110 protein-coding genes and 3 tRNA genes (1 of these 113 only partly in view) are annotated in these 115343 nt (G+C 68.2%); 44 read left to right on the top strand and 69 right to left on the bottom strand.

Translation table 11 applies throughout. The annotated features are described in order from the left end of the window. The first annotated feature begins 136 nt into the window (after window positions 1–136). Window positions 137–1450: a BNR-4 repeat-containing protein gene (locus tag LX88_RS06240; RefSeq protein ID WP_258946833.1), complete on the top strand. Its 1314-nt coding sequence runs from the start codon at window positions 137–139 to the stop codon at window positions 1448–1450. A 78-nt stretch (window positions 1451–1528) separates the two neighbouring features. Here LX88_RS06240 and LX88_RS06235 read toward each other — a convergent pair whose 3' ends face one another. Next, window positions 1529–2755, bottom strand: coding sequence for a thioester domain-containing protein (locus tag LX88_RS06235; protein WP_258946832.1), 1227 nt, complete (start codon window positions 2753–2755; stop codon window positions 1529–1531). Between the two features lie 312 nt (window positions 2756–3067). Next, window positions 3068–4273: a DNA cytosine methyltransferase gene (locus LX88_RS06230; protein ID WP_258946831.1), complete on the bottom strand. Its 1206-nt coding sequence runs from the start codon at window positions 4271–4273 to the stop codon at window positions 3068–3070. Between the two features lie 62 nt (window positions 4274–4335). Between LX88_RS06230 and LX88_RS06225 the strand changes: the two genes are divergently transcribed. Next, window positions 4336–5094, top strand: a complete 759-nt coding sequence (locus tag LX88_RS06225; protein WP_258946830.1) for a hypothetical protein — start codon at window positions 4336–4338, stop codon at window positions 5092–5094. A 6-nt stretch (window positions 5095–5100) separates the two neighbouring features. Here LX88_RS06225 and LX88_RS06220 read toward each other — a convergent pair whose 3' ends face one another. Both LX88_RS06220 and LX88_RS06215 read right to left on the bottom strand, forming a co-directional pair. Then, the gene (locus tag LX88_RS06220; protein WP_245983759.1) at window positions 5101–6354 is read right to left on the bottom strand and encodes an ATP-grasp domain-containing protein; all 1254 of its coding nucleotides are present in this window, start codon (window positions 6352–6354) and stop codon (window positions 5101–5103) included. Window positions 6355–6705: 351 nt separating this feature from the next. Continuing rightward, window positions 6706–6915 (bottom strand): hypothetical protein, encoded by a 210-nt coding sequence (locus tag LX88_RS06215; protein WP_030477668.1) that lies wholly within the window; start codon window positions 6913–6915, stop codon window positions 6706–6708. Between the two features lie 66 nt (window positions 6916–6981). Here LX88_RS06215 and LX88_RS06210 point away from each other — a divergent pair, with 66 nt between their 5' ends. Beyond that, window positions 6982–7839, top strand: a complete 858-nt coding sequence (locus LX88_RS06210) for an NAD-dependent epimerase/dehydratase family protein (protein ID WP_258946829.1) — start codon at window positions 6982–6984, stop codon at window positions 7837–7839. On the opposite strand, the gene LX88_RS06205 is transcribed toward LX88_RS06210, so the two are convergent. Continuing rightward, window positions 7784–8695, bottom strand: a complete 912-nt coding sequence (locus tag LX88_RS06205; RefSeq protein WP_258946828.1) for a ribonuclease Z — start codon at window positions 8693–8695, stop codon at window positions 7784–7786. The genes LX88_RS06210 and LX88_RS06205 overlap by 56 nt on opposite strands. A gap of 23 nt (window positions 8696–8718) precedes the next feature. Between LX88_RS06205 and LX88_RS06200 the strand changes: the two genes are divergently transcribed. Continuing rightward, window positions 8719–9540 (top strand): serine hydrolase domain-containing protein, encoded by an 822-nt coding sequence (locus tag LX88_RS06200; RefSeq protein WP_258946827.1) that lies wholly within the window; start codon window positions 8719–8721, stop codon window positions 9538–9540. On the opposite strand, the gene LX88_RS06195 is transcribed toward LX88_RS06200, so the two are convergent. The 10 genes from LX88_RS06195 to LX88_RS06150 form a co-directional block, all read right to left on the bottom strand. Then, window positions 9524–9895 (bottom strand): hypothetical protein, encoded by a 372-nt coding sequence (locus tag LX88_RS06195; protein WP_258946826.1) that lies wholly within the window; start codon window positions 9893–9895, stop codon window positions 9524–9526. The genes LX88_RS06200 and LX88_RS06195 overlap by 17 nt on opposite strands. Window positions 9896–9943: 48 nt before the next feature. Beyond that, on the bottom strand, window positions 9944–10873 hold the full coding sequence (locus LX88_RS06190) for an SAM-dependent methyltransferase (protein ID WP_258946825.1): 930 nt from the start codon (window positions 10871–10873) through the stop codon (window positions 9944–9946). Between the two features lie 232 nt (window positions 10874–11105). Then, window positions 11106–11552: a hypothetical protein gene (locus LX88_RS06185; protein WP_258946824.1), complete on the bottom strand. Its 447-nt coding sequence runs from the start codon at window positions 11550–11552 to the stop codon at window positions 11106–11108. Between the two features lie 475 nt (window positions 11553–12027). Continuing rightward, a tRNA-Arg gene (locus tag LX88_RS06180) sits at window positions 12028–12100 on the bottom strand. A 41-nt stretch (window positions 12101–12141) separates the two neighbouring features. Further along, window positions 12142–12231, bottom strand: a tRNA-Ser gene (locus LX88_RS06175). A gap of 155 nt (window positions 12232–12386) precedes the next feature. Beyond that, entirely contained in the window at window positions 12387–14330 is a 1944-nt protein-coding gene (locus LX88_RS06170; protein ID WP_258946823.1) for an acetoacetate--CoA ligase, read from the bottom strand. A gap of 75 nt (window positions 14331–14405) precedes the next feature. Further along, on the bottom strand, window positions 14406–15161 hold the full coding sequence (locus LX88_RS44190) for an ESX secretion-associated protein EspG (RefSeq protein ID WP_258946822.1): 756 nt from the start codon (window positions 15159–15161) through the stop codon (window positions 14406–14408). After that, the gene (locus LX88_RS44185) at window positions 15158–16420 is read right to left on the bottom strand and encodes a PPE domain-containing protein (RefSeq protein ID WP_258946821.1); all 1263 of its coding nucleotides are present in this window, start codon (window positions 16418–16420) and stop codon (window positions 15158–15160) included. The genes LX88_RS44190 and LX88_RS44185 overlap by 4 nt, the downstream gene beginning before the upstream one ends. Continuing rightward, window positions 16417–16986, bottom strand: a complete 570-nt coding sequence (locus LX88_RS06155) for a hypothetical protein (protein ID WP_258946820.1) — start codon at window positions 16984–16986, stop codon at window positions 16417–16419. The genes LX88_RS44185 and LX88_RS06155 overlap by 4 nt, the downstream gene beginning before the upstream one ends. Window positions 16987–17121: 135 nt before the next feature. Further along, the gene (locus LX88_RS06150; protein WP_258946819.1) at window positions 17122–17763 is read right to left on the bottom strand and encodes a dienelactone hydrolase family protein; all 642 of its coding nucleotides are present in this window, start codon (window positions 17761–17763) and stop codon (window positions 17122–17124) included. A 76-nt stretch (window positions 17764–17839) separates the two neighbouring features. Here LX88_RS06150 and hisC point away from each other — a divergent pair, with 76 nt between their 5' ends. Beyond that, window positions 17840–18907 carry a histidinol-phosphate transaminase gene (gene hisC, locus LX88_RS06145; protein ID WP_258946818.1) on the top strand — a complete coding sequence of 356 codons (1068 nt, stop codon included), beginning with the start codon at window positions 17840–17842 and terminating at the stop codon, window positions 18905–18907. Here the strand turns inward: hisC and LX88_RS06140 are convergent. The 4 genes from LX88_RS06140 to LX88_RS06125 all read right to left on the bottom strand — a co-directional run bounded on the left by LX88_RS06140 (window position 18897) and on the right by LX88_RS06125 (window position 26380). Continuing rightward, complete coding sequence (locus LX88_RS06140; protein WP_258946817.1) at window positions 18897–19646, bottom strand: sulfite exporter TauE/SafE family protein; 750 nt, start codon at window positions 19644–19646, stop codon at window positions 18897–18899. The genes hisC and LX88_RS06140 overlap by 11 nt on opposite strands. A gap of 122 nt (window positions 19647–19768) precedes the next feature. Continuing rightward, window positions 19769–22906 carry a COG1361 family protein gene (locus LX88_RS06135; protein WP_258946816.1) on the bottom strand — a complete coding sequence of 1046 codons (3138 nt, stop codon included), beginning with the start codon at window positions 22904–22906 and terminating at the stop codon, window positions 19769–19771. A gap of 319 nt (window positions 22907–23225) precedes the next feature. Beyond that, on the bottom strand, window positions 23226–24098 hold the full coding sequence (locus LX88_RS06130; RefSeq protein WP_258946815.1) for a hypothetical protein: 873 nt from the start codon (window positions 24096–24098) through the stop codon (window positions 23226–23228). Then, the gene (locus LX88_RS06125; RefSeq protein WP_258946814.1) at window positions 24095–26380 is read right to left on the bottom strand and encodes an RHS repeat-associated core domain-containing protein; all 2286 of its coding nucleotides are present in this window, start codon (window positions 26378–26380) and stop codon (window positions 24095–24097) included. The genes LX88_RS06130 and LX88_RS06125 overlap by 4 nt, the downstream gene beginning before the upstream one ends. 128 nt (window positions 26381–26508) lie before the next feature. Between LX88_RS06125 and LX88_RS06120 the strand changes: the two genes are divergently transcribed. Next, entirely contained in the window at window positions 26509–27069 is a 561-nt protein-coding gene (locus LX88_RS06120; protein ID WP_258946813.1) for an SGNH/GDSL hydrolase family protein, read from the top strand. A gap of 265 nt (window positions 27070–27334) precedes the next feature. Here LX88_RS06120 and LX88_RS06115 read toward each other — a convergent pair whose 3' ends face one another. Next, window positions 27335–29935 carry an SdrD B-like domain-containing protein gene (locus tag LX88_RS06115; RefSeq protein ID WP_258946812.1) on the bottom strand — a complete coding sequence of 867 codons (2601 nt, stop codon included), beginning with the start codon at window positions 29933–29935 and terminating at the stop codon, window positions 27335–27337. Window positions 29936–30116: 181 nt separating this feature from the next. Here LX88_RS06115 and LX88_RS06110 point away from each other — a divergent pair, with 181 nt between their 5' ends. The 3 genes from LX88_RS06110 to LX88_RS06100 all read left to right on the top strand — a co-directional run bounded on the left by LX88_RS06110 (window position 30117) and on the right by LX88_RS06100 (window position 32435). Beyond that, entirely contained in the window at window positions 30117–30536 is a 420-nt protein-coding gene (locus LX88_RS06110; protein ID WP_258946811.1) for a helix-turn-helix transcriptional regulator, read from the top strand. A 10-nt stretch (window positions 30537–30546) separates the two neighbouring features. After that, a complete protein-coding gene (locus LX88_RS06105; protein ID WP_258946810.1) occupies window positions 30547–30957 on the top strand; it encodes a VOC family protein in 411 nt (136 codons plus the stop codon). A gap of 83 nt (window positions 30958–31040) precedes the next feature. Next, window positions 31041–32435 (top strand): M28 family peptidase, encoded by a 1395-nt coding sequence (locus LX88_RS06100; RefSeq protein WP_258946809.1) that lies wholly within the window; start codon window positions 31041–31043, stop codon window positions 32433–32435. Here the strand turns inward: LX88_RS06100 and ypfJ are convergent. From ypfJ to LX88_RS06080, 4 genes are all read right to left on the bottom strand, one after another. Then, on the bottom strand, window positions 32432–33328 hold the full coding sequence (gene ypfJ / locus LX88_RS06095; protein ID WP_258946808.1) for a KPN_02809 family neutral zinc metallopeptidase: 897 nt from the start codon (window positions 33326–33328) through the stop codon (window positions 32432–32434). The genes LX88_RS06100 and ypfJ overlap by 4 nt on opposite strands. A gap of 571 nt (window positions 33329–33899) precedes the next feature. Further along, a complete protein-coding gene (locus LX88_RS06090) occupies window positions 33900–34649 on the bottom strand; it encodes a hypothetical protein (protein ID WP_258946807.1) in 750 nt (249 codons plus the stop codon). Between the two features lie 54 nt (window positions 34650–34703). Then, a complete protein-coding gene (locus LX88_RS06085) occupies window positions 34704–35270 on the bottom strand; it encodes a hypothetical protein (RefSeq protein WP_258946806.1) in 567 nt (188 codons plus the stop codon). Window positions 35271–35367: 97 nt separating this feature from the next. Then, a complete protein-coding gene (locus tag LX88_RS06080; RefSeq protein ID WP_258946805.1) occupies window positions 35368–37080 on the bottom strand; it encodes a bifunctional metallophosphatase/5'-nucleotidase in 1713 nt (570 codons plus the stop codon). 163 nt (window positions 37081–37243) lie between these two features. Here LX88_RS06080 and LX88_RS06075 point away from each other — a divergent pair, with 163 nt between their 5' ends. Then, window positions 37244–37675, top strand: coding sequence for a MarR family winged helix-turn-helix transcriptional regulator (locus tag LX88_RS06075; RefSeq protein ID WP_258947621.1), 432 nt, complete (start codon window positions 37244–37246; stop codon window positions 37673–37675). Window positions 37676–37702: 27 nt separating this feature from the next. Continuing rightward, window positions 37703–37787, top strand: a tRNA-Ser gene (locus LX88_RS06070). Window positions 37788–37879: 92 nt separating this feature from the next. Here the strand turns inward: LX88_RS06070 and LX88_RS06065 are convergent. From LX88_RS06065 to LX88_RS06025, 9 genes are all read right to left on the bottom strand, one after another. Next, complete coding sequence (locus LX88_RS06065) at window positions 37880–38851, bottom strand: hypothetical protein (protein WP_258946804.1); 972 nt, start codon at window positions 38849–38851, stop codon at window positions 37880–37882. 30 nt (window positions 38852–38881) lie between these two features. Further along, on the bottom strand, window positions 38882–40081 hold the full coding sequence (locus tag LX88_RS06060; RefSeq protein ID WP_258946803.1) for a tyrosine-type recombinase/integrase: 1200 nt from the start codon (window positions 40079–40081) through the stop codon (window positions 38882–38884). Between the two features lie 77 nt (window positions 40082–40158). Next, a complete protein-coding gene (locus tag LX88_RS06055; RefSeq protein WP_090074583.1) occupies window positions 40159–40338 on the bottom strand; it encodes a helix-turn-helix domain-containing protein in 180 nt (59 codons plus the stop codon). Between the two features lie 18 nt (window positions 40339–40356). Further along, window positions 40357–41967, bottom strand: coding sequence for a replication initiator (locus tag LX88_RS06050; RefSeq protein ID WP_258946802.1), 1611 nt, complete (start codon window positions 41965–41967; stop codon window positions 40357–40359). Further along, window positions 41964–43316 (bottom strand): FtsK/SpoIIIE domain-containing protein, encoded by a 1353-nt coding sequence (locus tag LX88_RS06045; protein ID WP_308203424.1) that lies wholly within the window; start codon window positions 43314–43316, stop codon window positions 41964–41966. The genes LX88_RS06050 and LX88_RS06045 overlap by 4 nt, the downstream gene beginning before the upstream one ends. Window positions 43317–43420: 104 nt before the next feature. Further along, complete coding sequence (locus LX88_RS06040; protein WP_258946800.1) at window positions 43421–43627, bottom strand: hypothetical protein; 207 nt, start codon at window positions 43625–43627, stop codon at window positions 43421–43423. Window positions 43628–44047: 420 nt separating this feature from the next. After that, complete coding sequence (locus LX88_RS06035; protein WP_258946799.1) at window positions 44048–44467, bottom strand: hypothetical protein; 420 nt, start codon at window positions 44465–44467, stop codon at window positions 44048–44050. Window positions 44468–44469: 2 nt separating this feature from the next. Then, a complete protein-coding gene (locus LX88_RS06030; RefSeq protein ID WP_258946798.1) occupies window positions 44470–44742 on the bottom strand; it encodes a hypothetical protein in 273 nt (90 codons plus the stop codon). A 268-nt stretch (window positions 44743–45010) separates the two neighbouring features. Next, window positions 45011–45487, bottom strand: coding sequence for a hypothetical protein (locus tag LX88_RS06025; RefSeq protein WP_258946797.1), 477 nt, complete (start codon window positions 45485–45487; stop codon window positions 45011–45013). A 236-nt stretch (window positions 45488–45723) separates the two neighbouring features. Between LX88_RS06025 and LX88_RS06020 the strand changes: the two genes are divergently transcribed. From LX88_RS06020 to LX88_RS06000, 5 genes are all read left to right on the top strand, one after another. Next, window positions 45724–46566, top strand: a complete 843-nt coding sequence (locus LX88_RS06020; protein ID WP_258946796.1) for a GntR family transcriptional regulator — start codon at window positions 45724–45726, stop codon at window positions 46564–46566. A 2-nt stretch (window positions 46567–46568) separates the two neighbouring features. Continuing rightward, on the top strand, window positions 46569–47285 hold the full coding sequence (locus tag LX88_RS06015; protein ID WP_258947620.1) for an HAD family hydrolase: 717 nt from the start codon (window positions 46569–46571) through the stop codon (window positions 47283–47285). A gap of 34 nt (window positions 47286–47319) precedes the next feature. Continuing rightward, window positions 47320–48219 carry an S-4TM family putative pore-forming effector gene (locus LX88_RS06010; RefSeq protein WP_258946795.1) on the top strand — a complete coding sequence of 300 codons (900 nt, stop codon included), beginning with the start codon at window positions 47320–47322 and terminating at the stop codon, window positions 48217–48219. Window positions 48220–48323: 104 nt separating this feature from the next. Then, window positions 48324–49196 carry an SMODS domain-containing nucleotidyltransferase gene (locus LX88_RS06005; RefSeq protein WP_258946794.1) on the top strand — a complete coding sequence of 291 codons (873 nt, stop codon included), beginning with the start codon at window positions 48324–48326 and terminating at the stop codon, window positions 49194–49196. A gap of 733 nt (window positions 49197–49929) precedes the next feature. Beyond that, on the top strand, window positions 49930–51897 hold the full coding sequence (locus LX88_RS06000; protein WP_258946793.1) for a DUF6541 family protein: 1968 nt from the start codon (window positions 49930–49932) through the stop codon (window positions 51895–51897). Window positions 51898–51962: 65 nt separating this feature from the next. On the opposite strand, the gene LX88_RS05995 is transcribed toward LX88_RS06000, so the two are convergent. Further along, the gene (locus tag LX88_RS05995; protein WP_258946792.1) at window positions 51963–53474 is read right to left on the bottom strand and encodes a M28 family metallopeptidase; all 1512 of its coding nucleotides are present in this window, start codon (window positions 53472–53474) and stop codon (window positions 51963–51965) included. Between the two features lie 78 nt (window positions 53475–53552). After that, entirely contained in the window at window positions 53553–54185 is a 633-nt protein-coding gene (locus LX88_RS05990) for a GNAT family N-acetyltransferase (protein ID WP_258946791.1), read from the bottom strand. A gap of 45 nt (window positions 54186–54230) precedes the next feature. Here LX88_RS05990 and LX88_RS05985 point away from each other — a divergent pair, with 45 nt between their 5' ends. Further along, the gene (locus tag LX88_RS05985; protein ID WP_258946790.1) at window positions 54231–55196 is read left to right on the top strand and encodes an NAD(P)H-quinone oxidoreductase; all 966 of its coding nucleotides are present in this window, start codon (window positions 54231–54233) and stop codon (window positions 55194–55196) included. On the opposite strand, the gene LX88_RS05980 is transcribed toward LX88_RS05985, so the two are convergent. Together LX88_RS05980 and LX88_RS05975 are read right to left on the bottom strand one after the other, a co-directional pair. Beyond that, window positions 55180–55824 carry a class I SAM-dependent methyltransferase gene (locus LX88_RS05980; protein ID WP_258946789.1) on the bottom strand — a complete coding sequence of 215 codons (645 nt, stop codon included), beginning with the start codon at window positions 55822–55824 and terminating at the stop codon, window positions 55180–55182. The genes LX88_RS05985 and LX88_RS05980 overlap by 17 nt on opposite strands. 19 nt (window positions 55825–55843) lie before the next feature. Beyond that, window positions 55844–57043: a cysteine desulfurase-like protein gene (locus LX88_RS05975; protein WP_090072221.1), complete on the bottom strand. Its 1200-nt coding sequence runs from the start codon at window positions 57041–57043 to the stop codon at window positions 55844–55846. Between the two features lie 91 nt (window positions 57044–57134). Here LX88_RS05975 and LX88_RS05970 point away from each other — a divergent pair, with 91 nt between their 5' ends. The 9 genes from LX88_RS05970 to LX88_RS05930 all read left to right on the top strand — a co-directional run bounded on the left by LX88_RS05970 (window position 57135) and on the right by LX88_RS05930 (window position 64417). Further along, complete coding sequence (locus tag LX88_RS05970) at window positions 57135–57611, top strand: bacterial proteasome activator family protein (protein ID WP_258947619.1); 477 nt, start codon at window positions 57135–57137, stop codon at window positions 57609–57611. Between the two features lie 122 nt (window positions 57612–57733). Continuing rightward, entirely contained in the window at window positions 57734–58498 is a 765-nt protein-coding gene (locus LX88_RS05965) for a class I SAM-dependent methyltransferase (RefSeq protein ID WP_258946788.1), read from the top strand. A gap of 59 nt (window positions 58499–58557) precedes the next feature. After that, the gene (gene wzm, locus LX88_RS05960) at window positions 58558–59472 is read left to right on the top strand and encodes a galactan export ABC transporter permease subunit Wzm/RfbD (protein ID WP_258946787.1); all 915 of its coding nucleotides are present in this window, start codon (window positions 58558–58560) and stop codon (window positions 59470–59472) included. Between the two features lie 16 nt (window positions 59473–59488). Then, entirely contained in the window at window positions 59489–60289 is an 801-nt protein-coding gene (wzt, locus tag LX88_RS05955; RefSeq protein WP_258946786.1) for a galactan export ABC transporter ATP-binding subunit Wzt/RfbE, read from the top strand. 3 nt (window positions 60290–60292) lie between these two features. Beyond that, window positions 60293–61195, top strand: coding sequence for a galactofuranosyltransferase GlfT1 (glfT1, locus tag LX88_RS05950; RefSeq protein WP_090072210.1), 903 nt, complete (start codon window positions 60293–60295; stop codon window positions 61193–61195). A gap of 76 nt (window positions 61196–61271) precedes the next feature. Next, window positions 61272–61466 (top strand): hypothetical protein, encoded by a 195-nt coding sequence (locus LX88_RS05945; protein ID WP_258946785.1) that lies wholly within the window; start codon window positions 61272–61274, stop codon window positions 61464–61466. A gap of 40 nt (window positions 61467–61506) precedes the next feature. Further along, window positions 61507–62736, top strand: a complete 1230-nt coding sequence (locus tag LX88_RS05940; protein WP_258946784.1) for an ABC transporter substrate-binding protein — start codon at window positions 61507–61509, stop codon at window positions 62734–62736. Further along, complete coding sequence (locus tag LX88_RS05935) at window positions 62733–63608, top strand: carbohydrate ABC transporter permease (protein WP_258946783.1); 876 nt, start codon at window positions 62733–62735, stop codon at window positions 63606–63608. Before LX88_RS05940 ends, LX88_RS05935 begins: the two co-directional genes overlap by 4 nt. Beyond that, a complete protein-coding gene (locus LX88_RS05930) occupies window positions 63605–64417 on the top strand; it encodes a carbohydrate ABC transporter permease (RefSeq protein ID WP_258946782.1) in 813 nt (270 codons plus the stop codon). The genes LX88_RS05935 and LX88_RS05930 overlap by 4 nt, the downstream gene beginning before the upstream one ends. On the opposite strand, the gene LX88_RS05925 is transcribed toward LX88_RS05930, so the two are convergent. From LX88_RS05925 to LX88_RS05895, 7 genes are all read right to left on the bottom strand, one after another. Further along, a complete protein-coding gene (locus tag LX88_RS05925; RefSeq protein WP_258946781.1) occupies window positions 64418–66280 on the bottom strand; it encodes a glycosyltransferase in 1863 nt (620 codons plus the stop codon). It lies immediately after the preceding gene. Window positions 66281–66348: 68 nt separating this feature from the next. After that, a complete protein-coding gene (locus tag LX88_RS05920) occupies window positions 66349–68220 on the bottom strand; it encodes a glycosyltransferase (protein ID WP_258946780.1) in 1872 nt (623 codons plus the stop codon). A gap of 6 nt (window positions 68221–68226) precedes the next feature. Beyond that, a complete protein-coding gene (glf, locus tag LX88_RS05915; RefSeq protein WP_258946779.1) occupies window positions 68227–69435 on the bottom strand; it encodes a UDP-galactopyranose mutase in 1209 nt (402 codons plus the stop codon). Between the two features lie 18 nt (window positions 69436–69453). Continuing rightward, window positions 69454–69852, bottom strand: coding sequence for a DUF2304 domain-containing protein (locus tag LX88_RS05910; RefSeq protein WP_258946778.1), 399 nt, complete (start codon window positions 69850–69852; stop codon window positions 69454–69456). 11 nt (window positions 69853–69863) lie between these two features. Then, window positions 69864–70604: a glycosyltransferase family 2 protein gene (locus LX88_RS05905; protein WP_258946777.1), complete on the bottom strand. Its 741-nt coding sequence runs from the start codon at window positions 70602–70604 to the stop codon at window positions 69864–69866. 10 nt (window positions 70605–70614) lie between these two features. Further along, the gene (locus LX88_RS05900; RefSeq protein WP_258946776.1) at window positions 70615–71865 is read right to left on the bottom strand and encodes a lipopolysaccharide biosynthesis protein; all 1251 of its coding nucleotides are present in this window, start codon (window positions 71863–71865) and stop codon (window positions 70615–70617) included. Beyond that, entirely contained in the window at window positions 71862–72878 is a 1017-nt protein-coding gene (locus tag LX88_RS05895; protein WP_258946775.1) for a glycosyltransferase, read from the bottom strand. The genes LX88_RS05900 and LX88_RS05895 overlap by 4 nt, the downstream gene beginning before the upstream one ends. Before the next feature lie 52 nt (window positions 72879–72930). Here LX88_RS05895 and LX88_RS05890 point away from each other — a divergent pair, with 52 nt between their 5' ends. Further along, complete coding sequence (locus LX88_RS05890; protein ID WP_258946774.1) at window positions 72931–74028, top strand: UDP-N-acetylglucosamine 2-epimerase; 1098 nt, start codon at window positions 72931–72933, stop codon at window positions 74026–74028. Window positions 74029–74098: 70 nt separating this feature from the next. Here the strand turns inward: LX88_RS05890 and LX88_RS05885 are convergent, their stop codons facing one another. Genes LX88_RS05885 through LX88_RS05875 form a run of 3 tightly spaced genes read right to left on the bottom strand, consistent with a single transcriptional unit; the run spans window position 74099 to window position 78114 of the window. Continuing rightward, entirely contained in the window at window positions 74099–76030 is a 1932-nt protein-coding gene (locus tag LX88_RS05885; RefSeq protein ID WP_258946773.1) for a DUF6541 family protein, read from the bottom strand. An 18-nt stretch (window positions 76031–76048) separates the two neighbouring features. After that, on the bottom strand, window positions 76049–77020 hold the full coding sequence (locus tag LX88_RS05880; protein WP_258946772.1) for a Gfo/Idh/MocA family protein: 972 nt from the start codon (window positions 77018–77020) through the stop codon (window positions 76049–76051). Continuing rightward, complete coding sequence (locus tag LX88_RS05875; RefSeq protein WP_258946771.1) at window positions 77017–78114, bottom strand: DegT/DnrJ/EryC1/StrS family aminotransferase; 1098 nt, start codon at window positions 78112–78114, stop codon at window positions 77017–77019. The genes LX88_RS05880 and LX88_RS05875 overlap by 4 nt, the downstream gene beginning before the upstream one ends. A gap of 125 nt (window positions 78115–78239) precedes the next feature. On the opposite strand from LX88_RS05875, the gene LX88_RS44180 reads away from it, so the two are divergent. Beyond that, on the top strand, window positions 78240–78941 hold the full coding sequence (locus LX88_RS44180) for a UDP-N-acetylglucosamine acyltransferase (protein ID WP_258946770.1): 702 nt from the start codon (window positions 78240–78242) through the stop codon (window positions 78939–78941). Here the strand turns inward: LX88_RS44180 and LX88_RS05865 are convergent. Next, complete coding sequence (locus LX88_RS05865) at window positions 78938–79747, bottom strand: HAD family hydrolase (RefSeq protein WP_258946769.1); 810 nt, start codon at window positions 79745–79747, stop codon at window positions 78938–78940. The two genes, LX88_RS44180 and LX88_RS05865, sit on opposite strands and share 4 nt — an antisense overlap. Window positions 79748–79807: 60 nt before the next feature. Between LX88_RS05865 and LX88_RS05860 the strand changes: the two genes are divergently transcribed. The 3 genes from LX88_RS05860 (at window position 79808) to LX88_RS05850 (ending at window position 83069) form a co-directional block, all read left to right on the top strand. Further along, window positions 79808–80683 (top strand): LLM class flavin-dependent oxidoreductase, encoded by an 876-nt coding sequence (locus LX88_RS05860; protein WP_258946768.1) that lies wholly within the window; start codon window positions 79808–79810, stop codon window positions 80681–80683. 10 nt (window positions 80684–80693) lie between these two features. Continuing rightward, window positions 80694–81872, top strand: coding sequence for an L-2-hydroxyglutarate dehydrogenase (gene lhgD / locus LX88_RS05855; RefSeq protein WP_258946767.1), 1179 nt, complete (start codon window positions 80694–80696; stop codon window positions 81870–81872). 78 nt (window positions 81873–81950) lie between these two features. Next, a complete protein-coding gene (locus LX88_RS05850) occupies window positions 81951–83069 on the top strand; it encodes an acyltransferase family protein (RefSeq protein WP_258946766.1) in 1119 nt (372 codons plus the stop codon). Here LX88_RS05850 and serS read toward each other — a convergent pair. The 4 genes from serS to LX88_RS05830 form a co-directional block, all read right to left on the bottom strand. Further along, complete coding sequence (gene serS / locus LX88_RS05845) at window positions 83056–84309, bottom strand: serine--tRNA ligase (RefSeq protein ID WP_258946765.1); 1254 nt, start codon at window positions 84307–84309, stop codon at window positions 83056–83058. The two genes, LX88_RS05850 and serS, sit on opposite strands and share 14 nt — an antisense overlap. 118 nt (window positions 84310–84427) lie before the next feature. Then, a complete protein-coding gene (locus LX88_RS05840; RefSeq protein WP_090072166.1) occupies window positions 84428–84883 on the bottom strand; it encodes a DUF350 domain-containing protein in 456 nt (151 codons plus the stop codon). A 21-nt stretch (window positions 84884–84904) separates the two neighbouring features. Further along, complete coding sequence (locus LX88_RS05835; RefSeq protein WP_258946764.1) at window positions 84905–86068, bottom strand: glutathionylspermidine synthase family protein; 1164 nt, start codon at window positions 86066–86068, stop codon at window positions 84905–84907. A 6-nt stretch (window positions 86069–86074) separates the two neighbouring features. Beyond that, complete coding sequence (locus LX88_RS05830) at window positions 86075–86746, bottom strand: hypothetical protein (protein WP_258946763.1); 672 nt, start codon at window positions 86744–86746, stop codon at window positions 86075–86077. A 207-nt stretch (window positions 86747–86953) separates the two neighbouring features. Between LX88_RS05830 and LX88_RS05825 the strand changes: the two genes are divergently transcribed. Beyond that, the gene (locus LX88_RS05825; protein WP_258946762.1) at window positions 86954–87958 is read left to right on the top strand and encodes a septum formation family protein; all 1005 of its coding nucleotides are present in this window, start codon (window positions 86954–86956) and stop codon (window positions 87956–87958) included. Then, window positions 87955–88305: a metallopeptidase family protein gene (locus LX88_RS05820; protein ID WP_090072158.1), complete on the top strand. Its 351-nt coding sequence runs from the start codon at window positions 87955–87957 to the stop codon at window positions 88303–88305. Before LX88_RS05825 ends, LX88_RS05820 begins: the two co-directional genes overlap by 4 nt. Window positions 88306–88333: 28 nt before the next feature. Here the strand turns inward: LX88_RS05820 and LX88_RS05815 are convergent, their stop codons facing one another. Next, complete coding sequence (locus tag LX88_RS05815; protein ID WP_258946761.1) at window positions 88334–88936, bottom strand: TetR/AcrR family transcriptional regulator; 603 nt, start codon at window positions 88934–88936, stop codon at window positions 88334–88336. A 66-nt stretch (window positions 88937–89002) separates the two neighbouring features. On the opposite strand from LX88_RS05815, the gene LX88_RS05810 reads away from it, so the two are divergent. Next, window positions 89003–89785, top strand: a complete 783-nt coding sequence (locus LX88_RS05810) for an MBL fold metallo-hydrolase (protein ID WP_258946760.1) — start codon at window positions 89003–89005, stop codon at window positions 89783–89785. 7 nt (window positions 89786–89792) lie between these two features. On the opposite strand, the gene LX88_RS05805 is transcribed toward LX88_RS05810, so the two are convergent. Then, window positions 89793–90386 (bottom strand): histidine phosphatase family protein, encoded by a 594-nt coding sequence (locus tag LX88_RS05805; RefSeq protein ID WP_258946759.1) that lies wholly within the window; start codon window positions 90384–90386, stop codon window positions 89793–89795. Next, window positions 90383–91273, bottom strand: a complete 891-nt coding sequence (gene pheA / locus LX88_RS05800) for a prephenate dehydratase (RefSeq protein WP_258946758.1) — start codon at window positions 91271–91273, stop codon at window positions 90383–90385. Before pheA ends, LX88_RS05805 begins: the two co-directional genes overlap by 4 nt. Before the next feature lie 146 nt (window positions 91274–91419). On the opposite strand from pheA, the gene LX88_RS05795 reads away from it, so the two are divergent. Next, window positions 91420–91938, top strand: a complete 519-nt coding sequence (locus tag LX88_RS05795; RefSeq protein WP_258947618.1) for a macro domain-containing protein — start codon at window positions 91420–91422, stop codon at window positions 91936–91938. Between the two features lie 55 nt (window positions 91939–91993). Here the strand turns inward: LX88_RS05795 and LX88_RS05790 are convergent, their stop codons facing one another. Continuing rightward, a complete protein-coding gene (locus LX88_RS05790) occupies window positions 91994–92488 on the bottom strand; it encodes a GNAT family N-acetyltransferase (protein WP_258946757.1) in 495 nt (164 codons plus the stop codon). A 61-nt stretch (window positions 92489–92549) separates the two neighbouring features. On the opposite strand from LX88_RS05790, the gene LX88_RS05785 reads away from it, so the two are divergent. Continuing rightward, on the top strand, window positions 92550–93167 hold the full coding sequence (locus tag LX88_RS05785; protein ID WP_258946756.1) for a response regulator: 618 nt from the start codon (window positions 92550–92552) through the stop codon (window positions 93165–93167). On the opposite strand, the gene LX88_RS05780 is transcribed toward LX88_RS05785, so the two are convergent. The 4 genes from LX88_RS05780 to LX88_RS05765 are packed head-to-tail and all read right to left on the bottom strand — an operon-like array spanning window position 93145 to window position 99722. Further along, window positions 93145–94251, bottom strand: coding sequence for a GAF domain-containing sensor histidine kinase (locus tag LX88_RS05780; protein WP_258946755.1), 1107 nt, complete (start codon window positions 94249–94251; stop codon window positions 93145–93147). The genes LX88_RS05785 and LX88_RS05780 overlap by 23 nt on opposite strands. A gap of 5 nt (window positions 94252–94256) precedes the next feature. Then, on the bottom strand, window positions 94257–97268 hold the full coding sequence (gene cydD, locus LX88_RS05775; RefSeq protein WP_258946754.1) for a thiol reductant ABC exporter subunit CydD: 3012 nt from the start codon (window positions 97266–97268) through the stop codon (window positions 94257–94259). Window positions 97269–97286: 18 nt separating this feature from the next. Continuing rightward, window positions 97287–98255: a cytochrome d ubiquinol oxidase subunit II gene (gene cydB / locus LX88_RS05770; protein WP_258946753.1), complete on the bottom strand. Its 969-nt coding sequence runs from the start codon at window positions 98253–98255 to the stop codon at window positions 97287–97289. Between the two features lie 12 nt (window positions 98256–98267). Beyond that, a complete protein-coding gene (locus LX88_RS05765; protein ID WP_258946752.1) occupies window positions 98268–99722 on the bottom strand; it encodes a cytochrome ubiquinol oxidase subunit I in 1455 nt (484 codons plus the stop codon). 331 nt (window positions 99723–100053) lie between these two features. Here LX88_RS05765 and LX88_RS05760 point away from each other — a divergent pair, with 331 nt between their 5' ends. Beyond that, entirely contained in the window at window positions 100054–100632 is a 579-nt protein-coding gene (locus LX88_RS05760; protein ID WP_258947617.1) for a TMEM165/GDT1 family protein, read from the top strand. Window positions 100633–100636: 4 nt separating this feature from the next. Here LX88_RS05760 and LX88_RS05755 read toward each other — a convergent pair whose 3' ends face one another. Further along, window positions 100637–101086, bottom strand: coding sequence for a MarR family winged helix-turn-helix transcriptional regulator (locus LX88_RS05755; protein WP_258946751.1), 450 nt, complete (start codon window positions 101084–101086; stop codon window positions 100637–100639). 89 nt (window positions 101087–101175) lie between these two features. Between LX88_RS05755 and LX88_RS05750 the strand changes: the two genes are divergently transcribed. After that, a complete protein-coding gene (locus tag LX88_RS05750) occupies window positions 101176–101520 on the top strand; it encodes a cupin domain-containing protein (RefSeq protein ID WP_258946750.1) in 345 nt (114 codons plus the stop codon). 26 nt (window positions 101521–101546) lie between these two features. On the opposite strand, the gene LX88_RS05745 is transcribed toward LX88_RS05750, so the two are convergent. The 6 genes from LX88_RS05745 to LX88_RS05720 form a co-directional block, all read right to left on the bottom strand. Then, on the bottom strand, window positions 101547–101858 hold the full coding sequence (locus LX88_RS05745; RefSeq protein ID WP_258946749.1) for a hypothetical protein: 312 nt from the start codon (window positions 101856–101858) through the stop codon (window positions 101547–101549). Next, the gene (locus LX88_RS05740) at window positions 101855–104020 is read right to left on the bottom strand and encodes a DUF5682 family protein (protein ID WP_258946748.1); all 2166 of its coding nucleotides are present in this window, start codon (window positions 104018–104020) and stop codon (window positions 101855–101857) included. The genes LX88_RS05745 and LX88_RS05740 overlap by 4 nt, the downstream gene beginning before the upstream one ends. Further along, on the bottom strand, window positions 104013–105098 hold the full coding sequence (locus LX88_RS05735) for an ATP-binding protein (protein WP_211335694.1): 1086 nt from the start codon (window positions 105096–105098) through the stop codon (window positions 104013–104015). The genes LX88_RS05740 and LX88_RS05735 overlap by 8 nt, the downstream gene beginning before the upstream one ends. Beyond that, on the bottom strand, window positions 105095–106522 hold the full coding sequence (locus LX88_RS05730) for a DUF5691 domain-containing protein (protein WP_258946747.1): 1428 nt from the start codon (window positions 106520–106522) through the stop codon (window positions 105095–105097). Before LX88_RS05730 ends, LX88_RS05735 begins: the two co-directional genes overlap by 4 nt. A 343-nt stretch (window positions 106523–106865) precedes the next feature. Next, window positions 106866–108029 (bottom strand): SWIM zinc finger family protein, encoded by a 1164-nt coding sequence (locus LX88_RS05725; protein ID WP_258946746.1) that lies wholly within the window; start codon window positions 108027–108029, stop codon window positions 106866–106868. A gap of 33 nt (window positions 108030–108062) precedes the next feature. Continuing rightward, window positions 108063–109235 (bottom strand): homogentisate 1,2-dioxygenase, encoded by a 1173-nt coding sequence (locus LX88_RS05720; RefSeq protein WP_258946745.1) that lies wholly within the window; start codon window positions 109233–109235, stop codon window positions 108063–108065. Window positions 109236–109316: 81 nt separating this feature from the next. Between LX88_RS05720 and LX88_RS05715 the strand changes: the two genes are divergently transcribed. The 4 genes from LX88_RS05715 to LX88_RS05700 are packed head-to-tail and all read left to right on the top strand — an operon-like array spanning window position 109317 to window position 113111. Next, window positions 109317–110180 (top strand): hypothetical protein, encoded by an 864-nt coding sequence (locus tag LX88_RS05715; RefSeq protein WP_090072125.1) that lies wholly within the window; start codon window positions 109317–109319, stop codon window positions 110178–110180. Next, entirely contained in the window at window positions 110177–111340 is a 1164-nt protein-coding gene (locus LX88_RS05710; RefSeq protein ID WP_258946744.1) for a fumarylacetoacetate hydrolase family protein, read from the top strand. Before LX88_RS05715 ends, LX88_RS05710 begins: the two co-directional genes overlap by 4 nt. After that, entirely contained in the window at window positions 111340–111972 is a 633-nt protein-coding gene (locus LX88_RS05705) for an IclR family transcriptional regulator (protein ID WP_090072121.1), read from the top strand. The genes LX88_RS05710 and LX88_RS05705 overlap by 1 nt, the downstream gene beginning before the upstream one ends. Continuing rightward, complete coding sequence (locus LX88_RS05700) at window positions 111969–113111, top strand: VWA domain-containing protein (RefSeq protein WP_036016296.1); 1143 nt, start codon at window positions 111969–111971, stop codon at window positions 113109–113111. The genes LX88_RS05705 and LX88_RS05700 overlap by 4 nt, the downstream gene beginning before the upstream one ends. Here LX88_RS05700 and LX88_RS05695 read toward each other — a convergent pair. Together LX88_RS05695 and LX88_RS05690 are read right to left on the bottom strand one after the other, a co-directional pair. Next, a complete protein-coding gene (locus tag LX88_RS05695) occupies window positions 113098–113550 on the bottom strand; it encodes a hypothetical protein (protein ID WP_258946743.1) in 453 nt (150 codons plus the stop codon). The two genes, LX88_RS05700 and LX88_RS05695, sit on opposite strands and share 14 nt — an antisense overlap. Further along, window positions 113547–114011: a hypothetical protein gene (locus LX88_RS05690; protein ID WP_245983835.1), complete on the bottom strand. Its 465-nt coding sequence runs from the start codon at window positions 114009–114011 to the stop codon at window positions 113547–113549. The genes LX88_RS05695 and LX88_RS05690 overlap by 4 nt, the downstream gene beginning before the upstream one ends. A gap of 78 nt (window positions 114012–114089) precedes the next feature. On the opposite strand from LX88_RS05690, the gene LX88_RS05685 reads away from it, so the two are divergent. Together LX88_RS05685 and LX88_RS05680 are read left to right on the top strand one after the other, a co-directional pair. Then, on the top strand, window positions 114090–114854 hold the full coding sequence (locus LX88_RS05685; RefSeq protein ID WP_258946742.1) for a DUF2470 domain-containing protein: 765 nt from the start codon (window positions 114090–114092) through the stop codon (window positions 114852–114854). A gap of 90 nt (window positions 114855–114944) precedes the next feature. Beyond that, window positions 114945–115343 carry the 5' portion of a CPBP family intramembrane glutamic endopeptidase gene (locus LX88_RS05680; RefSeq protein ID WP_443674873.1) on the top strand. The gene runs 300 nt beyond the window's last position, so only the first 399 of its 699 coding nucleotides appear in the window; the start codon lies at window positions 114945–114947; its stop codon lies beyond the right edge, outside the window.

The following is a 115343-nucleotide window of genomic DNA, read 5'->3' as shown; positions in this document are numbered from 1 at the left end:
GATAGCCGCGATCACGCTAACTGCGCCTGGACAAGTCGGCTCGGTGACAACGAAGATGTCGCTACCGCCGCCTGGTCGGCCGCCTTCGCGGTCAGAACCAGGAGGATGCTCGATGACACGACTCCTGCGTGGAGTTATGTCCGCAGTACTGCTGTTGCCGCTCGTCGCGGTCTCCTCGGCCAACGCCACGGCCGATGTTCAGGGGAAAGCGAAGTTCACGGTGACGACCACGGCCACGAGTGTCGCGGCCCGCAGTGACCGGCGTCCGGTCGCTGGCGGCGTCTACGACAAGAAGGTGAACAAGACGTTCATCTCGTGGGCCGGCCAGTACGAGGACAGCTACGTCCAGTCGTACGACCACCGCAAGTCCACCTGGTCCACGCCCAACCGGATCGCGGACGGTGCGTCGGACGCCCACAACTACCCGACCATGGTCCAGGCCAGGGACGGGCACCTGCTCATCTTCCGCGGCATGCACAACATCGAGTTGCGCATGTCCCGTTCGCCCCAGCCCAACTCGGCCGACGGCGTCTGGGAAGAGACGCTGATCTCGAAGAACGCGGCCACGTACCCGATGCCGTTCGTCACGCGCGACGGCACGATCTACGTGTTCTACCGCGAGACGACGCGTGACCTCGACGGCACCACGCCGACGGACACGCGTCCGATGCTCTACGTGGTGTCCAAGGACAACGGCAAGACGTGGAAGACCTCCACGGACCTGACCGGGGACCGCTTCGCGATCGGCTCGACCGCCCGCGCGGACAACATGAACGAGATCTACATCGGCCAGCTCCGCCAGGAGGAGAACGGCCGCGTGCGGATCGTCTACACGCTCGCCGGTGGTGGGCCCGAGGGCAACAAGCACGACCGCTACCACCGCAACATCTACTACACGTGGTTCGACCCGCAGAACCGGCACTTCTACTCGGCGTCGGGCAAGGACCTGGGCACCCAGATCGACGACGCCGACCAGGAGAAGCACCTCAAGGTCGCGGAGACCCCGCTGACCCTGCCGAACAACGTGAAGTCGCCCGACTACATCCAGCAGGTGGGCACGACCCTGGGTCAGCCGTTCCTGTTGTGGTTCATGGGCGACGAGGCCGGTGGCCCGCTGCGCAACTACCTGTCCACCTGGAACGGTCGCAGCTGGGAGACCAAGGAGGTCGCACGGGGCCTGCGCACCCGTGAGGTCGAGAAGGTCGACCTGTTCACGTGGCGCGTCTACGCCACCGAGGACGGCAAGCCGAACGTGAACACGTACCTGGTGCGGCTGGGCCGTTTCTGGTCGCCGGAGACCGTCATCCCGACGGCCAAGCCGGTGCAGCGCGTCGAGATCGTGGAGAACTTCCGCGACCCCGCCCGCGCGATCTTCTCCGGAGCGTCGTCCAACCGGGACGTCGCCGTCGCCGACGGCGACATCTACGTGGCGGGCTTCACCCGCCGGTAGAACCCTTTGAGAATGGCAAACGCCCCCTGCTCCGGCGCGGAACCAGGGGGCGTTCGTCTGTGAGGCTAGCGTCCTAGATCAGGCGCCGGCCTTGTTGCGACGGACCACGAACAGCGCACCGACACCGGCGCCGACGAGGACCAGACCGCCGAGCAGCGGCCACAGGATCGACGCACCGGTCGACGCGAGGTCGTCCTCGCCGCCACCCGGAGCCGGGTTGGCCGGGGTGGAGGAGGTGGTCGGAGTGGTGGTCTCCGGCGTCGTGGTGGTGGTCGTGGTCTCGGTCGTGGTGGTCGTCGTGGTGGTGGTCGGCGGCGTGCCGGCCGTCCAGTTGGCCTTGATCTCCTTCTCGACCTTGACCTTCTGCGGCTGTGCGGTGACCAGCGACTGCGCGACGTTGTCCGAACCGGCCTGACCGGACTTCGCGACGAACAGGCGGCCTTCCTTCAGCTGGGCCTGGGCCGAGAGCTGGACCTTCGCCTCGCCGTCCGGCGTGCCGGCCGCGACGTTGACGTAGAAGTCGGCGATCTTGTTGCCCTCGACGGGAAGCTTGTCGTCCTTCTTCTTCGCGTCGAGCGGCTTGCCGTCGGCGTCGGTGAGGGTGACGCCCGCAGGCAGGTTCGCGGTCAGCTTGACCTCGGTGGCTGTGGTCGTGACCTGGAACGGGCCGATCTTCTGGCCGGGCTGACCGGACGCGGTCTCAGGCTTGATCTCGAGCGTCGGCAGCGGCTGCGACGGCTCGTTCTTGGCCTGCTCCAAGAACTTCGTGTACAGGCTCTTCACGTTGTCGCTGTTGCGGTCGTTGTCCCTGGCGCCCATGTCGAGCTCGGCGCCGTCGGAGAAGTGCCAGATCGCGGCCTGCGTCGCGGCGATCGCCTGCTCCCGGGTGACGTCGCCGCCCCACTTGGCCTTGAAGGCATCCATGTTCAGGCTGGGGTAGGAGTTGGTCAGGATCCAGAGGATCTTGCCCGCGTTCGCGTTGAACTGCTCCTTGTTCGGGTGCTCGCCCCACGTCGACTCGCGGAGGTGGTCACCTGGCTTGAGGTCCGTCGGCAGTTCCACGCAGTACGCGAAGAACTTGTCCTTCTTCTCGGGCATGACCTGCAGGCGGATCGCCGCCGTGTCGAGGTAGCGCTCCTTGTGCGCCGGGAGGCGCGGCCCCTCCTTGAGGAGGACCTTCTCGCCCTTCTGGTTGGAGCCGCCGTCTTCGGTGACGATGACTTCGGCGCTGGCAGGCAGCGCCGAGAAGGTGAGGGCCGCGATCGCGCCCAGCAGCGCGGTACCGATCCTGAACCGGGAAGCCATGGGTCTCCTCTTGCTCACTGAAGTTAGGCCCGTATGCGGCGGGAAGTCGTCATCCGTCGGGACGGTCGGCACGTCGTCATCGACACTGAACCGACAGGAAGCGAGCGGGACGTTAGCCGATGGGGTGACACACGTATGAGTGAGGTAAGGAGAGGGTGCTACACAGCCAGTGAGCAGCGGAAACATACTCAGGGTGTCCACAGTGGATAGGGCTGCGATGCATTCGTTCCGTCAGGTGACGTTAAATTCGTTGCCGAACAGTTATCGATCGAGGCGTTTCGCTACGGATGATCGACAACTTCGGTTCAAGACCTAGGCCACCATTTCGGTAACTTCTGCCGGACGAATGTCGCCGGGACGCAGTGAGGTGCCGCGCAGGCACATCTCGCGGGGCTCCGGGCGGTCGCCGGTGAGAATCCACCTGGTGAGCCCTGCCAGCTGGTAGGCGATCAGTGGCGGAACGGCGTCGCCCACGTGCCGGTAGGCGTTCCCGAGGATCGAGACGTCGAACTTGAACTGGCGCGGGAACCCTTGCAGCAGAGCCATCTCGCGGACCGTGCACAGGCGGTGCTGGACCGGGTGCGCATAACGCCCGTTGCCGACGTGGCCGCATTCCCGCTTGATCGTGCGGGCCGGTTCGTCCCACCACAACCGGCCGTAGACATCGGGGTGGGAACCCCAGTTCTGCTGCTCGACGATCTTGCGTTGTGCCGGGTTCAACAACTCGGCGGTCTCCGGTGAGCGGAGCAGATCAGCCCACGATCCGCCGTTCGCCGGAATCGCGCGCATTCTTTCGAGACTGCGGTCCTGGGAAAAGGTCGGTGAGACGTGAATGGGGTCTTCCAGGTCCGCGACGCCTGCCGCGAGGACGGGCAGTTTGCCGATCGCGCGCCGCACCGTGATCGCCGACGGGCGGATGACCCGGCCCTCCCACAGGTCGTCCAGCGTGAGCAGGGGCAGGCCGCCGTCGACGGCCACCATTAACGTCCGCTCACGCAGCTGCGGAAGGCCGAACCTGGACAGCATGTGCGTGCCGCCCCAGACGGAGTACCCGATTCGGGTGAGTTCGTCGGCGAGGCTGTCGAAGTGGTGGCGCTGCTTGCCCTTGACGAGCTCGCGAGCGTTCTCCATCAGCACGACCTTGGGGCGCAGCTCCTGCGCGTACACCGCGATCCGGCCGACCAGCGAGTTCCGCGGGTCGTCGCGCAGGTGGTTCTGGGAGGTGATGCGGCTGAAGCCCGAACACGGCGGGCACGCGAGCAGCACGTCCAGTTCGCCGCGCTGCAGGCCCCAGACCTCGCGCAACGCCGCGGGCGAGACCTTCGCGAGGTCGACCTCCAGCGGGTCGACGCCGATGTTCGCGCGGTAGGTGTCGTTGCAGCGCAACGAACCCAGCTTCGAGCTGGGCTTGCCGATCTGCGCGTCGGCGGCACCGACCAACCGGAAGTCGCGGTGGGCGTGGAAGCCGAAGCTCATGCCGCCCGCACCCGAGAAGATGTCGGCCACCGAAAAGGACACGGCGAGATCGTACGGGCGAGGCGCCGAGGTCCCTTCCCTGACATCCCGTACCTTTCCCGCCTATGGAGCTGCCGCGCGCCTGGCAACGGCCTGACCCGTTGCGCGGACTCGACAGGATTTCCTGGAGCGAGGTCTACGACGGCCGGGGTGGCGCCGGTCGCGTTCCCCGTCTGCTGCGCTCCCTGATGGACCCCAGCGCGGACGAGCGGCAGAACGCGCTCTCACAGCTCGCTGGGCGAATCCTCACCGAGGACACGGTGTCCGAGGCCTCGTTCTGCACCGTGCCGTTCCTGGTGGAGCTGGGAGCCTCGTACAAGGTCGCCGGGGACGTGCGGGACCGGGTGATCTTCCTGCTGGCCGCCATGGCGTTGGCGGGCAAGGGGTTCACCGAGGACGGACGGCGCACGCACCGCAGGTGGAACGCCCTCGGCCGTGAACTGCCTCGCACGGCTCCGGACTGGTTGACGCAGACCCGGCACGCCGTCGCCCAGGGCGCGCCGAAGATCTTCGAGGCGCTGGCGTCCGAACGGGTCGCGTGCCTGGTCGCGCTGGCCTGCGCGGTGCCGGAGAAGCTGCCGCCGTTCGTCGGCGGCCTCATGAACGACATGGTCGAGCTGCCAGGCGAGGAAATGCTCGCGGACGCCGCCGAGATCGCCGTGGCGCTGCTGAAGGACTCGCCCGAACTGCTGGGCGTGGACCTGCCGAAGGTGCTGGGCGAAGGGCTGGTGCGTCCGGTGCACCAGCCCCGCGAGGTCGCCGCAGCCCTGATGGGCTACCGGTTCGCCCTCATCTCCGCGTACGGCGACGAGGGCGCCTGGTAGGTCTTCCTAGGCGGTGACGGCCTCTTCGATGGCCTGCTCGACCTGGTTCTCGTCCTCGACCGCGATGGCGGGTTCCAGGGCGCCGAGGCCCGTCCCCCACTCCTGGTCAGCCAGCGCGAACGCGGCGACGGTCAGCGCGGCCACGGGAGCGCCCACGGGCATGTTCTCCCGGTGCAGGTCGAGGTCGAGCCGGCCACCGATCGGCGACGGGCTCAGCCGCAGCGTCGCGTGCGCGGCCTCCTCGGGGTGCGCGAGCCGGCAAGCCCAGCCGGTGAAGATCACCCGGCGCTCGTCGACCGTCGTCGGCTGCACCGCCCGCACGTTGGCGCCCACGGCCCCTGCGCGGTGGTTGTCCGCGGCCTGCAGGACGAGCTCCTCGAACTCCATCGAGGAGATGCCCAGGTCCCAGCCGGCGACCAGGGCGACCTGGACCAGCGCGAGCGGCAGCGTCGGGACGGCGTCCTCGAAGCACACCATCGCGCCGCCGTAGCGGGTGTTGATCTCGGTCGGCAGGAAGCCGTCCTCGGTCGCGATGCCGTCCAGCGTGAACGTGCCGCGGTAGCCGACGGTGCCGCGCAGGTGCTCGCCGACGCGGCGGGCCAGGTTGCGCATCTCGTCGCGGATCCACACGGGCGGGTCGTAGTACGACGCGCAGCCCGCGTAGAGGAACTTGGCCTGGCCCTGGCGGCGCGGCACGACCATCTCGATCGGACGCAGCACCGCGGTGCCGTCCGGGAAGACGATGCCGTGCACGCTGACCGGGATGCCTTCCAGGAACGGCATGACGCGGACCTGGTCGCACTTGGGCGCGAGCACGTCGAAGGCTTCCTTGGCCTCCTCGTACGACCGCACTCGGCGCACGAAGTTGGCACCGCCGTTGATCGCCGGGCCGTCGCCGGACCAGACGACGCCGGCGCCGCGGTCCAGGATCTCCGACGCGCCCCAGAGGCGTTCGAAGTCGAGGTCGAACACCATCGCGGGCGCGCGGCGGGCGGACAGCTCGTCCCACAGCGCGTCGATGGTGGTCTTGTTCTCCAGCTCGACCCAGTCGTGCTGCCGGGCGTTGAGCACCGGGCGGCCCTCGAACGAGCTGATCTCGTTGTAGGGCGTGCTGATCACGACCGCTTCACCGTCGGCGTCGAAGTCGCTCAGGATCGCCTTGACCTCGGCTCCCGGCTTGGTCAGCAGCTTGCCCAGACGGCGCTGCTCGACGGCGACCAGGCTGCCCTTGATGCCCAGCGACACCCAACGCGCGATCACCGAATCATGAAGCGGCGCATGATCGTCGGTATCTAGCACGAGCGTATGGCGGGCGCCGAGCGTATGGAGCTCATGCGCGCGCTTCGCCAGACGCGTACCGCCGGCCAGGACTACCAGCCGGTCACCGAACAACCTGCCGAGGCGCTCGTTGAGCGCTGAGAGGACATGATTCATCGCCGAAAACTCGCTTAAGAGAAGCGGAGGACGTGACCGGCGATCGCCGGGTGACGCGTAGCGTAGAGCCACCCGGTATGTGTGTCGAAGCACGGTCCGGCAACGGCCGGATGAATCTTGCGACGGGCCTGTCGGCTCAAGCCTCGAAGCAAGTGGATCAGCAGCTGGTCCGGGTACTCACCGGGAGCGTGCGGCGTCCCGAAGGACCTGGTCAACGCGGTTGAGGAAGCTGCGCTTCGGGTTGATCGACGGCAGCGGCGCCGTGAGCTCTGCGGACTGGGGCGCGGGTGCGGCTCCCACGATCTCAGCCACGTTGCGCAGGAACTCCTGCCGCTTGAACTCGAGCACGGCGTGATCGTGCAGGAGTCCGGCGATGCTTGTGTGCATAGCGCGATGGGGGTAACTCACTCGTGTGTTATCGGCGCAGTCGCCGTCGACCTTTAGGGTCAACTCGTGCGAGTTCTGGTGACCGGTGCCACTGGGTACGTCGGCCGCGCCGTGGTGCGTGAGCTGCAGGTTCATGGGCATGAACCGGTTCTGTCCCGTCAGCGCCTCTCCGAGCCGTTCGAGTTGGACGACGTGGACGCCGTCGTCCACCTGGCCGCCCTGGGCCGTGTCCGGGAGTCGTTCCAGGATCCACTTCCGTACTGGGAGACGAACGTGGGCGGAACGCTGAATCTGCTCAAAGCCCTTAAGGGCCAACGATTCCTGCTCGCATCGACTGGCACGGTGTACCGGCCTTCCGAGGCCGTCCTGACCGAGGAATCGGTCCGGGAACCCTCCTCCCCGTACGCCGCCTCCAAGGCCGCCGCGGAGGACCTCGTGGCGTGGGCGGCGCGGTCCGGGCAGATCGGGGCGACCACTCTCCGTCTGTTCAACGTCGCTGGAGGGGGTGACACCGACACCACTCGGGTGATCACGCGGGCCGTGGCGTGCGCCGCCGGAACGGTGCCCGGCATGGAGGTCTACGGCGACGGCGGGGCCGTGCGGGACTTCGTGCATGTACGCGACGTCGCTGCTGCCTTCGTCGTGGCTCTGGAGACATGCACCGTGGGCACGTCGTCGGTCTACAACGTCGGCGCGACAGCCGCTTCCGTCCGGGACGTGCTCGACGCCGTCGCCGAGGTGACCGGACGGACCGTCGACGTCACGTGGAAGCCCGCCGTTCCCGGAGAGGTCCGTTCGCTGCGGGCCGACGCGTCACGGCTGCGAGCGTTGGGCTGGGAGCCTCGTTCGTCGGCGCTGAAGGAGATCGTCAGAGACCAGTGGCTCGCTTCGGCACCGGCACCCGGTCCAGGTCCTTCGCGATGACGATCTCGCCGTCGAACTCGGCGGCGGCCTCGGCGAGGAACTCCGCCGGGTCCTCGTAGCGCTGGGAGAAGTGGGTCAGCACCAGCTTGCGGACGCGGCAGTCCTGCGCGACGCGGGCGGCCTGCTGGGCGGTGAGGTGGCCGTGGTCGCCGGCGAGCTTCGTGTCGCGGGCCAGGTAGGTCGACTCGATCACGAGCATGTCGGCGTTGTCGGCGAGCTCGAAGACGTTGTCGCACAGCCTGGTGTCCATGACGAACGCGAACCGCTGGCCCTTGCGTGGTTCGCTGACGTCCGCGAGCTGGACGCCGTTGAGCTCGCCCTGCTGCTGGAGCGTGCGGACGGCCGGGCCGCGGATGCCGTGCTCCTCGAGCTTCTCCGGGAGCATGCGGTGGCCGTCGGGTTCGACCAGGCGGTAGCCGACGCTGTCGATGCCGTGGTCGAGCGCGTAGGCCTCGAGCCGGCCGAACTTGCCGTCGGCGATCTCGCCGTCCTCGACGACCGGCACCTCCTTGACGTCCGCGGCGTCGTAGAACGCGCTGGCGTGGCGGAGGCGTTCGAAGAAGTGGGCGCCCGACTGCGGGTAGTGCGCGTGGACGGTGTGCTGGACGCGGTCCAGGGACAGCCGCTGGACGATGCCGGGGACGCCCAGGCAGTGGTCGCCGTGGAAGTGCGTGATGCAGATCCGGGTGATGTCGCTCGCAGCGGCGCCTGACCTGAGCAGCTGCCGCTGGCTGCCGTCGCCCGGGTCGAACAGGAAGCCCTCGCCGTCCCACCTGAGCAGATAGCCGTTGTGGTTGCGCTGGCGGGTCGGGACCTGGCTGGCCGTTCCCAGGACGATCAGTTCCCGGACTGTCACCCCCTGACGTTAACGTGCGTCCTATGCAGAGCGTGGAAGTAGCGGCGTCCTGGCCTGTCGGGAACGTGGCGGTGGCGGTGGTCACCCCCGGCGGCGTGGCCGGCTCGCTGGGTGATCAACAGCGCGTGTTCCCGCTCGCGTCCGTCACGAAGCTGCTGACGTCGTACGCGGTGCTGGTGGCCGTCGAGGAGGGCGCGGTCGAGTGGGACCAGCCGGCCGGCCCCGAGGGCTCGACGGTCCGGCACCTGATCGCGCACACCGCCGGTTACGCGTTCGACAAGGCCGAGGTGCAGGCCGCTCCCGGCACCCGCCGGATCTACTCGAACGCGGGCTTCGACGTGCTGGCGTCCTTCGTGGGCGAGGCGTGCGAGATGCCGTTCGCGACCTATCTGCACGAGGCCGTTTTCGCGCCGCTGGGGATGAACTCCTCCGCGCTGACCGGTTCGGCGGGCGCCGGGGCCGAGTCCTGCGCCGCCGACCTGGCGTTGTTCGCGGCCGAGCTGCTGTCGCCACGGCTGGTCTCCGCCGAGCTGGTGGCCGAGGCGACGTCGGTGGTGTTCCCCGGCCTGAACGGCGTGCTGCCCGGTTACGGGATGCAGAAGCCGAACGACTGGGGCCTCGGCTTCGAGGTCCGCGACTCGAAGTCACCGCACTGGACGGGGCTTTCGTCCTCGCCTCGCACCTTCGGCCACTTCGGGCAGTCCGGCACCTTCCTGTGGGTCGATCCGGAGATCTCCGCGGCCTGCGTGGCCCTGACCGACCTGCGTTTCGGACCGTGGGCGGTCGAGGCGTGGACCCCGTTCTCCGACGGCGTGCGCGCCGAGCTCGTCAGTCGGCGAGCCTGATCGCGAGCTGCCGCAGGACCTCCTGCACGTCGGCTTCCTCGTAGTCGTTCTCGTAGGCCTGAGCGACACCGTGGAAGGCGTAGAGCAGCCCGGCCGTGAACCAGCCGAACTGCGACAGCACCTGGTCCATCGCCTGCTTGAGGGCCTGCTGCCCGGCCTCGTTGAGCTCGCCGTCGACCTTGACCTCGTAGCTGAACACGCCCTCCTGCAACGACTTGAGTGCCATCCGCAGGTAGTCGTTGGACCCGGCGCCGTCGTAGGTGAGCGTCAGGACGCCGAGCGCCCGCTGCATGATCTCCCGCTGCTCCACGCCGCCACTCTGCCTGGAGATCAGCCGTCCGTCACCTTCCGACACCCGGCCCCCGTCTCCCAGTCGCTGGAGACGGGGCCCGGTTCGCCCGGATCAGGCGGGCTTGCGCGCGACCCACCGCGCGACCGAGAAGACACCGGCGGCCCGCGCGGCGTCGAGCACGCGCTTGCCGTCGTGGATCACGGTGTCCTGCTCGCCGGCATACTCGCCCCAGCCCTGGCCGTCGTCCGGCGGCGTGCTGCCCCAGCACTCGACGTCCGGGTAGAGGTCCTCGGCGACCTCGACGACGAAGCCGGCCGCAGTCATCATCTCGCGGTACTCGTCCAGCGACCCGAGCTTCGGAATGGAGATGACCTGCTCCACCGGCCCGATGAACGGCGCGATCTGCTCCTCGGTCACGTGCTCGCCGAACGGCCGGCGGATCCAGTCGACCCCGACCAGGCAGGCACCGGGCTTGAGGGTGCGGAACGCCGCGGTGAAGAAGGCGGCCTTCTCCGGCAGGTGGCACACCGACTCGTAGAAGCTGACCATGTCCAGCGACCCGTCCGGCCACGCGACCAGCGTCTTGTAGTCCTCGTCGCCGACCGTCAGGAACGCGGCCCGCTCACTCATCCCCTGCTCGGCCGCGTAGGCCCGCGCCTGCGCGGACAACCACTCGTTGTTGGAGATGCCGACGACGTTCGCCCCGGCGACCGAGGCCGTGTAGACCGCCGTCCCCCCGACGCCGCTGCCGAAGTCCAGCCCGGTCCCGCCCGGCCGCAACCCGGCCGCGTCGATCTGCTTGCGCGCCAACGCCTTCGCCGCCTCCTCGGGCGACAACCCGGCCCGTTCGGCTTCCAGGTCCCCGTGGTGCCAGAACTGCCCCATGAGCGCGTGGTAGGCGGGTCCCGCGTGGTCGTAGTACTCGCGGACCTGTTGCTCGACAGAGGTGTTCACCAAAACCCGGCCTTTCGTGTTGAGCTCGCGGCCGCTCATCGAAGGGCCAGCGAGGAACTCGTCGGCCACACCGAAGTCGACCAGCACCGGCGAATCTCAACGTAGTGCCCGCTCAGCGGGGTTGTCCACGGTCCCGGTCCTCAACCGCACGTGGTGATGATCATGGCTTTTGCAGAGTGGTTTGCTCCTCAGGCGCAGGGTGTGGAGCACTCGGCCTCGGCCTGCGGCGGTGGCTCTTCGGCTTGCTGGAGTCATCGATGGCGTGCTCCGTACGAGCAATGCCGCCGCGTCGGCTCCTCGCCGGTGACCGGGCCGCGAACTACGGAGTCGGAATCTGCCACTCCCAACCGCCACTGCCAGCCATTCCGAACAGCGGGGGCCGGTACGTGATCGTCCCACTCGTGTTGCGGGTGTCGAGTGGCAGTTTCCCGCGATAGGTCGAGGCTGGCGCGAACGGGCTCGTCGGCAGCCACTCCTGCTGGTTGTGGCACATGAACGCGGCCCCGGTCACGAGGGCGGTCTCGGTGACGCCGTCGGGGCCGACGATCGCGAAGTCGTGCCCCGTGACAAGCCATCCCTGGTCAGCCCGGAACTGCGGCGTGGTCTTCACGGTGAACGTGAGCACGATGCGATGACCATGTTCAGGTTTCTCGACGAACTCGCCTGTGCACTTCGGATCGACTTCGATCGCGTCCACGCTGAAGTCCGCCTGCTGTGCGCCTGTCTGCTGGTCCGAGAAACCAGCCGTCTGCCCCATGCCCTTCACAAGGAGTCCGCGAGGCGACCTCGACGATGCAGAGGTCGTGCTCGACGGAGCAGTAGACGCAGCAGAAGACGAGGTGCTACTTGGCGGTGCGGAGAGCGGTGGCGGGGTCGACGCACAAGCGGCTGAGGCTGCGGCCACGACGGTCAGGGCGATAGCGGTTCGACGCATGCCTTCACGGTCGGTACTGACCGAAATGTCGTTACGTCCCAAACTCGCAAGATCAGCCGGGGTTGTCGACGACCGAGGCTCCTCCGTTCGGCCTTCGCAAGATCTCGCATGATCTGCAAGGACGACGAAGTCTCTTGGAAAGTCGGGGTACAGCACCTCGCCCGATCGGACGAGGGAGAGACCGGCCAACCTCTCGGACGTGTTCTCGAGAGCCGGGTTGATGTCGAAGCAAGGAGCCGTGAGGTCCTCATGACTCCGAATGAGAGCAGGGCCCCTGTGGAAATTCTCCACAGGGGCCCTGATTCAGTGCGCTCGGCAGGATTCGAACCTGCAACCTTCTGATCCGTAGTCAGATGCTCTATCCGTTGAGCTACGAGCGCGTGTATTCAATTGTAACCGATCCTCAAGAGGCTCGGCCTTGCGGAGGCTCCGGGATTTGAACCCGGGATGGGGGGTTACCCCAAACCGCATTAGCAGTGCGGCGCCATAGACCAGACTAGGCGAAGCCTCCCGGGACCATCCTTGGCCACGGGACATAGGTTACACAGGTCCTCAACCGAGTTGCAAAACGCCCCCCTCCTACCCCTGAACCTGCTGGTCAGAGCACGTTCAGAGGGTCGAAGAGGGGCGTTAAACGCCTGGTCGCCGGATGCGGAGTGACCTAGATCATTCCGAGGCGATTTCCAGGAACGGTTGGAGGGACTCGGGATTGCGCAGCGCGCCTCGGCTGACGGCTCGGTCCGGGTCCATGCCGGCGAGGATCTTCTTGACCGGGACCTCGCACTTCTTGCCGTTGAGGGTCCTTGGGACCTCGGCCACGGCCACGAAGCGGTTCGGCACGTGGCGCGGGGACAGGGACGCGCGCAATTCGCGGCGCAGCAACGGTTCCACGTCGGGCAGCGTCACGCCGTCCAGCACGACGAAGCAGAGGAGTTCGCCCTCGGTCACGCCCGAGGTGTCGATCACCAGGGAGTCGATGACGCCCTCGATCGACTCGACCACGCGGTAGAACTCCGAGGTGCCCATGCGGACGCCGCCCCGGTTCAGGGTCGAGTCGGAACGGCCGTAGATCACCGCCGAGCCTCGCGGGGTGATGCGGATCCAGTCGCCGTGGCGCCAGATTCCGGGATATGTGTCGAAGTACGCGTCGCGCAGGCGCGAGCCGTCCTCGTCGCCCCAGAAGTAGACCGGCATGGACGGCATCGGCTTGGTGATGACGAGCTCACCGACCTCGTCGTCCAGGGCGTTGCCGGCCTCGTCGTACGCGAAGACCGCGGCGCCCAGGGCTCGGCAGGAGAGTTCGCCCAGCCAGACGGGGCGGTCCGGGGAGGCTGCCACGAAGGCGGTGCAGAGGTCGGTGCCGCCGGAGACCGAGGCGATCTGGACGTCCTTGCCGACGGCGGAGGCGATCCAGCGGAAGCCTTCCGGGGTGAGGGGTGCGCCGGTCGAGCCGACGACCCGCAGGCCCGTCAGGTCGTAGCGCGCCGACGGCTCGATGCCCTCCTTCAGGCACGACTGGACGTACGGGGCCGAGGTGCCGAAGTAGGTCACGCGGTGTTGTTCGGCCAAGTGCCACAACACGTTCAGCGACGGGAACGCCGGGCTGCCGTCGTACAGGACGATGGTGGTGCCGACCATGAGGGCACCCACCAGGTAGTTCCACATCATCCAGCCGGTGGTGGTGAACCAGAAGAAGCGGTCGCCGGGGCCGAGGTCGCTGTGCAGGCCGAGCATCTTGAGGTGTTCCAGGACGATGCCGCCGTGGCCCTGGACGATGCCCTTGGGCAGGCCCGTGGTGCCCGACGAGTAGAGCACCCACAGCGGGTGGTCGAACGGCACCGGGGTGAACTCCAGCGCGGCGCCCTCTTGAGCCGCCACCAGTTCCGCGAACGACAGCGTGTCCGGCAGGGTCGAGCCGTTGTCCAGGTAGTCGATCAGGACCGTGGCGCGCAGCGACGGGATCTGCGCGCGGATCTCCTCCACGACCGGGCGGCAGTCGAACGAACGTCCGTTGTAGACGTAGCCGGAGACCGCCACGAACACGACGGGCTCGATCTGGGTGAAGCGGTCGGCCACGGCGCGGGCGCCGAAGTCCGGGGAACAGGACGACCACGTGGCGCCGAGCGAGGCGGCCCCCAGGAAGGCGATGAGGGCCTCGGGGGCGTTGGGGACCAGCGCCACCACCCTGTCGCCCTGCGAGACGCCCAGGGAGGCCAGCGCGGCCCGGAAAGCGGCCACGCGCGAGCGCAGGGCGCCGAACGTCAGGGAGGAGGTGACGCCGTCTTCGCGGTGGAAGATCACGGCCAGGTCGTCGTCGGCTCCGCGGCGCAGCGCGTGCTCGGCGTAGTTCAGGGTGGAACCGGGGAACCACTCGGCACCGGGCATGTCCGTGGACCCCAGCACACGCGACGGCTCGGTGTGGAACCTGACGTCGAAGTACGAAGCCATGGCGCCCCAGAACCCCTCGAGGTCTGAGACGGACCACTCCCACAGCGACTCGTGGTCGGGGAGGTCGCGGCCGTGCTCGGAGAGCCAGGCCCGAAAGGCGGTCATCCCGTTGTCCCTCGTGGGGTCCGGGCGCCACAGCAGTTCGACGTCGGTGTCGGTCATGCCCCATGTCTAACCGAGGCACAACCGCACGTCCATGTGTGATTGGCGGACTTGCGGTAGCCCGCCGGTGTGGAACTATCCCGCCGCGATCAACTCGTCGACGGCGCTGGTCAGGCGTGAGGCGTCGGCCGGTGCCAGCACCAGCCAGCCGTCCTGCCTGCGCAGGAGGTAACGGCCCTCGCGGGTGTCGAGCCACTGCACCGATCGGCCGGTCGGGCGGGGCACGCCGTCGCGGTTGCGAGCGGTCAGGCCCAGCTCGCCGCCGCCGATGCGGGACGTGACTATCCGCACCAGGTTGTGCGCCTCCGGCTCGCGGATGCCCGCGTCGCGCAGGACTTCCAGGAACGCCTGCTTGCCGTCCTGCTCGCCCGCCTTGCCCGCGCGGACGTAGTCGTCCCAGCGCACGTTCACGGCACGGCCGTTGCCCGGCGCGAGGCCGGGCAACGACGACACCGTGGCCGAGGCCAGCGACGTCGGGCGGAACGGGTACAGGTGCACGTCGCCGTTCACGCGGGCGGCGAAGGCACCGCCCCAGCCGGCGCACGCGATGCCGCGGGCCAGTTCGGTGCCCTTGAAGTACGCGATCTCCAACGCCCGGTCGAACTCGCCGAGGCCGCTGACCAACGCCCTCAGGTCGGGGTCCGGGCGTTGGACCGTGCCCAGCCGGCGAGCCTGCAACGTCCGCGAGCTCTCTTCGACGAGAGCCTGCCGCGCCGCCCGGGTGGCCCCGAAGTGGGGCGTGCCGAGCGGCACGACGCGGTCCTCGCCGTGCACGGCCTGCCACAGCAGGAAGAACTCCTGCGAGCTCACCGTGTACTGGCGTTCGATCACTGACCGATCACCGGCGGGGCCGCCTTGCGGTCCAGGCCGAAGACGTTGTCGTCCTCTTCCAGGTAGCTCGCCGTCTTGTGTTCCTTGGAGTCGTTCTGGCCGCCGCCGGCCACGGGGGCACCGGCCATCGGCGCGCCGCCCATCGCGAGCGGGTTCTGGAACGCCTTGGTCGTGTTGCCGGGTGCGGCCGAGGCCGCGGCTGCCGCGCCACCGGCGCCACCACCGCGCGAGCCCTCGCTCACACCGGCCGAGCCACCGGCGGACGCGGCACCACCGGCACCGCCGGCGGCAGCACCCTGGTTGCCGCTGCCGGAGGTGAACGGACGGGCCATGCCGCCGAAACCACCACCGCCTCCAGCGCCACCACGGCCACCGGCGCCTCCACCGCCGAAGCGCGAGGAGGCGTTCGTGGTGCCGCGGTTCTGGTTCTGCGTGCCGGTCGCGACGGGAGCACCCGCGGCACCGCCCGCACCGCCGTCCGTCGGTGCCGGCGTGCGTCCGGTGAGGTCGCCGACGACCGGGGCCGGGTTGATCGGGTTGACGGGAGGCGTGAACTGCGCGGGCACGGTCTGGTCGACCGCGGCCGAGTTGCGCTGGAACGCCGCCATCACGTCCGCCGCGAGGCGGTGCGAGGCGTCGTTGGCCGCGAGGGTGTCGACGGGGCTGGTGCCGATGGTCTCGAAGCCGGCGAACTCGGTCTGCGGCTGCGCGATCAGACGCGGTTCCCGCAGGCCCGCGGCCCCGAAGCCGTCGATCTGCTCGACCGGCTGCAACCTGTCCTGCAGCACCGGCCTGGGCAGCGCCGTGTCCGCCGGCACCGGCGCTGCCGGCGCCTTGGGAGGCGGCGGCATCGCGGCACGCGCGGCCTCGACGTTGCTGGTCTCGGTCGTGATCGCGGCCGAGACCTTGGTCGCGTAGTTCGCGGTGTCGTCGACCCAGTTGGTGACCTCGGTCAGACCGTCACGGGCGAGCCGGGCCGACTCGCTGTCCCAGCCGACCGACGAGTCCTCGACGGCCTTGAGCAGGCTCGTGCGCACGCCGGCGATGTCCTCGCCGATCTTCTTCCAGTTCGTGGCGGCGGCCTGGGCACCGTCGAGGTTCACGCCCGTGTGCACCATCTTGTACAGCGCCTCGTGGCTGTACGTCATCCAGTCGACCGGCTCGTGCAGGTCGTTGCGGTCGTACTTGCCGTCGCCGTGGTGCGACGACTTGCCGTCCTTGTCCCCGTTGCCCTTGTTGTCATGCGATCCGTGGCTCACCAGGACCCCCCGGTGTTCTTCATCGACTTCTCGGCCTCTTCGTCGGCGTCGCGAATGGTGTCGCGGTTGCGGCGCAGGGCGTTGCCGATGTCGTCGAGGACCTTGAAGAGGTCCAGCAACGCCTTGGCGGCACCCGAGTCCTCACCGACGGCGAGGTCGGCGAACCGCGCGCTGATCGCCTTCGCGACCGGGTTCTCCCCCAGCTGCAACGGTGTGGCCAGCTGGTCGGTGGCGCGCTTCCACAGGTCCATCACCTGGTCCCGGGCCGCATCGACGGCCTTGATCAACGCATCCGCGGCGTCGACGTCGAGCGTCAGCTTCCCGCTGTCCGCCGCCTGGTCGAGCTTGGCCGCGGCGTGGCTCGCCTCCGCCTTGTCCGTGAGCATCTGCTGCTGGAGAACAGGCTTCGCCGCCGCCAGCTGCTCAGCCGTGATCGGCACGGTGGTCGACGTCGTGACCGGCGGTGTCACCGCTGGTGTCACCGCCGGCGGTTCCGCCGGTGGTGGTGCGGTGCCCGTCGTCGCCGCGCCAGTCGTCCCGGTACCTGTCCCAGTGCCTTCAGCCATCCCTTGTAACCCCCTGCACTGCTAACTCGTCACCGCAGCACTGGGTGTTACGCGCAGCTACACCCAGTCAGCCGTCCGAAGCACTCCTTAGATGTACCTGGAGGACGGTTCGGTTCCAATCCGCCGTAAAGACCCTTACCTCATGTGAGCGTCGAACCAGTTCAACGCACGAACCCACGCTTCGTCACTCGAAACGTTGAAACGGACCACATCTGACGCGGTTTCGGAGCTGATCACAGCATCACGAAGCTTGCTCACTTCTTCCGAGTCGTCGTCGCTGAAGATGCCGAGCCACGGGCACGTGAGGTCGGCGGCGACGTCGACCAGCGCGGGGAGGCCGTCCGAGAGCGGCTCGAGGATGCCCGGTGCCTGCACGGTCACGGCCGCGCCGATCGTGCGGCTGGCGGCGACCACCATGGCGACGGTGCCGCCGATGTCGAAGCCGACCACACCCATCCGGTCCGCGCCCACCCCCTGTTGCCCCAGCCAGACGAACGCGACGTCCGTGTCCACCAGCAACCGGTCGCCGTTGAGCTTGCTGACCTGGTCCTTGATGTCGTCGCCGTGCACCCGGTCCGCGTCGTAGAGGTGCGGCGCGATCGCGAGCCAGCCCTCGTCGGCGAGGCTGCTGACGAGCGTGCGCACGCCCGCGGTGATGCCGCGGGCTTCGTGCAGCACCACGAGTCCACCCCGCACGGCGGAGTCGGGTTCGGCGATCGTCACCCGCAGCTCCCGGCCGTCGGTGAGGGAAAGCGTCTCGGTGCGGGTAGTGGTCATGTTTCCCACCCTTCCACGCGGGGGTGAACCCCAGTCAACGTGACCAATCGGACGGAGCAATGCGAGGATCGGGGCCATGACCGTGCGAACACGTGCTGACCTGGCGTCCCTGCCCTCCTACGTGCCTGGCAGGACCATCCCCGGCGCCATCAAGCTCGCGAGCAACGAGGTGTCGGCCGGACCGCTTCCGAGCGTCGTCACAGCGATCGCCGAAGCGGCCACCGGCATCAACAGGTACCCCGACTCGGGTGCCGTCGAACTCACCGGGCGGCTGGCCGACAAACTCGGCGTGCCCGCGGACCACCTGGCGATCGGCTGCGGCTCGGTGACCCTGTGCCAGCAGCTCGTCCAGGCCACCTGCGCCGAGGGCGACGAGGTGCTGTTCGCGTGGAGGTCGTTCGAGGCCTACCCGATCGTCTCCCACGTCGCGGGCGCCCGGCAGATCCGCGTGCCGCTGAACTCGGAGCACACGCACGACCTCGACGCGATGCTCGCGGCGATCACGCCGAACACGCGGATGGTCTTCGTCTGCAACCCGAACAACCCGACCGGCACCGCGCTGCGCACCGAGGAGATCGAGGCGTTCATCGCCCGCGTGCCGCGCGACGTGCTCGTGGTGCTCGACGAGGCCTACAAGGAGTTCGTGGACGACGCCCACGTCCCGGACGGCGTCGAGCTCGCGAAGCAGCAGTGGGCCGCGGGCCACAACAACGTCGCCGTGCTGCGGACGTTCTCGAAGGCGTACGGCCTCGCGGGCCTGCGGATCGGCTACGCGGTCGCGCCGCCGGTCGTCGCCGACGTGCTGCGCAAGGTCTACGTGCCGTTCTCGGTGAACGCGCTGGCCCAGGTGGCCGCGCTGGCCTCGCTGGACGCCGAGGACGAGCTGATGATCCGCTGCCGCGCGATCGTGGCGGAACGGGGTCGCGTGCGCGGCGAGCTGCTGGCCATGGGCTTCGAGGTGCCGGAGACCCAGGCGAACTTCGTGTGGCTGCCGCTGGGCGAGCGCACGGGCGCGTTCAACGAGCACTGCCTGGCGCACAAGGTCGTCGTGCGCGCGTTCGTGGGCGAGGGCGCACGGGTGACCATCGGCGAGCCGGACGAGAACGACGCGTTCCTGGCCGCGGCTCGCGCGTTCACTTCATGAGCAGCTGAACGATCGCCGCGACTCCCACCACCACGATGACGCCGCGCAACACGGCGGGTGGGAGTTTGCGGCCGATCTTCGCGCCGATCTGGCCGCCGACCACGGACCCGACGGCCAGCAGCAGCACGACCAGCCACGCCACGTCGGCGATGAAGATGAACAGGACGCCGGCGACGAGGTTCACGAACGCGGTGAGCACGTTCTTCAGCGCGTTCATCCGCTGCAGGTGCTCGCTGACGAGCACGCCCATGATGCCCATGACCAGCACGCCCTGCGCGGCACCGAAGTAGCCGCCGTAGATGCCGGCGGCGAAGACGCCGAACCACAGCAGCACGCCGCCGTCGTTGTCGTTGCGCCGGTGCGAGAGCTTGCGGTTGAGCCACGGCTGGATGAGCACGAGGACCAGCGCGATCACGATCAGCACCGGCACGATGGCGGTGAACGCCTTGTCCGGCAGCGTGACCAGCAGGATCGCGCCGATGATGCCACCGAGGATGGACGCGGGCAGCAGGCGCTTGATGCGGTCCGACTGCCCCTTCAGCTCCTCGCGGTAGCCCCAAGCGCCGGACAGCGAGCCGGGCACGAGGCCGAGGCTGTTGGACACGTTCGCCACCACGGGCGGGTAGCCGACGGCGAGCAGCACCGGGAACGTCACGAGGGTGCCGCTGCCCACGACGGTGTTGATCCCGCCTGCGAACACACCCGCGATCACCACCGCGATTGCTTCCCAGACCGTCATGTCACCCCCAGGTACCCGATGGTTCGCGACGCTAACACTCCGTTCGGACCAGCGAAGTGTGGCGCTCATGACAACAGGCCCGGCACTCAGAGTGAGCACCGGGCCTGTTGGTCGAAATGCGGTTACGCGATCTGGCGGCGCCGTCCGATCAGGTTGACGCCGAAGCCAAACGCCACGAGCAGCGCGCCCAGCAAGCCGAGGCCCAGCACGGACGCACCGGTCTTGGCGAGCGCGTCATCGGTGCCGTCACCGGCTCCACCGGCTCCACCAACCGAGGCAGGAGGCGCGGTGGTGCCGGGCTTCTGGTCCTCCGGCAGCTGGTAACCGGGGTCTTCGACCTCCGGACCAGGCTCGAGCACGACGACCTGCACGTCATCGGACGAGCTCGCGCTGACCCGGAAGTACTGGCTCCAGTACAACCGGGCCTTCCACGGCCCGACCACGACCGGCTCGTACTCGCCGACCGGCACGTTGGTGAACGCGAATTCGCCGTCGTCGCCCGAGATCGTGCGAGCAGTCACCTTCTTGGTGATCCGGTCGACGAGCACGACAGCGGTCTTGACGACGCCGTCACCCTCGAAGCTGCCGTCGTTCTCGTCGTCGTGGACGAGACGACCCTTCGCACCGGCGGTCTTGCCGGGGACTTGAGCCCACGCGACCGCGGTCGGGTACCCGGTCTGACTCGGGCGCGGGCCGAAGTCGCAGGAGACGCCCAGGAAACCGGCGTCCGCGGCGCCCTCCGGCTGAGGGCCGGTGACCCGGATGACCCTCGTCTCGCCGTCTTCGAGCCGGATGCCGGGACCGCCCTCGCGGACGTCACCCCAGCCGGGACCTGCCCACACCGCACCGGGGTCGTGGCACATGGCCGCAACGCCCTCGAGCGCCGCACCGCTGTTGTTCGTGAGCGTCAGGTCGATCGAGTAGTCCTCGCCGGCCGCGTACACGGCCTTGCCGAACTTCGCCGTCGCGGTGAACTTGTCCGAGAGCGGACGCACGGCCCTGAGCTCGATCACCGTCGTCGCGTCCGCACTGATCGTTCCGGTCGCGCTGTCGTAGCCGACGGTGACCCAGCCGTCAGGAAACTGCGAGTACGTGTAGTAGGTGCCGATCTGCACGTCGTCGAACCGCGCCCGGCCGGTGGCGTCGGTGCGCTCCTGCCTCGAGAGCCCGGTTCGGACGCCCGCCAGCGTGACGTCGAGGTCCCCGAACTCCTCGCCTGAGTCGTACTTGCCGTTGCCGTCCTTGTCCCCGTAGGCCAGGACCTCGACGTTGCCGGTGAGCCTGTGAACGCCGGCCTTGATCTGGACCTTGTTGTTGCTCTGGTCGGAGTCGTTGTAGATCTCGATGTTCGCCGAGAAGCTGACGGTGTTCAGGAAGTACGACGAAATCTCGCCGGTGATCACGACGACGCGGCTCTCGCCCGGCTGAAGAACGACCTGCTTCATGTAGTTGCTGAAGTCGCCCCACTGGCGCAGGTCGTACCTGAGGTGGTCCTGCGGCTTCTGCATCTCGTCCACGAATCGGGCATAGCCCGCGGCGGTGCCCTTGTTCTCGACCTTGACCGTCACCCGGGCCAGTTCGGTGCCCTCGTAGGTGGCCTTGTCGAACGCCGCGGTCACCGCGATGTCCGGCGCGACCTTCGACGGGTCGGGCACCTCGGGGCCGGGGACGACCTCGAACACCGGTGCGGTGCTCGTCTGGTCGGCCTGGACGTCGAAGACGAACTCCTTGCCGTCCTTGGGCTTCCACTGGCCGAGCACGACGAACGCGGTGTTGCCGGCCCGCATGTCGTAGGTCTCGAACTGGCCCTGGTAGCCGAGCTGGGAGTCACCGACGGGCCGGCGGGTGACCGGGTCGATCGCGACGATCCGGCCACGCTCGACCGGGTTGCCGGTCGAGGCGTCCACCACGTTGCCGCGGACCGTGCCCCTGAACCCGTTGACGCGGGCCCAGTCCGAGCCGCCGACGTAGCCGAACGAGTTGCGGCCGTCGTTGCCGAAGTTGCAGGCGACCGTGACCTGACCGAGGGTGTCTGCGGGCACCTCGTCCGTGACGTGGAACACCTCGGTCTTGCCGGCGCCCACCGTGACACCGGGGCCGTCCGGGTTGAACTGCTCCCATGCCTTGCCGATGCCTTCGATCAGGCCGGGGACGTCGTTGGTGTACGGGTTGCAGACGGCGACAACGCCCGTCAGCGCCACGTCGGACTTGTTCTTCAGGGTGATGCTGATGCCGACCGGATCGGTCTTCGCGTAGGAGTCGCGGTCGAACGCGACCTGCACCTCGAGCGCGTCCGACACCGGCTTCACGGCGGCGACGGCTAGCTTGGTGTCCTCGCCCTTGCGGACCACGAAGTTGCTGATACCCGGCTTGACCGCGTGGTTGTTCCCCTGGCTGCCGACGAGCTGCACGATCCGGTAGTCGCCGACCGGCAGGTCGGTGTAGGAGAATCGGCCCTGGCCGTCCACCGGGACGTTGCCGCGGCTCGTCTTCGGGACACCGCCCTCGACCAGAACGCTGTAGCCAGTCAGGGCCTCATCGGCGTCAGGCGTGCCGTCGCCGTCCTTGTCGACGAACAGCACACCGGACGCGGAACCGTAGGCCCTGCGGATCGACGTGAAGCCGGTGCCCGAGTTGTCACCGGGCGTCGCATCCGCGACACCGTCGACAGTGGCCCGAAGCGTGGCGGACACGTTCGTCGCCCGGTCGTAGCTGACCTCCGCAACGATCGTGATGACCTCCTCACCACCGGCCGCGATGGTCGGCCGGGAGAGCAGAGCGTCGTAGCCCGACTTGAGCGTCAGGTCCTGCCGGTCGAGGCTGAGACGCACGTCTTTTGCCACCGCGTCACCGACGTTGCGGATCTTGATCGTGATGACCAGGTCCTCGCCGGGCAGGTACTCGGCCTTGCCGAAGCCCACCGAGACCGAGAGGTCCGGACGCGGGCTCTGGGACTTCACCTCGGGCGTCTGCGCGGCCTCTTGCTCAGGCTCGGCTTTGTTCTCAGCCTTGTTCTCGGGCTTGTTCTCAGGCTGTGGTGCCGGCGGGACCGGCGTGCTCGACTCCGTGGTGGGCGCCTCGCTCGTCGGCGTCGAAGACGGCGGCGCGGGCTCACTCGACGGTACTGGCTCCTCGGTGGTCGGAGGCGCGCTCGACTCGCTCGTCGGCGTGGGTTCGATGCTGGACGTAGGCGTTTCCGGCTCCTGCGCCAGTGCGCCGGTGGTGGCGCCTCCTAGCACCAGGACGGCAGCGGTGGCCAAGGCCCCGAATCTGAGCAGGGCACGGCTGACCGATCTCTCGGACAAGGAAAATCCCCCAAAACCCCAATTGATGAAGGTCCGCAGACGTCTGAGCCCCCGCACGCGTCCAGCAGACTCGCGCAAGCTACCGGACGAACCACACATCGCGAAAGATGTTCACAACATCAACATTCCACTCTGGACGGTGGCGTTGCGCCTTCCGGCGGCCTGCTGCGGGAGCAGTTGGGTGTGAAATGGAGAGCAATCCGCCGTCAGAAGCGCTAGAAGCCGGCCACAGTTCAGTGGCCGGCTTCTTCGTCTGCACGTACCCCTCAGCCACTCACAGGAGCTGCTTCGGGTCGTCCCACTCCATCCGCGCGACACCATCGGCGTCCGGCACCACCGCGTACAGCTCGGCCAACGCGGCATCGGCGAGAAAAAGGTCGAACCCAGCACCGGTCACCTCGGCCAGTTCGGCCTCGTCGTCGACCCCGAAGGGAAGCTCGCGGTAGACCAGTTCGCCCGGTGCCAGAGGCGCGCCGAACGCGGTGAAACCCCTGTCCAACAAGTGAACCCGCAGATCAGGTTCCACCGCGACACTGACAAGCGATCGGGGCCTCATCGCCGAGATCACCTCGTCCGCGTTCTCCGGAGTCACCAGGAACCACCGGCTGCCGCGCACCCCGAACGCCCACCGCTCGCTCAGCAACGTCGTCCCGTTCTGGGCCGCAGCACGCACCGCGGACCAGAACTTCTCGTCCGTCACCGACTCGACGACGGCCTCCTCCTGACTGGTATCCGGCTCGGGCGGACGCCATCCCACGTCCAGATGTGTCCACTCCACACCATCCACCGCGTCGAACACGTCCTGCGACGTGGGCATGAACACCCAGCCGTTCCAGCTGAGCTCGATCCGCAAGGCATCACTGACCAGTACGAAGAGAGGGCTGGACCCGCGGCCGACCGCCGCCGTGTAGAGGTCGGCTGCCTGGGCCGCGGGAACGCCGGCACCGTTGCGCAACCACGAGAACTCATCAGGCAGCGGCTCGTGCACCGTCAAACCGCCGACCTCGAACACCTCGACGCCGCTCGCCTCGATCGCGATGCTGAACAACTCGCGAAGCTCTCGCGCGTACTCGGGCCAGCCCGGTGCCTCGTCCAGCTTCGAGCCGACTTCCTCGTCCAGGGGGACGACGACGATCTGCAGCTTCACTTACCCTTCCAATACAGCTCCACGAGTTGGTCACCTTCGAGCACTAGATCGTAACTTCCGTCCCTCGCCGAGTCCTTGGTGCTTTGGAACGCGTTCTTGCTGTTCGACCCCTTGAAGACAGCGCCGAGGTGTCCGGTCCGGTCGTAGGTGATGTACTTCGGCTGGCCTGCGCCCGCCTTCTTGTTGAGCCAGATGTACGGCCCCTTCGACTTTCCGTTCGGCAACGAATGCTTGCCCGTATTCACGTACCCCAGGAACGTCGCGATGTCGTCCGCCTGGTCGTTCGTGAAGTTCGGTCCCATTTTGCGTTCGCCGCCGGGCTTCTTCTTGGCGCAGTTGTGGACCAGAACGGGCGTGTCGCCGGCCGCCACGTAGAACGTGTTCACGCCCTGCACCGTCAGGTCGTACACCGGCTCGAAGTGAACATAGCGCCGGACATCGGACACCACCGGCCGTGAGCCGTCCGGCGCCAGCAGAGTCTGCCCTGGTTCGAGCTCGCCCATCTTGGTGAAGACGCCTGCGGAGTCCGCCCACACCTCGTGCCACGAGGTGCCGTCGACAGAACCGGTGGACCCGTCGGCCCCGCGCACGACCAGTTCGGTCATGTCGCCCTCGTTCGTGTGGACGAAGCGGTTCTCCACGACGCGGTCTGTCGTCTCGCCGGTCTCGGGCTCAGTGGCCTTGACAGTCTCACCGATCTGCACCTCGGAGATCGGCTTGCGGGTGCCGTCCGCCATGACGACCTTCGTCTCGGCGACGAAGCTGTTCAGGCAGTCGATGGCGTCGCCGGCGTAGCCCTCTTCTTTGCGCGTCAGGTTGATGAGCGGTGCGGCGCGCTCCGCCTTCAGCGCCGCCGCGCCGATCCGGCCCAGCCCGCCGAGTGCGTACGGGGCGAGCGCTTCACCGCAGCCCTTGACGGACGGATCACGCACGCAGTCGATGACCGCGTCGATGCCGAGCATCATCATCATGAACTCGTCGGTCGTCATCTGCTGCGGCTTTACCGGATGCTTTCGGTTCCACTCGGCGCGGTCCGCACTCTTCATCGACGGCAGGTTGAACGCGGGCTTTTCCTTGGTGCCCTGTTTGGCTGGTGGCGGGCAGTACGCGACCCACGGCGACAGCGTCACCGAGATGACGATGAAGTAGATCCCGGGCTGGTTCACGCGCGGGCCGATGAACCCGTCGTTGATGGCTATCCAGCCGATGTAGCGGCTGACGCTCATCTGCATGCTGTTGCGGTTCGCGATGGCGAGGTCGCTCAGGGCGGTGATCGCGCGGAGGATGCCCTGGAGGCCGAAGCCCACGAACGTGTAGCTGCCGGCGGACAGCAGGCCGGACGGGTCGCTCAGCGTCGTCGGGTTGTTGTCCGCGTAGACGTACCCCGTCAACTGCTGGGCGTTGTCGGTCTCCAGAATCGGGTCGACGCTGATGAACCGACCGGTGGACGCGTCGTACTTGCGGGCGCCCACGTCGGCCAGGCCGGTCGAGGCGTCCACGGGCTTGCCGAGGAAGCCCTTGTCGTCCGGCCAGTAGCCGCCGAGGACGTCACCGATCTCGTTGCCGTACGGGTCCATCGCCCTGCGAACGACGCCGAAGTCCATGGAACCGACGGCGACCATCGCGGTGCCGTGGTGGTCGGAGACGAGGTACTTCGGGTTCGCGCCACCGACGCGCACCGCCACAGTCACACCGTTGTGCGAGTAGTAGCGCGTGCCGGTCACCAAACCGGTGTTGTTGTCCCGGCTCAGTTCCTGGCCCGGCAGATACACCGTTGTGCGACCCGGATCTCGGCGCACGAGTTGCTCACCGTCGGCGCCGTAGGTGTAGCGGGTGGTACCGCGCGGGGAAGTGACGGTTTCGAGCCTGTTGTGCTCGTCCCAGGTGAGGGTCTGCTGTCCGTTCGGCAGAGTGCGGCGCACGGTGTTGCCGGTGGCGTCGTAGCCGTAGCTCGCCGCGATGGTGCCGTTCGCCGACGTCGTAGTGGTGCCCGCGAGCGCGTGCGGCTGCGCGCCGCCGTCCGCCGGGTAGTCGTAAGTCGTCGTGGTCTCCGGCTTCGCCGCGCCGGTGAACGCGTGCTGGGTCTGGCTCGCCCGCGTGCCGTTCGGCTTGAACGTCCACGAGGTCCAGTACGCCGCCCGGCCGCCGACGGTGTGGGCAGACGCGGGCGCGGCACAGTCGTCGTTCGCCGTCCACGCCTGGTTCAGGCGGCGCAGGGTGTCGTAGGTGAAGCACTGGGTGCGCACCGGCGCCTGTCCCTCACGGCCCTGCGTGTTCACCATCTTGGTCAGGTTGCCGACCGGGTCGTACGAGTACCTCGTGTCGTCGACCTGCGCGTCTGCCTGTTGCGCCGAAAAGTTCGTCCGGGTCAGTCTGCGGGTCTGAGGGTCGTACTCGTAGGTCAGCCACGTTGTCCTTGCAGGACGTCGAGGCGACCTACGCGGAGCCTCGGCCCGGCGACTATGGTCCGTACATCAGCACGGGAGCGATGACGGCGGCGAACGCCGTGGCAGCGATGGAGACCTCGGCGAAGACTGCTCCAAACCTGCGCACGGTGCTCATGGCGGTCGGTGGGGCGGACATCCTGGCCGGCAAGTCAGCGGCGACGGTGCAGCAGGACCTGTCCAACGCGTTGAAGGCGTCCAGCCCCACCGGGGTGAAGCGGACGGTTCGCCCCGACGGCAGCCCGGTGCACGTCATCTTGACCACAGTGCCGCCGCTGGGACTGGACGCGAACGATCCACGTGAGGCACAGCGCAGGCAGCTCAACAACCTGATCGTGAACAACTTCACCGACTTCGGGTCCGACGACCTGGTGGACTTCGACTCGGCGGTGCGATCAGGTGCGGATCAAAGCAAGATCGATGGTCAATACCTGACCAACGGCGTGCTCAACGACCGGTACCACGACCGGATCGCGCAGATCATGGCGGATGCGTGTGCGGATTTCCCGCCGCGCGCCGAACTCTGATCCACGTAGCACGAACTCAGGCCGGGCGGATGGCAGATCAACTGCGTTCCGCCCGGCCTGCTGTTGTGTCAAGAGGTCCTGCGACGCGGCTTGTACGCCGTCGTGAGCGTCGGCAACAACCAGCAGTCCGTGCCGGCCGGTGTACCACCCCTGCGCGACGAAGAACGAGTTCGCCAAGCCCTGGCCGAACACGCCGCTGACCAGGTTGCTCACATCTTCGGGCATCCACTCTGGACAGTGGTGTGAACGACGGGGCGTTGGCGGGTCAGGAGGTCCTGCGGCGGCCGGCGACACGAGCGCCGAGACCGAACGCCACGAGCAGCACGGCGAGCGCTCCGAGTCCGAGCACGCTGGCGCCCGTCTTGGCGAGCGCACCACCCGTGTCTCCTCCGGCGTGCTGATCATTACCGCCTGGTGGCGTGACGCGTGGGGCCGGCACCACGAAGAAGTCACGTTCCGTCAGTTCGCCGCCCCTGATGTCCGCACGGCCCTCGTCGCCCTCGAACTTCCACGGTCCGTCGACCGACGCCCAGAACTCGCCGGGCGGCAGCTCACCGAAGCGCATCACCCCCTCGGCGTCCGTGACCGTCTCCGCGAGCTGGAAGCCGTACTCCCTGTCGGTCATCAGCAGGACGCGGGCACCGGTGACCGTCTCTCCGGGGTCCACGACGTGGTTGTCGTTGCGGTCGTGCGCGAGCCTGCCCTTCAACGAACCGATTCCGCTCTGGAAAGCGGCCCAGTCGAAGGCGAAGGGAACGTCGGCGTTCTCGACGGGGTTCGGCCCGAAGCTGCAGGCCAGCACCGCCATCTGCCAGATGGCGGCACCCGCGGGTACCGCTTCCTCTACGACGATCGTCTTCGTCCCGCCGGCGGCGAGCGTGACACCGGGACCGCCCTCGCGGAGATCTCCCCATCCGGGAGGCATGGGGTTGTCGAAGTTGCCGCCGAAGTGGTTCACCTCGCCTTGGAAGTTGCACATGGCCTTGATGCCGCGGATCTCGCGGCCGGCGGTGCTGGTGAACCTGATGGTGATCTTGGCGGTCTCGCCCAGCACGTAGGAGATCTTGTCCAGCTCGGCGGTCGCCGTGAACAGTTCGGTGTACGGGCGCTCCGCCCGGACGGTCAGGTCGAGCGGCTTGCCCGGTTCGACCCGCACGTTCGAGCTCTGATCCTCGGCGTGCACGATCCACCCGCCGGCCAACCGGAAGCTGACGTTGTAGTCACCGGACGGGATGCCCTTCGCGGAGAACCTGCCGTCGGCGTCCGTCACGAGGCGATGGGACGTGTGCGGGGTACCACCGATGAGCGAGACCTCGGCGTCAACCGCCACCTCGCCCTGGTCGAGCCGCCCGTTGAGGTTCTCGTCGGTGTAGACGACGCCGCCGAGATCGCCCACGGTCTGCACGACCTCGGCCGTGGCCCGGAAGCCGGAGGTGTCCCGCATGCCGAGGTGAACGACGGCCCCCACCACCGCGAGTTCGCCGTCGGCGATGACGCTGATCCGGCCCGAGACGCGGAGAGTGCGGGACTCCCCGGCGGGGATCCGCCCACCGGAGGAGTACGGCCTGAACTCTCCCCACTGCTCGTCGGACAGAGACAGTCCGTCGAGCCATTCGACCCGGACCTGTTCGGCGGCCTGGCCACCGGTGTTCGTGATGGTCAGCTCCAGGTGAACCGTCTCGTGCGATTCGTACCGAGGTTTGTCCAGCTTGACCTCGACCCGCAGTTCCGCAGGGGTCGTGGACTTCAGGAACCGGTACCCGAACCCGCCCTTCCCGGTGATGACCACCCGCTCCTGAGCCGAGTCGGCGAACGTCCACGGCCCGACGACGACGGCGCGGTACTCGCCGATCGGCAGGCCACCGAACTCGATCTTGCCGTCCGCCCCGCTGGTGGCGTCGGCGGCCCACGCCCCGGTCCGCGCGTCCAGCAAGACGACCCTGAGGCCGTCCACCGCTTCGTCGCCCTCGATGCGTGCATCGGCGTTCCTGTCCTCGCCGAACACCATCGTGTAGGCGCCGGCACCACCGCTCGCCTGCGCCTGGACACTGATGGTCGGACCATCGGTGTTCCAGCCGGCGTTGGGTGCGAACGCGCATCCGAGCGATACCGAGCCCATCAGGCTGGCCGCTTCGGGGATCTCCTCGTCGATCGTCATCGTGTACTTCTGCCCTGCATCGAGCGTGAGGCCGTTCGCCAGGAGCGCGTCCCAGCCCTTGCCGCGGCCGAGTGCCTCCGGCCTGCTCCGGCTCTCGCACCGGGGCTTGATGCCGTAGATCTTGCGGTTGCCGGTGTTGCGGAAGTTCAGCGTGATCCTCGCGGTCGCCGGGAGGCGATAGCTCTCGCGGTCGAGAGTCGCGATGACCTCGAACTGCTCGCTGTACGGCCGTTCCGCCCGGGCCGTGACCTGGGTCGTCTCGTTCGCCCTGATCGTGATCAGGTCACCGCCGGCGTTCACGTGGTGCACGACCCAGCCGTCGTCCATGGTGTAGGTCGGGGCGTAGGTGCCAGGTGCGAGGTCGCGGAAGACGAACTTCCCGTCCACGTCACTCCTCGCCGAGCGCTTGTCCGAATCGCCGTTGCCCAGGAGCGACACAAAACCACCGGAAACTGCCTCGCCGGGGTCCTGCACTCCGTTGTCGTTCTTGTCGGCGTACAGCACTCCGGAAACGCTGTCCTGCTGCTGCGCCTGGACCGATGGCGGCGGCGTGGACTCCGAGGGCGGCGGTGCGGAAGTCTCGGTGGATGCGGGCGGTGTGCTCACGGGCTCGGACTGCGCGAGGGCGGTGCTGCTGAAAGCCAATGCCGTGACGGTGGCGAGAACACCGATCTTGAGCACGGCGCGGCTGACGAATCTATCGGACAACGGTTCCCCCCGAGTCCCAGTGACGTGCGAAAGTACCGCAGGCCCACGACGTGCCGAAAGGGTTTCGGCCAGGGCGAAAACGCGGTCAAGATTTTCTTCGGACCGGGCAACCAAAGGCGCGCGGAAAGCGTGAGCATCGCGGGCACTACTCTGCTCTGGAGTCGGTGGCATGCTGGTCTGCGTGACGCCCGACGATCTCGCGCACCTGCGCCGGGCACGTGACCTGATGGACCGCGAGTACGCGCGGCCGCTGGACGTGCCCGCGATGGCCCGTGCCGCGCTGATGTCGCCGTCGCACTTCGCCCGCCAGTTCCGCGCGGCGTACGGCGAGACCCCGTACAGCTACCTGATGACGCGGCGGATCGAGCGGGCCAAGGCGTTGCTGCGCCTGGGAACGTTGTCCGTGACCGAGGTGTGCGTCGAGGTCGGCTGCACCTCGCTCGGCTCGTTTTCCGCACGGTTCACGGAACTGGTCGGAGAGACGCCGTCGGCTTACAGAGCTCGCGCTCATGACGCGTTGGCCGGGGTGCCGGGATGCCATTTGATGGGGCTGACGCGACCGAGCAGATTTCGAGAAGCGACGCGCTCACCGCGTGCCTAGGGTTTCGCCCATGAAGCTTTCGCACACGTTCCTCTTCGTCCACGACCAGGACGCCGCGCTGAAGTTCTACCGCGACGTCGTCGGGCTCGAAGTGCGCACGGACGTCACCATCGAGGACGGTTACCGCTGGCTCACCGTCGGTCCCGCCGAGCAACCGGACGTCGAGATCGGCCTGTCGCGCATCGGGCCGCCCGCGCATCCGACCGACCACGAGGCGCTGGAAGCGTTGCTGGCCAAGGGATCGCTGCACGGCGTCATCTTCGTGATCGACGACGTGGACGCGAAGTTCGAGCAGGTGCGCACCGCCGGGGCCGAGGTGATGCAGGAGCCGATCGACCAGTTCTACGGCGTGCGCGACTGCGCGTTCCGCGACCCGTCGGGCAACATGATCCGCTTCTCCACGCCCCGCACCCAGGGGTGAGTCGCTGTCGCGCTCGTGAGCGGGCGTGATTACCTGGCCCACGTGGTAGCGCTCTCACGGCCACCTGGGCCAAGGTCGGTCTCATGCGTGCCATCACCGCGGTAACAGCCCTGGCCTCGTCCCTGGTGCTGCTCGGCTCCACAGCGAGCGCAGCCACCGACCCCGCTCGTGACCTCTCCGCGCGGGTGAGCGCGGACGGCGCCCAACGCCACCTGATCGCGTTCCAGCGCATCTCCGACACCCACGGCGGCAACCGGGCCGCCACGACCACCGGCTACGCGGCCAGCGTCGACTACGTGGCCGGGCGGCTGCGCGAGGCCGGGTTCGACGTGACCACACCGGAGTTCGAGGTCAGGCGGAAGGTCGACGACGCGGGCCGCGCGACCGCCGGCGGGGTCTCGCACGAGCTCGTGCCGTTCGGCGACACCCCCAACACCCCGGACGGCGGCCTCACCGCGCCGTTGCGGGTCGTGCCGGAGGACGGCACGCCCGGTTGCGAGGCGAGCGACTTCGCCGGGCAGGACTTCAAGGGTTCAGTCGCGTTGATCCGGCGCGGTACCTGCACGTTCGTCGCCAAGTACGCCAACGCGGTGAACGCGGGTGCGGCGGCCGTGATCATCTCCAACAACGTCGACGGCCACCTCGACCTGACCGTTCCCGGCACGATCCCGGGCGGCAGCGCCTCGAAGGCCGGCGGCACGGCGCTCGCCGCGCTGGCCGGGCAGTCCGTCACGCTCGACCTGCGCCACCACGACGAGGTCCACCTCGACCGCAACGTGATCGCGCAGACCCGCACGGGCCGCAAGGACAACGTTGTCGTCGCGGGAGCGCACCTCGACAGCGTCGACGCGGGGCCGGGCATGAACGACAACGGTTCCGGGTCGGCCGCGCTGCTCGAAGTGGCGCTGAAGATGGGCTCCCGGCCCAAGCTGCCCAACGCCGTGCGCTTCACGTGGTGGGGCGCCGAGGAGGCCGGTCTGATCGGGTCGCGCGCCTACGCCTCGGCGCTGTCGTTCGAGCAGCAGCTCGACATCGCGCTGTACCTGAACTTCGACATGGTCGGCTCGCCCAACCCCGGCTACTTCGTCTACAACGACCCCGGGCTGCCGTACGGGTCGAAGCATGTCGAGAAGGCGTTCAGCGACTTCTACACGGCCCGGAACCTCGGCCCGGAGGGCCTGAACGTGCGTGGTGCCAGCGACTACGGCTCGTTCACCGCGCTCGGCATCCCTGCGGGCGGCATCATCTCCGGCGGCGGCGAGGTCAAGACCGTGGCGCAGGCCGCGAAGTGGGGCGGCACGGCGGGCGTGGAGATGGACCCCTGCTACCACCGCGCGTGCGACCACCTCGGCAACATCAACCGCGAGGCGCTGGGCCGCAACGTTTCCGCCGCGGCCCACGTCATCGCCTCGTACGCCGTCACCACCGAAGGCGTGAGCGGCGTCCCGTCCCGCGTGGAACGGGCTGCTCTGCGTTAGCCCAGGTTGTTCGTGTCGAACGTGTTGCAGCGGGCGGGGTCGCCCGTCTGCAACCCGGTCGTGAACCACTTCTTGCGCTGCTCCGAGCTGCCGTGGCTGAACTGGGTCGTGTCGACCCGCCCGCCGCCGAGCTCGCTCTGGATGAAGTCGTCACCGATGCGCGCCGCCGCGTCGAGGGCGGCGTCGACGTCCTCCTGCGTGATGTTCGAGATCAGGGGCTGACCGTTGGCCGACGGGACGGTCGTCGCGGCCTTGCCCCAGGCGCCCGCGTAGCAGTCGGCCTGCAGTTCGAGGCGCACCGAACCCGAGGTGGGACCGGTCTCCCGGCCGACCCGGTCCGAGGTGCCGAGCAGGTTCTGCACGTGGTGGCCGTACTCGTGGGCGAGCACGTAGGCCTCGACGAACGGGCCGCCGGTCGCGCCGAACTTGGTGCGCAGCTCGTTGAAGAAGTCCAGGTCGATGTACACCTGGGAGTCCGCGGGGCAGTAGAACGGGCCGACCGCGGAGGTGGCGTTGCCGCAGCGGGTGTTCACGCTGTTGCGGAAGAAGTTGGTCTTCGTGACCTGGTAGGTGTTGCCCGAGCGGGCGAACTGGTCGGTCCAGAAGCCCTGGATCGAGTTGATCGTGGCCAGGACCCTGCAGTCGTCGTCGCGGTTCGCGTCGGCTCCCGTCTTGCACTTGTCGAGCAGCTGGCCGGACTCGACCTGGGTGTTGTTGCCCAGGCCCTCCAGCCCGCCCGCGGGCAGCTGGATGCCGGTGAACTGCTGGACCAGGAAGTAGATGATCAGACCGACCACGCCGAGGCCACCACCGACGCCCGCGACCCTGCCGCCTGAGCCTCGTTGGTCCGAAACCTGAGAAGTGTCGAGTTCCGCGCCTTCGTTGAACTGCACCGCATCCTCCTGCCAAGGACCCCATGGGTGCCGCAAACGATAAAGCACGAAACATGCCTTGGTGCGGAGCCCGACGTCGGGGCACCGCACCAAGGCTTTCCCATTTGGAAGTGACGACTACGGCCCACGAAGGTTGGCGTGGCGCTCAGCCGGTGACGCCATGAGACGACACCGAAGCCGAGCTCAACAGCGTCGAAGTGCACCGAGCGACGCCTGATGGCGCCTGGGCACCCGAAACCTCGTGTCCGTCGCTACACAGTCGCGCCCGGACCGTTCACGTCCGATCCGCTCGCGGGGATGCGACAGACCGCGTTTCGCCACAGCGAGGAGATACCTGCACAGCACCACCTGACCCCTTCTGGGCGTGGCCTCCGGGTGGTCGGAGTTCATTCACCTACCGGTTGCCAGCTCGTTATCGACTATGCGCTTGATCGCCGCATTTCTCAACACCTCACACCAAACCTGAATTGGTGAAGCCAGACGGGTGACCTGCGGAGATCGACAGTGCAGACAGCAATCGCCCGGCGAGAGAATCTCTCACCGGGCGATTGGGGAAAAGATCAGGAAATGATCAGGCCTTGGTGGTGCGGCGCGCTCCGCGGCGGGCCATCACGCCCGCGGTCATGAGGCCGAGACCGGCCAGCAGGAACTCGAGCGGGTCCGCACCGGTCTTCGACAGGTTCGGAATGACGGAGGCACGCTGCGAGGCCTTGTCACCGGTCTGCGGGGTGCCGGCGCCGGAGTCGTCGCCCGTGGTGCCGCTGCCGGAGTTGTCGTCGCCGTTGTCGCCGCCGCCGGGGTTGCCGTTGCCGGGGTTCTGGTTGCCCGGGTTCTCGCCGGGGTTCTCACCGGGCTGCTCCGGGTTCTCGCCCGGCTGCTCCGGCTGCTCCGGCTGCTCGGGGGTCTCGGTCTTGCCGCAGTCGCCGCTAGCGGTGCCGAGCACGCCCGCGGCGGTGCCGCACACGGTCACGGGGGCCTCGACGGTGCCGTTGGGCTCCTCGGGCTTCGTCTGGCCGCAGCTGCCGGTGCCGCCACCGGCGACGCCGACCGAGTTGCCGCAGACCGTGACGGGCGCGGAGACGAGCGCCTTGTCTGCCTGGGTGCGCGCGGCGGGCTTCTCCTCGCACGTGGCGTCGCTGTCGCCCAGCACGTTGATCGCGTTGCCGCAGACCTTGACCGGGACGCTGACGAGCGTCCCGACGCGGACCTCCTCGTCGACGTCGAGCGGCACGGGGACGGCCTGGGCCCAGCCCGCGGTCGCGACGATCAGGCCGCCGGTCAGGAGGGCTGCGGACATGGTGCGGTTGAGGTTCTTGCGCATGGCTGTTCTCCCTGGAAAGTGACGGATCCCTGTGCTGCGTGCGGCACTTGTGGATCAGTCGGGAGAGAACGCCGGCTCCTCCGCGCGCACGCTGTGCGGCACATCCTGCTGTTCGGTGCTGACGAGAGACGCTGTGGTGGTGGGTGGCCACATCGCGTGCGGCAACGTGCTCGCCGGGATCTGGGTGCTGCCTGCCGACGCCCCCGCGCCGCTCTGCGGGAGCGTGCCGGAGGTCGGCTGCTCGGCCTGCGGTTGCGGCTGTTCCGGGACGGGCGCGGGGTTCGTGGGTCGCGTCGTCGACGGCGGCGGTTCCGGCGCCGTGTGCCGCCGCTGGGGCGGTTCGGCCTGCGCGGGTGCTTGCGCTGCCGGGGTCTGCGGCACCACGGGTGCGGCTTCGGAAGGCTCGGTGCGCGGTGCCGGCTTCGGCGGGACGAGTGCGTCGGGCTGCCGCGGTGGTGTGGTCTCGATCTCGAGGCCGATGTCGGCGACGGGGAGCCTCACCTCGACCCTGAGCTGGTCGATCTCGACCCGGACGTCGGCGCTCGCCTCACCTGCGCCGCCCAGCAGCCAGGCACCGGTCACCAGACCGGCGAGCAGCAGCGACCGACGCAACCAGGACATCGGCCCTCACCCTAGATCAAATGGAGCAACGCGTCACACGAAAAAGGCCATCCCGGCGACTTCCGTCGCCGAGATGGCCTTCCACTGCGATCTGCGGCTACGGCAGCTGCGTGATCCGGCCGGTCGCCGGCGGCTGCTGGTTCGGGTGCGCCGAGAGGTACGCGGCGAACCCGTCGAGGTCGATGCCACCACCGGTGATCTCGGTGCCCTTGGTGAACTCGGCGAAACCGTCACCACCGCCCTGCAGGAAGCTGTTGATCGTCACGCGGTAGCTCGCGTTCGGGTCGACAGGGGTTCCGTTGAGCGTGATGCCGGAGATCTTCGAGCCGATCGGCGCGGTCAGCGACCAGCTGTAGGTGAAGCCGGTCGAGGGCTGCAGGATCGTGGTCTTGCCCACGACGAACTGCTGCTCCAGCGCGGTCTTGAGCTGCGCGCCGGTCAGCGTGACCGTCTGCAGGATGTTGCTGAACGGCTGAACGTTGAACGCCTCGTCGTACGTCACCACACCAGCGCCCTCGGTGCCCTTCGGCGCGTAGGTGAGGTCGGTGCGCACGCCACCGGGGTTCATCAACGCGAGGACGGCACCGTTGCCCTTGGTGGCCTCCAGCTGGGAGTCGGCGATCAGGTTGCCCAGCGGCGAGTCACCGGAGGGGGCCGCGGCCCGGACGATGTCCGCGCCGATGGAGCCGATCGGCCGGTTCGCGATCGGGCCCGACTTCGTCTTGGCCAGGTCGATCACGGACTGGATCACCGGGTCCGGCGTGACCGTGCGCGTGACGATCTTGTTGTCGGCCTTCGTCTCGGCGCGGACGACGTCGCGCGTCCGGCGGTCGATCTTCAGGTCGACGACGCTGAGCTCGCGACCGAAGGCCAGGCCCTCGATGAACGGGCGCGGGTTGCCGGCCGGGTCCTTGACCACGCAGTTGTAGTGCTGGTGGCTGTGGCCGGAGAAGACGGCGTCGATCTTCGGACTGACGTTGGTGGCGATGTAGCTGCCGGGGTTCTCCGGCGAGACGTTGCACGCGTTGGGCCCGCCACCGGTCGACGTCACCTGGTCGCCCTGGTGCACGAGCAGCACGATCGACTTCACGCCGATCGCGTCGAGGAGGTTGGCGTACTTGTTGGCAGCCTTGACCTCGTCACCGAACTTGATGTCCTTGATGCCGTTCGGGTCGACCAGGATCGGCACGTCCTTGAGCGGCATGCCGATGAAGCCGATCGGCATCCCGTCGCGGATCTCCACCCAGAACGGCGGAAGAGCCGGCAGTCCGGACTTCGCGTGCGTGACGTTCGCGCCGAGGATCGGGAACTTCGCACCCTTGTACTCGTCGCGGAACTGGCAGCCGTCCACCGGGTGGCACCCGCCACGCTGGATGCGCAGGAGCTCCTTGTAGCCCTCGTCGAACTCGTGGTTGCCCGCCGCGGTCGCGTCCATGCCGACCTCGTTGAGCACCTCGATCGTCGGCTCGTCGTGGAACAGCGCGGACACGAGCGGTGACCCGCCGATCAGGTCGCCCTGCCCGACGACGACGGAGTTCCTGACCTCCTTCTGGAGGTTCTTGATGTGCGTCGCGTTGAACGCGGCGCCACCGGCGTCGACGGTCGTGCCGTCCGGCAGGATGACGCGCCCGGACGACCCGGTCGGCGGCTCGAGGTTGCCGTGCAGGTCGTTGATGCCGATCAGGCGCACGTCAACCGTGCCCCGGCCGCGCAGGGACTGGACGTCGGCCTGAGCAGGCCCGGTAGCGCTGATGACAGTGGCCGCGGCGGCGGTGATCGCCAGAACGGAAAGCCGTCTGAACGAACTCATGGATGGAGCCTTTCAAGGCTTGGTTAACGCGCGTGTACGGCGGAGGAGTCTGCCTTCCGCACGCCACGTTTTCCAGAGGGACGACTGGATCGTCATCGTCAGGCTTAGTCTTGTTCGCGTGACACCAAGTGAGCAGGAGCCGCACTGGCTCGACGAGGGCGAGATGCGCGCATGGCGCACCTACGTGAACGGTTCCTCCATGCTCATGGACCGCCTGCACCGAGAGCTCCAGGACACCCACGGAGTGTCACTGGCGGACTACGAAATCCTGGTGCGCCTGTCCGAACAACCCAACCAGCGCATGCGGATGACCCAGCTCGCCGACGACGTCGCCTCCTCGAAGTCGCGCGTCTCACACCAGGTCGCGCGCATGGAGAAGGCCGGCCTCGTGTCCCGCCGCGAGTGCACGGAGGACGGCCGCGGCGTGCTGGCCGAACTGACCGCCAAGGGCATGACGCAGCTCGTCTCGGCCGCACCGACGCACCTGCGTGGCGTGCGCGAGCACATCGTCGACCTGCTCACGCCCGAGGAGGGCGAGGTGCTGGCCAAGGTGTTCGACCGGGTCATGACACACCTGCGGGAGTCGAACGGCTAGGCTTCGCGTCGACGCTCCTGGCGTCGTGGAAGCGTGGCAGAGCGGCCGAATGCACCCGCCTTGAAAGCGGGAGACGGGCAACCGTCCGGGGGTTCAAATCCCTCCGCTTCCGCAGTTCAGAGGGGGTGTGACCGGCCGTTCAGGCTGGTCACACCCCCTCTGGTGTAGCAACGGGTGTAGCAACGCACATAGTCGAGCTGCGCCCTACGCGTCGACCTGGATCGCCTTTGCGTCTTGCAGCAGCTTCAGCAGAGCTCTGGAGTCGACCGGCTCAGGAAGGCCGAATCGAATGATGTAGCGGCCGACCGATGCTGCGAGTGAGTCCACGGAACGCGGAGTTTGGAACCTTTTTACTTCAACCGATCGCACCTTGCGCAGAAGCTCCTCCGCTCCGTAGGAGGTCAAAGCAAGCTCGGAATCAAAAGTTTGCACTAGAGTCTTAATAACATGACACGCGAAGTATGCGTGCTTCAATTCTAGCTTCGGTTTCACCCCTTCTTGCACAACAGGAAAATGCGGCCCCCTATTGCGCGCATAAGTCAAGCCAACGCTATCTTGATCAAGCTGATTAAAGCGATTGATAAGACTGGGATCAGGAAGCTCGCTGCGATGCATGAATCCGTTACGAAGCTCCTTGAAGGCACGGTAGGCGACCAGCACCTTGCGAAGCTCTGATCCCGCATGAAGCCGACTGGAACGCACTTTGCTCGAAAATGCCTTGAGCATCAAGTCGGATCGGTTCTTGTCAAGAGAATCGTGAATCTGCGAAACACCATAGCTATAGTCGGGATCGGATGTAGCCGAGTTCCCCATGCACAGCGATCCGAGGCCTGTCAGGCTGCTTCGACCACTCGCTTTTCGCGTGGTCAAGCAGTCGATCCCTTCTGCCCACCTTTCATATAGGGCGATGACGTTGATAATCCCCATGCGGGCGATCGCCTGCTCTTGCGTCGACCACTCTTCTGCCCTGAAATATCCGAAATCGAACTTTCCGACATTAGGAGCACTAAGGAAGTAGCCCGCTAGCGCATCGTCTCCAGCATTTGGATGCGCGGCCACGTATCCATGCACTTGCCATCGCATCGTCCAGATCGCTGAGGTGCTTGCACCAATGAAATCAAACAAAGATTTATATTCGCGCTCGAATGCGGAGGTTGACTCAAAAAGCCTGGTCACGTTACCCCTCGGTAGTGGTCTGCATGCTTCCTAGTGGAGTGAGGTCGCAAGTTTTCGAAGTGCTTCACGCTTGTCTTCCAGAGATACCGACGCGTAGATCGTCATCGTTACATCGATGTTCGAGTGGCCGACGATGTCCCGGACGATGTGCGGCGGTACGCCGAGCCTGAGCAGCAGCGTCACGCACGAATGCCGGATGTCGTGGAAGCGCACGTTGTCCAGGCCTGCGCGCTTCCGGATCGGGTACCAGCTCGACCGGAGGTAGGTCGGATCGATCGGCCCGCCGTTGACCGTGGTGAAGATCAACCGTGACTCCTCCCACCTGTCGCCGGCCTCTTCCGCTTCGTCGTCCTGGAGGTCCCAGTGATCGACGAGTGCCCAGGCGACAAGCAGCGGCAACGGCATGACCCGCTCTGACCGATCCGTCTTCGGCGGGACGAACACGAGCTTCGTACCGACCCGCTGAAGCGTCTGACGGATCTGCAACGTCGGGAAGTGCTGCCCCGCGCAGTCCTCACAGAAGTCATCCGCGTGTTCGGCGCACGGCTCGTCCCACTTGTCCCAGTCGATGTCTTTCCATCGAAGGCCGAGCAACTCGCCGCGCCGCATTCCGAGGTAGAGCGCCAGGACGTACAGCGCCTTCAGCCGATCGTTTTCCGCAGCCTTGAGTAGCGCCTTTGCTTGATCGGCGTCCAGGCCTCGGTTCACGTCATACCGAGGTGACCTGACCTGAACGAGCCTGGCGACGTTGCGCGGCACGACCTCCTCCCGCATTGCGTGCGCCAGCGCATTCCTCAGAACAGCGTGGATCTGCTGAATGGTCCGGTCGGAAAGAACCGTCTTGCAGCACTTCCCCTTGGCACAGCAACGCCGGGCATCCTTCGGCCGGTTGGCGTCGATCTTCTCCGCGCAGCACCGGCAGTCGTTCCGAAGCCGCGTGATGAACGTCCGGACGTCCTGCGCCGACAACCGATGGAGCTTCTTCGTCCCGAGGTTGGGCACCAGGTGCCGCCGCACGACCACGCTGTACCCCTCGACCGTCCGAGGCCTCTTCGTCGCGGCCACAGTGGACAGCCAGTACTTGAGATAGCTCTCCAGCGTCCACGTCTCCGCAGCTACCGGGATGCCGGCATCCGAGTCCGCGATCTTCTTCCGGAGCTTCTTCCAGGCCTCCGACTCAGTAGTTGCCGAAACAGTGACGCGCTTGCGATGCCCGGTTGTGGTGAGCACGTAGGCCGCACCGACCCACAGCCCGTCCTTGCGCTGGTAGACCGAGCCCTCACCGTTGGACCGCTTGCCCCCGGCCATCACGCAGCCTCCGCGATCAGCCGAGACAGGTACGCCTGCACCGACGAGGCCGGAACCCGACGACTCCCGCCGATCTTGACCGACACCAGCTCACCGGCCCTGATCAAGTCGAACACCTTCGTCCGCCCCACCCGAAGGGCCCGAGCAACTTCCTCAACGCGATACGCGATGTCGTTCATGTCTTCCCCCTTGGTTGATCAGGCCGCAGTTGCCGAAAGATCTGGAGGCCCAGCCGCGAGCAATGCGCGGTCGTACTCGGCCTTCCACGTCACGCGTTGAGCGATCGCATGCATGAGCAGATGCGCCCGTGGAGGCAGGTTCGGATCACCAGGCCGCACCTTGTGCCAGACGAGCCGTGCCGGGTCCTGCTCCGGCTTCTCGATCCCCACGGCCTTGAGCGCCTGGACCACGAACCGCTTCCGATCGGCCTTGTGGTCCGCGAGCGTCTTCCCCGACCACTTGCGGGACACCAGAACGCGCCGCCCAGGCAGCCCGAGCGTGGCCCTGCGGTGAGCCCTTCCCTTGCACCGTCCTGGGCTCATGCGGGAGTTCGCGCCGCGAGGCTGGACGCCGTAGAAGAGCCAGTTCGCGCACCGGTCCGAGCAGGGCGTGACGGCCAGCTCGGCGGCCAGGCGGTCCGCATGCCGGCGTTGGCGCTCGGTGTCCTGCTCGACCACCTCACCGATGGACTTCGTGAGGTACTTCGTCAGGTAGCCGATGTGTCGCCCGGATTCCTCGGAGCCGCCGAGGATGCCCTTGGAGTGCACCTGCTGCCCGAACTTCGCAACGTGCGCCGGTTCCTCGACCTCCGCGTCTTCCCAGGTGGTCAGGGCCTTTCTGGTGTCGGGATCGATGAACGCCTTGAGATCGAAGTCCCAGACCGGCAGCCGGTCCACGTAGACGCGTTCGTCGTGGTTTGGCCACCACACCTGGTGATAGGTAGCGGCTGTGACCAGCCGAATCACCTCGTGAGGGATCGAACCGCGGAGTGCCGCGTGCAGGTGCGGAGCAGCGCGTTTCTGGGGCTCGACCGTGGCGAAGTACTGGACGTCCCAGCCAGCCACCCGCCGCAGGTTCTGCCACCACCGGTCAACGAGTGACGCGAAGTGGACCGCATCCCTTGCGGCACGGCGGTAGTCGTAACTGTCAGGATCGACCGGCGTGCCGTCATCGCGCACCTTGCCGTAGGTGTCGAGGGTGAGCGTCACGAACATCGAGGGACGGAAGGCTCCCGCGAACTCCCGTCCAACCGTCCGCTTCTCCACACGCCGCCGAGGCAGGTCCGGCGCATCCTGCCGACGCTTCGTCGAGCGCTTCACGGGCCGCTTGCCGGGGTCATCCGGCGAGGGCAGCCGACCACGGACGCCGAGTTGCCGAAGTTCTTCGTCGACGCCGTGGATCTCCTCCCGCAGCTCGTCCGCCTCCGCCGAGTTGCCTTCCTCTTTGAAGGCCTTCATGAGGTCAGCGCGGTACTCCAGCAGCTCCGTCTGGTCCTTTGTGGGCGGTTCCGGGGTGAAGTCAGGCTCTACGTCCATGTGCCAGCCCTCACGGCACTGAGCCATCCGCAAGGCCTTGGCCTTCTTGGCACAGGGCTTACAGACGCTCTCTACGGTCGAGCCGCACGGCACTGCGACGTAGCGAACTTCGTAGGACTCGTGGTCCTCGACTTCCATCGTGAACGGCCGGACGCACACGCCATGCTGCTCAGCGGCAGCCTTGGTGACGTCGAGCGCGGCTGGCTGCCTCATCCGTTCCGCGCGGGTCTGACCTGCAACATCGCCGGGAAACGTAGTGACGTTCGTGCTCATGCTGCCCTCCGCTCGCTGCTTGCCGGGAAGTCGTGAACGGTGGCCGGAGCGAAGTAGACGCCCAGCTCGACCAGGTCCGCGTCCGTGACGTGGAAGGCCCTCGCGCGTTCCGGTTCGCGCTGTCCGTCCTCCTTGAGCCAGGCGACACCAGGCGTGCTCTCGCTGATCTCATGAGCAGCCGCGCCACGCTGCCGAACGCCGTCGCCCAGGACCATGTCCACCTGAATCGGCTCGTCCAGGCGCAGCGCCACCCGAGTGGTGAACAGGTGTCGAAAGCTCACGACTTCCTTGCGCGGGTCCTGCACCAGGGCGACGGTGGCCACACCGGGAGCGCGTCCCTGCGAGCTGATCGTCTGGACAGCACGCCCGGCACGTTCCCGGAGCTGCTTGTCCTGCTGGTAGGCGACGAGGTCCGCCAGCTCGTCGACCACCAGGACCGTGAACGGCTCACCGGCGTTCCGAGTCCAGAGACGACGAACGCCCCGGTACCGCGACGCCCGAGCCTTGACCTCCGCTGCGATCTCTTCCAGCAGTTCAACGGCTTCCGGCCCGTTGTCGTAGACGACTTTGTCGAAGGCGTCAGGACACTGGCCGAGTTCCATCCCGCCCTTGGGGTCGATGCCGACGAGCCGAACCAGGCCGGCGCGAATCGCGGGAGCGAGCTGCCAGACGATCGACCAGAGCACCGAGCCCTTGCCCGCGCCAGGGACGCCGACGACGAGGATCTGAGAGCCGAGCAGCCTCAACCGCCACGGCTTACCGGTCTCCGTCCTCCCGACGACCAGCTTCTTCAGATCGACGTCCTCAGACTCCCCCAGCGGCGGAACTGCCACAGGCCGCGCCAGCGGGTCAGCGTGGATGAAGTCGAGCTCAAGCAGCCGAGGCTTCAGTACCCGCACCCGGCAGGACCGAGCGTTGAAGGAGTGCGCCAGGTTGTCCCGTCGCGCTTCCCACTGCTCCGGGGACTGCGCCGGGATCATCCGTACTCGGACCTTGTCCCGCCAGCCCTCAGCCCGGACGCGCCGCAGCTCAGGCCGGTACTCCTTGCCCCGGTGTTCCTTGGCGAGATCAGCCAGCCGCATGACAGTGCGCCATTTCGGCACGTAGACCGTGGCCCGCCGCCACTCAGTGACCGCCCGGTACCAGCAGTGCCGCAGAAACGACCGCTGGTGGAGCCCGAACCAGATCAGCAGTGCAGCAACGAGCGTGAGCAGCGCCAGCACGAGCGGGGAGAGCCCGAACTTCCGATAGGCCGCGAGCCCGGCGACAGCCAGGCCGGCCACGACCGGGTACCGCACCACGACGAGCACCAGGCGGACGCCGAGCCACACGGCGAACCCCGCCAGCACGAACGGTGCCGCAACAACCTTCGCCCACCGAGGAAGCCAGATCCACCAAGGGAAACGCGGCCGAGCACCCTCGAACGGAGCCGGATCGACCCATTTCGTCCCGCTCATGCCGCACCGTCCAGGCACGAAACGCAGCGGAACACCATGCCAGTACTCGGGATGAACCCCACAGGCTTGAACGCGCTCAACCCGTTGCCGCACAAGCGCTTGCACGTCAGACACTCGAACCCTTCGGCCTGAGCTTGAGTGAGTTCGAAACTGACCAGCCCACCGCCGTCGACCATCACCGTGTAGGTGTCGACGACCTGCAAGCGGCCCACCATCGCGGCGAACCGGTCCTGTCGACTTGACGCACCCCAGGTACGCGCAGATACCCTATGCATGACTCGAATCTCCTTGTGTCCCAACGATTTCAGGGTCGTTCGAGTCGGTGTACGTCGCCGGGAACAGTCAAGGCCCGCCAAGACTTTGGACTGTTTCCGCGCGACACACACCAACGCTGTTTGTTCAGTTGTGGATCAGCTCTGAGCGAGCTTCTTCGCAAGCGCCCTGCACCAGGAGCAGAGCGGCCGTTTCTCCGTCTTGCGGAACCACCCGCCACCCAGACACCGCGAGCAGCTCCGGTACTCCATCCGAACCCGCCCGGTCACCGGGTGCTTCGCGGTCAGGTTCATGCGGTACATCAACCGAGCCAGCAGGCGAGGCCTCACCGGCACCACCGCCTAACGCGGCTAGATGTGTGGGAGCCCGCAGCAGCACCGGCCACAGTCACACCGGCAGGCGTCCAGGACCGGGCCGTATCCCAACGCCTTGCGCACCGACAGCCCGAGCGGTACCGCCATCGTGTGCAGGACCTCGAAGTTCGCCCGGATCAGCCACCGAGACGACCGCAGTCCGTCCGGCGAGACCCAGTACCGCCAAGGCCGTTCCTGCTCAGGCCAGAACGGCACCCGTTGCACCAACCCGCAGCGCCGCAAGCGCTCCATCCGCCGGTAGACGGTCCACAGCGGTTGCCGAAGAAACTCGGCAAGCTTCGGCACGGTCCACAAGCTCCACGGATCGTCGAGCAGGGCCACCAGCATCAGCTGAACCTGCACGTCTTCCGCGAACTCATCGAGCACCGCGTCTGACAGTTGAAGGTGGTCGAGCATGGCTAACCCCACTCAGTCAGTGGCCCAGGCGTGTTGCCAACCCAGCCAGCACCCTTGGACGGTTCGAGCACCGCAGCCAACAGGCCGGCGTGCTGCGACAGCGTCCGCAGGAACGCCGCCAACTGCTCCCGACCGTCAGGCCCGTCCGGCACGTGGATGGCGATCTGCGCCGGATCGAGGTTCAGCCGCAGGCAATGTTCCGCAGCGGCCGAGTCCGGCCACGCCACGATGTCCGCCGACGCCGCAGGGCCAGGCGAGATCATGAGCTTCAACATCACGACTCCTCCCCAGAACGGGACTGTTCAAGCCGCGCGCGACGCTCGAACTCCTCAGCGGCGATGGAGCAGGCGTGACGAGCCCACAGCGGCACCGCCAGATCAGCGGCCAAGATCCGCCACGCCTCCGCCACCGCGGAGTAGCCCAGAGCCAGACGAAGAAGTGCCTGCTTGTCGCCCGTACGGGACGCCGCAAACAGGGCCGTCGTCTGCTCCGCATACGCGGTGTTCCACCGGGCGACCGCCTCACGCGACGGCCGCGCCACTGTTAGGCCGCCGACTTCTGATCGGTCTGACCCTGCTGACCCGCAGGCTTGTTCTCACGCTTGGGCGGAGCCCCGACCTGAGGCGCGCTGATACCCGTGGCCCGGATCGTGAAGCCCTGGTACTTGAACCGGTCCCCCATGACACGCGGCTCGACCGTCAACCCCTCGAACGCAACGGGCCGGACCTCAACGCCGGGCATGACCTGCACGGCCTGAGGCGGGACGGGCTGGACGTCCGCGAGCACGGTGATCGTGACCGACGCGTCCCGCTCCTTCTCCGCCGACGGGTCGGTGACGACGACCTTCCACTGACGCTTGCCAGACCGCTCGTCGACCTTCTGCTTGGCCTGCTTGCCGCGCGCCTTGTCTTCGTTGCTCATGTACTCCATATCCGGAGCGACCACGCCCACCATCAGCGCGCCCTGCGGAAAGACCTGGTCAAACGCCGCTTCGAAACGAGTGCCGTATGGAACCGCCATGACTGCAACCTCCCTAGCCTTGCTAGGCCGTCTGTACGACCTAGCCAAGTTCAAATGTAGCTAGGTTGTCTAGCCAGGTCAAGCAAGTCTGAGTTTTCGCAGGGGAGCTAGCTCCCTAGGCGGGCTAGACAAGTCGCCCTATCATCAGTTCATGCATGCACGCACGTCTTGTGCATGCATGCATGCAAGCAAGCTCCACAAGGAACCTTGTGGAGGTCGAAGATCGAGAGGGAGTCATGGCACTGGACCCGGACGACCCGCGCCCGCCGTACGTGCAGGTAGCGAATGCTCTGCGGGCCGCCATCCTGACCAAGGTCTTCAAGGCCGGCGACAAGCTGCCTTCGCGCGCCGAGCTGGCGAAGAAGTACGAGGTTGCGCCGATGACAGTGCAGAACGCATTGCGCGAACTGCGCGACGAAGGCCTGATCGTCTCTCGACAGGGCAGCGGCGCCTTCGTCCGCGAGCGCACCGAGCGCCCAGTAGGACTCCGCCCACACATCGAGCGCGCATTCGAGGCCGAGCGCGTCTCCATCGACTTCGCCGGCTTCTCTGGCGAGACACTGCAAGGCGTCATGCAGGAGCCTCTGGACAAGATCCGGATCGGCCGACTGACGCCCGCCTCGATCAACATCCGGATGCTCGTCCCGGACACGTCTCAACCGTGGGCAATCCCGTGCCAGGTCGAGGACTTGCAGGACAGCCCAGGCTTCCGCAAGCGCATGGACGAGATCATGCGCCGCCACACCCTCGCGATCGTGGACAATGTCCAGGAACTCGGAGACCTCGGCCTAGTCAAGGACGTCTCCGTCGAGATCAAGGTGCACCGAGCCGCCCCGCTGTTCAAGCTCTACCTGCTCAACAACGAGGAAGCCTTCTTCGGCTTTTACCCAGTCCGCGAGCACGTCATCCGCTTCGACGGCGAACCCAAGCCGATCTACGACCTCGTCGGCAAGGAAGCCATCCTCTTTCACCACAGCGTCACCGACGACGACACCAGCACCGGCAGCCAATACGTCGAGCAGGCACGCATGTGGTTCGACTCGATGTGGACTACCGTCTCTACGGATTATGAGCGGTGACAATGAACCTCGGAGCCAATGAAGCAATTCGTCAAATTCGCGATTTCCTAGTCGCCGCAGACGTCCTGCTAATCGATTTCGATGGACCTATTTGCTCCGTGTTCAGCGGCTTTCCAGCGCCCATCGTCGCAGAACAGCTACGAGAGATTCTTGAGCCCAACTCTCGAATGCTACTGCCGATCGAAGTGCAGCGCACCGATGACCCCTTCGAGATATACAAGTACGCTAGCCGTCTAGGCGAAAGGGAAGCCAAGTTCATAGAAAGCGCACTTCGAGCGCATGAAGTTGAAGCAATAGAAACAGCTTCTCCCACTCCAGGCGCACACAAGCTGATCTCAACTTGGGCATCGCAGGGGAAGAAAGTCTCTATTGTGAGCAACAACTCTGCGGAAGCCGTCGAGTCCTACATCTTCAAACACGGCCTGGAAGCGCATATCGCCCTCGTAAGTTCTAGATCCAGCTTCGACCCAGACGAATTGAAGCCTAATCCAACCCTTGTCTTCAACGCAGTCGAGAAGCTCGGGGCCACCCACTCGAACTGCATCTTCATTGGGGACTCCTCCTCAGACATGCTCGCCGGCCGAGCCGCAGGAGTGCGAACAATTGGGTATGCGAACAAACCGGGCAAAGACCTGACACTTGTACAAGCAGGCGCAGAAATAGTCTGCCACAGCATGCTAGACGTAGAAACCGCAGCCCAATTAGGGGCGACCGAATAAGAACAAAGATCCAGACGACCCCGGAGCACCCATTATGGGCTCGATCAATGCGCGACAGAATGATGATCAGGCAATATCACTCTTGAAGTGCTCTCGCGTTTCGAATACAACACCAACGCGAATTGAAGCAGTTCGTACGTTGGGCTCGATCGCACTGGTGGTAATCACCATTGTCTACGCAATCCTAGGGCGAACAGAACCAATTCTCGCCCTAAGCGGCGCGCTCTGGGCTCTCATCTCAACCCTGGGACTTGCTCAATGGAGCAAGCAAAAGGCCCTCGAAGCTGCCACAATCCAAGAACACTTTGACACCTATGTCTTCGAACTTCCCTGGAATAATTCGCGCGCAGCCAAGATTCAACCGGAACGCCTACACGACCTGGCCGGTCGTTATCGCGGGTCCATCGACGACCTCAAAAATTGGTACCCCGATGTCTCCAAGACCTCTCGCCCATTCGACATAATGCTCTGCCAGCGTTCAAACCTAACATGGGATATCCGGCTACGCGAGCGATGGATGAACTTCGTTCGATGGGCAAGAATCGGCTGGGTAACCATTGGCGTAGCAGTCGGCGTAGCTGGAGGAATGACAGTTTGGACGACATTGCTGCGCTGGTACGTCCCATCTCTTGCAGCGATTATCCTTGCAACAGAGATAGTCCGAGCACAGCGAAACATTGTCGGCGATAGGAAGATTCTCCTCGGCAGACTGCAAGACGTGCTTGACCCTGATCTTCACGATCAGCCATCGCCTGAACGCGTCAAAGATATCGAAGTCATCTGCCGCGATATCCAGGATGGAATATTTGACACCAGAAACCAGGTAGCTCGCGTACCAAACTGGTTCTACAAGTATTTCAGAGGACGCGATGAGTCGGCCATGCAAGCTGCCGCGAGCAGCATTCAGCAGACACCGGATAGCTCAGGTACTTAGCTTCCCGTACTGATTCTATTCGACATGGAACATGTGTGTCGTGGTTCATAGCAAGGACACACGAGGTGTAGGCTCATCTATCCGCTAGCCGGCTGGAGGCCTAGATGGCACTATCGGTCAACCAAGGATTCGACACGTTCCTAGGGCGCCTTGTACCTCTCGAATCCCAAAGAGTAGCATCCGCCAAACATCGCACGAGCGTCGAGACTTCACTCAAAAAAGCACTCAGCGTGAAAGCTTTTCGCGAAACGGGATCATTCACACACGGCACCGGTGTGCGAAATCACACAGATGTCGACTTGCTCGTAAGCCTCGGGGAAAGCAAGCCTGGTTCATCAACTACTGCACTAAACTGGGTAAAAGATGCCTTGCAGGCAAGCTTTCCAAGCACGACCGTTCGGATCAGTCGACCGACTGTAGTAGTCGAGTTTGCCGGAGGTTCGGAGACCTGGGAAATTCTTCCCGGATTTCTAACCACCAGAGGTGGAAACGACTACAACGTTTATGACATCCCAAGTGTCACCCCTGGAGAATGGCTGGACAGCGCCCCAGCCGCTCATCTCAACTACGTCACTGAGATCAACACCAAGGCGGGCATTGCAGGCGGAGCTAAGAAACTGGCTCGACTAATCAAGGCCTGGAAGTACTACGGCAATGTTCCCGCATCGTCTTTCTACCTTGAGATGCGTGCCGCAAAGTACCTGTCTACCGAGAAAAGCTTTATTGCTTCTCACGACATCTGCCGACTTCTTGAACACCTTCACTCTATTGGACTCGCCGCCATGAACGACCCCAAAGGGGCATCAGGGCGATTCTATGCGTGCTCGACGACCGTAAAGGCCGATGACGCTCTCTCGAAGCTCAGCACAGCGGCTACCAGGGCGCGCAAGGCGATAGACGCGGAGAAAGAAGGAAAGATCAATGACGCGTTCTACTACTGGAACCTAGTGTTCGGCGGCAACTTTCCCGCTCGCTAGCTTTCTGATGTGCATGTCGTTGCCGAAATTGGCTCTATGGGATCAAGGCGCGCCGCCGTCGGCGGCGCGCACGGGGCCTGTCACGTTGGCACCGGCTCCCCATCCATCCCGGCACGCCGGGCTCCCGCTTCGCTCCGCCCGTCGGCCGTGCGGCGCGGCCGGCATCCATCCACGGCAGCGCGCCACGGACGGCGACGCGCAGGAGCTCCCAGCACCCAGGCGTCAGGACGATCGCGCGATCCAAGACCTGACCGAGCCGGGCACGGCGATCGACGCCCGCCAACGCTCCGCGTCATCGGCCACCGGACACGCCAAAGCCGCCCCACCGAGGACCAGCGGGACGGGACAGCCACAGGCCAGCCACCAGAACGAGGTGTAGCGACGGTGTAGCAACGGTCCGGGACGGGTTAGGACGGGACAGCACCCCTGACCAGGCAACTCCGACAACTGCGGACTAGTCCGAACAAGCCTGGACAGCCAGATGCAGCCTTGAAAGCGGGAGACGGGCAACCGTCCGGGGGTTCAAATCCCTCCGCTTCCGCATTTTGACAGCACGAACAGGGCGGTGCGCGATCTGCGCACCGCCCTGTTCACATTTGCGCCGGCACCTGGGGCAGGAACGGACCTGGCAGTTGAGTCCAATACACTGCTTCGGCCTGACCAATCGACGGATGCAACTTTCCTCCCGTGCGAGGCGTCACTTGGTAAGCAGGTCTAACACGGGGGTTCTGTTATGACATGGGTTGGTGCGCTGCCGACCATGGTGTTGTGCGGCGTGTTGCTCGTCGTGCCCGGCCTGCTCATCACCTACCTGATCGGCCTTCGCCGGCTGGCGGCCGTCGCCATGGCACCGATGATCGTCGTGGGGGTCGTCGCGCTGACCGCGATGATCTCGCCGATTTTCGGCATCCGCTGGTCACCCGTGCTCATGCTGATCGTTTTCGGCGGCCTGTCACTCGTTCTCGCCTGCATTCTGCTGCCGTTGAGGAAGCGGCTCCCCGCGCCCGCGCCGGCGGACGGCTGGAGGGTCACGGTCGCGGCGCTCGTGGGCATCACAGCCGCGGTCGTCTTCGGCATGCTCACGGTGATCCGCGCGATCACCGACCCCGACCAGCTCATCCACACCAGTGACTCACCGTTCCACTACAACGCGCTGGTCAACATCCTCAACAGCGGCAACGCCTCCACGTTGATGATCGACACGCTGGGAGTGCCGGACCGCGTTCGCGGGTTCTACCCGGCTGCCTGGCACGGCCTCGGCTCGCTGCTGATCATGATCACCGGTATCTCGGTGCCAGTGGCGGCCAACCTCCTCTCCGTCACCATCGCGCTGATCATCTGGCCGCTGGGCTGCATGCTGCTCATGCGTCAGCTCGCCGGGCCGTCCCCGATGGCGGTGGGCATTGCGGGCCTGCTCAGCGTCGCGTTCGGTGCTTTTCCGTGGGAGCTGCTCGGCTGGGGGATCCTGTGGCCGAACCTGCTCGGCCTCGCCCTCGTGCCCGCCGCGATGGCGGCCCTCATGTCGATGGTGAACCTGGCCAAAGAGGACGTCATCGGACGTGGCCGGGCGTGGCTGCTCGCCCCCGTGATCCTCGCGACCGTGGCGATCTCGCATCCGAACGCGCTGATCAGCCTTGCCGCCGTGGCGGTCTCGGCAGTGGTCCTCAGCCTCGCGCTGAGCGCCACCAAGCACTACCGGGCGGGTCGCAAGAAGTTCGCCTACGTGCTGGGCACGATCATCGTCCTCGCCGCGCCCGCGTACTGGGTGGTCGTCCGCGAGCTGAACTTGTTCAGCCGGGTCATGGAGGCCGACTCACCGCCGTTCGAGTCGCCCGCTCACGCAGTCGGCGAGGCGCTGACCGGCGCGACGAACGGCGGCGCCGTCGACTGGCTGCTGGCCATCCTGCTGATCGTGGGCATCTTCTCCTGCTTCCGCCAGCGCAACCGGCGCTGGCTCGTGGCCAGTCACGCGGTGTCCTGCGGCATCTACGTGCTGGCGGCGGGCGTCGAAGGTGTGGACCGGCGGATGTTCACCGGCTTCTGGTACACCGACTCGCACCGGATCGCAGCGATGATCCCGATCACCGGTATTCCGATCACCGTGTTCGGCACCATCGCGGTCGCCACCCTGATCCGCACGCTGCTGCGGAAGGAGTCGCTCCAGCAGTTCCGCGCGGCGACCAACTTCTGGGCGCTCGCGGTCGTGCCCCTGATCGCCATCCTGCTCGTGCTGAGCACCAACGGCCTGAACATCCAGGACAACAGCGAGCGCGTAGCGGTCGCGTACCCGGTGGTGCATCCACTGCTCAGCAAGGAAGAGCAGGCCCTGTTCGCACGGCTGGACGAGCGGACCGAGCCCGGCACCGTCATCGCCCAGACGCCCAACAACGGCAGCACGGCAGCCATGACGCTCAGCCAGAGGCAGGTTCTGTTCCCGCAGCTCAACCTCGGCAGACCGACCGCTGAGCAGATCTACCTGTCCGACCACCTCAACAACCCGTCCGATCCGAAGGTCTGCGAGATGGTCAACCGGATCAACCTCCGGTATCTGCTGAGCAGTGACGGTGTGAAGGGCAACTACTTCGACGGTTTCGACTACCCGGCGCCGTCGGCCGGATTCGAACTGATCGACCAGGCGGGTAAGTTCCGCCTTTACCGGGTCAGTCCTTGCGACCGCCGCCCCACGGACGCGCAGCGCTGAGGTCGACCCTCCTGCTGGAGAACAGGGGCCCCGTTGAAGGGACCCCTGTTCCAGCGATCAAGCGGTTACGAGACGGCCGCGTGTGAGTGGTCGTCGTGTGCAGCGGACTTCATCAGAGCCGCGGAAGAACGGGCCTCAGCCCGCTTCGAACGCGGCGGCACGCCGTTGACGTCCTCAGTGGACACGCCGTAGGCCGCGGTCACGAACGCGATGGCGCCTGCGTTGCGGCCGAGTGCGACGCGGTCGACGTTGCCGAGGTTGTCGCACGCCGAGTGGTAGCACGGGTCGTAGGCGACGCCTGCCGTGCCGCCCCACTTGGCTGCCTGTGCCGCGGTCTTGACGCCTTCGGCGCCGGTGAACAGGCCGCCGGCCGGGATGCCCTGTGCGATGAACTCGCCGTAGTCCGAGCGGCCCGAGAAGTCGGTGCCTTCGGTGGGGACGCCCTTGGCGGCGAAGTAGTCGGCGAAGGCCTTTTCGATCTGGGCCGAGCCGTACGGGCCCGCGCCCGCGCCCACCGCGTCGGAGTCGTCGCCGTCGTAGATGAAGTACGCGGCGTTCGGGGAGCCGACCATGTCGAAGTTCAGGTACAGGGCGATGTCCAGCTGCTGTTCGAACGTCAGCGAGCGGACCCATTCCTCGGAGCCGATGAGGCCGCGCTCTTCCGCGCCCCACCAGGCGAAGCGGATGGCGTTGTCCACCTTCGGGCGGGAACCGAGCTGGAGAGCCGTTTCCAGGAGCGACGCGGAGCCGGTGCCGTTGTCGTTGATGCCTGCGCCCAGTTCGACGCTGTCGAGGTGTGCGCCGGCCATGACGACGTTGTTCTTGCGGCCGGTGCGGGTCTCGGCGATGACGTTGCGCTGGGTGCGGGTCTCGTTGTGGTAGCGCATGTCCACGGTGACCGAGGCACCCGCCTTGCCGGCGAGCGTGGTGCCGTCGGCCTGGGAGATGCCGCCGGTCGGGATCTTGCCGGGGTTGGTCAGCGTCACGTTGGACAACGGGCCCGCGGTGTTGTTCGAGACCAGCACGGCGATGGCGCCCGCGGCGAACGCGTTGAGGTGCTTCTGCTCGAACGTGCAGCCGCCTCGGCGGATGAGGGCGACCGAGCCGGTGAAGTCCTGGCCGGCGAAGTCGGTGGCCTCGCAGCCCGTGGTGGCGTCCTCGGGGACGACGCGCAGCGGGCCGGTGACGCCGCCCACCGGGGTCTGGGGTGAGGCGGTCAGGACGATCGCCTGGTAGTTCACGCCGTCGACGCGGGCGGTCTCCGCGTCGGTGACCGGGACTTCGAAGCTGAAGTTCGGTGTCGTGACGATGAAGCCCTCGCCGCGGAGCTTGCCCGCGACGTACTCGACGCTCGCGTCGTAGCCGGGCGTCAGGGCCGCGCGGTTGCCGCCGTTGCGGTCGGCGATGCGCTGGAACGCGATGAGGTGCCGGTTGACACCCTCGACGGTCACCTTCTTGGCGAGCTTCTTGGCCAACGCGGGGCCTGCGGGTTCAACGGCGGCGGACGCCGTGGCGGTGGGGGCAGCGACTAATGCCGATATGGCAAGCACAGCCGCCAGCTTGGTTCTGCCGGACATGAACGTTCCCCTTCGTTCGAGATGGCTGAACCCTCACAAGAAGGAGACCCAGGACACAATCCGTCGGTCGGCGGGAGTTCAGCTGGTGATCAGCTGAACACACTCCGCTAGTCCGTCGACCGTGACGTTCCACTCCGGGCGCACGAAATCCGCCTCGTCCAAACGCAATCGCACGTGCTCAAGGCGTTCTCCGCGCGGTGCGGCACCGATCGTGCCGTCGTGCACGTAGCCGAGCTTGGCGCTGACGCGGTTGGACGCCTGGTTGCCCTGCCAAGCCGCCGAACGAGCGATGTGCGCGCCCAGGTGGTCGAACGCGAACTGCAGCACGCCCACACGCATCTCCGTGCCGAAGCCGTTGCCCTGGAACTCCTTGCCCAGCCACGACCCGGTGTTCACCTCGCGCAGCACGCCGAAATCGCGCGCACCCATCTCCTGCACGCCGATGACCTTGCCCTCGTGCCGCACGAGGAAGCAGATGGCCCAGTCCTTCGCAGCCAGTTTGGCGCGCATGCCCCAGAAGAACTGGACCACGCCGAACCCGTGGTCGTCCGCCAGGCTGTCGGTCCACGGCACGTTGAACGGCATCTCGGCCGGGTCGTGCACGCCCGCCTTGGCGACCTCGACGAGCTCGAACAGGCCGGCGTCGTCGTCCGGGCGCAGCTCCAGGCGCGGGGTGCGGAGAACCAGGTGTCGCAGAGGCCAGGCGTCCATGATCCGATGGTGCCGGACCTGTCGAACGGTATTACGGTCGACCGCATGCGTGCCATCACTGTTCGCGAACCCGGCGGCCCGGACGTGCTCGAGTGGACCGAGGTCGCAGACCCGGTGCCCGGCGCGGGCGAGGTGCTGATCGACGTCGCCGCGAGTGCGGTCAACCGCGCGGACCTGTTGCAGCGGCAGGGTTTGTACCCGCCTCCCAAGGGCGCCTCGGACGTCATCGGGCTGGAGTGCTCCGGCACGATCGCGGCGCTCGGCGAGGGCGTCACGGGCTGGCAGGTCGGCGACGAGGTGTGCGCGCTGCTGGCCGGCGGAGGCTACGCGGAGAAGGTCGTCGTGCCCGCGGTGCAGGTCCTGCCCGTCCCGGCGAACGTCGACGTCGTCACGGCGGCCGCGCTGCCCGAGGTCGCGTGCACGGTGTGGTCGAACGTCGTGATGGACGGCCGGCTCAAGCTCGGCGAGACGTTCCTCGTGCACGGCGGTGCGGGTGGCATCGGCACGCACGCGATCCAGGTGGCCAAGGCGCTCGGCGCGACCGTCGCGGTCACCGCGGGATCGGACGAGCGGCTGCGGAAGTGCGCCGAGCTCGGCGCGGACATCACGGTCAACTACAAGACCCAGGACTTCGTCGCCGAGGTCAAGCAGGCGGACGTCGTGCTCGACAACATGGGCGCCTCCTACCTCCCCCGCAACATCGACGTCCTCGCCCCGGACGGCCGGTTGATGATCATCGGCATGCAGGGCGGTGTGAAGGGCGAGCTGCCGATCGGCAAGCTCCTCGCCAAGCGGGCGTCCGTGATGGCGACGGGCCTGCGCGGCCGCAGCGTCGACGGCAAGGGCGCGATCGTGGCCCAGGTCCGCGAACACCTGTGGCCGTTGATCGAGAGCGGTGCGGTCGAGCCGATCGTCGGTCAGGTCGTGCCGATGCCGGACGCCGCCGAGGCGCACCGGCTGCTGGAGGCGAGCGACGTCTTCGGCAAGGTCCTGCTCAAGCGAGACCGGTAGCCACCGCGAGCGAGGTCCGGGGAGCCGTGCGGAACTCCAGCCCGAACTCCTCGGACCACCGCGTCAGCACCGCCTGCTCGTCCGGCCGGTCGGCGTCGTCGGCCAGCACCGTCGCCCCCGGCGCCAGCACGGCGCTGAGCACGGGCAACGCCGGGTAGCGCGAGTCGCCGAACCCCGGCCCGTCCACCAGCAGCAGGTCCACCAGACCGAACCGCTCGACGTACCCGAGCACTTCGTCGTGCACCTGCTGCGGCGCGTACCACTGGCCGTGCCGCGACAACGCCGCCGGATGCCGCGACAACGGCGCGTGCACCACGCGAGCCGCGGAGCCGAGGCCTTCACGCCGTAGTTGTGAGGCAACGAAAGCAGCCGTGCGTTCGTCGTGCTCGATCGACAACAGGTGCCCGAACCCCCGCTGCTGCAACAGACGCGCCAGCAGGACCGAGGACGATCCGCAGCCGAGTTCCACCAGCACGGTCCGGGCGCCCAGCACGACCTCGTCCATCACGGCGACGAGCGCCGCCGGCCGGAGGTCGCCGGAGAGCTGCGGCAGGTACTCGGTGTTCAACGAGCCGAGGCGCTGCAGGGCCGAGAGATCGGCGAGCTCGCGAGCCAGCGAGTCGTCCAAAGATGATCTCCCAAATCCCTCAGCCGAGTTCGGCCACCGCCCGCACCAGGTCGTCCATCTCGACCGCGTTCGTGTAGTGCGCGAGCCCGATGCGGATGGCGCCGCCGATCTCGCCGACGCCCAGCACCGAGAACACGCCGTACTGACCGGGGTCGGCGAACGCGCAGACTCCCCGTGACGCGAGGTGTTCGACGCCGTCCTCCGCCTTGACCCCGGCGATCGAGAACGCCAGCGCGGGCACCCGCCGCATGGCGTCGCCGATCACCATCACGTGTCGCAGCGAACGCAGTTCGTTGATGAGATTAGCGAGCAGCCCCGCCTGGTAGGCCTTCACCGATCCCAGCGACGTGAGCAACCGCTCGCGGCGCGTGCCGGAAGCCGCGTCGTCGAGGTCCGCCAGGTACTCCACCGACGCAACGAGCCCGGCGAGCATCGGATACGCGTGCGGGCCGAGCTCGAGTCGTTCGGGACCACGCGCCATCGGGTCGACCGAGACCGACGGCAGCCGCTCCAGCACCGACGGGTCGCGGAACACCAGCGCACCGACCGGCGGACCGCCCCACTGGCCCGCGGAGAGAGCCACCACGTCGGCGCCCATGCCAACGATGTCCAACGGCACGAAGGGTGCCGCGGCCGAGGCGTCCACCACCATCAGCGAGCCGTGCGCGCGAGCCACCGCGGAGATCTTGCCCAGGTCCGGCCGGGTGCCGACCACGCCGGACGCCGCCGTGATGGCGATCAGCTTGGTGCGGTCGGTGACCAGCTCGTCGAACTGCCAGCTGGGCAGCTCGCAGGTCTCGATGTCGATCTCCGCCCACTTGACCGCGCTGCCGGTGCGCTGGGTGGCGCGCAGCCACGGCGCGATGTTCGCCGGGTGGTCCAGCCGGGAAACCAGGACCTCGTCGCCCATGAACCAGTCGTCGGTCATGGCGTCGGCGAGACGTTGCAGCAGCACAGCGGAGGAGGGCCCCAGCACGACACCGGCGGGATCACCGCCGACGAGGTCCGCGACGGACCTGCGGGCGGCGTCCACGATGCCCTGGGCCCGTTGGGACGCGGGAAAGATGCCACCTGGTCCGGAGACCGGGGCGCGCAGCGCGGTGGAGACGGCGGTGGCGACCTGTTCGGGCACCTGCATGCCGGCCGGTGCGTCGAGGTGGACCCAGCCGTCGCCGAGCGCGGGGAAGAGCCCTCGTACCCGTGCGACGTCGAACGCCATGACACACACCGTACGTATGCGAGCAAACACAGCAACGACCAGCCCCACCCCGATTAGTTTCGAAAACGTGAATCACGCGAGGATGGAGACCATGAACCAGGAGCAGCCCGTCGTAATCGTCGGTGGCCAGGACGGCGACATCGCCGACCTCGTCGAACAGCCGGCGAAGGTCATGCGGATCGGCACGATGATCAAGCAGCTGCTGGAGGAGGTGCGGGCGGCACCTCTGGACGAGGCCAGCCGCAACCGCCTCAAGGAGATCCACAAGCGGTCCATCGAGGAGCTCGAGGACGGCCTGGCGCCGGAGCTGCGCGAGGAGCTGGAGCGCCTGTCGCTGCCGTTCACCGAGGAGGGCACGCCCTCCGACGCCGAGCTGCGGATCGCGCAGGCTCAGCTCGTGGGCTGGCTGGAAGGCCTCTTCCACGGCATCCAGACCGCGTTGTTCGCCCAGCAGATGGCGGCGCGGGCCCAGCTGGAGCAGATGCGCGGCCGTGCGCTGCCCGCCGGCAGTGGCGGCGAAGGCAACGAAGGCGGAACGACCGGCAAAGGCACGGGTCAGTACCTCTAGCCAAGTCACGCGGTGGTGGCTCTACGATGCGCTGACCGTTCTGGAGAGGAGCCACCGTGCTCGACCGAGTCCGCAATGGCCTGCAGGCCAAGCAGCTTCGTCACAAGCTTCGTGTCAAAGCCATGGAACTCATCCAGGACGCGCTGAAGCCGCAGCAACAGCAGATCGAACGCATCCAGGCCCAGCTGGACGGGCTGCGCGACGAGGTCGCGCAGCAGGCGAACCGGATCGTCGACCACACCGTGGGGCACGAGGTGCGGGCCCGCCGCGACATCGTGTTCGCCGCGGACAGGGAAGCGGCGCTGCAGAGCGCTCAGTTCGTGCACAAGAACATGCCGCGGGTCCCGCACTTCGGCTCGCCGCACGAGACGCTCGAGTTCGCGCTGTCCCAGACGCCCGAGGGCGGCATGGCGCTGGAGTTCGGCGTCTACACCGGCGGCACGCTCAAGATCATCGCGAACGCCCGGGAGGGCTCCGGCGTCTACGGCTTCGACTCCTTCGAGGGTCTGCCGGAGAACTGGCGCAACGGGTTCCCCGCCGGCACGTTCACGATGGACGGCCTGCCGGACGTGCCCGGTGCCGAGCTCGTCGCCGGGTGGTTCGACGAGACGCTGCCGAAGTTCCTCGCCGACCACGAGGGCCCCGTCACGTTCCTGCACGTCGACTGCGACCTGTACTCGTCCACGAAGACGGTTCTCGACCTGGTCGGGCCCCGTCTGGTCGAGGGCAGCATCATCGTCTTCGACGAGTACTTCAACTACCCGCAGTGGCAGGAACACGAGCACAAGGCCTGGCTGGAGCACGTGGCGGCGCACGGCGTGGAGTTCGACTACCTCGGGTACACCTACGACCACGAACAGGTCATCGTAAAGGTGATCAAGGTCTGATCGCACCGTGACCGACCGGTGAGCATCGGTGTCGGTGGTCGCCGGTACGCTCAGTCCTCGTGCAAGCCACCAGTACGCTCGGCCAACCAGAGGCGCCTCCCCCCGTCAAGTCGCGCAGCTTCAAACGCGCGTTCGCGGATGTGCGGGAGGCGTGGGACCACCGTGAGCTGTGGGGCCACCTCGGCTGGCAGGACATCAAGCAGCGTTACCGCCGTTCGGTCATCGGGCCGTTGTGGATCACCATCTCGATGGGCACCACGGCGCTGGCGCTGGGCTTGCTGTACTCCGTGCTGTTCGAAACGAACGTCCCCACGTTCCTGCCGTACGTGACAGTCGGCTTCATCGTCTGGAACTTCATCCTCGGCTGCATCACCGAGGGCACGGACGTGTTCATCGCGAACGAGGGGCTCATCAAGCACCTGCCCGCGCCGATCACGGTCCACGTGATGCGCATGGTGTGGCGCCAGGTGCTGTTCCTGGCGCACAACCTCGTGGTCTACGCGGTGGTGCTCGCCATCTTCTTCACGGCGCTCAACCACCCGTACACGATCACCAAGGGCGGCATCGAGCACCCCGGCCTCAGCTGGACCATCGTCCTCGCGGTCCCCGGCTTCGCGCTGCTCGCCGTGAACGCGGTGTGGGTCGCCCTGCTGTTCGGCGTCATCAGCACCCGCTTCCGCGACATCCCGCCGGTCGTGACCAGCTTCATCAACCTGGTCTTCTTCATGACGCCGATCGTCTGGGACGCCGGCGTGCTGCAGCGGGTCACCGGTGGCGGCGACAGCAACTGGCGCATGCTCATCGCCGAGCTCAACCCCGTGTACCACTTCGTCGAGGTGGTCCGGGCCCCGCTGCTCGGCCACGCGGTCGACTGGCACCACTGGGCGATCGTCGGCGGTTTCACCGTCATCGGCTGGTTCGCCGCTCTGGTGATCCTGCGCAACTACCGCGCCCGCGTTTCCTACTGGGTCTAGAAGGAGGTCGACACCCATGGTCAGCATCGACGTCTGGAACGCATCAGTCGACTTCCCGATCTTCGACGCCAAGTCGAGGTCGCTGAAGAAGCTCGCGCTCGGCAAGGTCGGCGGCAAGATCGAGTCCGAGGGCCGCGTCCCGATCATCGAAGCCCTGCACGACATCACGCTGTCGATCAAGGACGGCGACCGCGTCGGCCTGGTCGGCCACAACGGCGCCGGCAAGTCGACGCTGCTGCGCCTGCTGGCGGGCATCTACGAGCCCACCCGCGGCCAGTCGCGCATCGTCGGCAAGGTGGCGCCGGTCTTCGACCTCGGCGTCGGCATGGACCCGGAGATCTCCGGGTACGAGAACATCATGATCCGCGGCCTGTTCCTCGGCATGAGCCGCAAGCAGATGGAGTCCCGCGTCGACGACATCGCGCAGTTCACCGAGCTCGGTGACTACCTGCAGATGCCGCTGCGCACGTACTCGACGGGCATGCGCGTCCGGTTGGCCCTCGGCGTCGTCACGTCGATCAACCCGGAGATCCTGCTGCTCGACGAGGGCATCGGCGCGGTCGACGCCGCGTTCATGGCGAAGGCCCGCGACCGTCTCAAGAGCCTGGTCGCCCGCTCCGGCCTGCTGGTGTTCGCGAACCACTCCGACGAGTTCCTCGCGGATTTCTGCGACAAGGCGATCTGGATGGACGAAGGCCACGTCAAGATGTTCGGAAGCCTTCGCGAGGTGCTGACCGCGTACAAGGGTTACGACCCCTTCGAGCGGATGCACCCGCACGAGGAGACCCCCGTCCTCAGCGGAAACGGTGGCGAGTAGAGCATGAACCTCGAGGCACTGCCCAAGGGCTCCGTCGTCGCGGTGGTGGTCACCCGCCACCGCAGGGAGCTGCTGGCCGAGTCGCTGAAGGCCCTGGCGACCCAGACACGCGTGCCCGACCACCTGGTCGTCGTCGACAACGGTCCCGACCAGCCCGTCGGCGACCTCGTCGAGCAGTGTCCGCTCCCCACGACCTACCTGCCGTCGCACCGCAACCTCGGTGGCGCCGGCGGCTTCGCGCTGGGCATCCTGCACGCGCTCTCGCTGGGCGCGGACTGGGTGTGGCTGGCCGACGACGACGGCCGCCCGGCTGACGAGAACGTGCTGGCGGTGCTGCTGGAGGAGGCGGAGCGCAGGGGTCTCGCGGAGATCTCCCCCGTCGTCACCAACATCGACAGCCCGGACAAGCTCGCGTTCCCGATGCGCCGCGGCCTGACGTGGAAGCGCTCGGCCGCCGAGCTCGGCACCGACTTCCTGCCGGGCATCGCCTCGCTGTTCAACGGGGCGCTGTTCCGCGCCTCCACGCTGGACGTCGTCGGCGTGCCGGACTACCGGCTGTTCTTCCGCGGCGACGAGGTGGAGGTCCACCGGCGCATGGTGCGGTCGGGGCTGCCGTTCGGCACGACGCTGCGGGTCGCGTACGTGCACCCGGACGGCTCGGACGAGTTCAAGCCGATGCTGGGCGGCAAGTTCCACGCCCAGGACCCGGAGAACCCGATCAAGCGCTACTACACGTACCGCAACCGCGGGTACCTGCTGTCGCAGCCGGGCATGCGCAAGCTCGGTGCGCTCGAGGTGTTCCGGTTCGGGCTGTACTTCCTCGGTGTGAAGCGGGATCCGAAGGCGTTCGTCGAGTGGCTGAAGCTCGTGCGCCTCGGTCAGCGGGAGCGCTTCTTCCGCAAGTGAGCCGGTCTGCCGAGGGCGGAATCGCTACGAGCGGAACCGCCCTCCGCAGCGCTCCTGAACGCGGTTGGCTGCTCTCATGAGCAAACTCGTGCTGTTCCTCGCCGCCAACCCGAACCCCATCTCCCTCCCGATCACCGACGAGACGCGGGACGACCTCGCGCCGCGGCTGACCCAGGTCGTCCGCAACGGACACACCCAGGCGATCCCCGGACCTGACGGCCGCGAGTACGTCGTCAACTTCGCGAACGTCGTCGTCGCCCACTTCGAGTAACCACTCGCGCACTTCGAGTGATCGGAGTAAGACGGGGTGAGTGATTTCCCGACGCAGACTTCTGTCCCTGGCCGGCGCGAGCGCGTTGCTCGCGGCGTGCGGTTCGAACACCGGCAGGGGCGGCAACGGCCAGGCCCTCAAGCAGTGGTACCACGCGTACGGCGAGCCCGGCGTGCAGCAGGCCGTGGAGCGCTACGCCAAGGCGTACACGAAGACCCAGGTTTCCGTGCAGTGGAACCCCGGCGACTACGACTCCAAGCTCGCGACGAGCCTGCTGTCCGACGGCGGACCGGACGTCTTCGAGTCCACCCCGCAGATCAGCTCGGTCCGGGCGGGTCAGCTCGTGCCGCTCGACGACGTCTTCGGCGACGCCAGGAGCGACTTCTCCGAGTCGATTCTCGCGACGCACACCGTCGACGGGAAGGTCTACGGCGTCCCGCAGGCCGTGGACATGCAGATGCTGTTCTACCGCAAGAGCATGTTCGCCCAGGCGGGTGTGCGGCCACCGTCCACTGTGGATGAGCTGGTCGACGCGTCCAAGCGCCTCACCACCGGTTCGGTCAAGGGGCTCTTCGCCGGCAACGACGGCGGTGGCGGCGTGCTGGGCGGGCCCGCGCTGTGGTCGGCCGGGCTCGACTACGTGCGGGACCACCAGGTCGGGTTCGACGATCCCCTCGCGGCGACGGCGATCGGCAAGCTCCGCGAGCTCTACACGAGCGGCAGCCTGTTGCTGGGCGCGGTGAAGGACTGGGCCGAGCCGGACGCGTTCACGCAGGGCCTGGTCGCCATGCAGTGGACCGGGTTGTGGGCGGTGCCGGCGGTCGCCAAGGCGCTGGGGGACGACTTCGGCGTGCTGCCGTTCCCCTCGCTGGGTGCCGGCGGTTCGGCGAGCGTGCCAGTCGGGGCGTTCGGCGCGATGGTCAACGCGAAGTCGAAGCGGATCGACGAGGCCAAGGACTTCGTGCGGTGGCTGTGGATCGAGAAGACCGACTACCAGGAGGACTTCAACCTCGGCTACGGCTTCCACGTCCCGCCCCGCAAGAGCATCTCGGAGAAGGCCTCGAAGCTGACGTCCGGTGCGGCGGCCGACGCGGTGGAGTTCGTGCGGGACAACGCGAAGGCGTCCAACCCGCCGGACTGGACCTCGGTCATGCGGACGGCGTTCAACGACGCCGTGTCACGGGTGGTCCGTGACGGTGCTCCGGCCGACACCGAACTGAAGGCCGCGGCGGGTGTGGCCCGTGACGAGCTGAAGCGCCTGTACGGATGAGGCACGGACGCGCGTTCTGGCTGTTCGTCGGGCCGTTCGCCGCGGGACTGCTCGTGTTCGTGTACGTGCCGATCGGGTGGAGCATGCTGCTGTCGTTCTTCGACGCCCGCAACACGGTGACACCGGCCGAGTTCGTCGGGCTGCGCAACTACGCGGACATGCTGACCGACGGGCCTTTCCTGAGCAGCCTCGGCACGTTCAGCGTGTTCGCCGCCTTCATCGTGCCGCTGACGTTCGTGCTGGCCCTCGCGCTCGCGTTGCTGGTCAGCCAGATCAGCTTCATGCAGGCGTTCTTCCGGTCGGTGTTCTTCCTGCCGACGGCCTGCTCGTACGTCGTGGCGTCGCTGGTGTGGAAGCTCTCGATCTTCAACGGCCTGCGCTCAGGCCTCGCGAACACGGTGCTGGGCTGGTTCGGCGCCGATCCGGTGGCGTGGACGGTCTCCACGTCACCGCCCTGGTACTGGCTCGTGCTCGTGACGCTGCGGCTGTGGTTGCAGCTGGGGTTCTACATGATCCTGTTCATCGCGGGCCTGCAACGGATTCCCGCCGTGCTGTACGAGGCAGCGGCTCTCGACGGCGCACGCTCGCGGCAGGCCTTCAGGTTCGTTACGCTCCCCCAGCTGCGCACCACGTCTGTCGCCGTGTTGTTGTTGCTCCTGATCGGCGCCTATCAGGCGTTCGACGAGTTCTACAACGTGCTGGGAACCGATCGCGGCTACCCACCGTTCGCCCGGCCACCGCTGATCTACCTGTACTACACGGCTTTGGGCAGCGGCGGGCAGGACTTCGGGCACGGCAGCGCGGGCGCGGTGATCCTGACGTTGCTGATCGTCGGCGTCACGCTGCTGCAGGGAAGGGCGGTGCGGCGGTGAAAGCCCTGCGGTACCTGGCTTTGTCCGTGGCGGCCGTGCTGTTCCTCGTGCCGTTCTACCTGGTGGTCCGCAACGGACTGGTGTCGGAGTCCGAGATCAGCGCGACGTCGTGGACGTTCTTGCCGTCGTCCGTGCGCTGGGAGAACTTCGCCGAACTGTTCAGCGATCCCGCCGTGCCGTTGGTGCGCAGCATGGTGAACTCGTTGGTGGTGGCGGTGTTGCAGACTGCCGGCCAGCTGTTGTTGTGCTCGATGGCGGGCTACGGACTGGCGCGAATTCCTTACCGGTACTCGAATGTCGTCTTCTACCTCGTCGTCGCCACCCTGATGGTTCCCGCCGCGGTGACGTTCGTGCCCACGTTCGTCGTCGTGTCGACGCTCGGGTGGGTTTCGGACCTGCGCGGTCTGGTGATTCCCGGGCTGTTCAGCGGATTCACGGCGTTCTTGTTCCGGCAGTACTTCCTGAACTTCCCGCGAGAGCTGGAAGAGGCCGCGAGAATCGACGGACTCGGGCACTGGGGCACGTTCTGGCGCGTTGTCGTGCCGAACTCACGCGGATTCTTCGCGGCGCTCGGGGTGATCGCGTTCGTGACGTCGTGGAACCAGTTCCTGTGGCCGTTGGTAATCGCACAGGACCAGGACTCGTGGACCGTGCAGGTGGCGCTGTCGACGTTCCTCACGGCTCAGTCGATCAACGTGCACGAGCTGTTCCTGGCGGCGGCGGTCTCCGTCACCCCGCTGGTCATCGTGTTCGTGGCGATGCAGCGGTACCTGGTGCGCGGGGTGACGGAGTCCGGGATCAAGGGCTGATCAGCGCTCGAAGACCTTCCGCCACGACTCGGTCGAGGTCAGCTCCGGCAGCGCGGCGCGGTAGACGCGCTTGAGCTGCTCCCACTCCTGCCCGAGCCGGCGGTAGTTGCGGGCCGCCCGCTTGGCCAGTGCGCGGAACTCCTGCGGGTCGCGCTTGTAGAACGCCACCGCGGTGCCGTCGGCGGTGGAGACGGTCGCGCTGTCGAGGTTGCCGAGCAGGAACCACCGGGCGCTGAGCGCCGGCACGTTCATCTGCGGACGGCCTGCCGCGTCGGGTTCCGGGCTGCGGAGGTTGTGCAGCAACGACTTCGCGGCACGCTTGGCGGTGGTGATCTTCGACTGCGACGGCTGCAGCAGGGCCTCGGCGCGCACCTGGTCGAAGGTCGGCGGCGGGAACTCCCTCGCCGACGGCAGGGTCTGCGCGTCGGAGTACTCGGCGCGCAGCTTGCGCACCTCGGGCAGCGCGGTGCGCAACGAGTCGAAGAGCAGCGACGGGCCGGCGAGGAAGTCCTCGATCGCCTTCTGCTGCAACATGACCGTCGAGTACTCCATCGACAGCAGGTGCCGCAGCGTCAGCTTCAGGCCGTGCTTCACGATGCCGTTCTTCACGTCGTACGGGCTGTGCAGCGCGGCGAGGATCAGGCGGTTGCGCGTGTGGAAGTACGCCTGCCAGTCCGTCGAGTCGTTCTTGTCGGTCCACGGCATGTGCCAGACCGCGGAACCGGGCAGCGACACCGTCGGGAAGCCGTGCTCCAGCGCACGCAGCGAGTACTCGGCGTCATCCCACTTGATGAAGAGCGGCAGCGGGTAGCCGCTGCGGCGCACGACCTCGCGCGGGAACAGGCACATCCACCAGCCGTTGTAGGTGGCGTTGACGCGCGGGTGCAGTTCCTTGGTGTCCCGCAACGAGTCGGTGGCGAAGTTGTGGTCGGTGACCGCGCCCGGCGCCGCCCGCCAGAAGCACGTGTTGAGGTCGACGATCTCCGCGAAGCTGTGCAGGCGGGCCCGCGAGTACAGGTTCAGCATGTGGCTGCCGACGATCACCGGCTGGGCGGCGGCGCGGGCGAACGCGTTGGAACGCAGGACCGCGTCCGGTTCGAGCCGGATGTCGTCGTCCATCAGCATGATCTGGTCGGCGTCGGTGTTCTCGATCGCCTCGAACATGCCGCGGGTGAAGCCGCCGGAGCCACCCAGGTTGTCCTGCTCGATGACCTGGAGCTTGTCGCCGAGCAGTGCCGCGGCCTCCGCGAAACCCTCGGTGTCACGGACCTTCACGGCACCCTGGTCGGCGACGAACACCTTGCAGAGCACGTCGAGCACGGCCTTGTCCTCGCCGAGCGCGCGCAACGCGATCACGGCGTCGACCGGGCGCATGGTCGTCATGCCGATGGCGACCGTCTGCACGGGCAACGGCTCGCGCACGGTCCACGCCGCCTCGCGGATCTCGAGCGGCGCGTCGTCGGTGAAGACGTCGAACCAGATCCAGCCGCCGTCCTCGAACGGCTTGAGCGACACGGTGAACTCGACGTCGGTCCACTCGGCCGCGTCACGGACGTAGTGGCCCTCGATGTGGATGATGTCGCCGGACGGCCGTGAGCGGTACACGTCCACGCGACCCGTGCCGCGCACCGACATGCGCAGCACGACCTCGTCGACGGTCGTCCAGCGCTTCCAGTAGGAGGCGGGGAAAGCGTTGAAGTACGTGGAGAAGGAGACCTTCGCCGACGGGGGAACCGTGGTGCTGCGACGGGAGGCGACGTGGCAGTGCGCCGAGTCGGCCTCGTCCAGGTAGAGCGGCCTGACGTCGAGCGGGTCTTCGTCCCTGGGCAGGATCACCCGCTGCAGCACGCAGTTCTGGTCCACAGACCTTTCCCCTCACTAGAGCGGGCGGCCCGGAAGATCCGGACCGCCCGTGCACAGCGTTGTGTGAATCAGAGGTCGTACAACCGCGACCAGGTGTCACGGCTGGTGAGCTGACCCATCGCGTTCCGGTAGGAGCGCTGCATCTCCGGAGCCCTGCGGTACAGCTCGCGGAAGACCTTGGCGCCCTCCTTGGACAGGCGCACCGCGAGCTCCTTGTCCCGCTTGCGCACCCGCACGCCTTCTTGCGACGCGTCGGTCACGACCGCCGTGTTGAACAGCGAGACGTGCCACCACGCCGAGTCGCCGGCGGGAACGGCACCCGCCTCGTGCACGGACTTGCCGAGCAGCTGGTTCACGAGGCGCTTGACGAACACCGGCGCGATCAGCTTCGGCGTCGGTGCGGAAGTGATCATCGGCAGGCTGCCCGGCTTGAAACCGGGGATCTCCGACGCCGGGTGCCGCACCGTCTCCGGGAACTCGGCGCGCAGCTTGCGGATGTCCGCCGCCGCCTGCACACCGCCGTCCGCCAGGAAGTCCGGGCCCTTCAAGAAGTCCTCGATCGCCTTGAGCTGGGTGGCGGCGAGGCCGTACTGCATGCCCAGGATGTACGTGGCGAACTGCTTGGCCATGCCGCGCACGATCATCTTCGGGTCGAAGCGGCTGTGCAGCGCGGAGGTGATCAGGGCGTTGCGCAGGTTGAAGTACCTGTGCCAGTCGTCCCAGTCCTTCCAGTGGAAGTCCGCGTGCCAGACACCGGCACCGGGCAGTGACACGGTGGCGAAACCGTGTTCACGCGCGCGGTAGCCGTACTCGATGTCGTCCCACTGGAAGAACAGCGGCAGCGGGTAGCCGACCGCCTTCACGATCTCCGACGGGATGAGGCACGACCACCAGCCGTTGTACCCGGCGTCGACGCGCTTGTCCTGGACGTTGCGCTTGCCCGTCTCCTCGTCGTAGCCGGTGAGGTCGGCGTTGAACAGCGCGCCTTCCACGACCTGGCCCGGCGCGAGGGTGTCGAGGTTCGCGTACTCGGCACCGACGTGCAGGAAGTTCGGGTGCAGCAGGTAGAGCATCTGACCGCCGACGATCGTCGGCTGCGTCGTGCGGTTCGCGAACGCGGTGAGCCTGATGACGATCTCGGGCTCGCACAGCACGTCGTCGTCCATGAACAGGACGTTGGCGTGCTCGGCGTGGTCGATCTCGGTGACCTCGTACAGGCCGCGCGTGAAGCCGCCGGCACCACCGAGGTTCGGCTGCCGGATGTAGCGCAGCTTGGGCCCGAGCGCCGCCGAGACCTCGGCGAACCGCTCACGCGACTCGACCGCGTCGGTGCCCTGGTCGACGACGTAGACCGTGTCGACGAGCTTCAGCGGCTCCGGGTCCGACGCGAGGGCGGCCATCGTGTTGAGGCAGTCGTCCACACGGTTGAACGTGCAGATGACGACCGCGGTCGGTCGCACCGTCTTCGGCGGCGAGACCGTCCAGCGGACCTCCTCGACCACGAGCGAGTCTTCCGCGGTGATCACGTCGAACCACAGGCCACCGCCGTCGGTGAACTTGTCGATCTTCGCGGAGAGGCGCACCTTCTGCGCTTTCGCGCCGGCGACCTTCTCCGCGGCGACCATGCGGGTCTCACCCTCGGAGTCCGAGGCGACGAGAGCGACCTGGCCGGAGCCGGTCACCTCGAGCTCGAGCTCCACCTCGGGGCTCACGCACCACCGCTGCCAGTACGACGCGGGGAAACGCCCGAAGTAGGTGTTCATCGTGACCGTGGCGTTCGGGTGCACCACCATGCGATGGCGTTCCCGCTCCGCGATGCCACGCTTCACCTCGGCGTACAGGTCCTCCGAGACGATCTGGGAGGGTCCCGCGAACAAGCCGCGTTGCGTCAGCAGCTTCTCCGGCGCCTCGTGCTCCACGAGCTTGGACTTGCCCGGCATTGCGATTCAGTCCTCCAGCGACCCGTCCAGCGCCTGACCGGACGCCAGGTGCGGAGCGATCTTGTTGTCGAACACACTCAGCGCCGAACCGATCGCCATGTGCATGTCCAGGTACTTGTACGTGCCGAGGCGCCCACCGAAGATCACGTTGCGCTCCGCGGCTTCCTTCTTGGCCAGCTCGCGGTAACGCTCCAGCTTGGTGCGGTCCTCAGCCGTGTTGATCGGGTAGTACGGCTCGTCGTCCTTCTCCGCGGCGCGGGAGAACTCCCGGACGATAACCGTCTTGTCCCCGGGGTACTCGCGCTCCGGGTGGAAGTGGCGGAACTCGTGGATGCGCGTGTACGGCACATCCGCGTCGTTGTAGTTCATGACCGGCGTGCCCTGGAAGTCGCCGATGGGCAGCACTTCCTGCTCGAAGTCGAGCGTACGCCAGCCGAGCCAGCCCTCGGAGTAGTCGAAGTAGCGGTCCACCGGGCCGGTGTAGACGACCGGCGTGCCGGCGGGGATCTCGTCCTTGACGTCGAAGTAGTCCGTGGACAGCTTCACGTCGATGTTCGGGTGGTCCGCCATCTTCTCGAGCCACGCGGTGTAGCCGTCGACCGGCAGACCCTCGTAGGTGTCGTTGAAGTAGCGGTTGTCGAAGTTGTAGCGCACCGGCAGACGGCTGATGACCGCCGCGGGCAGCTCCTTCGGGTCCGTCTGCCACTGCTTGGCCGTGTAGGCCTTGATGAACGCCTCGTAGAGGGGACGGCCGACCAGCGAGATCGCCTTCTCCTCGAGGTTCTGCGCGTCCTTGGTGTCGATCTCCGCGGCCTGCTCGGCGATGTACGCCTTCGCGTCCTCTGGCGACATGTACCGGCCGACGAACTGCGACAGCAGCCCGAGACCCATCGGGAACTGGTACGCCTGACCGTTGTGCATCGCGAACACGCGGTGCTGGTAGCTCGTGAACGAGGTGAACTCGTTCACGTACTCCCACACGCGCTTGTTGGACGTGTGGAACAGGTGCGCGCCGTAGCGGTGCACCTCGATGCCTGTCTCGGGCTCTGCCTCCGAGTAGGCGTTTCCTCCGATGTGGTCACGACGCTCCAGCACCAGCACCCGCTTGTTCAGCTGGGACGCGGTGCGCTCGGCGACCGTGAGACCGAAGAATCCGGAACCGACGACGATCAGGTCATAACCTGCGAAGCTCACGGCAAGCGAGGTTACCTGCATGCCCCAGGGACCCCGAATTCAGGGCTGGGCACGGAGAAGTTGCTCTTCGGTCGTCATGACGCGCTTGTCCAGCTCGGCACGCACGTCTTCCAGCTCGCAGCGCAGCAGGGCGATCTCTTCCACCGTCGTGCGCACCTCTTCTTCGAGGTGTCCCACCTCACTCGACAGCTGCAGCACGACGAAGAACAGCACGAAGGCCGCCCCCGCCAGCACGAAGTTGGCCGCGAGCTGAACGCCGGTGAGGTCGGACAGCAACGAGGGCAACCCGGGAATGGCACCCAGCACGACGACGCCGAGCGCCAGCGCGAGCCACATGCCGGCGTACTTCTCGCGCAGCTTGCGGCGTCGCATCATCTCGATCACGACGACGAGGACGAGTGCCGCCGCGATGACGGCCATCAATCGGAACTCGGACACAGGAGTCTCCCCTATGCGGCTTCGAGGGAGCCCGTCTTGGGCTTCCTCCGCACGATCGCGAGGACCAGCGCGAGCGTGGCCCGGAGCAAGTAGACGGCGGACTTCACAGGTGAGGTGCTCGGTGTGCCACCCGCGCGCATGCGCATGGCGACCGGCACCTGCGTGATCTTCAGACCGGCGCGCACCGCCATCACGAGCGACTCCAGGGTGTCACCGAGGTACTCCGCCGGGTAGTGCGCGGCGAACAGGCGCACCGCACGCGGGCCCGCTGCCTTGAACCCCGAGGTGACGTCGGTGAGCTTCGTCCCGGAGAGGCCGGAGAGCACGACCGAGAAGACCTTCATCGCCCAGCGGCGCGGGCCGCGGGCCTTGTAGTCGCCCTTGCCGGCGAACCTCGCGCCGATGACCAGATCGGCGCGATCGAGCTCGCGCAGCAGTTCTGGCACGTCGGCGGGGTTGTGCTGGCCGTCGGCGTCGACCTGGACGACGACGTCGAAGCCGTTGCGCAGGGCGTAGCGGAAGCCGGTGCGCATCGCGCCGCCGACGCCGAGGTTCACCGCGAGACGCGCCACGTTCGCACCGCTCTCGCGAGCGCGCAACGACGTGTCGTCGGTGGACCCGTCGTCGATCACGAGCACGCCGACGTCGGGCAACGCCGCCTTCACCTCAGCGATGATCTTTTCGATGTTGTGCTCTTCGTTGAGAGCTGGCAGAACGATGAGCACTCGCCGGTAGTCGACCGAGTCAGACACGGTGTGCAGCCTAACCGGACCGGTCCGAGGCGCTCGCGCCGCGGTGCAAAACGAACGCGCAGGCGCAGGCCGCTCCGATCGTCGGGGCGATCGCGAGACCGAGCACGGCGCGGGTGACCGTGTCGCCCGGCCAGAAGAGCAGCGTCGCGGCACTGGTCCCGGCGACCACCGCCCACACCACGAGCACGAGGTTCGCCTGGTTGCGGGCGACCAGCACGGCGGCGAGCAGCAGGGTCGCGCCGAGCAGCACCGACGACCAGGCGAGGCCTGCGACAGCCCATCCGGTCACCACGTAGCTCGGCCCGTAGACGACGCGCACCAGCCAGGGCCCGATCAGCCCGCCGACGACCGCTCCGAGCCCGCCCAGCACCACGGCGCCGGCGGTGCCCTTCACCAGCAGCGACCGCAGGCGGTTCGCACCGCTCTCGTCCTGGGAGAGCCGGACGACCATCGGCACGGCCATCGCCTGCACCGGCTGCAGCAGCAACAACGGCGCCCGCGCCACGATGACCGTCGCGAACAGCGCACCCAGCGCCGGGTTCGCGCCGTCGCCGGTCAGCAGGTTCACCATCGCCGGATAGCCGGTCAGCACGGACGCGGTGAGAGCGGCGCCGAACATCAGCACCACCACACGCCGCACCAGCGGCCCCCACGGTTCTCCGCCGGCACGCGGGTCCACCGTCTTCTTGGCGGAGAAGAGGAAGAACAGCCACGCGAACGAACCCACGGCCACGGCGACCGAGATCGGCACCAGGCCGGTGAGTCCGGCGGCGAGCAGCCCGCCCACCACGAGCACGCGGGCGGCCGCCTCGACGACCACGATCCCGCCGTAGGCACGCACGTGATCGTGTCCGATGAGGAGACCGCGCACCGTCACCTGCACCGCGAACCCCAGCCCACCGACCAGGGCCGCGATCCCCAGCACACCGTGCCCGCTGAACAGCCTGTCGCTGATCGGCGGAACCAGTGTCAGCAGCGCGGCCGCCGCCACGATCAGTCCGCCGACCAGCGCGGTCTGCACCGCCTGGAACCCGGTGCGTTCTCCGCGCAGCGCGGCGTGCGCGGAAAGCCGCGACACCTCCTGCTCGATGGGGCCGACGGCCGCACCGAACGCGAAGAGGACGCCCCAGTAGCCGTTGAAGACCGCGAAGTCGCTGGTGGACAACAGGCGGCCGGAACCGATCTGCAGCAACGTGCCCAGCGCCGTTCCGACGAGGAGCGCGACGCTGACCGTGCCCAGCGACCGGCCGAGCGTTCTCACCTGCCCAGGCGCTTCCGAATCGCCATCGTCAGGCCGCGCACCGCTCCGGCACCGAAACAGGCGGCGAAGACCGGCAGCAGCTTCGCGACCGAGACCGCCTGGTCCTTGCTGGCGCCGCTCTTGCGCGCCACCACGCCGGCCGCGCCGGAACCGAGCAGGCCGAGCACCAGCGCGAGCAACGGGCGCTTCGCGAGCAGGACGAGGCCGAACGCACCGGCACCACCGGCGGCGAACATCGCGTTGCGCACCGGGCCGGGCGAGTCGAGGTAGCCGTCGACGAACGTCGTACCGCGGAAGTAGGCGTGCTTCACGAACTTCTGCAGCGAGTCACGGCTGTTGTACTGCGCGGCGAAGCCCGGCGCGATCCAGATCTGGCCGCGCTCGGCGATCGAGCGGAGCATGCGCGTGTCGTCACTCGCCATCCGCACGTCGTCGTACAGCGAGGAGAACGAGACCGCGGCCTCCTTCAGCACGTCCTTCGGCGCGACGAAGAGCGTGGTGCCCTTGGGGAACGCGTCGAAGTCCTCCGCGCTGAAGGACACGAGCCGCGGCTCCGCGAGGTAGCGCCGCCACGCGACTGCGACGAGACCTGCCATGAAACCCGCGTACGGGTTGCCCTTGGTGTCGGTCTCGATGTGCCCGTTCCACACCGTGCGCCCGGGGTCCGCGGCGAGCTGGTCGCGCAGGAAGACGAGGGACTGCGGATCGATGATGACCCGGCTGTCGATGAGCAGGACCAGGTCGCCCGACGCGGCCTCGACACCGGCGAGGCGGGCGGCGAAGCGGCCCTTGTTCTCCTGCTCGATCACGGTGATGTCGAGTTCGGCCAGGCGCTTGGACGTGTCGTCCGTGCTGCCGTCGTCGACGACGATGATTTCCGCAGGCCAGTTCGCGTTGGCGATGGCGGTCTTCAGCGCGCCGACCGAACGTCCGATCCAGTCCGGTTCGTTGAAAACCGGGATCACGATGCTGAGGCTGGGGACGTTGTCGAGGGATTTGCTCCGGCTCGTCACACCTGACAGTATCCAGGCAGTCCGTTGATCCCCAGCCTCAGGGGTCCTTCCCGTGATCGCCTTCATCGCAGGTACCACCGCGGAACTCATCAAGGTGGCGCCCGTCTACCACGCACTCGTCGCTCGCGGCACAAAGCCGTTGCTGTGGTTCACCGCGCAGCACTTCGACGAGGTCGCCGACGTCCTCGAAGACCTCCAGCTGCCCGAGCCCGACCTGTGGCTGGTGCCGCGGGGCAAGGCGCGCAACCTGGAGACCCCCAAGCAGGTTCCCGGCTGGGCCCTCTCCGTCGCGCAGACCGCGTGGAGCCAGCGCAAGGAGCTGCGCCGGTCGCTCACCACGGACGGCAAGCCCGGCCTGGTCGTCGTGCACGGTGACACGTTCACCACCCCGTACGGCAGCCTCATCGCCCGCCGGCTGCTCGGCGCGCGCGTGGCCCACGTCGAGGCCGGCATGCGCTCCGGCAGCCTGCTCTCGCCCCTCCCGGAAGAGCTCAACCGCCGCATCGCGTCGAAGTTCACGGACGTCCACTTCGCCCCGTCGCAGAACGAGGTCGACAACCTCCGCGGCGCCCGCGGCGTGGTCGTGAACACCGGTGCGAACACCGTCATCGACGCGATGCGCCTCGCGATCAACGCGAACACGACCGAGGACCTCCCCGAGGAGTTCGGGCTCGCGACGCTGCACCGCTTCGAGCTGGTGTCCCGCACGGACAAGTTCCGCGAGGCGCTGGAGCTGCTGAAGAAGGCCAGCGAGAAGACGCCGATGCTCTACCTCGCCGGTGCGCCGGAGCGGGAGCGCATCGAGCGCCACGGCTGGAGCCACCTGTTCGACAACGAGCGCTTCATCATGCGTCCCAAGAAGCGCTACCTGCAGTTCCTGCCGATCCTGGCGCGCGCCAAGTTCGTCGTCACGGACTCGGGTGGCCTGCAGCAGGAGTGCTCCTACATCGGCATGCCGTGCGCGATCCACCGCGAGCGCACGGAGACCAAGCAGGGCCTCGGTCAGAACATCGTGCTGACCGGTATGGACACCTCGAAGCTCGAGAAGTTCCTCGGTGAGTACGAGACGCTGCGCCGTCCGTCCATCATGGAGGAGTACCACCCGAGCGAGATCATCGCGGACACGCTGACGCAGCTCGGTTACGTGTAGTCCACGCACTTCGGTCCAACGGAAGCGGCCCCTCACCAGATCTGGTGAGGGGCCGCTTTCGCGTGCGAGATCAGGGCCAGCGCTGGTTCCCGTCGCCGGGCTCGATCAGCTCGTAGATCGTCGCGTCCGGGTTCTCGTACACCTTGCGGGCGAGGTCCGGGTGGTCGTCGAGGTCGTCGATACCGGGCGAGCGCTGCATTTCCGGCCGCACCTTGCCCTTGCCGAAGATGACGTACTTGATGCCGAGGGTGTCGACGGCCTTGCGCGCCTTGGCATCCGTCGCCATCTCCTCGAGGTGCAACGTCAGCACACGAGCGGGAGAGTCGTCGGGAGCGCCGTAGAACTGCCACTCGGCGGGCTTCACGCCGGCCAGCGCGTACATCCACACCGAACCGTCGATGCGGTCGTTCATGACGACCGAACCGTTGGCGTGCTGGGCCAGCCACTGGTAAGCGTCGCGTTCGCCGCGGCGAACGGTGTCGGATTCCTTGTTGGTCGACGCCAGACGACTCGAGTTGCGGCCGAGGTAGGCCCCCTTGCCGAGCACGCCCAGCACCGCCACCAGCACGAGCCCGATCGCGATCGGAACCACGAACGCCGCGCGCGCGGCGCCGACCCGGTTCTCCACCCGGCCGGTGAGCTTCGTGGCGACCGTCCACACGAAGTACCCGACAGCCACGGAACCCGCGAGGGAGAGCAGGGTGGCGATGCGCCACGCGTCGTTGTAGAACGGGCCGGTGATGGTGTTGACGAAGTCGTTGTTCAACGACGCACATGCGGCGTAGACGGCACCGAAGACGGCGTAGGACGCGACGAGCCACAGCAGGATCCTGTTGCGCACCAACAGGACGATGCCGATGAACGCCACCATTCCGAGGACCCACTGCGGGAACCCGTTCGCCGGGGAGAACAGCAGCACCTGGCCGAAGCCCTCGGCGGGCGTGGCGAACTCCGGCCACTGTGCGGCGGTGACGCCTGCGACCGGCGCGAGCGCGGGCAGCGCGACCGGCACGACGGCCAGCGCCGCGATCACCACCGTGGTGATCAGTGGCAGCGCCTGCGCCTTCCAGTTCACCGGCTCGAGCTTGAAGGCCATCGCCAGCAGCAGCGTGAGCGCGTACACGACCACGATGAACGCGAGGCTCGTGTGCAGGCCGACCAGACCGGCGAGAGCGATCGCGACGGCCAGCGGCCCGGTGAGACCCCGATCCGTGAAGATCTTGCGCACCAGCGCGAGCGCGGCCGGGATGAGCGCGACAGCGGCGACGAACGGCCACAACGGTCCGCGCCACAGCGAGTCGTACGGGAACGCGGTGAACCACGTCGACACGGCGGCGGCCGCGGCGACCGCCAGCGGCGGCAGGCGCCAGGAGAGCGCGAACGCCGCGACACCGATCGGCCACGCGAGCAGCACGCCGAACACCGCGAGGTTCAGCAACTGCGGCATCGCCGCGAAGTTGTCGAGCATCGGCGCCAGGAAGGCGTGATAGGTGTTCGGGTAGAAGTAGTCCAGCTTGCCCGGCAGGTTCGCCGTCGGGGCGAGCGAGGACGGCAGCGAGCTGTGGTGCTCGGAGATCCACCGGATCGCGTTGCCGTGGAACGGCGCGTCCCAGTCCTGGTTGATCGTGTCGAGCCGGTAGCCGATGCCCCGCCAGTACGTCACAGCGCCGACGGCCATGCCGAGCACCACGCCGCCGGCGATGAGCAGGTGCTCACCGACCGTGCGCTTCGGAGCCTCCTCGGCGTTGACGTCGCCGGCCACGACCTTGCGCCGCACCAGCCACGTGATCACGCCGACGACGACGGCGAGTGCCAGTGTCCACAGCACCACCGAGAGCATCGTCCACGCGATGCCGAGCTTGCCGAGCACGAGGGCGCCCAGCGCCACCGTGCCGAACGTCAGCACCGGGGCGGTGCCCGCGAGCAGCCAGCCCCGCAGTCTGAGCGCGGAGCCCACCAGAAGTCCTGGCAACCAGAACGCCAGGATCACGAAAACGCCCATCAGAAGTCAGTTCCCCGGTCAGCCGGCGACCGCGGCGGACTTCGCCTTGACCTCGGCGACGGCGCGGTGCGACGGCAGGATCCGGCGGCGCTCGTCGTCGGCGTCGAGCTTGCCCGCGATGAGGTCGAGGAACCGGTCGAGCTGGGTCGCGAGCGGCTCACGTGCCGTGACCAGCTCGGGGATCTCGATGACGGTCTGCTGGCGGTAGCCGCGGCCGTCCGGGTCGGAGTCGTGCGAGATGTGCTTGTAGATCGTCACGTCGCGGCGCAGCAGGTCGACCTCGATCGACCGCTCCAGCTCCTGGATCGTCAGCGAGCGGATCTTGCGCTGGCCGATGCGGCTCGCCGAGACGCTCGCGATGCCGCCGGAGGGGAACGTGAGCAGCGTGTCCACCACGTCCTCCGCGCCCGGCACCGACGACGGGTGGAACTGGGCCACACCGGCCGAGACGCCCACGGGGTCGGCACCGCCGAAGCACTGGATCGCCAGGTCGACGTCGTGCACCAGCAGGTCCCACGCCACACCGGTGAGGATGCGCGGCGCGTACGGGGAGTGGCGCTGTGCCGAGACGTACACCGGCTCGGTGACGAGGCCGAGGGCCGTCATCACGGCCGGGTTGTAGCGCTCCAGCAGGCCGCACATGATCGGCAGGCCCTTGGCCTCGGAGAGCTTCAGGACCTCCTCGGTCTGCTCCAGCGAGGCGCAGACCGGCTTCTCGACCAGCAGTGGCTTGTTCTTCTCCAGCACCTGGAGCGCGAGCCCGTGGTGGCTCTCGGTGCTGGACGCGAGGACGACCGCGTCGATGCCGTCGAGGTCGCCCATGTCGGGCGCCCACGTCGTCTCGAACTTCTCGGCGGCGGCCTTGCCGATCTCCTCGCGCGGGTCGACGATCAGCGCGAGCTCGGCCCGTTCGGACTGGGCGGTCACACGGGCGTGCAGCGAGCCCATGTTGCCGACGCCGATGACCGCGATGCGGGGCAGGTTGCTCATGCGCCCAGCACCTCGCGAACCGTCGTGATGATCGTGTCGAGCTCGGCGTCGGTCAGCTTCGGGTGCACCGGCAGCGACAGGGCCTGGCGGGCGACGCGCTCGGCGACGGGAACGTCGGAGATGACGACCTTCGGGTTGTCCCGGTAGCAGTCGTAGTCGAACACCGTCTTCGGGTAGTAGATCCCGTTGCCGATGCCCTTCTCGGTCAGCTTCGCGGCGAACTCGTCGCGGCTGATCGGGGCGTCGTCGGTGATCAGCACCGTGTACTGGTGCCAGACGTGCGTGCGGCCCGGCAGCACCTGCGGCAGCTGGAGGCCCTTGACGCCGGCGAGGCCCTTGTTCAGGGTCTCGGCGTTGGCCTGGCGCGCCTTGGTGATCGTTTCGAGGCTCTCCAGCTGCGGGATGCCGATCGCCGCGTGGATGTCGGTCATGCGGTAGTTGTGACCCGCGACCTCGTACTGGTAGCGGGCCCGCATGCCCTGGTTGCGCAGCACGCGCAGCCGGTCCGCGAGGGTGTCGTCCGACGTCGTGATGACGCCGCCCTCGGCGGTGGTGATGTTCTTCGTCGCGTAGAGCGAGAAGCAGCCGAGGCCGAAGCTGCCCGACGGACGGCCCTCGTAGGTGGCGCCGACGGCCTGCGCCGAGTCCTCGACGAGCGCGAGACCGTGCTCCTGCACGACGGGCATGATCTTGCCCATGTCCGCCATCTGCCCGTAGAGGTGCACGGGCATGAGCACCTTGGTGTTCGGGGTGACGGCGTCCTTGATCTTGTCCGCGTCGATGTTGAAGTCGTCCTCGCGGATGTCGGCGAACCGTGCGGTCGCGCCTGCCTCGAGGATGGCGTTCAGGGTCGCCACGAAGGTGAACGGCGAGGTGATGACCTCGTCGCCGGGCTGCAGGTCGAGGACCTGGAGCGACGCCACGAGCGCGGTGGTCCCGTTGTTCACGGCCACGGCGTGCGGAACGCCGGCGACGCCCGCGAAGGCGTCCTCGAATCGCTTGACCATCGGGCCCTGCGCGATGGCCCCGGAACGCAGGACCTGGAGGACCAACTGCTCGGCAGCGGCCACGTCAACAACAGTAATCGGGATCATTCAGCAGTCTCTCGCCTTCGGGGATCTCCACCGGCGCGGCCGGTACAGTGCTCTGGCCTGCACGCGGGGCCCCACGCTACCCGTATGGGCGATCTCGCCTGTCCCCACCTCCTGATCGGACTCCCGTGGCCAACCACATCCATCCCAGTGCCGTCGTCGGTGACGGTGTCGAACTCGGCGACGGCATCACCATCGGTCCCGGGGCCGTCGTGCTCGGCCCGTGCGTCGTCGAGGACGGTGCGTGGATCGGCCCCGGTTGCGTCATCGGCACGCCGCCGGAGATCACCTCCGCCGACCACAACCGGGCGTGGGACGGCGACCTGGCGCACGCGGGTGTGCACATCGGCGCGCGGGTCGTCATCCGCGAACTGAGCACCGTCCACCAGGGCTCGTACCGGGCGACGACCATCGGCGCCGGCTCGTGGCTGCTCAACCGCGTGTACGTGGCGCACGACAGCCTGATCGGCACGGGCGTCACGCTGTCCGCCGGGGTGTCGCTCGGCGGCCACGTGCAGATCGGCGACAAGGTGAACGTCGGCATGAACGCCGCGGTGCACCAGCGCCGCGTCATCGGCGCCGGTGCCATGATCGGCATGGGCACGCCCGTCTCGAAGGACGTGCCCCCGTTCGCCCGCGCCTACGGCAGCCCGATCCGGGTGCACGGCGTCAACTCCGTCGGCATGAGCCGCTCCGGCATCTCCGACGCCGCGATCGAGGCGCTGACCAGCGCCTACGCCGCCGGTCAGGTGCCTTCGGAGATCCCCGCCGAGCTCCAGGTCGCCTTCAAGTGGTGGACCGAGGCCGAGGCCGCGAAGCCCCTCGTCTAGAACCAGCGTTCGAGGACCATCGCGACACCGTCTTCGGAGCTGGGCGCGGTGACCTCGTCGGCGGCGGCGAGAGCGGCCTCGTGCCCGTTCGCCATGGCCACGCCGTGCCCGGCCCACCGGAGCATCTCGACGTCGTTGGGCATGTCGCCGAACGCGATGACGTCCTGCTGGGACACGCCGAACCGCTCGGCCACGTCGGCGAGCCCGCTCGCCTTGGTGACACCGTGCACGGCGAGCTCGACCAGGCCGTTGTTCGTCGAGAAGGTCAGGTCGACCTGGCCGCCGAGCACCTGCTCGATCCCGGTGGCCATCTCACCGCTGGTCATGCCCGTGTGCCTGACCAGCAGCTTGATCGCCGGGTGGCCGAGCGTCTCGCCGCGGGTCACGCCCACGTTCGGGCCCTCCGGCCACGGGTGCGTGTAGCTCAGTTCGGCGACGAACGTGGCGTCGTCCTGCGCGGTGCCGACGCGTTCGACCGCGAACGTGCAGCCGGGCAGGGCGTTGTCGATGGTCGAGACGATGTCGTGCAACTGCACCGGGGAGAGTGTGCGCGCCCAGACGATCTCGTCGCGGCCGACGTCGTAGAGCACCGCGCCGTTCGCGCACACCGCGAGGCCGTCGAGCCCGGCGGCCGCGGCGATCTGCGGCACCCACCGCGGCGGCCTGCCGGTGGCCAGGACGAACGGCACGCCCGCCTCCAGCACGCGGGCGACGACCGAGGCCGTGCGAGGGCTCACGCCTTCGCCGGGAGGTGGGGTGAGCAGGGTTCCGTCGACGTCCGATGCGACCAATCTGGGCTGTTCCACGCCCCCATGGTGCCTGGTCCAAGTTCGTCAGCGGCTGAACAGGTGGTTACCTTGACGATCGTGCGCGCTGGAATCGTGATCCTTCCCGAACACCGGTGGTGGATGGCCGAACCCAAGTGGCGCGCCGCCGAGGAGTACGGCTTCCACCACGCGTGGACCTACGACCACCTCGGCTGGCGCACCCTGGTCGACGGCCCGTGGTTCGGCGCGGTGCCGACACTCACAGCCGCGGCCATGGTCACGTCGCACATCCGGCTCGGCACGTTCGTCGCGAGCCCCAACTTCCGCCACCCCGTGCCGTTCGCACGGGAGCTGCTGACGCTCGACGACGTGTCGGACGGCCGGTTCACGCTCGGCGTCGGCGCAGGTGGGGCGGGATACGACACGACGGTGCTCGGCGACAAGCCGCCGCTGCCGCAGGACCGCACGGCCCGGTTCGCCGAGTTCGTCGAGCTGCTCGACCAGCTGCTGGTGAAGGACCGCACGTCGTGGCAGGGCCGGTTCTACGCGGCGGAGGAGGCCCGCAGCGCACCCGGCTGCGTCCAGCGGCCACGGCTGCCGTTCCTCGTCGCCGCGAACGGCCCGAAGGCGATGCGGATCGCCGCGAAGTTCGGCCAGGCCTGGGTCACCACCGGCCCGCCGACCGAGGACGTCGAGGCGTGGTGGCGCGGCGTGGGCACGCTGGCGGAGCAGTTCAGCGAGACGTTGGCCACAGAGGGCAGGACCACGCGGGTGCACCGCTACCTGAACCTGGACTCCGCTCCGGTGTACTCGCTGTCGAGCGCGCAGTGCTTCCAGGACGCCGTGGGCAGGGCGGCCGCGCTGGGCTTCACCGACGTCGTGGCCCACTGGCCGCGGCACGACGGCGTGTACGCGGGCAGCGAGTCGGTGGTCGAGGAGGTCGCGGCGGACGTTCTGCCGGTTCTCGGGCACTAGCGTGTCGGTCGTGCGACATGTCGTGGTGATCGGTGGCGGAATCGTCGGGCTCGCGGTGGCGAACGAGCTCGCGGCGCGGGGCTCCCGCGTGACGGTGCTGGAGAAGGAACGCGGCTGGGGAGCGCACCAGACCGGCCACAACAGCAACGTCGTGCACGCCGGCCTCTACTACAAGCCGGGCTCGCTCAAGGCGCGGATGTCCGTCGCCGGCAACGCGTCCATGATCGCGTTCGCCCGCGACCACGGCGTCCCGGTCGACGTGTGCGGCAAGCTCGTGGTCGCGACCTCGGAGTCCGAACTCCCCCGCCTGCACGACCTCGCGGCACGCGCGGAGGCCAACGGCGTCCCGGCGAAGCTGATCTCGGCCTCGCAGGCACGCGAGTACGAGCCCGAGGTGTCGTGCGTGGCGGCCTTGCGCGTGGAGAGCACGGCGATCATCGACTACTCCGCCGTGTGCACAGCGCTGGTGGGCCTGCTGTCCGAGCACGACCTGCGCCTGCGCTCCCCCGCGCTCGCGATCCGCCCGGCTTCCTCCGGCGGCGTGGAAGTCGCGACGCCGCAGGGCGTGGTCAAGGCGGACGCGCTGGTGAACTGCGCGGGCCTGCACAGCGACCGCGTGGCACGGCTGGCGGGCCTCACCCCGTCGGCGCGCATCGTGCCGTTCCGCGGCGAGTACTTCGAGCTGCGCCGCACGTCCCTGGTCCGCGGCCTGATCTACCCGGTGCCGGACCCGACGCTGCCGTTCCTCGGCGTGCACCTCACCCGCATGCTCGACGGCAGCGTGCACTGCGGTCCGAACGCCGTCCTGGCGCTGCGCCGCGAGGGCTACCGCTGGCGCGACTTCTCCCTGGCCGACGTGGCCGACGTCGCCCGCTTCCCCGGCACGTGGCGCCTGGCCCGCAAGTACGCCCGCACCGGCGCCGAGGAGGTGCTGCGATCGTTGTCGCGCAAGCGCTTCGCCGCCTCGCTGGCCCGGCTCGTGCCCGCCGTGCGCGAGGACGACCTGGTGCGTTCCGAGGCGGGTGTGCGGGCGCAGGCCATGCTGCCGGACGGCTCGCTGGTGGACGACTTCCTCATCGAGACCGCGGCACGCCAGGTGCACGTGCTGAACGCGCCCTCACCGGCGGCAACCGGTTCGCTGGAGATCGCCAGGCACGTCGCCGACCGCCTGACCGACTCGATCGAGTGACACCAGCCTGAAGATCGACTACTCAGCGATGTGATACTCCCCCGATCGAGCTGGGCGATCAATCGGGGAGGGCTCTGCATGAGCACGATCAGTCATGCCGAGTACCTGGCTATGAAACGGTTCCCGGCTCTGGACGGCATGCGGGCGATCGCCGCCGTGATCGTCGTGATCTTCCACTTCGCCGGACCGAAGTGGCATTGGATCAACGGCTGGATCGGCGTCCACCTGTTCTTCGTGCTGTCCGGCTTCCTCATCACCACGCTCGCCCTGCGCGAGGAGAGCCGCGACGGAAAGCTGTCGATCCGCGACTTCTACGTGCGGCGAGCGTTCCGGATCCTGCCGGTGTACTACGTCGTGCTGCTGATCGTCGTCACGTTCGTGTGGTTGCGCGGTGAGTACTACGGCTACAAGTTGCCGGAGCAGCTGCCTTACTACTTGACCTTCACCAACGAGTGGGCGCCGCCCGGCCGGCTCTTCGGCCAGTCGTGGACGCTCGGCGTCGAGCAGAAGTTCTACCTCGTGTGGCCCGCGCTGATGTTCACCGTGGGTGCGTTCACGCTGAAACGCCGACTGCCTATGACGATCGGGATCATGGCGCTCGCCGCGGCCGGCCACTTCTCGGGCATCTCCGGACTCACGTCGGCCGCCTACGCGATGATCCTCATGGGCTGCGCGGTCGCCCTGGTGATGCACAGCCCCAGGGCGTTCAAAGTCATGCGGCCGTTCACCCACCCGCTCGCCGCGGTGCCGGTGCTCGTGGCCGCGGTCATGATCCAGACGAATGTGACCGAGATCGACGCCTGGTTCGGCGGCGTGAGCGGCGGGCTGATCCCCGTGATGTTCTACGGCATCGCGATCTCACTGCTCGTGACGTCGACGCTGGGCCGCGGACCGGTGCAGTGGTTGCTGTCGGTGCGGCCAATGGCGTTCGTGGGCGAGCGGTCGTACTCGCTCTACCTGATCCAGGAGATCGCCTGCTTCGTGGTGATCTACTCGATTCCGAGGTTCAGCACGCCGAGGCTGGCGACGGCACTCCTGGTCACGCTGGTGGCACTGGCCATGGCCGACCTGCTCTACCGGTGGGTGGAGCTGCCGATGATCGACCGTGGCCGCGTGCTGATCAAGAAGCTGCAGGCGCGCAAGGCCGCTCCGGCTGCCGAGACGCGGCAGCCGGAGCTGGCCTCTACCTCGGCTTGAGCACTTCCAGGCCGCCCATGAACGGACGCATCGCCTGCGGGACCACCACGGAGCCGTCGGCCTGCTGGTGGTTCTCCAGAATGGCGACGATCCACCGGGTGGTCGCCAGCGTGCCGTTGAGCGTGGCGGCGATCTGCGACTTGCCGTTCTCGTCGCGGTAGCGGACGTTCAGGCGCCGTGCCTGGAAGGTCGTGCAGTTCGACGTCGACGTCAGCTCGCGGTACTTCTGCTGCGTCGGCACCCAGGCCTCGCAGTCGAACTTGCGGTGCGCCGACGTGCCGAGGTCGCCCGTCGCCGTGTCGATGACGCGGTAGGGCACCTCGATCTTGGCGAGCATCTCCTCTTCCCAGCCGAGCAGCCGGGCGTGCTCCGCCTCGGCGTCCTCGGGCTTGACGTAGGAGAACATCTCGACCTTGTTGAACTGGTGCACGCGGATGATGCCGCGGGTGTCCTTGCCGTACGAGCCGGCCTCGCGGCGGTAGCACGACGACCAGCCCGCGTAGCGGCGTTCGCCGTCGAGGATCTCGTCGGCGTGGTAGCCGGCGAGCGGCACCTCCGACGTGCCGACGAGGTACAGGTCGTCGGCCGGGAGGTGGTAGATCTCGCTCGAGTGCGCACCCAGGAAGCCGGTGCCCGCCATGATCTCCGGCCGCACCAGCGTGGGCGTGATCATGAGCTCGAAGCCGTTGGCCATGGCCTGCGCCGCCGCCATGTTGAGCAGCGCGATCTCGAGCTGCGCGCCTACGCCCTTGAGGAAGTAGAACCGCGAGCCGCCGACCTTGGCGCCGCGCTCCATGTCGATCGCGCCGAGTCTCGTGCCCAGGTCGAGGTGGTCGACCGGCTCGAAGTCGAACACGCGCGGCTCACCGACGGTCTTGACGACCACGAAGTCGTCCTCGCCGCCGACCGGTGCGTCCGGGTGCACCAGGTTCGGGATCTTGGCGAGGAGCTCGTTGACCTCGGCGCCGGTGGCGTGCTGCTCGACCTCGGCGGCCTTGACCTCGGCGGCCAAGTCCTTCGCCTTGGCCAGCAGCGAGGCGCGCTCGTCGCCCTTGGCCTTGCCGACCTCCTTGCCGAGCACCTTCTGCTCGGCGCGCAGGGTGTCCGCGCGGGAGATGGCGGACCGCCGGCGCTCGTCCGCGGACAGCAGGCTGTCGACGACGCCTTCGTCCTCGCCACGGGCACGCTGCGACGCGCGCACGATCTCCGGGTTCTCGCGCAACACCTTGAGGTCAATCACCCTGCGAAGGGTAGTCCCCGCCCGATCCGCACTTCATCCGGATATCGAGGTCAGCGAGGCAGGCGCGCACAAAGGGACCCGGCGCCCATGAGCACCGGGTCCCTTTGCACAGCGGGTACTAGATGATCGCGACGGCCACCACGAGGCCCAGCGCCACGTGCGCGGCGGCCACGACGACGGAGGCAGGGGCGAAGCGGTCCGACTCGATCAGCGAGCCGATGTCCAGACGGGTCACCCACTCCAGCAACCGGACGGCCGCCACCTGCACGACGATGCCGAGAAGGCCGTAGATCAGCGACGAGAGCAGGCCCTCGTCGAGCTTGCCCGCCGAACTGTAGATGGCGACGACGACGATCAGCGCCATCGAGACGAGGCCGGAGGCGGTGACGATCACGGCGTTCGGCGCGCCGTTGCGGACCAGGATCGACAGCTTGCCCGGCGTCGTCCAGTCGATCGCGTAGAAGCCGAACACCATGAGGACCAGACCGACGACGGCGTACAGCGCGATCGCGCCGATGCCCCGGCCGATGGCCGAGCCGAAGCCGGGGTCCAACGCGAGCGTCGTGTAGTCCATTACCTGTTCCCTTTCGGAGTCTTACTCAACAATTCGATGCGGCACGAACGCCGCGCCGTCGTCGGTCACCAGACCGACCGTTTCCCGGATGCCGAGGCCTGCCGACGTGTCGCCGACGACCCAGGCACCCAACGCGGGGCGGTAGCCGTCGAACTCCGGAAGCGGATCGAACAGCTGGTACACGAAGCCTTCTTTGCCGTACACGCCGCCGGTCTGCGTCTCGTAGCCCGGGGCGACGATCTGGATGTTCGAGCCCTCGCGGCCCAGCAGCGGCTTGCGCACGTACTCGGTCAGCATGCCGGGGTCGTTCAGGTACGCGGGGAGCAGGTTGGGGTGACCGGGGTACATCTCCCACAGGACCGCGAGCAGCGCCTTGTTGGAGAGCAGCATCTTCCACAGCGGCTCGACCCACAGCGTGCCGGGCAGCGACTCCACGGCGTGGCGGCCGAACTGCTCCTCGACCACCCACTCCCACGGGTAGAGCTTGAAGACCGTGCCCATCGGGGACTCTTCGAGGTCGACGAACCGGCCCAGCAGCGTGTCCCAGCCGACCTCCTCGATCGCGAGGCCCACGGTGTTCAGGCCTGCTTCGGCGGCGGTCTCCTGCAGGCAGGCGATCGTGAGGTGGTCCTCGCCGGACGGGTCGGCGCCCGACCAGGTGAAGTGCAGTTCGCTGGAGGGCAGCTTGGCGCCGATCTCCGTCCACCGCTCGACCAGGCGCTCGTGCAGCGAGTTCCACTGGTCGCCGTCCGGGAAGACGTCTTCCTTCCAGTACCACTGGATGTAGGCGGCTTCCAGCAGCGACGTGGGGGTGTCGGCGTTGTACTCGAGCAGCTTCGCGGGACCCGAACCGTCGTAGCGCAGGTCGAAGCGCCCGTAGACGTGCGGGTCGCGGCGGCGCCACGACTCGGCGATGTGCGGCCACACCCACTCGGGGATGCCGAAGTCGCGGTACCGCTCGGTGAGCACCACGTTGTCGACGGCGTCGAGGCACATGGAGTGGAGCAGTTCGACATCGGCTTCGAGCGAGAGGACTTCGCTCATCTCGAACACGTAGTGCACGGACTCGTCCCAGTACGGACGGTCGGCGCCGTTCGTGTACTTCGCGGGTGAGCCGAACACCAACCCCTGGTCCGAGACCGTCCGCTGCCAGTTCGGCCGCGGCTGGGAGGTTTCACGACGCAAGTGTGCTCAGCCTCCGGTGCTCTTCGAACCGCTGCTGACGCCGAAGCCGCCGCGCTGGACGGACGTGCCCGACTTCGTCGTGACGTTCGCGCCCTTGGGGACCGTGTAGCTGCCGCCGACGGCCTTCTGGCCGACTGAGCCCGTGCCGCCGTAGTTGTAGCGGTACGACGTGCCACCGATGTAGATGAAGCCACCGCTGCTGTACCCACCGTGACTGCGGTAGTACGACTCGTCGCAGTAGTCGTCGTCGACGATCACGTTGTTCGAGTCGGTGCACTGCGCGGTGACGTTCTTCGGACTGGCGGCCGCGTACCAGATCGCGACCAGCGCGATCACGCCGACGGTGACTCCACCGCCGATGAGCAGGCGTTTGCGCGTCTTGCGCTTCTTCTCGAACGCGGCGGACTCGGCGGCGAACCGCTCCTGCTGCGCCTTCAGCGCGGCGGCACGAGCGCGTTGCTCGGCGACCGTGGCCTGGCGCGGCTTGGTCACGCCGGCCTGTTGCTGGCGCACCTTGCCCTTCGCGGACGGCTGGTTCGGGCCGGCCTGCTGCGGCGCAGGCTGGTACTGCGGCAGCTGCTGTGGCTGGCCGGGCTGTTGCGGCTGGCCGGGCTGTCCCGACGGCGACCCAGGCTGGGGCGTCGGCTGGCCAGGTCCTGGCAGGTTGTTGTCAGTCATCACCACTCCCGCGGGCAAGGTACCTAGCGAGACAGCTGAAACACGGCCAATTGAGTGACGAGTGTCCTAATAGCAACACTCGACCCAACCCGGCGCACAGCCGTCTCACACGGCACGGGCATCATGGATGAGATGTCTCCGAGCGCCGGTTGGTTGAGTCGATCCGGTCACATCCGCGACACGCGGCTTGTGATGGCCGGTGCCTTCGTGGGCGCTTTTGGCCTGCTGATGCTCTCCGCGTTCACGTCTGTGCTGGCAGGAGGCCCGCTCACCACCAAACGCGAGCTCGTCAACGCCGCGTACCAGGCCGCCGTGGGCGAGTGCCTCAACTGGGAGAAGGCCGACCTGTCGGACGCGCAGAAGGTCGACTGCTCGGCCGCGCACAAGTTCGAGGTCACCGGTACGGCCGACATCACCGCCGCGTACCCGAAGGAAGCGCCGTTCCCGAACGCCGAGGCGTGGGCGAAGATCGCGCAGGAGAACTGCGCCCAGGCGTCGACCACCTACATGGGCGGCAAGCTCGACCCGAAGGGCAAGTACGGCGTCAGCACCCTGAACCCGGACGAAGGCCGCTGGTCGAGCGGCTATCGCCAGCTCAGGTGCGGTCTGCAGGTCACCGCCCCGTCCGGTGCCGCCCTGCCGTCGTTCGGCAGCGCGAAGACCCAGGACCAGTCCGCCGTCTACGACCCCGGCGTCTGCGTGGCGCTGGCCGAGAACAACACGGTGGGTGACCCGATCGAGTGCGCCAAGCCGCACGCGTTCGAGATCGTCGGCGTCGTGCAGCACCCCGAAGGCCCGTTCGTGGCGCTCGAGGCGCAGGACTCGGCGATGTCCGAGAAGTGCGCGGCCATCGCCGCCGAGTACACCGGCGGCGCCGACCTGAAGGCCAAGAACCTGCTGGTCACGTGGGACACGCGCGCCGAGGAGAGCTGGGCCGTCGGCTCCCGCAAGGCCAACTGCAAGATCGGCGCGGTCCCCCAGGGCAACAACCTGGTGGCGTGGGAGGGCAGCGTCCGCAACCCCAACGGCGCGCCGCTGACCACCGCGAACCCGCCGCAGACGACGTCGGTCAGGGCCCAGGACGAGCCCACCGGCGCCCCGCTGCACTCCGAGTCGGGCAAGCAGCCGTCGGAGTCCGGCAAGCCGTCGGACTCGGACAAGCCCGACAAGCCCTCCTCCAGCCCGCCTCCGTCGAGCACCGAGAACCGATGACCGTCGAGATGACCAGGGCTCGTTTCGACGAGCTGGTCGAAGAGGCACTGGACCTCGTCCCGCCCGACTTCATGCACGCGATGAACAACGTCGTGGTGCTGGTCGAGGACCGCAACCCCGAGGAACCCTCGCTGCTCGGGCTCTACCAGGGCATCGCGCTGACGGAGCGCAACTCCGACTACGGGGGCACGCTGCCCGACCACATCTTCATCTACCGCGAGGCGATCCTCGACATCTGCCACACCGAGGAGGACGTGGTGGAGGAGGTCATCATCACCGTGGTGCACGAGATCGCGCACCACTTCGGGGTGGACGACGCGAGGCTGCACGAACTGGGCTGGGGCTGAGCGGCCTCCCCCGCACGGGGGACCCCGTTCAGGTCTGGCCGAGCGCGCGCTCGATCGCCCGGCGAGCCCTGCCGGGCGCCGCCTGGTCGTGCTGGAGCTGCATGGCCGCGTTCAGCGCCAGGCCGGCGGCGAGGATCTCGAACAGCGCTTGGTCGACGTCGAAGCTCCCCGGCAGTTCGCCGCCCTCCACCGCCGCGACCAGGTCCGCCCGCAGCTGTCCCTGCCAGCGCGACCACACCTCGGCCACCGCGTCGCGCACCGCGCCGGGACGGCCGTCGTACTCGCTGAGCGCCGCGGTCATCAGGCAGCCGCCGGGCAGCAGCGGTTCGGCCAGGTAACCCACGGAGTTGTCGCACACCACGCGCAGGCGGCGCAGACCGGGCGGCGAGGTCAGCGCGGGTTCGACCACGCGGTGCCAGAAGTCGACGAACGCCTTGTCGAGGGTGGAGATCTGCAGGGTCTCCTTGGTGCCGAAGTGCTTGTGCACCCCGGACTTGCTCATCTCCAGCTCCTCGGCCAGGCGGCCGATCGTGATGCCGTCGAGCCCTTCCTCGGAGGCGATCTCGGCGGCGCGCCCGAGGATCCGGCCTCGGGTGAGGAGCGCCTCGGCGGCGGAGCGACGCGGTGACATGGACCAATCTTAGCGTACGTGCGTTCTCTATTGATTTAGTGAACGCGCGTACGCTAAATTCCGCTCATGCGAGTGAGACGACTGGGTTGGGCCGGGGTCGAGATCGAGGCGCGGGGCGAACGGCTGGTGATCGACTACGTGGAGGACATGTCGCCGCTGTTCACGGGCTGGCGGCCCGGCATCGGGCTCGCGCGGCCGGGCGGAGAGGTGAGCGCCGCGCTGGTCACGCACCTGCACCGGGACCACACCGACGCGACGGCGCTGGCGGAGGTGCTCACGCCGGGAGCACCGGTCCTCCGCCCGGCGCGCGGGTACGGGGACGACGTCGACAACGTGGCGACGTTGCTGAGCGAGCGCGAGCTGGTCGAGCACGACCTGGCCGCGCAGGTGGTGGACACCTGGGACGTGCGCGACATCGGGCCGTTCAAGGTCACGGCCGTGCCGTCGATCGACGGGCTGGGCGATCCGCAGCTGAACTGGGTGGTGGAGGCGGACGGGCAGCGCGTCTTCCACGGCGGCGACACGATGTTCCACGGCTGGTGGTGGCTGGTGGCACGCCGCTTCAACCCGTTCGACGTGGCGTTCCTGCCCGCGAACGGCGCGGTGGTCGACGCGCCGCACCTGCAGCCGCCGAGCCCCGTGGCCGCGGCGATGGACCCGCTGCAAGCCGCGGCGGCGGCGAAGATCCTCGGTGCCTGGCACGCCGTGCCGATCCACTACGAGATGGACCAGCCGGTGAAGCTGCCCGGCTACGTCGAGGTCGCCGATCCGGAGAAGGAGTTCCGGGAGCACGCCGGACCGCGCGCCCAGGTGCTGAAGGTCGGCGAGTGGCTCGACCTCGCCGCGTAAGACCGAGCTAGATCTCGACGCCGGCCCAGGACCGGCACACCCAGCTGTCGCCCTCGGACTCCAGCACCACCACGCCGGTGTTCGGCAGCAGGTTCTCGGCCAGTTCCACCGGCACGTTGGACGCGAGGGCCAGCGCGCCCATCCTCCCGGCGCCGCCGTGCGTCACGACCATGACGGTGCCGTCGGCCCGAATGGTCGAGATGGCGCCGAGGAACCGGTCCAGCACCTGCTGCCCGGTCTCGCCGCCGCCGGGGAACGGCACGTCCAGCGCGCCCTCGGCCCACTGGATCACGGTGTCGAGGTAGGTCTTGTAGGCCTCGGTGTCGTTGCGGCCCTCGAGCGAGCCGACCTGGATCTCCTCGATGCCCTGCAGGACCTGGACGGGCAGGCCGAAGCGTTCGGCGGTCGGGGCGGCGGTCTGCTGGGCGCGCAGGCCGATGCTCGCGTAGACGGCGGTGATGTTCTCGCCGGCGAGGGCGTCGGCCAGTTCTCGGGCCTGCTTGAGGCCCAAGTCGGTGAGCGGGGGGCCTGGCATGGCCGTGTCCAGCCTGCGTTCGATGTTCGATGCCGTCTCACCGTGCCTGACCAGCAGCAACCTCACCCGCGCTCGCCCTTTCTGACAGCATCGACCCAGGAGGCGGCTGCGGCGAACTCGGCGTTGTGAGCCTCTGCGGGCTCGTGGTCGGCCTTCGGGAAGGACCCGAGGAACCGGATCTCGCGCGAGTGTCGGTGCAGCGCGGCCAGCGCGTCACCGATCCTCGGCTCTGCGATGTGCCCCTCGACGTCGATGTAGAAGCGGTACGTCCCCAGTTTGCCCTTCTGGGGGCGCGATTCGAGGCCGGTGAGATTGATGCCACGCAACGCCAGTTCGGTGAGCAGCTCGGACAGCACGCCGACGCGGTTCGGGGTGGTCACGACGACGCTCGTGCGGTCTGCGCCGGTCGGCTCAGGCAGCTGACCCGGACGGCGCAGCAGCAGGAACCTCGTGCGCGCGTCGGGCACGTCCAGGACGTCGGTGGCGTACTCGTCCAACTCGTAGTGGTGGACGGCGACGGGGGCGGAGACGGCCGCGTCGAACTCGCCGCGCTCGACGGCTGCGGCGGCGGCCGCGGTCGACGACGTGGCGATGGAGGTGGCGCCGGGCAGCGTGGCGGCGATCCACTCGCGGACCTGGGCCAGCGCGTGCGGGTGCGAGGCGACGGTGCGGATCTCGGTGGTGCCCGGCCGGACCAGCACGCTGAACCGGACGTCCAGCACCGTCTCGGCCACGGCGATGACCGGCTCGTCGCGCACCAAGACGTCGAGCGTCACGGGCACGGCGCCTTCGACTGAGTTCTCGATCGGCACGCACGCGAAGTCGGCCGAACCGTCGCGCACGGCGGCGACGGCGAGCGGGATCGTCTCGTGCGGAACGAGTTCACCCTCGAACCGCATGGCGGCCTGCTCGGTGAAGGTCCCCTGTGGTCCGAAGTACGCAATGCGAGGCACCGAGTCAGCGTAGTGCGGCCGACGAGGCGCGAATCACGCCTGTGTCGGTGGCCAATCCTGGGTTCCGCCGGGACCGTTCGAACTGGAATGCTTGGGGCGTGCCCGCTCTAGCGCCTGAACTCGTGTTGTGCGCGGTCGACGAACCCATGGCGAACGCCTGGCTCGCCGTCGCGGACGGCCGCGCCGGGGTGCGGGTGCACCGCGGGTCCGTTCTGGACATCCACGCGCAGGCCATCGTCAGCCCGGCGAACTCGCAGGGCTGGATGCGCGGCGGCATCGACGCCGTCTACGCCACGGCCTTCCCCCAGGTCGAGACCAACGTCCGCAGCGCCGTTCTGGCGTTGCACGGCGGTGAGCTCCCGGTGGGCGAGGCGCAGATCGTCGCGACCGGCGAGACCGAACCGGCGTGGCTCATCAGCGCCCCGACGATGCGCCGGCCCGGTGAACGGCTGCCGGTCGACACCGTCCACCCGTATCTCGCCGCACGGGCCGTCCTGATGCTCTGGCTCACCGGCCGCCTTGAGGACGGCACGCTCGTGCGCGACACCGTCCACACCATCGCGATGCCGGGACTCGGCACCGGGGTCGGAGGCGTCACACCGTCCACGTGCGCCCATCAGGTAGCCGCCGCGTGGGACGAGGCGTTCAACCCGCTGCACGTCTGACTTGTCCACACCCCTTGTGCACAACCCTGTGGACAGAGCTGTGGATGCTTGTGGACTACTGCCGTGGCGCGACCCATCGTTCCAGGTCGAGCTCGTCCGTGATGGGGATGCCGAACTCACCGACCGCGGGGATCTCGGGCTTGAGCTTGCGCGCTTCACGGACCGCGTCCGGTCTGAGCCCCACGAGCTTGAACCCGCGGCGCTGGTAGAAGCGGACCGCGTCGAGGTTGTCGTTGGTGGTCGTCAGGCGCACCCGGTTGCATCCGAGCGTGCGCGCCTGACGGACTGTGGCGTCGACCAGCGCGGTGCCGACGCCACGGCCTCGCCGAAGCGCGTCGATCGTGACGATCTCCAGCTGGTGGTTCGCCACCGCGTAGGTCAGCAGACCCAGCACCTGGCCCTGCTTCTCCACGAGGAAGCCCGGCAGACTCGCCGGGAAGAACACCTCGCCGTGCGCGACGGAGGTGTGCGCTCCCCATAGCTCGAGAACCAGTCGGGCGACAACTATGCGATCTGCTTCCTCGACCGGTCGTACCGAGCCTTCTGCCATGACAAGAACTGTGCCAATTCGAGTCACACTCAGGAACAGCCATTCGACGTACGGTGGATTCGTGCCAGTGCGCGTTCTGTTGATAGATGATCATGAAGTGGTGCGCAGAGGACTGCGCGAAATGCTCGACGACGAGGAGGACATCTCGGTCGTCGCCGAGGCCGGTTCCGTCGACGAGGCGGTGACGCGGGCTCGGAAGACCCCGGCCGACGTGGCGGTGGTCGACGTCCAGCTGCCGGACGGCAGCGGGGTCGATTTGTGCCGGTCGTTGCGGGACCTTGGCATTCGTTGCCTCGTGCTGACCGCGTTCGACGACGAAGAAGCGCTCGTCGGCGCGATCATGGCCGGGGCGTCGGGGTATCTGCTCAAGCAGGTTCGGGGTCAGGACGTCGTCACGGCCGTGCGCGAGGTCGCAGCTGGACGGTCCCTTCTGGATCCCGCGACCACAAGCCGAGTACTCGAACGGATGCGCAATCCAGCCCCGGTCGGCCTCACCGACCAGGAACAGCGCGTGCTCGAACTCATCGGCGAGGGCCTCACCAACCGCCAAATCGGTGAACGGCTCTTCCTCGCGGAGAAGACCGTCAAGAACTACGTGACGTCCGTTCTCTCCAAACTCGGCATGGAACGGCGGACGCAGGCCGCCGCCTGGGTGGCTAAACGGGGACGGACCAGGTGAGCGTCGTCCCGTTCGGCGAACTCACCACGCGGAAGTCCCCGCTCGCGGACTTCGCCCGTTCGGCGAGGTGCCGCAGCCCGCGCTGAGTCACGCCGGACGGGATGCCGCACCCGTTGTCCGCGACGCGCAGCAGCAGGTGCTTCTCATCGCGCCGTACGTCGATCTGGACGTTCGTCGCGCCTGAGTGCCGTACGACGTTCGACAACGCCTCACGCAACGCCGCCCGCGCGTCGTCGGCGTGCTTGCGCGGCACGTTCGCCAGGTCGCCGGCCACGTGCAGGCGCGGTGCGAAGCCGAGCAGTTCGCCGGCCGTGCGGACCTCGGCCTTGATCGAGTCGTGCAGGTCGGCGGAGTCGGCCGGGTCGGTGTTGCGCAGCTTGCGGACGGTCGCGCGGACCTCGGCGATCGTCTCGTCGACCAGGTCGACGGCCTCCTCGATGCGGGCGCGCTGACCCGCGTCGAGCTTCTTGCCGAGACGGCGTTGCAGAAGGCTGATCTGCACGCCGGCGCCGTAGAGCCGTTGGATGATCACGTCGTGCAGGTCGCGGGCGATGCGTTCGCGCTCCTCGTAGACCGCGACGCGCTGCCGTGCCGTGAAGCCCTCGGACAGCACGACCGCAAGGCCCGCCTGTGCCGCGAACGCCGTCAGGACGTCCACCGTCTCCTGTGTGAACGGCGGTTTGTCCCTGCGGCGGTAGACCGCCAGAGCGCCGATCTTGCGGTCCGAGGTGCCGAACGGCGCCACCGCGAACGGCCCGTAGACGCGCAACGGATGTGGCACGTACGGGGCCGTGCGCGGGTCGTTCGTGACGTCGTCGGCCATCACCGGCACGCCCGTGCGCGCGGCCTTGGCGGCGGCACTGCGCGGGCTCAGCGTCGCGACGATCGGCTCGCCGCTGGACGCCTCCACCGTCAGCGTGCCGTCGTCGTCCTCGGTGGCGAGCATGGCCAGGCCGAGGTCGGCGTCCGCGATCTCCGCGGCCGCCTCCACCACGAGCCGCAGCACGTTCTCCGGGTCTTCCAGCGCCGCCGACGTGATCTCGGTGGACGCGACGAGCACGCGCCGCGCCAGAGAGGGGTCCATGGTCCTCAACGGTATGCGGCGGTGCCGAGGTCCAGCACCAGGTCCGCCCTCGCCGCCTCGTCCGGGCGGTGCGTGATGTGCAGAATCGTCCTGCCGTCCTGCCTGAGCTGCTCCAGGAGCCTGCGCGCGGTCGGCTCGTCCAGGTGCGCGGTGGGCTCGTCGAGCAGCACCACGTCGGCGTCGTGCAGCAACGCCCGCGCCAGCGCCAGCCGTTGCGCCTCACCGCCCGACACCTGGTCCGGCCTGATCACCGTGTCGAGCCGGTCGGTCCACTCCGGCAGGCACGCCTTGCGCAGGGCCTCGCGCAGCGCCTCGTCGTCGTGCTGACCCGACATCCGCAGGTTCTCCCTCACGGTCGTGCTGACCAGCATCGGCTCCTGCGGGCACCAGGTGGCGCGCGGCAGTTCGACGATCCCCCGCTCCGGCTGCAGGAAGCCCAGGAGCAGCGCGAACAGCGTCGACTTGCCGCTGCCGGACGGTCCCACGATCGCGACGTGCGTGCCGGGTTCGACGTCGAGGTGGAGGTCCCGCAGCGTCGGCTCGGTCGCACCGGGCCAGCGGACGTCGACGTTCTCCAGCCGGATCCGCTTGCCGCGCGGCTGTTCTGGCCGTTCCGGCGCGTCGAACTGCAGCCGCGCGCTCGCTTCCCGCAACGCCCTGCGCTGCTGGGCGGCGAGTGGCAACGCGGCCAGCGGTTCGGCGAGCGCGAGCGGCACCAGACCCAGCACCGGGTTGCCGGTCGTGGCGCAGATCAGGGCCGCCGCACCGGTCGCGAGCAGGACGATCGCCGTGGCCGCGCCCGTGCCGAACGCCTGCCGGCGGGTCTGGCCCGCGAGCTCGACGTCCTCGGCGTGCAGCTGGGCCAGCAGGCGGTGGTGGGCGTCGTGCGCGATGAGGTCCGGTGCGGCGACGAGGGCGTTGATCGTGTCGCGGGCGACCTTGCGGCGGCCCCTGGCGAGCTTCGTGCTGGCTCGGCGTTCCATCCACACGGCGACGGCAGGTGCCGCCAGGCCGGCGGCGAGCAGCAGACCGCCCAGCGTCAGCGCGGCGGCCGGGTCGATGAACGCGAACAGGACCGTGGTCGCGACACCCGCGCCGATGGCCACGACCGGAGGCAGCAGCACGCGCGGCACGAGGTCCCTCACGGTGTCCGTGTCCTCGACGAGCCGTTGCAGGCCATCACGCCGTTGGGTCCGCACGAGCCGCAACCAGAGTTCAGCGCGGAGCTTGTTGGCGAGACGGAACGTCTCGTCGTGGGTGACGAGGCGCTCGACGTACCGCAGCACGCCCTTGCTCAGCGCGAACGTCCGCACGCCCACGACCAGCACCGACAGCGTCAGGATCGGCGGCATCTCGGCCGCTCGGGCGATCAGGTGGGCGGCCAGGGCGGTCAGCGCGATGCCCGCGACGGCCGCGAGGACGCCCAGCCCGGCGCCCTTCCACGGGATCGGCAGGCGCTTCGGGCGTTCCGCCTGCGTCTCCTCGGTGACGACCCTGGCGAACGTCTCGTCCTCGGTCGCCTCCTTCTCGCGGTGCGAGGCGAGGACGACGGCCGCCGTGTCGCTAGCTCTCTTGATCGCTTTGTCGACTTTGCGACTTGTCACCGGGTCGAGGTGCGCGGTCGGTTCGTCGAGAAGCAGCACCGTCGCGCCGTGACGAACCCTAAGCAGGGCGCGCGCGACTGCGACGCGTTGGCGTTCACCGGTCGAGAGGTCCGTGATCTGACGGTCGAGCAGATGCACGGCCGCGACCTCGTCCGCGACCTGCTCGACGTCGTCGGCGCCGGGAACCGTGAGCTCCAGCTCGGCGCGGGGCGTGGCGGCGGCGAACGCGGGCTTCTGCGGCACGTACGCGATGTCGCCGGCCACGAACGCGGTGCCGTCCGTCGGCTCCACAAAGCCCAGCAGCACCTGGAACGTCGTCGACTTCCCGGCACCGCTCGCGCCCTCGAGTCGATATATCTCCCCTGGCCTGACGTCGAAGCTGACGCCGTCCGGCGCAAACCCCCCGCGCCTCAGCACGCGGAGTCCTCTCACCCGGACGAGTGGTTGATGAGGGGAGCTTTCATAAACCTCAGGTTTATGAAAGCTCCCCTCATCAACCACGACTTCGGATACGCGGCGGACCGCTTCCAGACCGTCCTCGCTGGCGTGGTGGGCGGCACCGGCCGCGCGCAACGGCAGGTAGCACTCGGGCGCCAGGATCAGCACGACCAGCGCCGTCATCAGCGTCATGTCGCCGTGCACGAGCCGGATGCCGACACCGACCGCGATCAACGCGACCGAAAGCGACGCGGCGATCTCCAGCACCAACGCGCTCAGGAACGCGATCCTGAGCGTGCCCATCGTGGCCTTGCGGTGCTGTTCGCCGATCTGCCGGACCGCACCGGCCTGCTGCTCGGCCCGCCCGAAGACGGTCAGCACCGGGAGGGCGCGGAGCAGTTCGAGGAGCTGAGCCGACAGCAGTTCGGTGACGTCGGCGGCCTTGCGGACGCGCTTCTCGGTGTACCAGCCGATCAACGCGGCGAAGACCGGGATCAGCGGCACGGTGACGGCGATCAGCACGGCCGACGGCCAGTCGGTGAAGAGGATCCACGCACCGGCCAGCGGCGGCACGATCACGGCCGTGACCAGCGCGGGCAGGTAGCGGGTGAAGTAGGCGTCGAGCGCGTCGAGGCCCTTGGTCGCGAGCACCGACAGCTCGGCCGTGCCGCGGTCGGCGATCCAGCCGGGACCGCGTTCGAACGACTTGGCCAGCAACTGGGTGCGCAGTTCCTCCTTCGCGCCGGCGGCGGCACGGGCGGCGGCGCTTTCCGTCGCCCACGACAGACCGGCCCGCGCCAGGATCGCCACGGCCAGCAGCGGAAGGCCTTCGCGGGTCGTGATCACCGACGCCAGCGCGACGGCCTGGGCGACGAGCGCCAGGGCGTTGAGGAACGCCAGCGCGCCCACCCCGACGAGGGCGCGCCTGGCGTTCCTGGAGAGCTGGGGCAGAGCTCCCAGCGGGCCTCGCTTCATCAGTGCGCTGGTCTCCATCTATCCGGCTGGGATGTGCTTGACACCGATGCGCTTGCGGAACACCCAGTAGGTCCAGCCCTGGTAGACGAGCACCGCGGGCGTGCCGAAGCCGGCGACCCACGTGATCACCTGCAACGTGTACGGGCTCGACGCGCTGTTGGCGACCGTGAGCGACCACGCGTCGTTCAACGTCGACGGCAGGACGTTCGGGTAGAGCGAGCCGAACAGGATCGCGACGCTCGCCGCGATCGCGAGGCCCATCAACGCGAACGACTGGCCCTCGCGGTTCACGGTCAACCGCCACATCGCGGCGACGAGGATCAGCGCGACCACGCCCGCCCAGAGCCCGGCGACGATCGCGAGCAGCGCGACCAACGGCAGGAGTGCGACGGGCGCGAGCATGACCGCGACGCGGCGGGCACGTTCGCGGATCTCGCCCTCGGTCTTGAGCGCCGTGAACACCGCGCCGTGCACCAGTGCGTACCCCGCGAAGGCGAGCGCGCCGATGATCGTGTCGAGCCGGATGGCCGCGAAGGGCGACCCCACCCGGTCGCCGTTCGCGTCGATCGGCAGGCCCAGGACCGTCGTCGAGATCAGCAGGCCGACGCAGAGCGTGGCGATCCACGAGCCGGCGACGATCGTGAAGTCCCAGGCCCTTCGCCAGCGCGGGTTGTCGACCTTGCCGCGGTAGTCGAACGCCACTCCACGGCCGATCAGGGCGATCAGGAACAAAGTCAGCGGCAGGTACACGGCGCTCAAGAGCGCCGCGTACCAGCCGGGGAAGGCCGCGAACGTGGCACCGATCGCGACGATGAGCCACACCTCGTTGCCGTCCCAGACCGGCCCGATGGTGTTGATCATGACTCGGCGTTCGGCGTTGTCGCGGCCCAGGACGGGCAGCAGCATGCCGACACCGAAGTCGAAACCTTCGAGGAACAGATAGCCGAGCCACAGCACGGCGATCAGCACGAACCAGAGCGTTTCCACGTCGCCTCTCCCCTAGTACGCGAACGCCAGGGCGCCGTCGTCGGTCTTCTGGGGCAGCACGCCCGGAATCCCGCCTCTGACGTACTTGCGGATCAGGTAGAACTCCACGACCGCCAGCACGCTGTAGACCGTGGTGAGCGCGATGAGCGAGGTCAGGATCTCGCCGGGTGTGCTGTTCGAGACCGCCTGCGCGGTGAACATCCAGACCCCGTCGATCCCCGTCGGGTTCGGCACCACCACGAACGGCTGCCGCCCCATCTCCGTGAAGATCCAGCCCGCGCTGTTGGCCAGGAAGGGCGTCGCGATGCCGGCGAGGCCGAGAACCGGGAACCACCATCCGGCGGGCGTCCGGTTCCTGCGGGTCAACCAGAGCATGAAGACACCGAGACCGGCCGAGATGCCGCCGAACCCGATCATCAACCGGAAACCCCAGTACGTCACGGGAAGCGCGGGCACGTAGTCGATCGGCTTGCCGCTGAGCTCGCCCAGCCGCTCGTCGACCGGGTAGAACTCGCCGTACTTCTCCTGGTACATCGGGACGAGGTCCTGGATGCCCTTGACCTCGCTGCTGAAGTCGTTGTGCGCCAGGAAACTCAGCAGTGCGGGCACCGTGATGCTCTTGACGTTCTCGCAGTCGGGCCTGGTGACGTCGCCGATCGCGAAGATGCTGAAGCTCGCGGGCTGTTCGGTGTGGCACAAGGCTTCCGCGGCGGCCATCTTCATCGGCTGCTGCTCGAACATCAGCTTGCCCTGCAGGTCACCGGTGATCGCCAGCGCGCTGAACGCGACGACGCCGACCCAGGTGCCGAGCTTGAGCGAGCTGCGCCAGACCCGTTCCTCCTCCGACTTGCGGTGCAGGTGCCAGGCGGCGATGCCCACGAGGAACGCGGCGGACACCGCGAACGCGCCCGCGATGGTGTGCGGGAAGGCGGCGAGCGTCGTGTTGTTCGTCAGCACGGCCCAGATCGAGGTGAGGCGCGGACGGCCCTCGTGCATCTCGATGCCGACCGGGTGCTGCATCCACGAGTTGGCGGCGAGGATGAAGTACGCGCTGGCCATCGTGGCGAGCGAGAACGCCCAGGCGCAGGCGAGGTGGACCTTCTTCGGCAGCTTGTCCCAGCCGAAGATCCACAGACCGAGGAAGGTCGACTCGACGAAGAAGGCGACGATCCCCTCCATCGCGAGCGGAGCGCCGAACACGTCACCGACGAACCGCGAGTAGGCGCTCCAGGCCATGCCGAACTGGAACTCCTGCACGATGCCCGTCACGACGCCCATGGCGAAGTTGATCAGGAGGAGCTTCCCCCAGAACTTCGTCATCTTGTAGTAGCGCTCGTTGCCCGTGCGCACCCACGCGGTCTGCATCCCCGCGACGAGCAGGGAAAGGCCGATCGTCAGCGGCACCATCAGAAAGTGGTAGACGGTGGTGATGCCGAACTGCCACCGCGCGAGTTCGAGTACTTCCACGTCTTCGAGCGTAGGTGTGGATCATGGCTGCCATCAGGTACGACGGTCCCGTCCATGGTCGGGACCTAGGTCCCGTGCGCGAGGTCACGCCTTGTGGGTGACATGCGTCGGATACGATGTATGTGCCAGAGGGGAGTAGTTCCCACCGGAGTTCGCGGCCGGTGGCGTGGAGATCGACATACTGGTCCGCCTTCGAGTGGATCCGGTCCCACACCCGATGAACTTGTCGGGCGAACGAGACCTCCGGCCAGGTTGCAGCATGCCTGGTCGGGGTCTGTCGCGCCTCCGTCCGGGTACGTACTCGGACGTGGAGGACCTCGTGGCCACATCATTGCTCGCGTTCATCACCGCCTTCGCGGTGGTGTTCCTCGTCGAGCTCCCGGACAAGACGATGGTCGCCACCCTCGTGCTGACCACTCGTTACCGCGCCTGGCCGGTGTTCGTCGGCGTCGTCGCCGCGTTCGCCGTGCAGAGCGTGGTGGCCGTCGCGTTCGGTTCCGCCATCACCCTGCTCCCCGACCGCGTGGTCGCCGGAGTGGTCGCCCTGCTGTTCGGCGTGGGCGCGTTCATGCTGCTCAAGGAGGGTTTCTCGCGTGACGACGACTCTGCCGACGAGGCGGGGACACGTGCCACCGTGCCGTTCTGGCGTGCGGCGCTGACGTCGTTCGGCGTGCTGTTCGCGGCCGAGTGGGGTGACGCCTCGCAGCTCGCGACCGCCGGCATCACCGCCAGGTACGGCGCGCCGCTGGCCGTCGGTCTCGGCGCCTGGCTCGCACTCGTCGCCGTGGCCGGGCTGGCCGTCCTGGTGGGACGCAAGCTCGCCGGGCGGTTGCCGACGCACTGGATCCAGCGGGTGGCCGGGGTGGTCTTCGCGGTGTTCGCCGTGGTCGCGTTGACGCAGGTGTTCTAGGGCCTCACCAGACCGGACGGAGGCCCGGCTGGTCCTCGCCGTGGACGTGCCGCAGGTACGCGGCGAGGCCCTGCCGGATGGTGGCGAGCGTGTCCTCGCCGATCGCCTCGGCCATCTCGCCTTCGAGGTCGGACCACAGGTTGTCCGCGAACTTCAGGTAGTCACGGCCCTTCGTGGTCAGCGTGACGTACTGGGCGCGCTTGTCCGTCGGGTGCGGCTCCCGCAGGACGTAACCCCACTCGTCGAGCTCGTTGACGATCTTCGCGGCGGCCTGCTTCGTGACGCCGAGGTGCTGTCCGATGTCGACGGTGGTGGCGCGCTTCTCCTTGAGGAACCGGAAGACGTAGCCGTGCGCGGGCCTGAGCGGTTCGAGGCCGATCTGCCGGAGCCGGTCGTGGAACTGGTCGCCCATGGCGCGGTACGTCATCGCCAGCAGCATCGGCACCGGATCCATCGTGGACTTCCCTTGTGGGGTAGACAACCTGGTTGACCTTATTCTAAGGTTAGACAACTTGGTTGACTACTTTGGAGGTTGTCTTGCTGGTGACCGGAGATTCCGCGGAGCTGTTCGAGTTCGGCGGGTTCGAGTTCAGGCCGCTGGCCGTGCCGTCGCGCGGCAGTGCGGAGATCGCGCTGTGGACCGTCGACGTGCCGGAAGGGGGCGACGGGACGCCTCACCGCGCGTCGAAGGAGGAGGTGTTCTACGTGCTGTCCGGATCGGTGACGATCCAGGGGCAGACCGCCGGCGTCGGCGACGCGATCGTGGTGCCGCCGAACACCGAGCTGTCGCTGACCGGCGGGCCGGCGCGGGTGCTGGTGGCCACGTCGGTGGGCATCCAGGGCACGCTGGCGGACGGGCGGACGATCACGCCGCCCTGGTCCGTCTAGCTCGCGCTGGTTCGCGCTGGCTCCCGCTAGTTCGCCGGCGAGCCTTCTTCGCGGGGAGGCGCGCCAGCGGTGTCCGGTACCTCTTCGCGCAGGTCGTGGGCGATCTTCTTGGCCTCGTCGATGAGGTGCTGGGTCTCGTCGAGGCGGCTCTCGTCCGGCGGGGTGGTGAGGAGGCTTTCGCCCGACGCGGCAGGGCGGCCTTCGCCCGAGGCGACGGGGCGGTCCCCGTCCGAGGCCGCAAGGCCGTCGCCGTCCGACGCGGCGAGATGGTCCTCGCCGGACGCGGCGGGGCGCTCTTCGTCAGGTGCGATGAGGCGGTGTTCTTCCGGTGCGGTCACGCCTCTGGGATGGCCGGATCCGGCGGTCGTGAAACTCCGGCCATCAGGCCGCGGACGTGAGCGGCGAGGCGTTCGGCGATCTCCAGGTCCCACTCGTCGCCGGCCGCCGGCTGCGGGGTCTCGCCCGCGACGACGCGTTCGCCGAGCAGGCGGCGCTCGGCCGGCGTGAAGTCGGTGACGGCTCGCCGGAGCAGGGGCAGGGCGTCGTCGAACGCCTCGCCGCGCAGGCCGCTGAGCCACTCGTCGATGAGGCCGAAAAGGCGCGGGTCGGCTGCCAGGAGGGTGGCCGAACCGCGCAGGAAGCCCGCGACGAACGCGGTGGCGACCGAGCGGTGCAGGCGGGCGGCCACGTCGTCGCTGGTCAGTTCGCCCGCTTCCCAGAGCAGGCGGGTGGCCCTGCCCGTCGGCAGGCCGTGGGCTTCCGCCTTGACGAGGGCGCGCAGGGCTCGCCACCAGGTCTTCTGGTGGTCTTCGTCGGCTGCCAGGCGGGTGGCCTCGTGGGCGCCGTCCACCACCTGCAGGGCGTGTTCCGCCGTTTCGTCGTCGACGTTGCGGCAGGCGATCGGGAGGCCCACGGCTCCTCGGGTGAGCAGGCCGTGCAGGGCCACGCGCAGCAGTTCCGGATCGGTGCCCCGGACCGAGCCGTAGCGGACCGTCCTGGCCAGGTCCGGGAGGGCGGCCAACAGTTCGAGGGCGTCGGTGGCCATCGCGGCGCACCGGTCCAGGGCGTTGCGGGCCTCGGCGACGGCCGCGGGGAGCTCGCAGCCCACGGACTTGGTGAGGGCCGCGGCGGCGTCGGCCACCCGCGTGGCGTCCTTGGCGGCCTGGACGAGGACGGTCTCGGCTGCCGTGTGGACGGTGGTGCCGTGACGGGCGGCCACGGCCACGGACACCGCGAAGACCGGGTCCCAGCGGAGCTGCCACACCTCGGCGAAGGTGCCGAGGGAGTTGGAGCGGTCCGGCCTGCCCCACGGCACGCCCAGGACGTCCAGGCGCTGCAGGAGTTTCGAGCGTTCGCGGTCGGTGTCCTTGCGCAGGTCCAGCTTGAGCTGCTTGGGCTGGACGTCCGCGGGAAGGCGGAGTTTGCGTTGCAGGCGCTGGAGGTCCGCGGCCAGCGGTGAACGCGGGACGGCGTCGCCCACCTCGCCCAGGCGTTCGCCGACGACGAGTTTGCGGTGGACCAGCCGGAGGTGGATCTCCTCGCCTCCGCAGAGGACGGCGAGTGCTGCCTCGTTGACCTCGCTCAGGCCTGCGCTGGGGCGTTCCCGCAGTGCGGCAAGGGTTTCCGCGAGCCGGACGGCTTCCACCGCGCTCGCCGTCGACGCCGGCAGGTCTTCTTCCCGGAGCACGGCGGCGGCTTTGGCGAACCAGCGCGGGACCACGTCGGCCTGGTGCTGCCAGAGGTGCGCGTACCAGCCCGGGGAGTCGATGCCGGCGCCGTAGCCCGATTCGGCGGCCAGCTGACCGTGGCTCCACGGGACCCAGGTGCCGGAGATCTTGCGGCGGCGCAGGCCTTTGAGCAACGCGGTGTCGGCGGCGACGGTCGGTGTGGCGAGCAACGCCGGGACGTGCCAGGCGCCACAGACCACGACTATCGGGCCGTCGGTCTCCTTGCGCGCCTTGCGGATCGTCTGGCGCATGAACGCTTCTCGGCGCAGCGTGCGTTCGCCGACTTCGCCTTCGAACTCCGCGCGCACGGCGACCATGGCCTTGGCGATGGCGCCCGCGAGGTCGAGCGGGTCCGACGCGCTGTGCTCGACCACGTCCTCCCACCAGCGTTCCGGGTCGTCGAAGCCCGCGGCCTCGGCGAGCAGGCCGATCGGGTCGACGGTGCCGCTCGGGCCGTCGTCGCCGATCGACGCCGCGGCCGGCAGGTCGAAGAAGCGTGCTGTGGTGCCGTTCTCGCTCGCGTACTTGAGCGCCTGCCACTCCGGCGAGAACTCCGCGAACGGCCAGAACGCCGCGCTCTCGGGTTCGGTCTCGTCGTGCAGCAGGATCGCGACGGGCGGCGTCAGGGCGTGGACGTGCTCGAGGAGCGGGTCCGCCTCCGGTGGTCCCTCGATCAGGATGAGCGCAGGGCTCGTCTGCTCCAGCGCCCGCTTGACCATCCGGGCCGAGCCGGGACCGTGGTGCCGGATGCCGAGGAGGACCGGCTCAGTCACCGCTGGCGTCCAGGCAGGCCCGGTAGAGGTCACGCCACTCGGCTCGCTCCTTCAGCACCGTCTCCAGGTACTCCTGCCAGACCGTCGCGTCCGACACCCGGTCCTTGATCACGGACCCGATGAGGCCGCTCGCGAGCTCGTCCGCGCCCAGCGTGCCGTCGCCGAAGTGGCCGGCGAGCGCCATGCCGTTCGCGATGACCGAGATCGCCTCGGCGGTGGACAGGCTGCCGCTCGGCTTCTTCAGCTGCGTGCGACCGTCCACCGTGGAGCCGTTGCGCAGCTCGCGGAAGATCCGCACGACGCGGCGCACCTCGTCGAGCGCGGGCGGTTCGGCGGGCAGCTGGAGCGCCTTGCCGAGCTGCTGGGCCCTGGTGATGACGATCTCGACCTCGGCGTCCTCGGTCGCGGGCGGCGGCAGCACGACGGTGTTGAAGCGCCGGGCGAGCGCCGACGACATCTGGTTGACGCCGCGGTCGCGGTCGTTGGCCGTCGCGATGACAGTGAAGCCGGGGACTGCCTGGATCTGCGAGTTCAACTCCGGCACCGGCAGCGACTTCTCGCTGAGGACGGTGATGAACGAGTCCTGCACCTCGGACGGCATGCGGGTGAGCTCTTCGACCCGGACGACCGACCCCTGCTGCATGCCCTTCATGACCGGGCTCGGCACGAGGGCGTTCTCGCTGGGACCTTCGGCAATGAGGCGGGCGTAGTTCCAGCCGTAGCGGACCTGGTCCTCGCTCGTGCCGGCCGTCCCCTGGACGACCAGCGTCGAGTCGCCGCTGACCGCGGCCGCGAGGTGCTCGGACAGCCACGACTTGGCCGTGCCCGGCACGCCGACGAGCAGCAGCGCCCGGTCCGTGACGAGGGTGCCCACCGCGACCTCGACGAGCCGGCGCGAGCCCACGTACTTCGGCGAGATCACGGTGCCGTCGGCGAGCGTGCCGCCCAGGACGTAGGTGACCACGGCCCGCGGGGACAGCCGCCAGTTGGGCGGCCGCTGCCGGTCGTCCTGGGCAGCGACGGCCTCGAGCTCGGCGGCGTACTGCTGTTCGGCCGTCGGCCTGAGCACGGCGGTCACTGGGCCTCCTGGGGCGGTGCTGGAACGAACGATTCGCGCAGGCGGATGCGGAGCCGGAGGACCTCCAGTTCCAGGGAGTTCTCCGGCCAGCGACGGGTCAGAGCCTCCCAGCCGGCACCGAGCAGGTCGGCGTCACCCCGCGCGAGCAGCACGGCCGGCGGACGCCCGGACCGCCAGCGCGGGTCGGGCAGGGCGGCGTAGCGGTGCAGGAGTGCCCGGGTCGTCTCCGGCGACCACGGAGCGGGCAGCTGGGCGCAGGCGTGGTCGAGCAGGTCGTAGTGCCAGCCCTTCGACACCGCCACGACCGCCTGCTCAGCGACCTCGGCGGGCAACGCGGCCAGCATCTCCAGCTGCTCCATGCCGGTCAGCGTCTCGGCGGCGGCAACGGCCCACGGACGCGGGTCCTTCGCCGCGGCGAGCTGGTCGGCGACACCCCTGAGCAGCGCGCCGGCCCACGGCCCCCGCCGCAGGATGCCGGCGGCCTTGGCGTCGTCGGCCTTGAGCGTCGCGGTCCAGTACGACGGCGGAACACTCGCGGCCGCGGCCCGGATGCGGCCGGCCACGCCCTTCTCGGAACCGTCACGCATGAGGTCGCGCAACTCGGCCGCGTCGGGCTGCCCGGTCCAGAGCTCGTCGGGCCGCACGTCGAGCCCGTCCGCGGTGAGGCGCAGGCCGTGACGCAGGCGGTGGGCCGCACGAGCGGCGAGGCGCGTGCGCCCCAGGTTGCGCAGGAGGCGGAGGGCCTCGTCGTGGACGCCCGCCGCCTTGTCGTCGAGGGCGGCTTCGAGGAGTGCCTCGTCCTGCGGGCCCAGACCGGTCTCGAGGGCGCTGATCAGCACCTGGCGGTCGGCCGAGCGGCGGGACTCCACGAACTCCCGCGCGATGAACGCGCCGACCTGGGCCGGATCCGTCTTGCGCTTGCGGCGCAGCGCGCGAACCCGTTGCGCGCTGGGCAGGTCGAGGACCTCCTCGAGCGGGACCTCGTCCACCAGCGGCGCGGCGCCGCTCGCCCAGGACCAGCCGGGACGGGTGTTCGCGAGCCAGCGGCCCCTCGTGCCGAGGACCTCGACCACCGCGGACCGCAGCCCCGGACGGGCCGTGCCGAGGGCGAGCAAGGCCGGGAGCATGCGGTGCTCGGCCACGACGCCGTTGGCCTTGGCGAGAGCGCACCACTCGGTGAGCAGGACCTCGTCGTCGAGGCTCATGATCGCTTCCAGGACCGCTCTGGCGGCCGGCCTGGGGAGGGCGGCGGACTCGGGCGGGGCGAGCGGCAGCGGCTCGGCGGTGGCCTCCTGCGGGAGGGTGGCGCCGAACGCGGCCACGCCGAGGGCGGCGCAGTCGGACAGCAGGGCCGTCGGGTCGCCGCCGCCTCTCGTGGTGCCGATGAGGAGGTCCTGGACGGTCTTGGACCACTCGTCCTTCACACCGCCTCCCCGGAGCCGCTGGGGTGGCCGGCCGCGGTGAAGCGGAGGCGGGCTGAGGCGGGGAGGACGCGGGCCGCCGGTGCGGCCGGGGTGCGGCCGCGGCGGGCCGACTCGCCTGGGGTGACATGAAGCGCGGCGCGGTGAGGGCGGGGCGATAGCGCGGCCGTGCAGCGCTGCGGGTGGACTGACTCGGCCGAGCGGTGGTGCGAAAGGCCCGGCTCGGCTGGCTCCACGCAGGCGCAGACCGATGGCACAGCCGCGATGCGGTGGAAGCGGGCCGGTGGCACGGTCGCGATGCGGGCGAGGGCGGTCGGGCGGCGCGCGGCTGTGACGGGTGGGATGGTCATGCGACCACCTCCAGGGTGCCGTTCAACGACACCGCTCCCAGCCGGAGTGCGTGGCCGTCCCACAGGCCCCAGGCGTCGAACGGGAGGCCGCCGGTGAGCGCCAGGGCCATGTCGAGGCCCGTGTCGTCGCGGACGGGCAGGCCGTGGCCGGAGGTGTCGGCCAGCGTGGGGCCGTGCAGCCGGACCGAGGTGCAGCCGAGCGGGAAGAGGCGTTGCCACGGGTCTGCGGTCAGCATCGGTTCCAGGGCGGCGAGGGACGCTCGCCACGACGGCGGGGCGGGGACCGGGTCCGGGGTGCGGGAGCCCTCCAGTTCGCCCAGGGCCACCCTGTCCGAAGCCGGGTAGGGGTGGACCAGGGCCGAGGACTCCAGGCCGTGTGGGAGCAGCGGAACGGGGGCTCCCACGGCGGAGTGGCGGATCGCCACCACCCAGCGGGACGTCTGGCGGCCCCAGCACCACTGGCGGACGGTGCGGACCCGGCCGTCGTCGGTCTCCAGGCGCAGCAGGGCCACCCAGCGGTCGGAGATGCCCGGCGAGGCCTTCACCGCCTCCTCGGGGACCGTGACGCCCAGGCGGGTGCGCGGCTGCACGAAGCACAGCAGGTGCAGGCCGCCGAGGCGGTCGGCCACGTCGGCGGTCCAGCGGGGGCCCGCGCGCGACACGATCTCCTGGATCTCGGCCACCGCGGAGGCCACGCCGGGGACCTGCGCGTCGATCATGCGGGCGGTGAACGCCTGCCACCACGAGGCGGGGCGGCCCGGCAGGGAGGCGATGCCGGCGGACGCCACGTCCAGGAGCCAGTCGCGCAGGCCGTCGATGCCCGCGGACATGGCTGCGGCGCGGTTCGCCGCCGTCTTCTCGCGGGAGCGCACCCTGCGCGCGACGGCCTCGGGTGAGGAGTCGAGTTCGCGGGTGGCGCGGCGGGCGGTCCACTCCTCCACCCACTCGGGCGGGTGGGCGTCCGGGATGTCGAGCTCCTGCAGGCTCACGGCGTGCTTGCAGGGGAACTTGCGGGACGGGCACGTGCACTTGGCCGAGCCCGCGGCCAGGTCGACGCACACGCGGTACGGCATCGAGCCGGAGCCCGTGTAGAGGCCCCACAGCACCGGCAGGGCCTTGCCCAGGCCCTGCCAGCGCATCGGAACGGCTCTTGTCCTCACGAGACCAAACTAGCGAGGACCTCCGACAGAAAATCAGGCCGGACCGCGACGGGCCCACGTCCACGCGTACGCCGGGTCCTCGGAGGCCTCCGCCGCCTCGCCCAGTTCCAGGGGGCGGAAGGTGTCCACCATGACCGCGGTCTCGTCGAAGTAGTCGACGCCCAGGGACGCCTCCACGGCACCGGGCTGCGGGCCGTGCGTGCAGCCGGACGGGTGCAGCGACAGCGAGCCGATGCCGATGCCCGAGCCCTTGCGCGCCTCGTAGTTGCCGCCGACGTAGAACATCAGCTCGTCCGAGTCGACGTTCGCGTGGTTGTACGGCACGGGCACGGACAGCGGGTGGTAGTCGACCTTGCGCGGCACGAACGAGCACACGACGAAGTTCGGGCCCTCGAACGTCTGGTGCACGGGCGGCGGCTGGTGCACGCGGCCGGTGATCGGCTCGAAGTCGCGGATGTTGAACGCCCACGGGTACAGGTGCCCGTCCCAGCCGACGACGTCGAACGGGTGGTTCGCGTAGGTGAAACGCGTGAGGCCCGCACGGTGCCGCACGAGCACGTCGACGTCCTCACCTTCGACCACCAACGGCTCCTCGGGCCCCCGGATGTCGCGCTCGCAGTACGGCGAGTGCTCCAGGAACTGGCCGGCCTTGGACAGGTAGCGCTTGGGAGGCCCGACGTGCCCGGTCGCCTCCAGCACGAGCAACGACATCGGCGAGGACGGCACGACCCGGTAGGTGCACGAGGTCGGGATCACGACGTAGTCGCCGTCGCCGACCTCCAGCGCCCCGTAGATCGTCTCGATGACGCCCGAACCGGCCTGCACGTACAGCAGCTCGTCGCCGAAGGCGTTGCGGTACAACGGGGACGGGGCGTTGGCCACCACGAAACCGATGGTCACGTCCGGGTTCGAGAACAGCTTGCGCCGCCCGGTCACGGCGTCGACCTCGTCGGAAGCCCAGGTCAGGTCGGTCGTCTTGAAGTGCCGCGGCTTCAGCGGCAGGTTCGGGGAAGCGGTGCCGCGCTCGTCCTTCACCGTCTCCGCGTTGACGATCGCGGTGGGCAGGTACCGGTGGTACAGCAGTGCCGAATCCGCCGAGAACCCCTCGACTCCCATGAGCTCTTCCGCGTAGAGGCCACCGTCCGGTTTGCGGAACTGGGTGTGGCGCTTTCGGGGGATCTCTCCCACCTGGCGGTAGTAAGCCATGAGTGCTCTCCGGGTCCTTCCGATGCGTTCGATTATCGGACATCTTTGTTCAGTTGGCGGTACACGGCTAGCGTGTCAGCCGTGTCAAGCGCTGTCGAACTCCGTGCGCCCGGTCCGCGCGGTACTCCGCCCCTGCTCGCGAGGCTTGTGGACGATGCCGCGCTGTTCCCTCCGGGGAGCGCGTCGATGCCCGACGCGGTGCGCGGTCACCTCGACGGACGAGTCGGCGAGTGGGCCGGCGTCATGGGCCTCTTCCTCTGTCCTGCCTCCCGTCTCGCCGAGCTGATCACCGAACTGATCAAGGTCAAGCCGGCCAAACCGATAGCACTGAGCCTCGTGATCGACACCGGCCTCGGCGGCGTGCCGAAGGCCGTGTCGATCGTCGAGAGCCGCAGTGAGCTCCTCGCTCTGCGCATGGTCGAGATGCCCGCACCGTCCGATGTGGACGAGGTGTGGCTCGAGCGCGTGTCGGAGTTCGTCCCCGAGGACGTCATCCGCGTCGTCGAACCCCGCCGCGGCGGTGCCGAGTGGCTCGACGGCGTCCGCCGGGTCATCGAGCACGGCAGCTGGCCCAAGCTGCGCTGCGGAGGGCTCTCCCAGGAGAACTTCCCGAGCGTCGAAGAGGTCGGTGACTTCCTGAGCGTCGTCAGCGGCGGCGGCGTCGCCTTCAAGGCGACGGCGGGCCTGCACAAGGCCGTCCGCCACACCGACGAGCAGGGCTTCACCCACCACGGCTTCCTGAACCTCCTCGTGGCCACCGCGCGGTCCCTCAGCGGCCGCGACGTCCGCGAGGCGCTCGCGAGCACCGACGCCGAGGCTCTCACCGCCGAGGCCAAGGCGCTCAGCGACCAGGCCGCGCACGCCGTGCGAGGCGTGTTCGCGAGCTACGGTTCGTGCTCGCTCTCCGAACCCGTCACCGACCTCGAGGGGCTGGGCCTGCTGTGAGCTGGATCAGCGACCCGAACTTCACCGAGGACCAGCCGTTCGGACCGCAGACGCTCCCGTACGGCGTCGTCGACGGGGGCGTGGCCGTCCGCGTCGGCGACCGAGCGTTGCTCCTCAAGAGCCTCGCCCTGGGCAAGTGCAGCGAGTACGTCCAAGAGGACTCGCTGGACCCGCTGTTGAGGGCCGGACGCCCGATCTGGAGCGTGCTGCGCGCGAAGCTCAGGGAGATCGTCCGGTCGAGTTCGGCTCCCAAGGGCGCGGAGCTCGTCGGGATCGAGACCGCGAAGCTGCCGTTCACGGTCGGCGACTACGTGGACTTCTACAGCTCCCGGCACCACGCGGAGAACGTCGGGAAGATGTTCCGCCCCGACGGCGACGCGCTCACGCCGAACTGGACGCACCTCCCGATCGGCTACCACGGCCGCGCGGGCACGGTGTACGTCTCCGGCACGGAGATCGTCCGCCCGAACGGCCAGAAGCGCGGCAGCGACGGCCCGAAGTTCGGTCCCTCCGAGCGCCTCGACATCGAGGCCGAGGTCGGCTTCGTCTGCGGCGGTCCGCAGGCGGCCAACGTGTCCACCAGCAGGGCCGCCGAGCACGTCTTCGGCGTCGCGCTGGTCAACGACTGGTCTGCGCGCGACATCCAGGCCTGGGAGTACCAGCCGCTCGGCCCGTTCCTGGCCAAGTCGTTCGCCACGTCGATCGGCGCGTGGATCACGCCGCTGGAGGCGTTCTCAGTTGCACGCGTCCCGACGCCGCCGCTGCCGAACAAGCTGCACGACTACCTGACGTGCGACCAGCCCTGGGGCCTGGACATCACCATCACCGTGGAGCTGAACGACACGATCGTCGCGCGGCCTCCGTTCCGGGAGATGTCGTGGTCATTTGTGCAACAGCTGGCGCACATGACGGTGAACGGGGCTACGGTGCGCCCAGGTGATCTGTTCGCCTCCGGCACGGTCTCCGGACCGGAGAAGGACGAGCGCGGCTCGTTCCTCGAACTCAGCTGGGGCGGCAAGGAACCGTTCAAGCTCGACGACGGCTCCACGAGGTCCTTCCTGGAGGACGGCGACACGGTCAAGCTGACCGCGACGGCCCCCGGGGAAGGTGGCTCGGTGGTCGGACTCGCCGAGGTGGTGGGAACAGTTCGGAGTGCGTGATGGTCGGAGCGACGAAGGAGAGCTCGCTGACCCTGGAAAGGGGTCTGGCGCTGCTCCAGGCGGTCGCTGAGGCGGAGTCCGAGGCACCGTCGATCTCGGAGCTCGCCAACGCCATCGGCGCGTCCAGAGCGGCCGTTTACCGGCTTCTCGTGCCCCTGCAGGCGCGCGGTCTCGTGCGCCGGGAGGGCTCGAAGGTCAGGCTCGGCCTGGGCGTGCTGCGCCTCGCCTCCAACGTCCTCCCCCAGCTGCGCATGGCGGCCAACCCGGCGCTGCGCGAGCTCGCCGAGAAGGTGGGCGCCACCGCACACCTCACGGTCGCGGACGGCACCGAGGCTCAGGCCGTCGCCGTCGTCGAACCGTCGTGGACCGCTTTCCACGTGGCGTACCGGGTGGGTTCCCGCCACCCGGTGCACCGCGGGGCGGCCGGCAAGGCCATCTCCCATCCGGGCGAGCCCTGGGTCGTCTCGGCCGGTGAGCTGCAGCCGAACGCGTACGGCGTCGCGGCGCCTGTGCGCGGCGTGCCCGGCCTCAGGGCGTCCGTGGGTGTCGTGGCGCTGGAGAAGCTCGACGCGGACGTCATCGGCCCTCACGTCGTGCGTGCGGCCGAAGAAGTGGCGGCCGCGCTCAAATGACCGAAGAGCGGCTACGGCGCTGGCGGTTGCTCCTGGGCCCGAGCGCGGAAGACGTGTCCGAGCTCGGCGAGGACGACCAACGGCGTGATGGCGCGCTCACGGGTCTGTACGGCGGCGGCGGTGATCGCGGTGCCGGTCTCGGCGCCAGCTCTCCGCAGCTGCACCGCTGGCTCGGCGACGTCCGCAAGTACTTCCCCACCTCCGTCGTGCAGGTGATGCAACGGGACGCGGTCGAGAAGCTGGGGCTCAAGCAGCTGCTGCTCGAACCCGAACTGCTGCAGTCGGTCGAGCCGGACGTGAACCTCGTCAGCACCCTGCTGCAACTCTCGCGCGCCATCCCCGCCCGCACCCGCGACACCGCGAAAGCCGTGGTGCGGAAGGTGGTCGAGGACATCGAGAAGCGCCTGACGGACCGGCTGGTCGAGGCCGTCCGCGGCGCGGTCGACAGGTCGCGGCGCACGAGGAGGCCGCAGCTGCAGGACGTCGACTGGGCGACGACGATCAAGGCGAACCTCAAGAACTACCAGCCGCAGCACAAGACCGTGATCGTCGAGGACCTCATCGGGCACCGCAGGCGCAGCCGGACCGCGGCGATGCGGGACGTGATCCTGCTGGTCGACCAGTCGGGCTCGATGGCGGAGTCCCTGGTGCACGCGGCGGTCCTGGGTTCGGCGCTCGCGAGCATCCGGTCGATCTCGACGAAGCTCGTCGTGTTCGACACCGAGGTCGCCGACCTGACCGACCAGCTCAGCGACCCGGTGGACCTGCTGTTCAGCGCACAACTGGGCGGCGGCACGGACATCAACCGCGCGGTCGCGTACGCGCAGACGCAGGTCCGCAGGCCGGTCGACACGGTCGTCGTGATCATCAGCGATCTGTACGAGGGCGGCTCGGAGACCGAGCTGCAACGCCGTGTCCGCGAGCTCGTCGCGAGCGGCGTCACGGTCGTGAACCTGTTGGCGCTCAGCGATTCCGGCACGCCCGCCTACGACCACGAGCTGGCCGCGAAGCTGCACGCGCTGGGCGCGCCCGCGTTCGCCTGCACGCCGGACAAGTTCCCCGAACTGCTGGCGGCCGCGCTGCGCAAGGACGACCTCACGCAGTGGGCCGAGGCCGAAGGCATCGCTACCGGTCGATGACCCGTCCTCGGGTGAGGAACGCGAGCCCGCGCGTCATGGCGACGACTCGTCCGCGCTCGTCCGGACCGGCGATCCACATCCGCCCGGTGTGCCGCACGAGAACCCGGGCCCGTTCGGGGAGTTCGGGGAGCCGCAGGTGCTTCTCCGAGTCCTCGACCCGCAGGTAGGCCTGCCGCCCGATGCGCCGGCCCGGCACGAAGCTCACCGACACCGGACGCCACGGGAACCGCTCGATCAGCTCGAGGGTGCCGCGGCGGGTGAGGAAGTGCCGCAACCCCGGTGCGGCGAGTTCCAGCACCACGGGCACGGACAGGACGATGAGCCACAGCCAGCCGACGAAGAGCACGACGCCGAGCGCCGCGAGCGCGAAGAAGATGTGGCCGACCGCGCGACGGTCCGCCCGCGCCAGGCAGGTGTCGCTCCAGTTCTCGATGATCATCTCTGCACACGCGCCGGGATCAACCGCGGTACTCCTCGGAACGTGACGAAGGTGTTCCCGGCGGAATCCGGTGGCACGAACCACACACGCCGGTGACGTGCGATCCGTCCGCGAAGGAGAGGACCGACGCTCAAGGTCAGCAACAGGGGCGGCGACGACAACACGACCAGACGCCCTCCTTCCCACTTCACATGGGCGAAATGCCACGGTTCGCCTTCCGGTAAACGCACCGGACGCTTACGTGTCACCCACCAGAGCACGGCCGCGGCGAAGAAGAGCAGCACCAGCGCCACCGGTGAGGACCAAGACCACACCAGTACCAGCACGAACTGGAGCGCGAAGGCCGCGCCCGCGAGCACCGTCCACACCAGGGCACGACGGCTCGCCCGGTCCACGCAGTGCCGGGTCCACCGATCGTCGAGCGCCGTCACCTCGGTGGACGGCTTGTTGGGCACGACCACGCGTCCAAGGTACAGGTGGTGCTTCCCTTGGAGCGCAAAGCTAAGTTAGGCTTGCCTAACCTTCGAGGAGGTGCAGCGGTGACCGACACCCAGATCAAGCGCCCACCGGCGCCGCACGCCGCAGAACGCGCTCGCACGATCGCGGCTCGCCACGGTTCCGCCGCACTGCTTCCTCAGTCCGGATCGCGCACCAGCCCGTTGTTCCACCACGTGCACCCGTGCGGAACGACGATCTTGCTGCTCGCCGACGAACACCCGCTGGTCGGGCAGCTGTGGCAGACCCCGCGGACCGAGGTGACGGCGATGCTGGAGATCGCCGACCAAGCCCCCGTGCAGTTGCGCGAACCCGTGCGCGGCCTGCTGTGGCTGACCGGCTGGGTCTCCGCGCTGGAGGGCGAGGAGGCACGGGAGGAGGTCCTCGCCGTCGCCGACGTGCGCCCGGACCACCGGCTGCTCGACGCGGGCCACGGCGCCTCGGTGCTCAGGCTCACACCCGCGTCGATGGTGATCGCGGACGCCGAGGGCACCTCGTCGATCAGGCCGGAGCAGTTCGCGAGCGCGACGCCGGACCCGTTCTGCCGCAACGAGGACAACTGGCTGAGGCACCTGGAGGCCGCGCACCGCGACGTCGTCGGCCAGCTCGCCCGCCACCTGCCGGAGGAACTGCGGAGCGGCAACGTGCGGCCGCTCGGGCTCGACCGGTTCGGACTGCGGCTGCGGGTCGAGGCGGAGTGCGACGACCACGACGTGCGGATCGCGTTCTCCAAGCCGGTCAGCACGGCCCAGGAACTCGCCGCGGAGCTCCGCCGGTTGATGGGCTGCCCCTTCTTGTCCCAGAGGTGATCCAACGCTGCCGGTAGCGTCTGGCCGGTGACCTTGATCCCCGCCGAAGAGAAGCGCGGTTACCAGCTCGAACTGCTGATCGTCTTCAGCATGACGCTCGGGCTGTCCGGCCTGCGCAGCCTCGTGCGCCTGATCGACAGCCTGTTGCAGCCGACGCCGCTCAACCAGCAGTCCGTCGCGATCAACGTCCCGCAGGCGCGCGCCGACCTGCTGGACCTCGTGGCACAGCTGCTGGGCGTGCTGCAACTCGCCGCGTGGGGCGGCATCGGGCTGTACCTGTTGTGGCGCACCGGGATCAAACTGAAGGTCATCGGGCTCGACGGCACCCGCAAGCGCGCCGACTCGCTGGGCGCGCTGGGTCTCGCCGCGATCATCGGCATCCCCGGACTCGGGTTGTACTTCGCCGCCTGGGCGCTCGGGCTGAACCTCGCCGTCCAGCCGTCCACTCTGGACGACCAGTGGTGGATGAGCGTGGCGCTGGTCCTCGCC

It is taken from the genome of Lentzea californiensis, from assembly GCF_024648825.1.
GTDB lineage: Bacteria > Actinomycetota > Actinomycetes > Mycobacteriales > Pseudonocardiaceae > Lentzea > Lentzea californiensis.
This window is presented reverse-complemented; position numbering and strand designations above follow the sequence as displayed.

What these genes read in the sequence shown, in the direction of transcription:
- LX88_RS06225 (WP_258946830.1), top strand. Translation starts at nt 4,336, where the DNA reads ATGGAGCTGCCGCGCGCCTGGCAACGGCCTGACCCGTTGCGCGGACTC.
- LX88_RS06025 (WP_258946797.1), bottom strand. Translation starts at nt 45,487, where the DNA reads ATGGCGGTTCCATACGGCACTCGTTTCGAAGCGGCGTTTGACCAGGTC.
- LX88_RS05995 (WP_258946792.1), bottom strand. Translation starts at nt 53,474, where the DNA reads ATGTCCGGCAGAACCAAGCTGGCGGCTGTGCTTGCCATATCGGCATTA.
- LX88_RS05790 (WP_258946757.1), bottom strand. Translation starts at nt 92,488, where the DNA reads ATGGCAGAAGGCTCGGTACGACCGGTCGAGGAAGCAGATCGCATAGTT.
- LX88_RS06140 (WP_258946817.1), bottom strand. Translation starts at nt 19,646, where the DNA reads ATGACGGTCTGGGAAGCAATCGCGGTGGTGATCGCGGGTGTGTTCGCA.
- glfT1 (WP_090072210.1), top strand. Translation starts at nt 60,293, where the DNA reads ATGAACCTCGAGGCACTGCCCAAGGGCTCCGTCGTCGCGGTGGTGGTC.
- LX88_RS06030 (WP_258946798.1), bottom strand. Translation starts at nt 44,742, where the DNA reads ATGTTGAAGCTCATGATCTCGCCTGGCCCTGCGGCGTCGGCGGACATC.
- LX88_RS05700 (WP_036016296.1), top strand. Translation starts at nt 111,969, where the DNA reads ATGACCGAAGAGCGGCTACGGCGCTGGCGGTTGCTCCTGGGCCCGAGC.
- LX88_RS06170 (WP_258946823.1), bottom strand. Translation starts at nt 14,330, where the DNA reads ATGACCGACACCGACGTCGAACTGCTGTGGCGCCCGGACCCCACGAGG.
- LX88_RS05755 (WP_258946751.1), bottom strand. Translation starts at nt 101,086, where the DNA reads ATGGATCCGGTGCCGATGCTGCTGGCGATGACGTACCGCGCCATGGGC.
- LX88_RS05720 (WP_258946745.1), bottom strand. Translation starts at nt 109,235, where the DNA reads ATGGCTTACTACCGCCAGGTGGGAGAGATCCCCCGAAAGCGCCACACC.
- LX88_RS06050 (WP_258946802.1), bottom strand. Translation starts at nt 41,967, where the DNA reads ATGAGCACGAACGTCACTACGTTTCCCGGCGATGTTGCAGGTCAGACC.
- glf (WP_258946779.1), bottom strand. Translation starts at nt 69,435, where the DNA reads ATGCAGGTAACCTCGCTTGCCGTGAGCTTCGCAGGTTATGACCTGATC.
- LX88_RS06215 (WP_030477668.1), bottom strand. Translation starts at nt 6,915, where the DNA reads ATGCACACAAGCATCGCCGGACTCCTGCACGATCACGCCGTGCTCGAG.
- LX88_RS05780 (WP_258946755.1), bottom strand. Translation starts at nt 94,251, where the DNA reads ATGGACCCCTCTCTGGCGCGGCGCGTGCTCGTCGCGTCCACCGAGATC.
- LX88_RS06005 (WP_258946794.1), top strand. Translation starts at nt 48,324, where the DNA reads ATGGCACTATCGGTCAACCAAGGATTCGACACGTTCCTAGGGCGCCTT.
- LX88_RS05965 (WP_258946788.1), top strand. Translation starts at nt 57,734, where the DNA reads ATGGAACTCATCCAGGACGCGCTGAAGCCGCAGCAACAGCAGATCGAA.
- LX88_RS06125 (WP_258946814.1), bottom strand. Translation starts at nt 26,380, where the DNA reads ATGGTGAACACGCAGGGCCGTGAGGGACAGGCGCCGGTGCGCACCCAG.
- LX88_RS05985 (WP_258946790.1), top strand. Translation starts at nt 54,231, where the DNA reads ATGCGTGCCATCACTGTTCGCGAACCCGGCGGCCCGGACGTGCTCGAG.
- LX88_RS05850 (WP_258946766.1), top strand. Translation starts at nt 81,951, where the DNA reads ATGAGCACGATCAGTCATGCCGAGTACCTGGCTATGAAACGGTTCCCG.
- LX88_RS06150 (WP_258946819.1), bottom strand. Translation starts at nt 17,763, where the DNA reads ATGACCACTACCCGCACCGAGACGCTTTCCCTCACCGACGGCCGGGAG.
- LX88_RS05705 (WP_090072121.1), top strand. Translation starts at nt 111,340, where the DNA reads ATGGTCGGAGCGACGAAGGAGAGCTCGCTGACCCTGGAAAGGGGTCTG.
- LX88_RS06000 (WP_258946793.1), top strand. Translation starts at nt 49,930, where the DNA reads ATGACATGGGTTGGTGCGCTGCCGACCATGGTGTTGTGCGGCGTGTTG.
- LX88_RS05815 (WP_258946761.1), bottom strand. Translation starts at nt 88,936, where the DNA reads ATGTCACCGCGTCGCTCCGCCGCCGAGGCGCTCCTCACCCGAGGCCGG.
- LX88_RS06075 (WP_258947621.1), top strand. Translation starts at nt 37,244, where the DNA reads ATGCGCGCATGGCGCACCTACGTGAACGGTTCCTCCATGCTCATGGAC.
- LX88_RS05975 (WP_090072221.1), bottom strand. Translation starts at nt 57,043, where the DNA reads ATGGCGTTCGACGTCGCACGGGTACGAGGGCTCTTCCCCGCGCTCGGC.
- LX88_RS06200 (WP_258946827.1), top strand. Translation starts at nt 8,719, where the DNA reads ATGCAGAGCGTGGAAGTAGCGGCGTCCTGGCCTGTCGGGAACGTGGCG.
- LX88_RS06055 (WP_090074583.1), bottom strand. Translation starts at nt 40,338, where the DNA reads ATGAACGACATCGCGTATCGCGTTGAGGAAGTTGCTCGGGCCCTTCGG.
- LX88_RS06155 (WP_258946820.1), bottom strand. Translation starts at nt 16,986, where the DNA reads ATGGCTGAAGGCACTGGGACAGGTACCGGGACGACTGGCGCGGCGACG.
- LX88_RS05970 (WP_258947619.1), top strand. Translation starts at nt 57,135, where the DNA reads ATGAACCAGGAGCAGCCCGTCGTAATCGTCGGTGGCCAGGACGGCGAC.
- LX88_RS05885 (WP_258946773.1), bottom strand. Translation starts at nt 76,030, where the DNA reads ATGGGCGTTTTCGTGATCCTGGCGTTCTGGTTGCCAGGACTTCTGGTG.
- LX88_RS06085 (WP_258946806.1), bottom strand. Translation starts at nt 35,270, where the DNA reads ATGTCCTGGTTGCGTCGGTCGCTGCTGCTCGCCGGTCTGGTGACCGGT.
- LX88_RS06010 (WP_258946795.1), top strand. Translation starts at nt 47,320, where the DNA reads ATGGGCTCGATCAATGCGCGACAGAATGATGATCAGGCAATATCACTC.
- LX88_RS06015 (WP_258947620.1), top strand. Translation starts at nt 46,569, where the DNA reads ATGAACCTCGGAGCCAATGAAGCAATTCGTCAAATTCGCGATTTCCTA.
- LX88_RS05795 (WP_258947618.1), top strand. Translation starts at nt 91,420, where the DNA reads ATGGCGAACGCCTGGCTCGCCGTCGCGGACGGCCGCGCCGGGGTGCGG.
- LX88_RS05840 (WP_090072166.1), bottom strand. Translation starts at nt 84,883, where the DNA reads ATGGACTACACGACGCTCGCGTTGGACCCCGGCTTCGGCTCGGCCATC.
- LX88_RS05935 (WP_258946783.1), top strand. Translation starts at nt 62,733, where the DNA reads ATGAGGCACGGACGCGCGTTCTGGCTGTTCGTCGGGCCGTTCGCCGCG.
- wzt (WP_258946786.1), top strand. Translation starts at nt 59,489, where the DNA reads ATGGTCAGCATCGACGTCTGGAACGCATCAGTCGACTTCCCGATCTTC.
- LX88_RS06100 (WP_258946809.1), top strand. Translation starts at nt 31,041, where the DNA reads ATGCGTGCCATCACCGCGGTAACAGCCCTGGCCTCGTCCCTGGTGCTG.
- LX88_RS06080 (WP_258946805.1), bottom strand. Translation starts at nt 37,080, where the DNA reads ATGAGTTCGTTCAGACGGCTTTCCGTTCTGGCGATCACCGCCGCCGCG.
- LX88_RS06090 (WP_258946807.1), bottom strand. Translation starts at nt 34,649, where the DNA reads ATGCGCAAGAACCTCAACCGCACCATGTCCGCAGCCCTCCTGACCGGC.
- LX88_RS05695 (WP_258946743.1), bottom strand. Translation starts at nt 113,550, where the DNA reads ATGATCATCGAGAACTGGAGCGACACCTGCCTGGCGCGGGCGGACCGT.
- hisC (WP_258946818.1), top strand. Translation starts at nt 17,840, where the DNA reads ATGACCGTGCGAACACGTGCTGACCTGGCGTCCCTGCCCTCCTACGTG.
- LX88_RS06240 (WP_258946833.1), top strand. Translation starts at nt 137, where the DNA reads ATGTCCGCAGTACTGCTGTTGCCGCTCGTCGCGGTCTCCTCGGCCAAC.
- LX88_RS06105 (WP_258946810.1), top strand. Translation starts at nt 30,547, where the DNA reads ATGAAGCTTTCGCACACGTTCCTCTTCGTCCACGACCAGGACGCCGCG.
- LX88_RS05945 (WP_258946785.1), top strand. Translation starts at nt 61,272, where the DNA reads ATGAGCAAACTCGTGCTGTTCCTCGCCGCCAACCCGAACCCCATCTCC.
- LX88_RS05875 (WP_258946771.1), bottom strand. Translation starts at nt 78,114, where the DNA reads ATGATCCCGATTACTGTTGTTGACGTGGCCGCTGCCGAGCAGTTGGTC.
- LX88_RS05920 (WP_258946780.1), bottom strand. Translation starts at nt 68,220, where the DNA reads ATGCCGGGCAAGTCCAAGCTCGTGGAGCACGAGGCGCCGGAGAAGCTG.
- LX88_RS05810 (WP_258946760.1), top strand. Translation starts at nt 89,003, where the DNA reads ATGCGAGTGAGACGACTGGGTTGGGCCGGGGTCGAGATCGAGGCGCGG.
- LX88_RS06020 (WP_258946796.1), top strand. Translation starts at nt 45,724, where the DNA reads ATGGCACTGGACCCGGACGACCCGCGCCCGCCGTACGTGCAGGTAGCG.
- LX88_RS05990 (WP_258946791.1), bottom strand. Translation starts at nt 54,185, where the DNA reads ATGGACGCCTGGCCTCTGCGACACCTGGTTCTCCGCACCCCGCGCCTG.
- LX88_RS05820 (WP_090072158.1), top strand. Translation starts at nt 87,955, where the DNA reads ATGACCGTCGAGATGACCAGGGCTCGTTTCGACGAGCTGGTCGAAGAG.
- LX88_RS05880 (WP_258946772.1), bottom strand. Translation starts at nt 77,020, where the DNA reads ATGAGCAACCTGCCCCGCATCGCGGTCATCGGCGTCGGCAACATGGGC.
- LX88_RS06235 (WP_258946832.1), bottom strand. Translation starts at nt 2,755, where the DNA reads ATGGCTTCCCGGTTCAGGATCGGTACCGCGCTGCTGGGCGCGATCGCG.
- LX88_RS05830 (WP_258946763.1), bottom strand. Translation starts at nt 86,746, where the DNA reads ATGACTGACAACAACCTGCCAGGACCTGGCCAGCCGACGCCCCAGCCT.
- cydD (WP_258946754.1), bottom strand. Translation starts at nt 97,268, where the DNA reads ATGAAGCGAGGCCCGCTGGGAGCTCTGCCCCAGCTCTCCAGGAACGCC.
- LX88_RS06035 (WP_258946799.1), bottom strand. Translation starts at nt 44,467, where the DNA reads ATGCTCGACCACCTTCAACTGTCAGACGCGGTGCTCGATGAGTTCGCG.